Consider the following 94592-nt stretch of genomic DNA (forward strand, 5'->3'; position numbering starts at 1 on the left):
AATATAGGGTGGCTGACTGCTCAAACAGAACCAATTGAAGGACTAGATGAAGCAGGAATTATGGAAGTCGCTAGGCAATCCGCTAGAGGGCTTGGACTTATTTAATTTATTTGCCTCGGTTTTGGCCGTTTAGTCAGGACTAAGCCTTCCCTTGAAAGCGGGAAGGGTATTGACAGGGCGTTTCGTTCTTTTCCATGTAAGACTTTGTTCTGACCTTTCAGGTCGGCAGGATGCTCACGCAATGGGCTTCCGATTCGGTGGAAGCCTAACCGTGGAACATAGTACTTACCGTTCAAAAAAATGGGATAACACCCTTCCAAGAGAAAAACATGCTATTTAGTGTAATCTGATATATAGTTCCCAAGGGTATCTATTTCCAATTATTTACATCCGTTTACAAACGAAAACAAATGATTTAAGACCGACTCCTGTTTTTCGGCGGTTTTATGTTTGCCCTGTCGAATTGCAAGTTCGGCGGTATAAACTGTTAATCCTTAAATCTTTTATTATGAATTCACTTAAAAACAAAGTACAGTTGATTGGAAACTTGGGTAATGACCCAGAATTGATTACCATGGAAAATGGCAGCAAACTGGCCAAATTTTCAATCGCTACCAATGAAACCTACAAAAATTCCGAAGGCGAAAAAGTAACTGACACCCAATGGCACAATGTAGTAGCCTGGGGGAAACTGGCCGAAATCGCGGAAAATTACCTTACTAAAGGCAAAGAAGTGATGATAGAAGGCAAGTTAATGTCGCGTTCCTATGAGACCAAAGAAGGAGAAAAACGCTACATCACTGAAGTTAAGTGCAACGAAATGTTGATGTTGGGAAAATAGAATGTTTTGTAAATCATCGGAAAAGGGGGCAATTTGTCCCCTTTCTTTTTCTTTACCATGTTTTCAACATAACTTAATATAGAACTGCGTAACGCTTGGGGTGGTTTTACGTCTAATGAAGAGAGATTGCTATGAAAACAAAAGCCCTATTATTCGTTTTTATTCTATTTCCTGGTCTTGTTTCCTTGGCGCAGGGAAATGCTGTCATTAATGACCTCCTATTTTATGAAAGGCTGGCAGAACGCGATGCTGCCTACGAGCAATCGGTCCAGTTTTCCAACGAACAAGATGAACGGGACTACTGGAATGATCAGAAGAACTTTGAGAATTTGCTCCAACAAAAAAATCCAAAGGCCTATCAGGTGTATATCAGCAACAAGGCCCCATCCTATATTGATCACATTGAACAATGCCAAAGCGAATGTGTGCATGGCGATTTTTATAAAAGAGAAGCTGCCTTTTTCCTACTAAAAGCTTCCCAAGACCCACTGCGGGAGTTGTCACTTTCCAATGCTGCCAAAGGAAAAGTTCCGGGGCAATTCAAATAAGGTAATTTCTAACATTCAACTTTTTTAATTAGGGTATTTCTCCTTTTAGTTGTTCTACTATTGAAAACCTCAACTTTCGTAATCAAGTTTAATCGTAAAACTTAAAATATGAAACGGTCAGGTTTTGTTCTATTCCTTCTGATTTTTACCTTCTCCAATTCCATTTTGGCCCAAAACCATGATGGAAATCCCAATGCTAAAAAAATGTCTTTTTACTCACAGCTAGCCCAAAAAGATGCCGCTTATGAGCAGTCTCTGGTCTTGCATAGCGAGAAAGATGAGTTGGATTTTTGGAAAGACCAAAAACGCTATGAACAAGACTTAAAGAAAAGTGATGAAGCGGCCTACAGAACATATATGAAAGAAAAAATAGAGGCCTATCATCAACATTTTGCAAGTTGCTCCATTTCTTGCTATCACACAAAACAACACCTTGAAAAGGCCAAAACGTATCTGTCTTATTCCAATGAAGAAAATGATAGGGTAATGTCAGAAAACCGTGTGCTGGAGAATTTTCGTAAAGGAAGGATGGAATAGTTTAAAAAAACAAATCCACTGATATAGTGGATTTTTCTAAGCAACTTTCTTTAAAAGGTCAAAGCAAGGACATTTTTTACACCGTTTGCTTTCCTTTTTCTTGTATTTCTCACAGCATTTTGACTTTAAGTTGCCATGGGATGACAATTCTTTCAGCAATGCCTTTTTAAGCTTCTTTTTCTCCTTCTTTTTACCCATCAATGTGTAAACTGGTGGACGAAAATAATTATTTTAAATCAATCTAAATAAAAATTTAACACAATTGTAGTTTCAATCACTTAAAAATGAAGTGATACCCCCATGGTATTGGGACCGAATGAAAGATTCCAACTCACATTTTTAGGATTACGGCTGTTGTACTTTTCATCGTACTTTGAATCCAAATACTTGTCAATGGATTCCACAATAAAAATACTCAACACCGTACTGAAAGCCACATCAGAAACCCAGTGGAAATCATCCATGACCCGCACCAATCCGGGTATGGATCCTACGGTATATAGACCTATTTTCACCCAAGGACTTTTAAATTGTTTGGCAATGGCATACGCATTGCTAAAGGCCAGCATAGCATGCCCTGATGGAAACGAATCATAGTCATAGACCCTATCCAAGTGAAACGGGTCAAATGTACTCGAGCTTGCACCACTTTTTGGTCGGGCCCTCCCAATTATACGTTTACTGACCTGTTGCAGAAACCCTCCGGCTGTGGCTGAAGAAATCAGGAGAACCCCAGTTCGTCGCAATTTTTCATTTTTGGTAAAAAGCCCGGCCAGATAAACCCCTCCAGTCAGCATATAATTGTTTTCAGGGCTTCCGTATTCGTGGCCGTAATCCATTACAAAATCCGGCACATCCTCACGAAAACCATTTTTCCAATCGTTTAGTTCATCGTCCACAGTAAAAAGAAGCAAGGTTCCCCCCGCCAAATAACCAAAGTTGGCCCAGTCATTTCCCTTCCAATGAAACGGACGTGAATAGGAATAGCCGACCCCACCAAACATATTACCTACATCATAGGTGAAATTATTCCAAAGTGTTTTCTCTTTTTCAGATGGAAGCTCTTGGCCCATCATAGGCAAAGCAAACAGTACGATAAAGTATTTTACGAATCTCATTGAGGTTGAAAACTAAGTAGTCGGTAAAATTAAGCATAAATATCCTGTGCCAATCGAAATGTATTGGCATGCGCTTCCACAATTATTTTGATATCGGGGGAATAACCACCACCCATGCTGCATTGTACCGGAATTTTGGCATCGTGGCAGGTTTGCAATACAAAACGGTCGCGCTCCTTGCAACCCTCCAAGCTCAGTGCCAACGTTCCCAATTTGTCCGAAGCTAGCACATCCACACCGCAGAGGTAGAAGATAAAATCGGGTTGCACTTTTTCCAACAGTTCGGGAAGCGTCTTTTTTAATATAGAAAGGTATTTTTGGTCCGTAGTTCCCTTGTCCAAGGGTATATCCAAGTCCGAACTTTCCTTTTTAAAGGGGTAATTACCTTTGCCATGCATGGAAAACGTAAAAACAGAATGGTCGGTCTTGAATATTTCTGCTGTGCCGTTACCTTGATGAACATCCAAATCAACAATTAAGATGTTGTTGGTCAATTTCTTACGATTAAGGTATCGGGCGCCAATGGCTTGGTCGTTCAACATACAAAACGCCTCTCCACGGTTAGAATAGGCATGGTGCGTACCCCCGGCAATGTTCATGGCAATGCCATTTTTCAAGGCAAACTCGCATCCTTTTAGGGTTCCATCTGCAATAATGCGTTCTCGTTGTACCAATTCCTTACTCAATGGAAATCCAATTCTTCGGGCTGCACTTGGAGTCAGCTCTAGATTGACCAAATCTTTGAAATAAGTAGCATCATGGACTTCCAAAATAGGGGAATCATCAGGAAGCGAAGGCTCAAAAAAATTAGCTTCGGTACAGGTTCCTTCATGAAGCAGTTGCTGGGGCAGCAATTCATATTTCATCATGGGAAATCGATGCCCATTCGGCAAGTGATGTTTGTAAATAGGGTGGTACGCTATTTTAAGCATTGGCTGTAATTTCTTTATTGATGCAAGGCCAGCTGAATCCGTTTTCTGGCAACATCAACATCCAAAACCTTGACCACCACTTGTTGATGAAGGCTCACATGTTCGTTGACATCTTTTACAAAGGAATCCGATAAATTGGAAATGTGGATGAGTCCACTTTCTTTAATACCGATATCCACAAAACAACCAAAATTGGTAATGTTGTTTACAATTCCGGGTAACAATTGACCTTGACGCAGATCTGTAATTTCCCGGATGTTTTGATTAAAAGTGAATACTTTTGCCTTTTCCCGGAGGTCCAATCCCGGTTTTTCCAGTTCCTTTAGAATATCCTCCAATGTAGGCAATCCAATGGTGTCCGTACAATAGGATTGCAGGTTGATTTTCTGTAAAGCTGATGTATTTCCGACGATTTCTTTCAGTTGGATGCTTTGATCTTTGGCCATTTTGGCGACGAGACTATAGCTTTCGGGGTGCACGGCGGAATCATCTAAAGGATTAGTTCCATTTTTGATGCGTAAAAATCCAGCACTTTGCTCAAAAGCCTTTCCACCCAAACGAGCTACTTTTTTGATTTCCTCTCTGCTTTCAAAAGCCCCATTTTCATTTCGATAAGCCACGATATTCTCGGCTAATTTTGGTCCAATCCCCGAAACATAGCTCAGTAAGGGAATGCTGGCCGTGTTAATGTTCACCCCAACAGCGTTCACGCAGCTTTCCACTACCGAATCCAATGAGGATTTTAACTGGGTCTGGTCCACATCATGTTGGTATTGCCCCACACCTATGGATTTGGCATCGATTTTCACCAATTCAGCCAAAGGGTCGGCCAAACGACGACCAATGGAGACCGCACCCCGTACCGTAACATCGTAATTGGGAAATTCATCCCGGGCAATCTTGGAGGCGGAATAAATGGAAGCTCCAGCTTCGCTTACCACAAAAACCTCAATGGGATTTTTAAAAGAAATGCGTTTTACCAATTGTTCGGTTTCACGAGATGCCGTACCATTCCCAATGGCGATGGCCTCAATTTTATAGGCATCGACCAAGGTGCTTATTTTTTTAATGGCTCCTGAGCTATCTCGCTGCGGTGGATGGGGATAAATGGTCTCGTTGTGTTTCAAATCGCCCTGCTCGTCCAGACATACCACTTTGCAGCCTGTTCGAAAACCAGGGTCAATGGCCAAAATACGTTTTTCACCCAGGGGAGCACCAAGGAGCAGTTGCTTTAGGTTTTTGGAGAACACTTCAATGGCCGAAGCATCTGCTTTTTCTTTCGCACTTTTTAGGAGTTCATTCGAGAGGGAGGGTAGCAAAAGACGCTTGTAGGCATCTGCAATGGCCCATTCTATTTGTTCTGCACAGGCATTGTTCGATTTGATGATGCGCCGTTCCATATTTTGAAGAGCCCTTTCATCATCAATCTCAATTTTTACTCGGATAAATCCTTCTTTTTCGGCACGCATGATGGCCAAAAATCGGTGCGAAGGACATCGGCCCAACAGTTCGCTCCAATCAAAATAATCCTGGAACTTCTGGGCCTTTTCATCCTCTTTTTTGGTCTTCACCACTTTAGTGGTGATAAGCGCATGTCGCTCTAACTGATTACGGAGTTGGTTTCGGATATCGGTACGTTCATTGATCCATTCCGCAATGATATGTCGGGCTCCTTCCAGTGCCTCATCTTCATTGACCACATCTTTACTAAGGTATTTTGAGGCAATAAACTCGATTTCATCATTGCGTTGCGCCATAATGATTTTGGCCAGTGGCTCAAGACCATTTTTCCGGGCCGTTTCCGCTTTGGTCTTCTTGCTTTTTTTGAAAGGGAGATAAAGATCTTCCAAACTGGTGAGATCCGTACAGTTTTGGAATTTTGCCTGCAATTCGGGTGTTAGGACTCCCTGTTCCTCAACTGCCTTAATAATGGCCGCCTTTCTCTTTTCCAATGCCTCAAACTGCGCTTTGTACTGCACAATGGCCCCAATTTGAACCTCGTCCAGATTTCCTGTCTTTTCCTTTCGATAGCGTGAAATAAAGGGAACGGTGCAATCTTCATTCAGCAGAGCCACAGTGTTCTCCACACTTTTTGCTGAAATCTGGGTGTGGTGTATGATAAAGGGAACAAGCTGCATTTTCTTGATTCGTTAAGTATGATTTGTAATTGGGGCTTATTTTAAATATTAATTGATGGTTTCCCCATTCCCAACCCCATCCTCATCCGGATTCAAGAAAACGAGTTTTCCTTCTTTGTTCTCCGTCATCAAAATCATACCCTCACTTTCAACGCCACGGAGTTTTCTGGGTGCCAAATTCACCAAAACAGTCACTCTTTTGCCCACAATATCTTCCGGTTTAAAACTATTGGCAATCCCTGAAACAATGGTCCGGGTATCGAGACCGGTGTCCACTTTTAACACCAAAAGTTTATCGGCTTTCGGCATTTTTTCGGCTTCAATGATGGTTCCCACCCTCATGTCCAGCTTGCTGAAATCATCGTAGGTAATGGTTTCTTTTTGTGGGGTTACCTCTTTTTCCATTTGCGCATTGGTTTTTTTAGTGGCTTCTAGTTTGTCCAATTGTTGTTGAATCTCAGCGTCTTCAATTTTTCGGAAGAGCAGCTCACTTGGGTTGATTTGGTGACCTGAAGGGAGCAAAGTTTCTTGGGAACTTAAATTGTTCCAGTCGGTCTCGACTCCGCTCGACCTGACATTGAGAATGTTCTTTAATTTATCTGAAGTGAACGGTAGAAAAGGCTCGCTGAGAATGGCCAATCCTGTTGCAATCTGAAGCGCTACGTACATGATGGTTTTTACCCGTTCCTCATCGGTTTTGATAAGTTTCCAAGGCTCGGCATCGGCCAAATATTTATTTCCCAAGCGCGCCAAGTTCATCAATTCTTGACTTCCCTCACGGAAACGGTAGCGCTCCAACGAATTGGACAGGATTTCAGGATACCCTTTCAAGGTTTCCAAGGTTTCTTTATCTATAGCCTCAAACGCATTGGGATTGGGCACAATTCCATCGTAATATTTATGGGTCAAAACGGCCACACGGTTCACAAAGTTGCCAAAAATGGCCACCAGTTCGTTGTTGTTCCGAGCCTGAAAATCCTTCCAGGTAAAATCATTGTCCTTGGTTTCTGGCGCATTGGCCGTTAGTGCATATCGAAGCACATCTTGCATATCTGGGAATTCTTCCAAATATTCATGCAACCAAACCGCCCAATTTTTGGAAGTGGATAGTTTGTTGCCTTCCAAATTCAAAAACTCATTGGCTGGAACATTTTCTGGTAAAATGAATTCGCCGTGAGCTTTGAGCATGCTTGGGAAGATGATACAGTGAAAAACAATGTTGTCCTTACCGATAAAATGAACCAGTTTCGTCTCTTTATCCATCCAATACGGTTTCCAATCCTTTCCTTCGCGTTCTGCCCATTCTTTGGTGGATGAAATATAGCCAATAGGTGCATCAAACCATACATAGAGCACTTTTCCTTCGCCACCTTCAACCGGAACGGGAATTCCCCAATCCAAATCACGGGTAACGGCACGGGGTTTTAGACCTTCATCTATCCAAGACTTACATTGCCCGTACACGTTGGGTTTCCAGTCAGATTTGTGACCTTCCAGAATCCATTTTCGTAAAAAATCTTCGTACCGATCTAAGGGCAAAAACCAGTGCTTGGTCTTTTTTAGAACTGGAACACCACCAGTGATGGTAGATTTTGGGTTGATGAGGTCAGTAGCATTCAAGGAAGAGCCACAATTTTCGCACTGGTCGCCATAGGCTTCCCCATGACCACATTTGGGGCAGGTACCCACCACAAATCTATCAGCCAAGAACTGCTGTGCCTCTTCATCATAGAGTTGTTCGGTCTCTTCCTCAATAAAATCGCCTTGCTCGTACAGTTTTTTGAAAAAATCCGAAGCCGTTTCATGATGAACTTCGGCGGAAGTCCTTGAATAATTGTCAAAAGAGATTCCAAAGTCGGCAAAGGACTTTTTGATGATATTGTGGTATTTATCAATAATTTCCTTTGGGGTAACTCCCTCTTTTTTGGCCTTCATGGAGATGGCCACCCCATGCTCATCGCTACCACATACAAAAGCTACATCGTGACCTTTTAATCGCAAATAGCGGACATAAATATCCGCAGGTACATAAACACCCGCCAAATGACCAATATGTATGGGTCCATTGGTATAGGGTAGGGCTGAAGTGATAGTATATCTTGAAGGAGCTTTTGTCTGAGACATGTACAATTCTAATTAAGCTCCAAAAATACTCATTTTACGAGAAGCCTAAAATGGGATTTGGATTAAAAAAGGAAACCTCCAAATTGTGCTCCCTAAATTGGGGTGAGGTGATGCACAATCGGAGGTTTCCCGAAATGGATGATATAGATGTTCCGCTTTTTTACATGATCATTACAGACTTACTCATGCGTTGGTCCGCTACGGATATACGATAAATGTATTTTCCAGTGGACAGACTGTCCCGCACTCGTTCCCTAATATTGATTTCGGTGGCACCTTCCAATAACATTTCATTGAAAACAGTACCCACTTTTTGTCCCAAAATGTTGAAGAGTTCAATATCAACATGGGCGGCAAAAGGCATATCCAAATGGATATGGGGCATCCGTGGAGATGTTGGTGGATAATAAGGTGTGTGTACAATGTTGTTCACCAATTCTGGATCTGGTGTCATACCATCTTCACTTGGTGGTGTTTCCGGAAATGTTGGCGGATCGTTGTCCATGGCAATGTCATCAAACTCCTCACCACTACAGTTAAAACCTAGATCAATAGCCCTGTACGTGTAGCCCAATAAATGCTGCTCCACAGCAGTTCTAGGTACGCAAAGCCATTCTGCAAGTACGGTTCCGTAGAGATCTCTAAAATCCATGGTGTACTCCAAGTTACCCCTACTGTTGGGGCTATCCAAAGATGGGTGGTCGCCCACAAAAGCACTTCCGTTGAGTCCTGATCCAAAGAATAGGGTAGGAGCCGCTTTTCCGTGATCGGTACCGTTGGAACCATTTTCAAAGATTCTACGACCAAACTCAGAAAAAGTCATGCTCAATACCTTATCATCTTGTTCGGTACAGGCCAAATCCTCATAGAAATTGTTGATGGCAATGGAAAGATTGGACATCAGTTGCTCGTGAACGATGGGTTGATTACCATGTGTGTCAAATCCGCCCATGGAAATCATGTAAACTTTTGTTCCAAGATTTCCTTTAATCAATTTGGCCAAAAGTGATAATTGTCTGGCAAAACCATTATCCTGATATTCCACGCAGGTAAGGGCATCGCCACGCTCATAAGCTTCGTGGATTTTGCCGGCGTACTCGTAAGTGGTATTGGCCACCCCACGCAAGAAACGAAGTTGATCACCGTACATACAGTCATCAAATGGGGCCGTTTCAATATCGTAGAACAATCCGGTTTGGGCAATTTCTTCCAACTGATCAATATTGTTGGTCACAAAGGCATAATTGGTCTCTTCTCCCTGGAAGACCAAATTGGACAGGTTTCCAATTTGAATGGCCGCAGGTGCCTCTGGTGGGTTGATCAAATAATCTGGATAGATATTTTCAAAATGCCTACCCATCCAACCAGTAGGTTCACCGGTAAATCCAGTCGTGTTTAGATCGGTGTTGGCAAAAATATCGGATCCGGTAAAATGGGACAGACTTTGGTTTTCGTACCCCACACCATGAACGGCCTTAAACTGTCCTTCGCCCCATAGGGGTTCTAAGGAGCTCATGTAGGTGGGTACACCAAAATCATCGGTAAGTTTTAGGACTTTACTTTCAGGGATGTAGATGTTGGGCCTAGCATTAGCATAAGTATCATATTGTTGTATTGGGATGACCGTGCTCAATCCATCATTTCCTCCTGACAAGCGAATCAGAATCAATATGTTGTCAGTTTCTGCGGCGGCAATGGCGGCAGTTAGGGGTGATGGGGCAGAAGCCGAAATAAAGTTGCTTCCCAAGAACATGGAACCAGAACCGGCAATACCCAAGGCTTGGATAAAGGACCGTCTGCTCCAATTTTTGTGTTCCAAATCGTGGCCTTTGTGTTCAAGACCTTTGTGTGGAGATGTATGGTGGTTGTGGTGATTATCGCACATAATGGTAGGGGTTATTTAAGTTGAAATTCGGGTTCTCTGGACAAATGACGCAAAAGCACATACACTTGGGTAGGTGCCTCCATGCTCACTGCCAGCATCCAAAGGCTCAATCCGCCCGTAATATAATCCGGGGAATAATAATTCTCTGGTACATCGTCAATTTTGAAGGCATCCATAGCCTTTTCAAAATCGGCGTCCGTCAACAGGCCTTTGGGAGTAAACTTGTTCACCAAGGCCCTAACCACTATTTCAGGATTGCTGGTATTGCTATCGGCAGCACCAACAGCATCCATGGCCAATGTCCTGAACTGCTCTGGGTTATCTTGAAAAAAGCGTTCCAAGAATACTTCAGAAGTCAGCCATCGCCCAATAATAAAATTGGAGTTGATCCACTGGCGATCGCGTTGCCATCCAGCAACATCATAGGGATCAAATAATTCTTGACCAATTAGTCCGGCTGAATCTATCAGATTTATTATGGTACCGTCATTGTATGCAAATCCGGTTTCCTTAACTAAATGGAAGTATAGGTCAAAAGGACTTTTAATGATTACCCCAATGGCGGTTTCATCAAAAAAGTGTTGACTCTTGAGCAATTGGCGCAATACCGGGGCAATTTCAAAATTGTTTGCAATAAAGGTCTGAGCCATCCCAGCAATGATATCCTGTGCATTGCCACCTTCTTCTCCAGATGAATCGGGGTGTACGTAATATTCGTATAGTTTCATGCAGATGAAACCAGCAATCTCATTTGCTCTTTCATTAAAGAGAATATCGATTACATCGTCATAGTCCCAATTTCCAGTCTGACCTAAAATGGTTTTACTGCCTGTGTTAAAGTCTTCGGGATTAAAGGTCACTTGGGTACAGCCTTCTTCACCTCGTTCTGTATATCCAGAAATGGCCTTGGCTGTTTCTATAATATCATTCTCGGTATATCCATTACCTTCTCCCAAAGTAAAGAGCTCATAAAGTTCACGCGCGTAGTTCTCGTTGGGATTATCACCTCGGTTTCGGACTCCGTCCAAATAATAGAGCATGGCGCTGGTAAGTCCAATTTCATGAACAAAAGTCTTGAAGTTTCCGAGGGCGTTACGTTGCAGGCAATTCATGTAGTAGTACAAAAATTGGTTACAATTGTACACATCCAACTCGGTCACAAAGTGGTTGCTCCAGAAGAAACTCAAACGATCCCGGACACTGTTGTCCATAAGAGCATTCCCGTAAGCGGTTGTGAATTCCTCCAATTGGGCACGTCTCATTTCCCTGGCCAAATCGTCATCGGCGGGATAATTGGAATCGTTCCAATCTGCCCAAGCCGGGGCTGGAACCACTGGAGCCGCAAGGGCTTGATTTATTAAGTTGTCTACTAAATTTCCCGCTGTTTGTCCAACAGCAGCGTTAATGGTCTGTACTGAGGCACTGAAACCAAGCCTCCTGTACAAGTGGGCAGCACGTAACTCGTCCAAGGGAACAGTATACGGCGCCAACGTTGAGGAATTACAATTAATGAAGTATTCCATAGCAATGTCTGGCGTTAATTAGGTACATAGTTTTGGGGCAACTATATGTTTAGTTAACGTTGGGCGTGGTTCAATTCAGCCAACAAATTACAATCTAAACGCTTTAATCACCGTGAACTACCAAATTTTTCGATGAACTGCATGGTTTTTTTAATATTTTTCCAAATCTATGGGAAAACATAATGAATTTGGAAAGCAAGGTGAAGCACTGGCCGTAGCATTTTTATTGAATAGGGGTTATGAGATTTGTGCTCAAAATTATCGCTATCTAAAGGCTGAAATTGATATCATTGCAAGGCAAGGGGAAACAGTGGCCATTGTTGAGGTAAAGTCACGAAAAATGGGGTTTTTAGAGGATATTTCCACTACAATCAACGCTAAAAAAAGGAAGCTTTTGGTCTTGGCAGCAGATCATTATGTCCTAGAAATGGATTTAGATGTAGAGGTGCGTTTTGATGTGATTACCGTGATCCAAAAAGGAACAGATTTTGAAATTGACCACTTGGAAGATGCTTTTTATTTTTTCTAACCATTTGTTTGTTTTGTAACAATATGTTATTTTTGTACCAAATCAAACCAAACAATAATGAAAACAATTTCTGCAGTAGTTGAGCATTACATTAAAAAGAAGCCTTTTCTGCAAACCGCACTTGCACAGGGAATTATTAACCTTACTTCCTTATCGAGACAAATAAAACCTGAAATTGCCGATGCTTTGGGCAAAGATGTAAAGGACGGAGCCATTGTAATGGCACTCAAGCGCCTTTCCGATGATTTGGAGTTCAGGGCCACCCACAGGATTGTAAAGGTGCTCAAAAATATTGGTGAGATAACCGTGCGATCTAACCTTACGGATTATACCTTTTTAGCATCCGATACCATTCTACAACAACAAGCCCGATTGTTGGAAGAAGTCAATGAAAACCAAGATGTTTTTTATACGTCTTCCCGTGGGGTGAATGAAATCAACATTGTGATCAGCAATATTATGGACAGTGTGGTGGAAAAATACTTTAAACACGAACGTTGCACCCAAAAGGCTGAAGGACTGTCTTCCATCACCGTAAAATTACCCGCTGAAAATGTTTCCGTTCCTGGGATTTATTACTTTATTTTCCAACGCTTGGCTTGGGAGGGCATTGTGCTTTATGAGGTAATTTCCACTACCAACGAGTTTACCATTTTGGTGAATGAGGAGCAAGTGGATGTCGCCTTCAAGACCATCAAGGACCTTAAATTGTTATAGGACTGCTTTCTTTCACAGTGTTTTAGACTAAAATGGCCCCAATCCCGTTTTAGAACAAGACACTTTTGGAAGAATGACCAAAAAAAGAATCTTTTTCGGACTGTTGGCCCTTTTGGTGCTCTATCTGTGCTATTTGGCCTATGTTTTCATCCTTTCGCCAAAGACCAATCTGCAGTCCATTTACCTTATTCCGAAGGATGCCGTTTTTGTGGTGGAATCAGAACATCCTGTTGACAGCTGGAAGAAAGTCAGTGAAAGTGAAGCATGGCACCACCTTCAGAAAAACAACTACTTTGCTGAACTGACGGAGAACATCCAAAAAGTGGATACCGTCTTCCAGAACAACCATAACCTTTTTGAGTTTTTTGATGGGCGGTCCCTTTTTATTTCCATCCACATGATTTCACCCAAGGATTATGGGATTTTTTATGTGTTGGATTTAAAACGTATCGCCAAGCTGCAACTGCTCAAAAGTTATTTCAACACCCTGCTCAACGAAGATTATGTATTGAGCAAACGAAACTATCATGACCACGAAATTTTGGAGGTGCATGATCGAAAAAGTAAGGAGACCATGCATCTGGCCTTTATCAAGAACCAGTTGGTGGCATCTTATACCCATACACTTGTGGAAGCTTCCATTGACCAATACCAAGAGCCTGTAATTGGGCGTAACCTCAATTTTATTGAAATCAACCAGAAAGTGGGGCATGAGGATTTGTTCCGCATGTATGTGCAGTACAATTACATCGATGATTACATAAAACGATTTACAGACCAGCCATCGGATTGGGTAAAGCGAGCTAGTGAAAACTTCCTCTTTTCCGGTTTTTATTTTGATTTGGACAAGAACGGCACCTTGGTCGCCAATGGGTTTACCAATATAAGTTCCGTCAACGAAAATTATTTGGAGGCTTTGCAAAAGTCGGGAACCGCAGAACGCACCATTCCCCAAATAGCACCGAAACGTACCGCACTTTACATCAGTTATGGGTTTGATAGCTTCGCTGAATTCTACACGAATTTTGAAATGGTTCAGCAGAACGACCCCAAACAATTTGAAAACTATCAAGCAGGAATTGAAAAAGTGGAAAAGTTCCTGAAAATTGATGTCAAGGAAAACTTTGTTAGTTGGATAGGGGATGAAGTAGGACTATTGCAGATTCAGTCCCATATTTCTAAAGGAAAAAACGATATGGCCCTTGTTTTGAAGGCTAACGATATTGAAAAAGCGAAGACAAATCTGGGCTTTGTACTCAATCAAATCCGAAAAAAGACCCCAGTGAAATTTAAGGCTGTCAACTACAAAGCGTATGAAATCAATTTTCTGTCCATAAAAGGATTTTTCAAAATTTTACTGGGGAACAGGTTTGAAGAGTTTGATAAACCTTATTTCACCCAAATTGGGGATTATGTGGTTTTCAGTGATAACCCCAACACCCTGAAAAGCATTATTGATGATGTGGTGGATGGGGAAACCCTGTCCACTTCAGAGGAGTTTAGGAAATTTGATGGCCGTTTTGAATCTGAATCGACCGTTTTTGTCTATAGCAATATTCCAGTGCTCTACAATAATATGTATGCCTTGGCAGATGGCACTACGAAACAAAAAATGCGTAAGAACAAGGATTTTATCATCTGCTTTCCCCAAGTTGGATTTCAACTTACCCCTGAGGATAATTTATTTGAAAGTCGATTGGTGCTCAACTATCAAAATGTAGAGGAGGTAAAGAAGAATTCCCAGTTTGAGGACAAGGTTCAAATCCCAAATTCCAAAACCCAAAACTCAAATTCCACAGAAATTACTGAAGCTATTTTTGACCTCAAACCCATTTACCCCACAGATCTCAATGCAAAATCCTTTAGTAGAAGCTATGCGAATGGTTCTGTACGCTTTGAGGTCGACCTCAAGGATGGGTTAAAGCATGGTCGCTATACAGAATATTACTCAGATGGCACTGAAAAAATCACCGGCCGTTTCCGTAATGATGAGCAGGTAGGCACTTGGCGGTATTATGATTCGGATGGCAAAATGGTTTTGAGAAAACGATTCTAACCCTTTTTCAATTCATTCAAGAGTTCATTCAAATCTAAAGATTTAGTATACATATCCAAAGAACCATCCTCTTTTTGCGGCCATTCTTCTTGTGGTCGGTCCCAATACAGCTCCACACCATTTTCATCGGGGTCATTAAGATATAATGCTTCGGAAACCCCATGGTCTGCTGCACCGGTCAAGGAATAGTTTGCTTCCAATAGTCGATTGAGGATGGTAGCTAAATCCTTTCGAGTTGGATATAGGATTGCCGTATGGAAAAGCCCAGCCGATCGTTGTGGAGCAGGTTGGGCACCTTTGCTGTACCACGTATTCAATCCAATATGATGATGATATCCCCCCGCCGAAATAAAGGCGGCTTGGTCACCGTAGGTTTGGGTGAGTTCAAAACCCAAAAGCCCACAATAAAAATCCAAGGCTCTTTGCAAATCGGAAACTTTGAGGTGTACATGGCCAATTCGAGTTTGGGCTGGAACGGAATACGCGGGTAATTTATCCATAGCTGTAATGATCAAATGCAAAGGTAGCCATTGGGATGATTCCAATAACAATTGTTAACTTCAGGCCATATAAAAGCAAATCCCAATGAAGCAATTTTTTCGAATTTCCTTTCTTTTTTTGTTCGTTACCAGTTTTAATTCCTTGGTGGCCCAAGAGATGCATTTTCCAGCGCGCTATGAAGCATGGAAAACGGCCGAAAAAAGTCAATTTAAATACAACGTGGAAGAGTTGAACACAGCTATTGATTTTGCCAAAAACAATGAATATTCAGGCTCCCGAGATTTGCGCCAAGCCATTTTGGAGGGATTCAAGAGAGAACCGTTTCATGAAATTTTAGGCCCCACCAAAAAGCGGGGTGGTCCCGCGGGAATGATCATTAAGGATGGATATCTGATTGCATCTTGGGGCGATACCCAACGAGTGGATATGACCTTTAGCGTCACTAAAAGCTTTTTGTCTACCATGGCAGGGCTGGCTGAAGACCAAGGATTGATTCAAAATGTAAAAGATAAGGCTGGGGATTATGTTTGGGATGGTACGTTTGATGGTGCGCATAATTCCAAAATCACATGGGAACATTTGCTGCAGCAAAATTCAGATTGGTCCGGGGAACTGTGGGGCGGCAAGGATTGGGCTGATCGCCCACCCAATGAAGGAGGTTTGGACGATTGGAAATTCAGAACGCTTAACGAACCGGGCACTGTGATGGAGTACAACGATGTACGGGTAAATGTATTGGCGTATTCCTTGACCCATCTCTGGCGAAAGCCCTTGCCCATGGTCTTAAAAGAACAGATCATGGACAAAATAGATGCCACACCCACATGGCGTTGGTACGGGTATGACCATGCTTGGACCGTGATTGATGGATTGAAAATGAAATCGGTAACGGGAGGAGGACATTCCGGCGCAGGATTATTTATTTCTGCGCAAGATATGGCCCGTTTTGGGTTGTTGTTCCTCAATAACGGGAAATGGAAAGACCAACAATTAGTGAGTGAAAGTTGGATCAAAAAAGCTACACAACCGTCAGTGCCCAATGTAAATTATGGGTATATGTGGTGGCTCAACCAAAAAGGATCCCGCCATTGGGAAGGAGTACCAGAACATGTATTTTATGCAGCCGGTTTTGGAGGCAACTTTATTGTGGTGGACCAAAAAAGCGGATTGCTTATTGTGACCCGTTGGTTGGAACCTTCACAAATTGGGGAATTCGTCAAGCAGGTGTATGCGGCATTTTAGACATGTCCATGTGTAGCATTCCCCAGCGATGCCCATCTAGGTCTATAAAGCCCATAACATACATCCAACCGTCTACTTCTGAGGGTTCTGCATATACGGTTCCGCCAGCATTTTTGACCATTTCAGCAAACTCATCCACATATTCCTTGGTAGGAGCGTCAAGGTTCAAATAAGCTTCGGTTCCTTTGGAAGTATCTGAAATGGGATTTCCCGCAAAATGGGCAAAACGTTCTTCTGGAAAGAGCATCAACACTGTTTTGTTTTCATCAAGATAAAAACCCGCATATTCATTGTTTTTGGGTTGATTTTCGGTTTCTTGAAAGCCAAGGTTGTTGAAGAATTCTTTGGACTTTTTTACATCTTTTACAGGAAGATTGATCCAAAACGTCTTTACTTTATTGATTTTCATAATGTTCTATTTGATTTTTGTAATATAAGATTTCATCTCCTTGATCTTCGGATTTTTAAACCCACTTAATTTATACACATCACAAAAAGCATAGGTGGCTGGCTTCCCATTTTGATCTTGGGCATGGATAATCCCATTTACGGCCGCGGTATTGCCATGGGTAATGATTTTATCGAGTTCCAGGCCACATTCAGACTGTACCACGGATTCAATTTCTTTTCTGAACTCTTCCAAACCATTGATGGTTTTATCGCCCAACATGGTCCATTTGATATCCTGAGTCACGCTTTCAGCAATAAACTGGGTATCCCCTTTGGCGAAAGCCTCATTAAATTTCTTTAAAAATTTTCCCTTTTCTGTCATGAGTATCAATTATTTACAGTAGTTCAAATATACAGGAGACATAGTATAGCGCACATGTGCAAAAACGACAATCCCGCGGGTCGATTCCGCCATGGGATGGAATTCTGAAAAATTGAAATGTTTTTTAAGAAGGTGTATGAGGCTTTTAATTAGACAAAGAAAACTCTTGTTTGAATGGGCTTAAAACCTTCAACGCCTTTTCCACACTGGTAACTTTATCAAACACTAACAACAACCGAAGCCCATTCCGGGTTTGTTTTTCCTTGAGTTTGGCTTGTTGGGGATGGCTTTGCACATACTGTAACACTTGGGTAAAAGCAGGGCTTTGGTAGAAATCGGATTGTTGGTCGGCGATAAAGTATCCAATAAACTTGCCTTTTTTCAAGACCACTTTTTCTAATCCAAGATGGGTGGCAATCCATTTGATTCGGACAGAGTTCAACAAGTCTTCAGCTTGCTCTGGGAGTTCACCAAAGCGGTCTACCAGTTCAGCTTCATATTTTTGGAGCTCTTCCTCGTCCTGTACTTCGTTGAGTTGGGTGTAGAGGTTCAGGCGTTCAGTAATGTTGTTGATGTAGTCATCTGGGAAGAGCAATTCAAAATCAGTATCCAATTGCAGCTCCTTCACATAGGTTTTTTCCTTACCAGATTCCACTTCGTCATACAACTCCTTAAACTCATTTTCCTTGAGTTCCTCAATGGCCTCGGCCAATATTTTTTGATAGGTCTCAAACCCAATCTCATTGATAAACCCACTCTGTTCCCCACCCAAAAGGTCACCAGCACCACGAATCTCCAAATCCTTCATCGCAATATTGAACCCGCTTCCCAGGTCGGTGAATTGCTCTAGGGCTTCGATACGCTTTCTGGCATCAGGTGTCATGACTTCATAAGGTGGAGTAATAAAATAACAGAAGGCCTTTTTGTTGCTTCGACCCACTCGACCCCGCATCTGGTGAAGGTCGCTCAATCCAAAATTATTGGCATTATGGATAAAAATGGTGTTGGCGTTGGTTACATCCAATCCACTTTCCACAATGGTGGTGGAGACGAGTACATCAAACTCACCATTCATAAAGGCGAGCATGAGCTGCTCCAATTTTTTACCCTCCATCTGCCCATGGCCAATCCCAATTTTGGCATCAGGAACCAAACGTTGAATCATTCCAGCAACTTCCTTGATGTTCTCAATGCGATTATGGATAAAGAACACCTGTCCCCCCCGTTGAATTTCATACGAAACCGCATCTCGGATAATATCCTCATTAAATCGAATCACTTGACTTTCTATAGGATATCGGTTGGGTGGTGGGGTGTTGATGACCGATAGGTCACGGGCCGCCATCAAACTAAATTGCAAGGTTCGTGGGATGGGTGTGGCGGTCAGGGTGAGCACATCCACATTTTCCTTAATGGAACGCAGTTTTTCTTTTACCGAAACCCCAAATTTTTGTTCTTCGTCCACAATAAGGAGGCCCAAATCCTTAAATTGCACATTTTTGTTCACCAGTTGGTGTGTTCCGATGATGATATCGATTTTGCCTTCTCCCAATTGTTTCAAAATACTGGACTTTTCCTTGGCTGTTCTAAAACGGTTGAGGTAGTCTACTGTGACTGGTATGTCTTTTAAGCGTTCCTTAAAAGTTCTATTGTGTTGAAAAGCCAAAATGGTAGTGGGCACCAAAATAGCAACTTGTTTGCCGTTATCTACAGCCTTAAAAGCTGCGCGAATGGCGACCTCGGTTTTTCCAAAGCCCACATCACCACAAATGAGACGGTCCATGGGGCGTTCGCTTTCCATGTCCTTTTTAACGTCTTGCGTGGACTTTTCCTGATCCAAGGTGTCCTCATAAATAAAGGAAGCCTCCAACTCGTGCTGCAGATAACTGTCTGGTGCATATTGAAACCCTTTTTCCAATCGTCTTTTGGCATACACTTGGATGAGGTCAAAAGCAATTTTTTTGACCCTACTCTTGGTCTTTTGTTTCAACTTTTTCCAAGCGGCGGAACCCAATTTGTAGATTTTGGGAGGGGCACCATCCTTTCCATTGTATTTGGAAATTTTGTGAAGGGAATGGATGCTCACATATAAAATATCACGGTCGCCATAGATTAGTTTGATGGCCTCTTGTTTTTTGCCCTCTACATCAATTTTTTGAAGCCCACCAAACTTTCCAATTCCATGGTCAATGTGGGTGACATAATCCCCGATTTCAAGTTTGTTGAGTTCCTTTAAGGTGATGGCCTGTTTTTTGGCGTAGCCATTTTTTAAATGGAATTTATGGTACCGCTCAAAGATTTGATGGTCAGTGTAGCACGCTAGTTTTAAATCTAAATCGATGAAACCCTGATAGAGTGGAAAAACCAATGTTTGGTAATGCACGGTTTGGTCCACTTCATCAAAAATGTCATGAAAACGCTTGGCCTGTTGTTCTGTGGAGCAGAAAATATAATTGGTGAAACCTGCTTCGCGATTATCATTAAGGTTTTCAATGAGCAGGTCAAATTTTTTGTTGAAAGAGGGTTGGGGTTTGGTGTTGAATGTCACATCGAGCGCAGTCGAGATGTCATTTTTAGTACTATTGATTTCAACAAATGAAAAATCCGCCAATTGTAATTTCAGCAAAGCTGAATCCACAAAAAGTTCTTTGGGTTCTGCATGTTTGATTTCCTTGCTAAGTTTCTCAAAACTCTCTTCCGCCTTTGCAAAAAAGGAATCAATCCGGTCATAGATCAAAGCCGGGTTTTTGGCAAAAACTACGGTTTTGGGTGAGATGTATTTGAGAAAACTTTCTCGAGATTCCTGCAAAAACTTGTTCTCTACATTCGGGATGATGGTGATTTTCTTCACCTTATCCGTGGAAAGCTGGGTTTCCACATCAAAGGTTCGGATACTGTCCACTTCATCCCCAAAAAACTCGATACGGTAAGGTTCGTCATGCGAAAAGGAAAACACGTCCACAATTCCACCGCGAACAGAAAATTCACCAGGTTCCGTTACAAAATCTACGCGTTTGAATTGGTATTCAAAGAGGACCTCGTTCAAAAAATCAAGGGAAAGAGTGTCCTCCAATTTTATTTTGAGGGTGTTTTTGTCCAACTCCTTTCGAGTAACCACTTTTTCAAAAAGTGCATCGGGATAGGTGACAATGACCGCAGGTTTTTTTCGGGAATTGATGCGGTTCAGCACTTCGGCACGAAGCAACACGTTGGCATTGTCGGTTTCCTCAATTTGATAAGGTCTTCGGTAACTTCCGGGATAGAAAAGCACATCATTCTCACCAATCAACTGCTCCAAATCATTGAGGTAGTAGGCCGCTTCTTCTTTGTCATTCAGAATCAATAAAAAAGGAGCATCCGTCGCATCGAATACCTCTGAAATAACAAAGGAGAGCGAGGAACCTACCAATCCTTTAAGATTGATTTTGGCCTTGTTGTCCTGAGATTGGGCAATAGCATCCTGCAGTTTCCTGAGTGGGGGAGACTGTGCAAAAAGATGGGAAATGGGGGTTTTGGTCAATCCAAAAACTTTGCGGCAAAGATAACCTGAAATGCTTTTATGAAAAATGTTTTTTGAGTTTTTAGCCGTCATGCTTCGACTTCGCTCAGCATCCGAGCGATTTTATTTGTGCTGGGCCCTGAGCGGAGTCGAAGGGGTATTTTTGGAAATCTAAACTTTTACCACAGTATCTTCCACAATGGCATACACTTCATCATCTTTTGAAGGATTTAGAGTGTGGGTGCCGGTAAATTCCCCGAAAGCGGGTAAAATCATCTGGTTTTTACTTTTAAAAAAGCAGGGAAGTCTAAGTTTCTGTCGCCCGGATCCATGCAATTTTACCGCGGGGTGAATGTGCCCACAAAAGGTAAAATGATTACTTCGCAGCTCAGGGTGATGCGTGAGTAAAAAGTTATCGATGATGAGTTCAGGGAAAATTTCAATCCTCAGCTGTCTGTACTTTTCTGGATCGATGATATCGTGGTTGCCAGAGACCAAAATAATCTCGGCAGGGGTTTTGGCTACCCAATTTTCAAACAATTCCCATTCTTTGTTCAAGGAAGAATGGAACAGGTCGCCTAAAAAACAGATTTGAAAAGGTTGGAAATCAGACACGATCTTGTCGAGCAGCACAAAATTTTTATGGATGGCCTTTCTGGGCACCGCTGCCCCAAATTTTCTAAAATGTGAGACTTTACCTAGATGCACATCGCTGATAAGGAGCATGGATTTTTCTACCCAAAATAATCCACCTAGAGGGTGGAGCAGAAACTGCTTATCCCGTATGTGGATGTCCAAGGTCATTTACAGATTTAGTTTTGAGGGGTCTTGCCTTGAATCCCAAACTAGATGGATTACAATTTCAGCTATTCGTATTTCATAAAAAATCTTGAAATCGCCCTTAATGAGAACACGAATGTTTTTCATGTCCGTCTTTAACCCAATAAGGGGGTATTTTGCCAATAGTTTTACAGTCTCATAAATTTCCATGTTGAGTTTTCTGCTATACGTATTGGAATGGTTTCTTTGGCAGTAGAATTCAAGAGTTTTGGTGAAGAGATTAGCTGCTTTTGAAGTCCAGACTATTTTTTTAGCCATTCTTCATTTTTTTTGAAAACGGCATCGTTGGAAGTTATATGGTTCGATTTGTAGTCCGAAATGCTCTCAGATATAAAGTTCTGTTCAAATTTTGAAAGCTTGTACTCTTTTTTTATTTCCTGGGAAGAGAGTATTTCCTTAAGAAGCAAAAGCGTTTCCTTGTCTTTTATTGACAGTAAATTTTTGATGATATCCGTCTGAAGATCTGCGATGCCCATACACTCATTTTATGTAAAGTTAATCATTTCATCAAGAGTTTTGTCATCCGTTTTATACGGTCCGCCAATTTTTCGTTGGACAATTTTTCCCGAAGCCTATCGGTAATAATTGGAAACGAGAAGGGGGTAGGCTGCTGGCATTGTTTCCAAACAATCTCTTGCTGGGCAATTCGTTCCAAGGCCATGCGCAAACGCCCTTCTTCCAATTGGTGCTCAAAAGTTTCGGTAAAAGCTTGTTGGTAAAGAAGGTTGTCGTCCTCAAAATCCTTGAAGACATCAAACAACAGCTCAGAACTGCTTTGCAGGTGTTTCATTTTCACGCCTTTTTCTGGATAACCGGTGAACACCATCCCACTGATCACAGCAATATCCCGAAACTTTCGGCGTGCCATTTCGTTGGAATTCAAACTTTTTTGAAGGTCGGAGAGCATGTATTCCGAAGTAAACAAATTGTTGTCCAAAATGGCTTGAATATCGAGGGGTTTGTCCGACAATAGTTCAAAACCATAGTCATTAAACGCAAGGGAGCAAGTAATGGGAGTCAATAGACTAATGCGATAGGCTAGTAGGCTACTCATGCCCTCATGGATGGCCCTACCTTCAAAAGGGTAAAAGATATGGTGGTGGCCATCGTTGGTCTCAAAAGTCTCAATAAGGAATTGATTGGGGAGTGGAACACTACTTTCTTCCCGTTGCTTGGCAAACATGGGGGCCAGTGATTGAATTTCCTTGGATTGTTTTGAAAAAGGGATTTCCGCCGTGTACAATTCTTGTCGTAACAATTCGGACATTTTAGCCGAAAAACTGAGTCGGCCACCCATCCAACTTGGCACTTTGTTGGTGCGTTTTGACGAATTCCGCACATGGGCAGCCATGCCCTTTATACGAATGAACTCCAAATTCCGCCCTGCAAAGGTGAAGACATCTCCAGGACTCAATTTGGAAATAAAATACTCCTCAATGGAACCAATGTACCCTCCTTTTTGATAACGGACATGAATAGTAGCATCACCCACAATGGTCCCAATTTGAAATCGGTGTCGCATGGCAACGGCCCGGCTGTTCAACTTAAACCTTCCATCATCCTCAACTTCAACTTTTTTGTATTCATCATACGTTTTTAAGCTTTGACTGCCCATGACCAAAAAATTGAGAAGCCATTGCCATTGCTCTTCACTTATGGCCTGATAACAGAAGGTCTGTTTGATTTCAGGGTAGATTTCTTCGGGAAGAAAACCATCGGAAACCGCTAAAGTGGTCAGGTATTGGATGAGTACATCAAAACTGTTCAGGTATGGAATGCGGTCTTCCACGGCACTGTTCAAAACCGCCTTTTGCATGGCCGAAGCCTCAATAAGTTCCATCGCATGCGTTGGTAAAAAGTAAATCACACTTTCTTTTCCGGGACGATGCCCACTTCGGCCTGCCCGTTGTAAAAATCGGGCCACGCCTTTGGGGCCTCCAATCTGTACCACGGTTTCCACTGGGGCGAAATCCACTCCCAAATCCAAGCTTGAGGTACAGACCACGGCCTTTAAACTTTCATTTCTGATGGCTTGCTCTACCCACAATCGAGTTTCCTTGTTGATGCTACCATGATGCATGGCGATTTCCCCGGCAAACTCTGGATATTTTTCCAAAATTTTTTGGAACCAAATTTCACATTGACTGCGGGTGTTGGTGAAAAGCAAAGTGGTTTTGCTGTTTTTGATGATTGGCACCACTTCGTCCAGTAGATGTAATCCCAAATGGCCCCGCCATGGAAAGGTTTCCATTTCTTTTGGGATGATGCTTTTGACCGTAATGAGTTTATTGAGATTGGCCTTGACCAAAACCGAGTTTTCCAAAGCTGCGGAGGATGGCCCCAATAAAACCTCTCGGGCCTGCTCCAAGTTGCCGATGGTCGCTGAGATGCCCCAAATACGCAAATTAGTACAAACTGTTTTTAATCGGGATAGGCCCAGTTCCATCTGAACACCACGCTTTGTACCTAAGAGCTCGTGCCATTCGTCCACTACGATCGCAGAGCAGTCTTTAAAAAGCTTGGTATACCCTTTTGAGGAAAGCAACAGTTGCAAACTTTCGGGTGTGGTAATCAATAGATCGGGCATGTTGGTGCGCATTTTAGCCCGTTCTTTGGTTGAGGTGTCCCCAGTGCGAATGCCGACGGTCATTTGGGTTTCCAAGTCTTGTGTAATTCGCTCTGCGGATTGCTTAATTTCTTGGGAAAGAGCTCGAAGGGGAGTAATCCAAATGGCCTTTAATCCTTTCTTGTGTTTGGTTTTGTATTGGGGGTGATTCTTGATGTAATTCAGCACAATGGGAAACCATAGAGCGTATGTTTTTCCACTTCCGGTTGGAGCATTTAAAAGCCCATGTTTTCCATTCAAAAAGGCATTCCAGGTCTCTTTTTGAAAAGGAAAGGGTTCCCAGTTTTGTTGATGGAACCAGTTTTCGGCAATTTGAAAAAGTTCAGGCTCTTGTAAAGGCATTGTACTATTGATGACACAGCGAATTGAAAATTACGAATTTCTTTTGGTGCTATTTTACCCGCTTTTTTTGTGATAAGATTTATATTTGTGCCACAAAATTTGAGATATGCCGATTTTAGATTTATACGAGCACGGAGACCACAGGAAAAACTTGGCGCACTTTGCCACTTTGGCTAGTTTGGCCGCTATTGATGGAGAGATCAATCCCAAGGAAAAAGCCATTTTGGAAAAGTTTGCCTTTAAACTGAACATTTCCGAGGATGAGTTCAAGGAGGTCATGAAAAAGGAGAACAAATATCCTATTGAGACTCCCCACAGTGGTGAAAAACGTTACAAAAGGCTTTTCGAATTTTTCCAAATCATTTTCTCGGACCATGAAATTGATGATGAGGAACGTTTTATGGTTGAGAAATATGCCATTGGTCTAGGTTTCCCTCCAAAATTGGCTTCTCAGATTATTGATAAATCCATTGCAATCTTTACTGGAAGAATCGATTTTGAGGACTACCACGAAATCGTAACGCGTAAGTAGGATCAAGAGCTGGCCTTGGCCATAAACTCTTCTGCTTTTTCCACCATTTTTTTACTTCCGCAGAAAAAAGGAACCCTTTCGTGCAATTCAGTGGGCTCAATATCCATGATGCGGCGAAACCCATCACTGGCTTTTCCATTGGCTTGTTCTGCCAAAAAAGCCATGGGATTGCATTCATACAGCAAACGGAGTTTCCCATTTTGCGCAACACTGCTCTTCGGGTACATGTAAATACCCCCTTTGATCATATTTCTATGAAAATCTGACACTAGAGAACCAATGTATCTGGAGGTGTATGGTCTATCTCCTTCCTCTTTTTGACAGTATTTGATATAGTCTTTGACACCTTGTGGAAAATGGATGTAATTCCCTTCGTTGACAGAGTAAATTTTGCCTGTTTCAGGAAATTGCATGTTTGGATGGGATAGGTAAAAGGTTCCTAGAGCGGGGTTTAAAGTAAAACCATTTACACCATGTCCTGTGGTGTATACATACATAGTGGAGGTTCCATAAATAATGTAACCCGCAGCAATCTGATTCTTACCCGGTTGTAAAAAATCCTCCAAAGTAACGGGGGTTCCTACAGGCGTTACTCTTCTGTAAATGGAGAAAATGGTTCCTACGGAAACATTCACGTCGATATTTGATGAACCATCCAAGGGATCAATAAGTACTACGTACTTGTTCTGGTGCTGCTTGTCAAAACTATTGATGGTAATGAAATCATCCTCCTCTTCCGATGCAATACCACAAACAATTTCTCGGTTTTTTAACGTCTGAATAAACTTTTCGTTCGCCAAAACATCAAGTTTCTGTTGATCTTCACCTTGTATGTTGGTGTCTCCAGCGTTGCCAATAATGTCAACTAGACCAGCTTTGTTTACCTCATGGTTCACTACTTTGGCGGCCAAACGAATTCCGTTTAGCAGTCTAGAAAGTTCTCCGGATGTATATTGAAATGATTCTTGGTTGGCAATGATGAACTCACCCATAGTGAGTCGCTGGTTATCGGACATAGGAAAGACTGTTTTATTTGAGAACAAATATCGGGCATTTTGTGAATCTAAAACGTTTTCGTAAGGCTAAAATTTTAGATATTTATAACTTTGAGTTTTATTTGTAACAATTATGGAATATGTAATCCGAAATGCGAAGAAGGAGGATATGGCCCAAGTCTTGGCATTGGTGCAAGAGCTGGCCGATTTTGAAAAAGAACCCGAAGCCGTTGTAATATCAAAGGAAGATTTGGAAAAGGATGGTTTTGGGGAACAGAAACAGTTCCATTGTTTTGTTGCGGAGGTAAACGATGAAATTGTGGGGATTGCTTTGGTGTATCCTAGATATTCCACTTGGAAAGGACCTGCAATTCATTTAGAGGACCTTATCGTATCTGAGCGTATGCGTGGCAGTGGTCTGGGGACTGCATTGCTGGATGAAGTAATAAAATATGGTCACGATCTTGGCGTTAGGAGAATCTGCTGGGAGGTTTTGGACTGGAATGAACCTGCCATTGAATTTTATGAAAAAAAGGGTGCCAAGGTTCTCCGGGATTGGGATGTGGTGCAAATGGATGAGCGGGGCATAAAAAATTACATAAATAGTTTAAACTAATTTTTAGAAGAAGATATACTGAATGAGAGTTTTTAAGTTTGGTGGGGCATCGGTTAAAGATGCCGATGCAGTTAGAAATGTAGTACAGGTGTTACAGGAAGTGGGCCATGAGGATACCTTGGTGGTTATATCGGCCATGGGCAAGACCACCAACGCCATGGAAAAAGTGGTGGAATCCTATTTTAAGGATAAAAATTCCATTACATCAGCCTTGCAAGAGGTCATAGATTACCATGATGGTATCTTGTCCAATTTGTTTGAAAATCCCAAACATCCCATTTACCAGAAGGTAAAAGTGCTTTTTGAAGAAGTCAAGGGGTTTTTAACGTGGAACAAGTCGCCCAAGTATGCTTTTGTGTACGATCAAGTGGTGGGCTATGGCGAATTGTTGTCCACAACGATCATCAGTGCTTACCTTAACGAGATTGGTTTGTCCAACACTTGGTTGGATGTACGTCAGTTGATTAAAACCGACAATAATTACCGTGATGCCCAGGTCAATTGGGAACGCACACAGGCCGAAGTATCGGCTAGGGTGGACATGTCCAAATTGAACATCACCCAAGGATTTTTGGGAAGCGATGACAATAACTTTACCACCACTTTAGGTAGGGAAGGCTCCGATTATACTGCGGCCATTTTGGCGTATTGCCTTAATGCGGAATCAGTGACCATTTGGAAGGACGTTCCTGGTGTTTTGAATGCAGATCCCAGAAATTTTACAGAAACCCAGTTGTTGGAGCAAATATCGTATCGTGAAGCCATAGAGTTGGCTTTTTATGGAGCTTCGGTGATTCACCCAAAAACCCTTCAACCGCTTCAGCGAAAGGAAATCCCCCTGCATGTAAAATCGTTCCTTAATCCCAAGGATATGGGTACCACTGTAGGTAAAGGCGTTGGTATTGTCCCCAAGACACCTTGCTTTATTGTAAAAAAGAACCAAGTGTTGCTAAAACTCTCTTCATTGGATTTTTCATTTATTGTGGAGGACAACATCAGCGAGATTTTTAAACTGTTTCACGACCACCGTTTAAAGGTGGATTTGATTCAGAACTCGGCCATCAGTTTTTCGGTATGTTTGGACAATAAGTTCAATAGTCTTCAACCCATGTTGGATGTGCTCAAACGAAAATTTAAAGTAGTATGTCACGAGGATGTCTCACTCTACACCATTAGACATTTTGATGACAATTCGGTAAAATCGCTCCAAAACGGGAAATCCGTGCTTGTGGAGCAACGCGGTAAGGAAACGGTTCAGCTAGTGGTAAAATAGAGGCAATTCACATACTTTTTTGCTCAGGAGGTCAATACCCGTAATTTTCTATCTTTACGCATACCTAAACAATACAGATAGTTCATGGGGTTGGTTTCTGCGAAAGAAGTGGCTAAGGTGATTCACCTTGAAAAGTATGGATTCTTGGGCACTTTTGTGGGATGGCTCTTAATGGTGGCCACCAAGATTACGACCATAAATCGATTTTACAATAAAAACAAGGAACTCCCCGGCCCCGAATTTTTGGATGCCATTCTGGAGCACTATGAAATTGACTTTGAAATCCCTGAAGAGGATTTAAAACGACTGCCCAAATCGGGTCCTTACATCACCATAAGCAATCATCCACTAGGAGGTATTGATGGGGTACTGCTACTGAAATTGTTGCTGAACGAGCGCCCTGATTTTAAGATTATAGCCAATTTTTTGCTACACCGTATTGAGCCGTTGAAGCCTTATATCATGCCCGTCAATCCGTTCGAGGACCACAAGGATGCCAAGAGCAGCATTATGGGTTTTAAAAATGCACTGGCCCATTTGAAAGAAGGTCATCCCTTGGGGATTTTTCCAGCAGGCGAAGTTTCCACCTACAGGGATGAAAAATTGGTGGTTGACAAACCATGGGAGGAAGCGGCCATTAAACTGATACGCAAGGCGGAGGTTCCTGTGGTGCCCATTTATTTCCATGCACGTAACAGCCGATTGTTTTATAGACTGTCCAAAATGAACGATGTTTTCAGGACGGCCAAGTTGCCCTCAGAACTTACCTCCCAAAACAGAAGACCCATTAAAGTACGGATTGGACAACCGATATCCGTGGCTACACAGAATGAGGAAGAGACTTTGGAATCCTACACGGAATTGCTTCGGAAGAAAACCTATCTACTGGCCAATGTATTTGAGAAGGAGCGTTTATTGGACAAAGTGCCCACCAGTCTAAAAATTCCAAAGCCACCTAAAAAAATAGCAACGCAGGTCAGTACAAAAGTATTGGAAGGGGAGATTGAACGACTTCGGGAGAAAGATTGTCGTGTTTTACAAAGCAAAAACTACGAAGTATACCTTGCACAGCAACGGGACATGCCCTTCTGTTTAAATGAAATTGGAAGACAACGTGAAATCACGTTTCGAGAAGTGGGTGAGGGAACCAACAATTCCATTGATTTGGATACGTTTGATTCCTATTACCACCACTTATTTCTGTGGGATAATGATGAAAAGACCATTGTTGGGGCCTATCGAATGGGCTTGGGGTCCGAGATTTTTAAGAAATATGGTATTGATGGGTTTTACCTTCAGGACCTGTTCCGTTTTGAACCCGAACTTTATGGAATGATGGAACATTCCATAGAAATGGGAAGGGCCTATATTGTAAAGGAATATCAGCAAAAACCCATGCCTTTGTTTTTGTTATGGAAAGGTATTGTGCACACAACGCTGAGGCACCCAGAGCATAAATATTTGATTGGAGGCGTGAGCATCAGCAACCAATTCTCCAACTTTTCCAAATCCTTGATGATCGAATTTATGAAATCCAACTATTGGGATCCCTATGTGGCCCAGTACATTCGCCCCAAAAAGGAATTCAAGGTACAGCTCAAGGATGCGGATAAGGAATTTGTGTTTGATGAGACCCAAGCCGATCTTAATAAATTTGATAAGTTGATCAGTGAGGTGGAACCGGGAAGCCTGCGATTGCCCGTTTTAATCAAAAAATACATCAAACAGAATGCAAAAGTGGTGGCCTTTAATGTAGATCCACTGTTTAATAATTCTGTGGATGGCTTAATGTATATTAGGATAGCCGATTTGCCCGAAGATACCGTAAAACCCGTAATGGAAGAGTTTCAAGCGGAGTTGGAACGAAAGATGGCAGAGGGGAATTCAACCCAAAATGAGAGTTGAGGAAATAATTGCCCATTATGAAACTGTTAGTTGCTATTTTTCTTTTTTTCACACTTCATATCCAATCCCAAGAGATTCAAGGAACCGTCGTTGATGCAAAGACCAAAACGCCCATTTTCGGGGCATCGGTATATTACGATGGGAGTTCTGTTGGAACCATGACTGATGAAGATGGAAGTTTCAGTATACAACTTCCTTATCAAAACAAGGCCACTCTTGTCATCAGCCATTTAGGTTACGTGACCCAAAAAATACCAAACTTGCCTAGGGAAGCTGTACTTACTATTGCATTGGAGGAAGAAGTTGAAAGCTTGGAAGAAGTGGTACTTACTTCGGATCCTTTTACCAGAAAGGATAAAATGGAAGTCTTTAAATTAGAGTTCTTGGGAGATACACAGGGAGGTCGTGCCTGTGAAATTGTTAACGAGGAAGATGTTCACCTTTATTTCAATTCAGAAGATAACACCCTTTCAGCCTATAGCGACAAGCCTATTGTTGTCCAAAATGAATACTTGGGATACCTTGTTCATTTTACTATTGAGGAGTTTAAAATTTTCTTCAAAACAAAAAATCTAAAACGAGTAGACAACATTTACCATACGCTTTTTGATGGAACTACCCGTTTTTACGATACTTCCAACGGAGACTCTACTATTGCGGGCAGAAGGCAGCGAGCCTATTTGGGGTCGCCCAGGCATTTTATACGCGCGTGTTGGTACGGCGATGTTGAAAATCAAAATTTCAGGTTGAAAAAAGGGTCTAAGAATGTGGAAATATCTGATTTCATGGAGAAAAGCGGTGATTCATCAGGGGATTTACGAGAGGTTCAGTTCTATGGAGGTCAATTTATAATCTACCACAAGAAAAGGAGTAATTATAGGTCAACCCTCAAAATAAATCAAATGGACACCACCTATATTATGGACAGATACGGTAATTACACACCCTTTGAAAGTTTGGTTTTTGGAGGGCACATGTCCAGCTATAGAATTGGGGATATGCTCCCCATGGATTATGGCTTTTAGAGACTGTAACTCTATTAACCCATGAGTTCTTCCCGAACAAAATCGTGACAAAATTCCTTTATTTCATCTCTTGTACTTACAAAAGCTTCATGAATTTCTTGCTCTGAGCCATCAACTTTAGATGGGTCGACAAAATTTTGGTGCAAACGGCGAGCATTTTTGGCCGGGATAAACGGACAGTGTTCTTTGGCGTGGTCACATACAGTGATGATATAATCCCAATCGATACCGGCATATTCATCCACATGATTGGAGGTATGGTGCGAAATATCCACCTTATCCTCTTTCATAATGGATACCGCCATAGGGTTGAGACCATGGGTTTCAATTCCGGCACTATAGATGTTTGCCAGTTTCTCCTGAAAATGCTCTAAATACCCATGGGCCATTTGGCTACGGCATGAGTTTCCGGTGCAAAGCACCAATACGTTTTTCATGTTTTTGGTTTTTTTGATATGATTTTTAGTTGATTCCAACAGTATCGCTACGCTTTTCAAATAGCAGATTGTCTTTCCAGACCCCTTGTATTTTACCTACTCGTTCGCGCTTGCCAATATAGCGAAAACCCACTTTTTCATGCAGTTTTATGCTTGCTTTATTTTCAGGAAAAACACCGGATTGAATAGTCCAAAATCCGGCATGTTCACTTTCTTCAATGAGCTTCTCCAAAAGTAATTTTCCGACACCTTTGCCACGGCTTCCAGAACCAATATACACGCTCACTTCGCCCACGCCTCCATATACACATCTGCTTGAAACAGGGGATAGGGCGGCCCATCCCAAAATGATACTGTCTTGCTCTGCCACCAACCGACAGGTAGAAACATGGGCATTGTCCCAACTTTCATAGGTGGGAGCGTTGGTTTCGAAGGTGGCGATACCTGTGGCGATACCTTCAGTATAGATTTGACGTACCTGCTCCCAATCGGAAACTTGCATACTACGGATCAACATAGTGTTATTTTAGCAACAACCTGATTCAGGGGAACAACCGGCCGATACTTCTTCCTTGACTTCGGATTTGGGTTCTACCCCACAGGTTTCCTTGGCCTTGCAATCTGTCTTCTCAACAGATAGTTTTAGCACCAACGAATTGTTGTCCAGAGCGTAGTCATTTACAAAAAGCTGAGCAGTATGAAAATCTTCGTTACTGTACTCGAACTTGATTTCGGCATCTTGTACCATGGGCTTTATGCGGTCCACCTTATTGAGTATGGCCAATGCTTTATACACGGACATAAAATCTCTTTTGCCTTTCTCTTTTGGACTTTCCCAGAGTTGCACAATGGTTTCTTTCCAAAAATCGGTTCCAGCACCACAATCAACTGAATCAACGGTTATGTTTTTTACTTCGGTGATATGGTAATTGGCTCCAACTAACTTGTCTGGAGCATATTCAAAAAGCAGACTTTTGTCTTGATGTTGCTTTAATACGGATAGAAATTCTGATGTTTTCATAGTTAACAACAATTACGGTTAATATTGGAAAAGAACTGATGGAAAGAGTGTTGTAATTCCTCCCATCGTTCTTGGTTGATGCAATAACAAAGGTTTTTCCCCTCAAAAGTTCCTTTTAGGAGCCCAATTTTTTTGATTTCATTCAAATGTTGCGATATAGTGGGTTGGGCCAGGCCAATGACATCCACCAGATCATTGCATATACAAGCATCCTGTTTACTGATGTATTCCAAAATGGCCACACGTGCGGGATGGGCCAAAACTTTGGCGGCATGGGCCAGTTCATTGTGGGTGGGGGAAAAGATATGTGTTTTGGAAGCTCCCATAATTTGTATTGAGATGACAAATATAAAATTAATATTGCAATATTACGATAAAGATAGTAAATAAAAAAGCCAGAAGAATATTTCTGGCCTATTTTTTTAGAACCAAGGCTTTTTGCCCACTTGGTAAGTGTTGTAAAATTCCTCATCTGATTTGGTCAAATAGATGATGCCTTCTATAAGTCCTATGATTCCAGGAATCCAGGCTAAAAAGGCTCCGATAACAAAACAAACCAAAATATAAGCCACTATGGAAAAGCCCAATAGTATAAAACCTTCCTTGTTATATCCTAATATAAATTTATGCACTCCAAGGGAGCCCAATAAAATTGCCAAGATTCCCGCCAGAATTTTCTTATTGTCACCTCCAGCGCTTTTAAGGCCCTCTGCAAATTCGTCAGCGGTTTTTTTGGCCTCTTCTTTAAAGTCTTTTGCAGCTTCCTCTGCTTGGTCTCCTAAGTCTTTTTTTTCTTCGGACATGGTTTATAATGTGTTGGTTAAACGATTTCTAAATGTAACAAATAATTCAATACCTATAGAAATGCTTTATCAACAGGTTCCCAAAGCTCCAATTTATTTCCTTCTGGATCCATGATCCATCCAAATTTGCCATAGTCGTATTCCTCAATCTCTCCAACAATGGTAACCCCTTCTTTCTTTAGCTCTTTAAGCAATTCTACCAGGTTCTCTACCCTGAAATTCATCATAAACTGCTTTTCACTGGGTTTAAAATAGGTAGTATCGTCCTTAAAAGGACTCCATTGGGTCATGCAATCATTACCTTCCTTGTCTTTCCACCAAAAGGAGCAGCCATACTGATCGGTATTCAATCCCAAGTGCGTTTTGTACCATTCCTTGACTTTGTCTGGATCCTTGGTCTTAAAAAAGAAGCCGCCCAATCCTGTAACTCTGTTTTTCATGTTTTCTTTTTTTTTTCATATAGTGTTATCCAATCCTGTGGTGTCATTTTTTTACACAGTTGCGCAATCAATGGGTAGGGGATGGATTTTGTGTTCTTAAATCGGATGCAGCTTTTGCCCATATCCAATTTTGTTTTTACATATTTGGAATATTCGCCAACAAACCAGTCGTGTATTTTTTTGTCGGCATAGATTCCCGAGTGGTAGAGGGCAACAAAATGTTTTTGCGAAGCAATATTAATGAAGGGTAATGGCAACTTTGGCTCAACGTGGTATCCATCAGGGTACAACGAATGTGGAACCACATAACCAATCATTTTATAGCTGATGCACTCCTCAAAACCCTTAGGAAGATTATTTTTCACCGTATCCCGAAGTTGGGACACTGCCTCTTTCCGGTCATCCGGCAATTTGCTGATGTATTCGTCAGGGGTTTTGGCGTCTATCGTCATATTGATGTTATTTTCGTTGTAATATAAGGGATGAAAGCAGGGAGATGATGAATCCAATCACAAAAACGGTCATGGCCATTAATGCAAAGGAGAACAAAGGGTTTGAAAAAAGTTCTTTTTGCGACTCCATCTCGGCCAATTTTGCTTCAAACTCATCAGCCGGAAGCGATGCTTTCAAAGCTTCAACGCTGTGGTTGTAATATTCGGTCATAAACTCGGGATTGAGCACTTCGGTATAAAAAACATCAAGAATCCCAAAAGCCAAAGCAGTGATTAAACTAATTAAGATACCAATCAGAAGCGCTTTTTTAAAGCTTACCTTACCGTCATTTTCCTTGTCACGATACTGTTTGATGCCAAAAAAGACAAAACTCAAGGATAAAACCATGGAGATATACCCCAAAACTTCCTGCGAAAAATAGGGGAGGTCGTCAAACACGTACCAACTTAAAAGGAACAATACGCAAATGGTGATGGCCCCATACAAGCCAAACTTGGTAACCGTTTTTTTCATGGTCAATTGTATTAATGGTTGACTCAAAAGTAGGAGTTAGAGCAAAATCAAGGCTCATACTAAAGTACCAAAATCAGGGTATATTGACCTTAAAATCAATCAAATGCTTAAAATTTGAAGATCTTTGGCCTTTTGGATGGCCTGAGTGCGGCGTTTGGCATCCAATTTTACCAAGAGATTGGATACATGGGTTTTAATGGTGCTTTCCGAAACAAAAAGTGTATCTGCAATTTCCTTGTTGGACAAGCCTTTTGAAATCTCAATCAATACTTCATATTCACGCTGGCTAATTCCAAGCTGTTCAATCTTTTCTAGATCGATGGGAGGAATTGCGTTCTCCTTTTTTCTCAACGCTTTTTGATTGATATAGATACCTATGAAGAAAAAAGCAATAGCAATGATGGCAATGGTGATTTCAATTGAAATATCACCGGACAGATAGGCGTATTTGCTCAATTGAAAGAGAACGAGCAAGGCAATGATCAAGGCTGAAAAAACAAAAATGGTCTTTTTCACCCACTAAAATTAGCAAAATCTTGCTTTTACCTTGTCCACAATGGTTTGGGCCAACTTTTCCTTGCTTTCCACAGTCCAACCCGCTACATGGGGGGTAAGAAGTACATTTTTAGCTTTACGGAGATACTTGAATGCTTTGGGTTTTTGGATGAACATGTTCTCAAAGGACTTTTTTTCGTATTCCAGAACATCCAATCCTGCACCCAATATTTTCCCTGATTTTAATGCCGTGACCAAATCTTCGGTGACCACACATTTTCCACGAGCGGTATTCAACAGCCAGAACGGTTTGTGAAAACCATCTATGAATTCCGAGTTGACCATGCCGATGGTCAGTTCAGTTTGGGGAACGTGCAGGCTCACCACATCCGATTTTTGTTGAAATTCCATGATACCCACCTGGCGGGCATTATCATCGCCCACACCACCCACAATGTCATAACAAATGACCTCCACATCAAAACCCCGTAATTTTTTGGCGAAGGCCTTGCCCATGTTTCCATAGCCAATTATCCCAACGGTTTTGCCATCAAGTTCAACGCCCCGGTTGCCTTCACGGTCCCATTTTCCTTTTTTTACCTCGCGGTTGGCCTTGGTCATTTTGTTTAGGAGGGACAACAACATGCCCAAGGTGTGTTCGCCTACGGCATTTCGGTTTCCTTCTGGGGCAGAAGCTAGAAAAATGTCTTTCTCCTTGGCGTATGGGGTGTCTATATTTTCCAATCCGGCGCCAACGCGACCAATAAATTTTAAATTGGTGGCCTTGTCCAGAAATTGCTGGTCTATGGTAAACCGACTTCGGATGATAATTCCATCGTAGAGATGGATGCTTTTTTCAACCGTCTCCTTGGTGGAAGTGTAGTCTTCATGGTTTTCAAAACCCAATTGGGCAAACTGTTCCAACAATAAGGGGTGATTGGTGTCCAGGTGGAGAATTTTCATGGGTCAAATATACAACTCCTAGATTTTTGGATAATGGGTTTGTGTTTTTTCATGCTGCACTTTTCCGGTGTGAGCCGTGGTAAGTTTTTCAAACAGGAGAACATGTACTTCTTCACCATTTTTGGTCATGGGATTGTGTTCCACTCCCTTGGGTACGACTATGATTTCCCCTTCGTTCACCACCTCGGTCCGGTCTCGAAATTGCATATACAAGGTACCTTTGATCACTTGGAAGAGTTCATCTTCGTACTCATGGGCGTGCCAAACAAATTCTCCTTGCAGTTTAGCCAAGAGCACTTGCATATCATCTACCACGGCAATTTGGTGCGGATGCCATTGTTTCGTGAACTCGGCATGTTTTTGTTTTAGATTGATGGATTTCATATCGGTACTATAAATTAATAGAGCTTAGGAATTATTCAGCCTGAATCATTTTTTTTATCAATACAATTTGTCCCAAGTGATAATAGCTATGTTCAATGACACCCTCTATATTTCGTTGGTACGTTCCATATTTTTCATCCACAAAGGGTTCATCAAATGTTGTGTCTTCCATGCGTTCCACATGTAATGTAAATTTTTCAGCGTTGACTACAAATTCGTGTATAAGATTCTTCCAGTCCGTTTCTGATTGGATTGGGGGCATGTCAAAACTGTATTTATCCCTAATTTCAAGTGCTCCACCTTGGAACACATTCAAAATTCCGCCCAGATAATAATTAAGATGGTAGGTAAGCAGTGCTATGGAATTCAGGGAACCTATTTTTTGAATGGCCTGTTGCTTGGTTACACTTTCTATTTGTTCTTTGATGTTGGTTTGGGCAACCCAGCGTCCGTTTAGCAGAACTTCTCTTAATCGTGACGCCATGAATTCACTTCTTGTAGTTTTCATTGGAAAGAGATTGACCAAAAATTAGATTCCCAAAATCAGTTTGGCAATCCAAAAATAAATCAAGATGCCAAAAATATCGTTGCTTGTGGTGATAAAAGGACCTGTGGCAATAGCGGGGTCAATGTTTCTTTTATGCAGGAACAAAGGGATAAAAGTGCCTATTAATCCGGCAACAACAATGACTACTACTAATGAGAGTGATATGGCCAAAGCGGTAGCAAAAGCCCCTTTCCAAATCCAAGTGAACAGCATGAGTAAAATGGCTAGAATGAGCCCATTTAAAAGTGCCAACAACATTTCTTTGATAAGACGGTTGCTTACACTTCCCTTGAGATCGTCGTTGGCAAGCCCCTGAACAATAATGGCACTGGATTGCACCCCTACATTACCGGCCATGGCAGCGATCAATGGGGTAAAGTAAAATAAAACAGCATGTTTGGAAATCATTTCTTCAAACCCCCCCATGATGGCTGCAGCTCCCAATCCGCCGAACAACCCCAAAATAAGCCAAGGCAAACGGGCGCGGGTAAGCTCCCAAATGCTGTCATCGGCTTCCACACCTTGCGAGATACCAGCCGCCATTTGATAATCCCTATCAGCTTCCTCACGGATCACGTCCACAATATCATCAATGGTGATTCGGCCCACCAACCTTCCAATTTCATCTACCACTGGAATGGCCTCCAAATCGTATTTGGACATGATCTTGGCCACTTCTTCTCCTTTTTCGTTGACGTTTACGGCATCGACCTTGGCAATGTAAACATCCTTGATATGCGTTTTGGTGGAGGTGGTGAGCAAGTCCTTTAGGGAAAGCCGGCCTTTTAGTTTGCCTTCGTCATCCACAACATAAATGGAATGCACTCGAGTAACATTTTCGGCCTGTGCTCGCATTTCCTTGACACATGTGGTGACGGTCCAATTTTCATTGACCTTTACCAATTCCTTGGCCATAAGCCCACCAGCGGAATCATCGTCATAACGCAAAAGATCTACAATGTCCTTGGCGTGATCTCGGTCTTCAATCTCAGAGATAACCTCTTGAATGATCTCTTTTGGAAGTTCGTTGATGATGTCCGCCGCATCATCGGTATCCAGTTCAGACAGCTCATCTGCAATTTCTTTGGCAGTAAGGTTTTTTAGAACAGCTTCCCTGATATCCTCATGCATTTCGGCCAGAATGTCCGAAGTCTTTTCACTATCCAAAAGTTTGATAAGATAGGTGGCTTCCTCCACATTTAGCTCGTCCGCTATCTCAGCTACGTCGGCATAGTGGAATTCTTGCATCATCGACTTCAGAGCACCATTTTTCTTGTCGGCAATCAGTTGTCGGATGTCTTCTAAAAGCTCTTCTGTAAGTTTAAACGGGATCATTGGCTATCTTTTGGGTCAACGTTACAAAATCTGCCACACTGAGCTGTTCTGGGCGCTGGTCAAAGATAGTATCTTCTTTTAGATTATCGGAAAGGTTAAAGGTTTTAAGACTGTTGCGAAGGGTCTTTCTACGTTGATTGAACGCTGTTTTTACCACTTTAAAGAAAAGGCGCTCGTCACATGCCAAGTTGAGCTCTTTCTTTCGTGTGAGCCGCAAAACGCCTGAATCAACCTTTGGCGGAGGGTCAAATACCCCGGGAGGTACAGTAAATAAATATTCAGCATCGTAATAGGCCTGAACCAATACAGAGAGGATACCATATGTTTTGCTGCCAGGACCTTCACAAATGCGTTTCGCCACTTCCTTTTGAAACATTCCTGAAAATTCAGGCACCTGCCGCCTCATTTCAAGCATTTTAAAAACGATTTGGCTGGAAATATTATAGGGGAAGTTCCCGGTGATGGCAAATTGCTCGTCCCCGTATAGTTCCTGTAAATCGAATTTGAGGAAATCAGCCTCAATGACATTGAGTCCATTATTTTTTTTGAAGATCCCCGTATGTTCCAAAGGAAAACTGTGGTTTAGGTACACAATGGATTCCTCATCCAGGTCCATGGCCACCAAATCAATGCCCCGCATCAACAGATATTTGGTGAGTACACCCATTCCCGGTCCAATTTCCAAGACATTGGTGTATCCGTTCAAGGAAAGGGTATCTGCTATTTTTTGTGCAATGGCCTCATCTTTGAGAAAGTGCTGCCCTAAGTGTTTCTTGGCTTTTACAGCACCATCTTCCTGTCCGTTTTCCGCTTTTCTGGCTTTGCCGTTACCCAGCTTTCTTTTGTTCTTTCTGGACACAGGGGTTTTTTTGCAAGTTACTTGGAATTTTCGATATACACCCATGCCACGGTCCCGGATTCCAAATGGAATTTTTCCCGTTTGTAGGCACTGGTTTCATAGATATCGGCTTTTTTAAGGTCTGCTATGGAAACTTTGTAGACCATGCCCTCAACCTTATCTTCTTCATTTTCGGTATGAAGCACCAAAGGGTATCGGCCATAGACGGCGTTTTCAAACCGTTTAAAGCCAGACAGAAAGTCCGGTTTTCCATCTAAAATACGCCCAAAAATATACTCCTGTACCTGAAGATCCTGTAGGGTGCCATAGGTAAAAAGGTATTCCAATGGGCTAGGGTATTTGTTGATGGATGACTTCTAGTTCAGTTCTAAACGCCACAAACTTATTGGGAAACTTGTATTGGGCTTCTTCCCGTAACCGTTCGGCATCAAACTCGTAATAGCATTCCAAAGTTTTGCGGTCTGGAGTGGTATACTGAATGGAATAGGTGATACCTCCCATTTCTTCTTCCACCAAAACCTTGACCATTTTGGCATGGGAGAACCGTCCTGTTTTTAACATATCTGGAATATGTTTGTCCCGCATCCAAATAAGCCATTCATCATGAACACTTTCATCGATGTTGATGGTAACGTTGTAAATCAGCATTGCCCTTGAATTTCTTGGCTTAAATGTAGGGAAGAATTAGTTAATGGCATCGCCCCGGAGCCTTCTAAAATTCTTTCGGGCTTGGGGAAAGTAATAACTATCCTGATAGTTGTAGATAATCTTCTCGTAATGGCTTTTGGCTTTTTCGGGCTCGTTCAAAATATTTCGGTAGAGTTCGCCCAGAGCAAAATGCGCATCATCGGCCAAAATTCCATCCGAATAGAATTCCACAATCTTTTTATAGTTGAACTCGGCACTTTCATAATCCTTTTGTGCTTCCAAAAGCTCTGCTTGTTTCAACAAGGCCTCATCCTCAATTTTTTCACCCTTATGATTTTGTAAGATGTCTTCCAAAACGGTTATGGCCTCCACATTTTTATTTTGATAGGCCATCAAGTCAGCGCGGGCATATTTTCTCAACGCGGTTTGGGTAGAATCTTCCAAAGAGTTGTCTGAAATCAATAAACTCAATTGCATGGCATCATTGGCAATAAGCTGTGAGGTGGAACCCCGCAACACCTTCAACTGGGTAAGGGCCCAGTCAAAATCGCCTTTATAAAAACTGGTCTGCGCTACCTTAAAACGGGCATTTTGACCCAAAACATCATTTTTCAGACTTTTTTGCACTTGCGTAAAATTAATCAGTGCCTGATTGAATTGTTGATTGTAGACCAAAATATCACCCAAGGCCAATTTTACATAGGCCACGGCCATGCGGTTCATTGGGAGTTCCAAACTTTCCTTGAGCAAAGCAATAGCAGGTTCGGGACGCTCTCTCTTAAACGTAAGGAAATTGGCATAGGCAATCTGAAGTTGAAGCGTTCTGCTCTCATTTCCATACTCGGCCTCCAAATCCTGAAACTTTTTTTCAACTTCATCCAATGTCTTTTCCGTTGGGTCCAACAACTCAATGTCAATAAGATGGAGTTGGGCATTGAGCTTGGTTCTAGGGTCATCAGCGTTGTCCACAATATAGTCAAAAATGGCAGTGGCATTTTCCAAATCATTTTCTTCCAAGGCAATCTGCCCCAAATTTTCCAAACGATCCATGGAATTATCTTCCGAGCGCTTAAAAATGGCCTTTTCCTGACTGAAGGCACTGTTGTACTGTTTCTGTTGAATAAAAAGCCAGCTCAACAGTTCATTCCAGAGAATATCTGGGTTTTTCTGTGCATTTTGGAGCAGCACTTTTCGCAGTAAAGCGTTATTGGAATCTGTTGGGTCTTCAGAAATAAAATCATCGATGTTGCGAAGTACGTTGGAGCGCGAGGTTCGTCCTTCCCATATCAGGTTTAGGTAGGATTGGTACATTTTTTCAATGTCGCCTTGTTCCCCATAAATTCGCGCCAACTGAAAATCATAATTCAGCTCGGGCTTTAAGGCCATGGCCTTGGAGTAGGCTTTTACGGCATAATCCAAGATGGCATATTTTTGAAATCGATAGCCGACACTGTACCCATAATTGGGATTTTCATCAATCTTTTGAACGGCCCTTTCATAATATTCAGTAGCACGGTCGGCTTGGTTTTGAAGGGTATAATTATAGCCCAATTCAATAAAGAAAGTGGGAAATGCATAGGGGTCATCTACCTTTTCTAAAAGGAAACTCTCCGCATCCTCGTACCGTTCCAATTGTTGGTAGCATGCAACCAGACCCTCGGAATAATCGGTGCGCCTTGGATTTTGTTCCACCAATTTTGCGTAAAAGACCACCGCTTTTTCGTAATCCCCATCATTAAAGTACTGCTTGGCCAAAAAGTCTTCTTGGGCATTAGCGTAGGTCAGTAGGCAAAAGCACGATATGAGAAATAAAAAGTATCGCAATAGCTCATTTTATTTCAAATATAACGTAGAAAAGCGGGGGATTCTGTTAAGCGAATCCAAATAAATCGATGAAATCCCTAGTCAATAGTATCAAAACCGCAGTAGGGAACCAAAACCTCAGGGATTTTAATACTGTTATCGGTTTGATAGTTCTCCAAGATGCCGGCCAAAACTCGTGGTAATGCTAAAGAACTTCCATTTAACGTGTGCGCCAGCTGACTTTTTCCGTTTTCATCCTTAAAACGAAGCTTTAATCGATTCGCTTGGAAGGTTTCAAAATTGGAAACAGAACTGATTTCCAACCATCTGTCTTGGGCCGTTGAAAATACCTCAAAATCATAGGTGAGGGCGGAGGTAAAGCCCAAATCGCCACCACAAAGCCGAAGGATTCGATACGGCAGTTTCAATTCCCGAAGGATATTTTTCACATGTTCCACCATCTCATCCAAAGCTTGGTAGGAATTGTTGGGATGCTCCAAGCGCACAATCTCCACTTTGTCAAATTGGTGCAGTCGGTTCAAACCACGAACATGGGCCCCATAGCTTCCGGCTTCCCTTCTAAAACAAGGTGTGTAGCCTGTGTATTTGATGGGAAAATCACTTTCGGCCAAAATATCATCGCGATGCAAGTTGGTCACCGGCACTTCCGCAGTGGGAATCAAATAAAGGTCATCTGCTTGCACATGATACATCTGGCCCTCTTTGTCAGGCAATTGTCCGGTTCCGTATCCAGATGCTTCATTGACCATGTGTGGCACCTGCATTTCAGTATAACCGGCTTCGGTGTTTTTGTCCAAGAAATAAGAAATCAATGCACGCTGTAAACGAGCGCCTTTTCCTTTGTAAACTGGAAAACCCGCTCCGGTAATTTTTACACCGAGCTCAAAATCAATAATATCATATTTTTTGGCGAGTTCCCAGTGGGGTAATGCATTTTCGGTAAGAGTGGGCACATCGCCTTCAAGAAAAACCTCTTCGTTGTCTTCCTCGCTGTTCCCAGCAGGTACAGATTCATGTGGAATGTTGGGAATGAGGTACAATTGCTCCTGCAGAGCTTCCGCAGTGGCATTTAAATCATCACCCAATTGCTTTGAAGTTTCTTTCAGTCCAGCCGTTTTCTCTTTTAGGGCGTTAGCTTCCTGTGCTTTTCCAGATTTGAAGAGTATGCCAATTTCCTTGGAAAGTTTGTTGGATTCGGCCAAGGTGCTGTCCAATTCAGTTTGGATGGAACGTCTTTTTTCATCTAATTCGATAACTTTTGACAGTATGGGTGCAGCATCGATATTGCGCTTTTTTAACGCTGCAATGATTTGTTCCTTGTTTTCCCTAATGGTCTGTAATTGAAGCATGGCCTTATTTTGAGCGGCAAATTTAGGGAATTTACCCATCTTACACTACAACGTAAACAATTACCTTTGTACTGTCTAACTAAATAATCCAATATGATTTTTGAGCACTTTGCGGTGAACGTGGCTGATGCACCTTCGGTTGTGGAATGGTATGTGTCCAATTTAGGACTAAAAGCACGCGTAGCCGAGAAAAAACCTCCTTTTGTAACCTTTTTGGAAGATAGTACCGGACGTGTGGTAATTGAGTTTTATCAGCGTGCGGACGTTAAAGCCATGGACTATTCCAATGTAAATCCGTTGAATTTTCATGTAGCTTTTGTATCTGAAGATGCGGAACAGGATAAAAAACGGTTGATGGACATGGGTGCCACTTTTGAGCTGGACGTGAAGTTGGATGACGGAAGCTTTATTGTAATGCTCCGAGATCCATGGGGATTACCTTTACAATTGTGCCAGCGAGCCAACCCTTTTTAGTCACTTGTTTTTGTGGAATCCGCTGATTGGCGGGGTAAAATCCAATCATTGTGGGCGAAGTGTTTCCAAGGAACACTGGCCAAGTCCACTTTTGGGTCTATAAATTCGTAATATTCTCCACTGTTCACTTTGACTTTGTTCGTGACAAAAACTTCAATATCCTCGCCTTTTTTGGCATAGTCCTTTTTTAAACGCTGGGCAAATTTCCAGGCAAAATCGGGATAGCAGGCCACTCTTCTTCGTTGTTTTTTGGTGAGATAATCATCCAAATCAATAAAGTTGACCTTTTTCGTTTCCTTGTTCACGACACGGTAGCGGATGTTTCCGGAACGACTTCTAAGCATCATCCGCCAGCTTAATCGGTGCCCTTCCTCGGTCCAAAGCACGTCATCCTTGAATGCATAATGACGTAGTGGAAGCACCAGTTGGATGATGAAATAAATCCCCAAAACCCCAACGATGATGTTCCTGTTTTTAGGCACTGTTAGTACTTGGTCTATGACAACTTCTTTGGTTTTCAGAAATATACTTCTAATAGTTTGTGGCTCAAAAAAGAAGACGGTAAAGGCCAAGGAGAGGTAGGGAAATATTCCTATCCTAAACACGTAGCTGTTGAACAAATGAAAAAACAGAGCTGTGCCAAAGGCTATTTTCCGGGTAGGTTTCCAAAGTAGGGCGGGTACAATGAGCAAATCAAAGAAAATACCAAAAAAGGCAACGATTTTGTGCACCCACTTTTGTTGTAGCAATTCACCTATGAGCGGGTAATCATCTTTGGACCGCATCAAAATTTCAATAATGCTAAAATCCAACCAATCCCCATATAATTTGGCCACGGATGCGTAGGTGTACACAATGAACAATTGTAAAATTATGGTCCACCGTACCCAATTGGGCATGGTGTGCGACCGTAAGTTGGGATTCAATTTGGCGTCTAGGGAGGCATCTCGACCTGCTGGCAAAAAAGCCATAATGAATGCAAGCAGCATCAATAAATAGTAGTGATTGTTGTATGATGTTTTCTGCATCAGGTACACCCCGGTCCACATAACGGCAAATGCAAAGGTGCTAAGCCGATATTTATAGCCAAGGGTTATCAAAATCCCAAGGGTGCCCATGATGGCAAAATAGATATACATACCATTCCCCGGGAGCGGTTGAAGCCAGTCAAATCCTATAAAATTAAAAGTGAACTGGGGTTCAATCAAGGTTCTCCGGACCCATCCTGTGGCGATGGCTCCGTAACATTCGGCACTGACCAGAAGCCCGTAGAAAATTCGGAAAACAACGAGTTGGGCGTTGTCAATTTTCTTAAAAAGAAACTGATTCAGCATCTATTTGGAGATTAGGTCCAGCGAAAAATTCTTGTCTTTTTTCAATTGCTCCCGCAGTTCTTCAACGGAGTTGAACTTGTGCTCATCGCGAATGCGGTGTAAGATCTCTACCTGTATTTTTTGCTCGTAGAGGTCGCCATCAAACTCAAAAAAATTGACCTCTATGCTTTTTTCGGTGCCGGCTACGGTTGGATTGAACCCAATGTTCATCATTCCAAAATACTTCTTCCCTTTAAGCATGCTTTTAACCACATAGGCTCCATTTTTTGGAATAAGCTTATAATCTTCGGCAATGTGGAGGTTTGCTGTGGGAAAGCCAAACTGTTTGCCCAATCCCTTCCCTTTTTTAATGGTTCCGGTGAGCATATAGGCATAGCTCAAATAGCTGTTGGCCGTGACCACATCCCCTTCCATAAGTGCATTTCTTATTTTGGTGGAACTTACGGAGACATCGTCAATTTCTTGTGCCGGGATTTCCTCCACTTCAAAATCCAAGGTGTCCCCAAAAGCGATCAGGTCTTGGATATTGGCATTTCGGTTACGTCCAAATCTGTGGTCGTAGCCAATAATGATTTTTTTGGCCTTTAGGCTGTTGACCAATATATCTTGAACAAAGTCAGTTGCCGAAAGTCGCGAAAATGACTTGGTGAAGGGATGGATAACCAAATAATCCAATCCCAGACTTTCCATGATCTGGGTTTTTTCCTCAATGGTATTCAATAGTTTTATATCCGTATCTTTCTGCAATACCATCCTGGGGTGGGGGAAAAAAGTAAGTACCGTGGATTTTAATCCAGTGTTTTTGGCATTATTTGTGAGGCGTTCCAATATCTTACGATGTCCCAAATGAACACCATCAAAAGTACCGATGGTAATGACGGTTTGATTTGTAAGATGCTTAAAAAGAGAAATGTCTTGGATTGTTTCCACCTAAATCAAGAAATAAAAAAAGGCTTATTTTTGAAATTCGACTGATGCCTTGCGTACTGTATGAAAGCTAAATTACATCTTGTTTTTTCAATAACCATACTTTTTAGCTGCTTTTGTACCTATGGGCAGCAAGCGTATTGGAAATCTGTTCCCAAACAATCCAACCTGAAGAGTGCATCAGTAAAGGACATGGGAAAGGCGCAAGCGCTTTTTTCATTGGATAAAAACCTTTTTTCAGAAAAGCTACAGGGATTTTCAGTTTCCAAAAATGGAAAACAGATTGTATACCTGCCCGACAGTGATGGGAATGTGGTTCCTTTCGCACTTAAAGAAACCCCTGTCCTTCACCCAGAATTAACTGCCAAGTATCCTCAAATAAAGTCTTTCACAGGGGTGAGCTTGGATGGAAAACATAAAATAAAACTTAGTAGTTCCCATAAAGGTATTGAAAGTATGGTGGTTGACCTGAACAATCAAAAAATAGCCTTTTTGGAACCTATGTTGAATGATGACAATTCGTATGTATTGTACAACAAGGGAGAGCGTTCAGAGTTGGAGAACAGCTTTCTGTGCAAGACCGAAGTACTATTGCAGGATAAAACAATGTCAGGTGGAGGCACGGGCAAAACCCTTGTGCCCTTGGTGGATGATCAGCTGCTCAGAAAGTACCGGATTGCAGTATCGGTTACTGGGGAGTATACGGAATACCATGGGGGTACAGTTGTGGATGCCCTAGCGGCCATCAATGCTACACTAACCCGCGTAAATGAGGTTTTTGAAACGGATTTGGGTGTTACACTGGAGTTGATTCCCAATAATGATTTGGTCATTTTTGCCGACCCTGATACTGATCCCTATAACGGTGGTCTTAATTCCCAAGTGCAGAATACACTCACTTCAACCATTGGTGAAGCCAATTATGATGTGGGACATTTGTTCCACCGAGTGGATGATCCTGAGCAAAACAACGGAAATGCTGGCTTTATTGGAGCTGTTTGTTCCGATAACCAAAAAGGAAGTGCATTCTCCGCCGCATTTGAACCGGAAGGCGATGTTTTTGATTTGGATTATGTGGCCCACGAGTTGGGGCATCAATTTGGCGCAAACCACACGTGGTCCTTCGAATCTGAAGGAACTGGCGTGCAAGCAGAGCCTGCAAGTGGAAGTACCATAATGGGCTATGCTGGAATTGTTCCCGGTAACAACGTAGCACCCAATGGGGATGATTACTTTCATTTTATCAGCATATTTCAAATATCGAATTACTTGCAATCTGTTGATTGTGCCCAAACTACCGTCCAGACCAATTCCCCCCCTGTATTAACACCCGTGGGAGATTATAATATTCCAAGAGGAACCGCATTTGTGTTGGAGGGCGTGGCAACGGACCCTGATGTTGGAGATGTGCTGACGTATACTTGGGAGCAAATTAATGATGGGGTGGTCACCACCAATACTTTTGGTTCCACTAACCCCAGTGGAGCTAATTTTAGGTCACTGCCACCAAGTGTTGACCCAGCACGGTATTTTCCCAGATTAACTGAAGTGGTACAAGGAAACTTAACGCAAGAAGGCCCATTGGTAAACGATGCATGGGAAACCGTTTCCGATATTGAACGGACCTTAAGTTTTGCTTTCACGGTTCGAGACAATGCAGCTGGTGGAGGACAAGTGGTTTCTGATGTGCTCGATGTAAATGTGTTTAAGGCGGCTGGTCCTTTTGTGGTAACATCGCAAGCTGCAAACGAAACCTATGTGGCAGGTTCCGCACAAGAGATTACTTGGGATGTGGCAAACACCAATAGTTCACCTATTGATGCACAAACTGTGGACATTTTTCTTTCATTGGATGGTGGAATGAGTTTTCCCATTGTTTTGGCGGATGACACCCTAAACGATGGTTCTGAGGAAATCCTTGTTCCAGGGGATATAACCAATTCGGCCCGAATTATGGTGAAGGCAAGTGATAATGTGTTTTTTGCCATCAACGCCTCTGATTTTACAATTGAACAATCGGAAGTGGTTTTGAGCTTTCAAGAGTTGTCTTTTACGGTGTGCCAACCTAACGATATAGTTGTTCCCTTTACGTATCAAACGTTTGGTGGGTTTAGTGAAATGTCAACTTTTTCCGCCGATGTGCCTGCGGGATTGTCAGCATCTTTTTTACCAACGCAGGCCAGTACTGATGATACAGCGGTGGACCTGACGCTTTCCAATACCAATGCCGTTGCGGCGGGGGTGTATGATATTATGGTAACCTCTACTTCAGCGTCAGTCACTAAGAATGTAACGATATCCCTGACCATTGGAGATGGAACCTTTCCTGATGCAGTCTTGGAGTCACCTGCCAATATGCAAACGGGCATCACTTTGAATCCTCAACTGAGTTGGGCGGCCAATCCTTTGTATTCAAGCTATGATATTGAAGTGGCCACAGATGTTGGGTTTACGGATATTATCTCATCCGCAACAGTGCCATTTGCATTTTATCAGGTAAACGGATTGGAGGAACAAACCGAATATTTTTGGAGGGTCCGTCCCAACAATGATTGTGGAACAGGAACTTTTGGTGCTCCTTTTAGTTTTACCACAATTCAGGTAGATTGTAAAAGTGTAGAGCCTAGAAATGGCCTTCCTTTGGAGATTTCTTCCATAGCAACACCAACGGTGACCAGCTCGATACATTTTTTTGAAGACCTTCCCATTTCGGATATCAATGTGAATCTAGAGGTTGATCATACGTTTTTGGAAGACTTGATTATTAATTTAATTTCACCAGCCGGGACTCGGGTTGCCCTTATCTCCAACACCTGTGGAGGGTTGAACAATATCAATGCCGTTTTTGATGATGATGGTGATCCTATTATATGCTCTGGTAACCCTGCAATCATGGGGACCGTTAGTCCACTAGGGTCGTTGGCATCATTTAATGGAGAGTCAATTTTGGGAGAATGGGTATTGGAAATCCAAGATACTGCCCCAAGCGACGGCGGTGCGTTGATAGCTTTTTCCATGGATGTATGCGTGGAAGGGGCGTTTAGGCCCGATGAGGACGAGGATGGTGTTTTTGATGATGGTGATGATCTATGTCTGGGCACACCAAAAGGAGTTGAGGTGGATACCAATGGCTGTCAGGTATTCCGATTTCCCTCAGACAATTTTGCAATAGTAATTCAAAGTGAAACGTGTAGAAGTAGCAATAATGGTACAATTGCCATAACACCATTTGACACTTCCATAACTTATACCGCTTTATTGGATGGGGGAGGAACACCATCAACGGTGGACTTTACCGATGAGCATACATTCCTAAGCCTAAGTGCTGGAAATTATTCATTGTGCATTACGGGTGCCAATGGGTTGGTTACCTATCAAGAAACCTGTTTTGACATCAGCATCACGGAACCGGATATTTTGGATGTGGAAGCCACCACAAATGCCGAACTCTTGGATGTTAGCTTGAGCGGGGCCGACTTCTACAATGTAGAGCTCAATGGACTAGTAACACAAACGGAAAGTTCCAAGCTCCAGCTTCCATTGGCGGAAGGTAAAAATGTATTGAAGGTGTCTTCCAACCTTCCGTGCCAAGGGGTTGTTGAAAAAACCTTGTTTTATTCCTCCAGTCCGGTGCTTTCCCCCAATCCCATAGATTCGGTTGCGGAAGTGTACTTAAGTGGGTACGAGGGCAATGTGGAAATCCAGATTTTTACTGCAGATGGGCGTTTGGTTCGAACAGATTCAAAAGCGGTGAGTGGGAACAATCTTGAGTTGGACCTATCTTCTTTATCTAGAGGAATCTATTATCTAGGGATAGAAAAGGCAGGGGTAAAGGAAATGTTTAAATTCATAAAAAGATGATCAGGAAGTTAGCAGCAGGGTGCATATTGGCCATTTTGGTTTCATGCGGGGGTAATGACGATCCACCACCAACTCCTACAGGGGCATCCCTGATCTTTCCTGAAGAAAATTCGGAGTGTACTACCGGCGTCAGTATAAATGAGTCATTGAGCCAGGTAACGTTCCAGTGGATGGCTTCTTCCAACACGGATAGGTATAGCTTGAGTGTGGTTAATCTGGATACCAATGTGCCCCAAACCATATCCACAGCGGCAACATCGGCCAGTTTGTCCATTGCCAAGGGCACGCCCTTCTCGTGGTCAGTCACCTCCATCAGTTCCAATTCTGATCAAACCGCAACAAGTGAAACCTGGCTGTTCTACAATGCGGGTTTTGAAACCACGTATGCTCCTTTTCCAGCACAGTTGGTAAACCCGGTTTCCGGTTCCACTGTTCAAAAAGATTTGGCCAATGAAGTGCTGTTGGAATGGCAGGGAGCCGATGTGGACAATGATATTACTTCTTTTGAGGTGTTCTTTTCTGATGAAAATCCACCTACAACTTCAATGGGCACTGTTGATTCAGAAACTATGGAGTTCTCCGTCACGGTGAATTCTGATACCGTCTATTATTGGAGTATCATTACTACGGATTTGGAGGGAAACCGCTCGGATTCTGGAGTATTCGACTTTAAAGTATTTTAACTAGGTGCCGTTAAACTGGTTCATGGTGTTTTTTACTCCGGCAAACACAAAGGAACGGATAAGTTCTGTGGATTTTTTCAATCGCTCAGGAAGTGCTGCCGCTTCTTCCACATTCCATTGTCCTAAAACATAATCCACCTGTCTTCCTTTGCTGAATTCAGCCCCCACACCAAATCGAAACCGAGGATATTGGGAGGTCTGCAAAGTATTTTGGATGTCTTTTAGCCCGTTGTGGCCACCATCGCTTCCCTTGGTCTTCAAGCGAATGGTTCCAAAAGGTAGGTTGATGTCGTCCGTGATGATAAGCACATTATCCAAAGCAATACTCTCCTTTTCCATCCAATAGTTAACCGCTTTTCCACTTAAATTCATATAAGTGGATGGTTTTAAGCATAGAATACTTCGTCCCTTATATTTAAAAGTGGCAACAGCGCCTAATTTGGCACTTTCAAAAGTGAGGCTTTCCTCTTCAGCCAAAAAATCCAACACCTTAAAACCGATATTATGTCGGGTTTCTTCATATTCTGCTCCGATATTTCCGAGGCCAACAACAAGGAATTTTTTCATAGGGTCAGTTTCTTGTAAAAGGGATTTTTGGGTACCCAAAAGGTTTTTTATAAACTGGAGCATCTAGGAACCATTTTGTCTAAAAATACAAAAGCATCCCAAATTTCACATTAGTAAAACCGGGATGCTTTGTGTTAAGGTCTAAAGACTATTCAGTAGCCTCAGCTGCTGGGGCTTCAGCTCCGCCTTCACCTTCAGCAGTAGCTTCTGCACCTTCTTCTGTTCCTTCTTCATCTTCATCTTCAAGTTCTTCATCAACAGAAGTTCTGGAAGCTTTCACCTGTACAATAGCTGTGCTATCTGGGTGCAAGATGGTATAGTCGTCATTCAACACGGTTTCAACAGCAATGGTACCACCAATTCTTAGTTTGGAGATATCCACAGTGATAAAATCAGGAAGTAGATCAGGCAATGCCTTAATGGAAAGTTTACGCTTTCTGAACAGCAAACGACCACCGTTTCGTACCCCTGGGGAATTTCCTTCCAAACGAACAGGAATGTTCATGGTAACAGGTTTGTCCTCAAACAACTGATAGAAATCGATGTGAAGGATTTTATCGGTTACGGGATGAAACTGAATGTCCTGTAAAACGGCACTCAACTTTTCACCACCCTCCAATTTAATCACAACCGTGTGTGCGTTGGGGGTGTACACTAAATCTCTAAACGAGATTTCATCAGCTGAAAAGTGCAATGGCTTATCCCCTCCGTACAGCACGCAAGGGACCTTTCCAGCATTACGTAAGGCTTTGGTAGATACCTTGCCCACGCTTTCTCTTTGGGATCCTTTGATAGTAATTGACTTCATTGTTATATATTAAAATTGATTTACATTAAAAATTTTGATGATATTGAGGTGTTGTGGTGTACCCGGTGCATGACATCTGCAAAAAGGTCGGCACAACTCAATACCTTTATTTTTTTCTTGGTCTCATCGATGGGAATAGAATCGGTAACGATCAATTCCGACAACTTTGACTTTTCTATTCTTTCATACGCTTTGCCGGACAACAATCCATGTGTGGTGACAGCTCTAACGCTTACCGCTCCTCTTTCCATCATTAAATCTGCAGCCTTGGTCAGCGTACCAGCAGTATCCACCATATCATCCACCAAAACCACATTTTTTCCCTGCACATCACCAATGAGTTCCATGTGGGAAATGACATTTGCCTTGGCGCGTTGCTTGTAACAGATGACCACATCACACTCCAACGCTTTGGAATACGCGTAGGCTCTTTTGGAACCACCCATATCTGGGGAAGCAATACAGAGATTGTCCAAATTAAGCCCTTTCAAATAAGGTAGGAACAAGGTCGATGCAAAAAGATGATCCACCGGTTTTTCAAAGAACCCTTGAATCTGATCGGCATGGAGGTCCATGGTGATGATTCGAGTGGCACCAGCCGTCTCCAACATTTTAGCAACCAATTTTGCGGCAATGGGAACGCGAGGTTTATCTTTCCTATCCTGACGGGCCCATCCAAAATAGGGCATTACCGCAGTAATATGTCTTGCGGAAGCCCGCTTGGCAGCATCGAGCATCAAAAGCATTTCCATTAAATTCTCCGAGCTTGGGTTTGTGGACCCAATGATAAAAATGCGCGCACCGCGAATGGATTCTTCGAAAGAAGGCTGAAACTCTCCGTCGCTGTATCTGGAAAACTGAATCTTTCCCAAATCAGCACCATAAGAAGCCGCTATCTTCTGACCAAGGTCAACACTTTGCGTGCAAGCAAAAATTTTGGGCTCGGGAACTTGATATGCCATTGCAAACTCTTGTTAACTAGCTTTTTGAAGCGCTTTTTTCTAAAGAGGTGCAAATTTAAAAATTAATTCGGGTTGCTAAAGGAATAAAGCAAGTATTTTTTGGTGGTAAATGAAATTATTTTTTAGCTTTGCATCCGCAATTAAAATAAGCCACTATAATTGCTTATGCCTTGGTGGCGGAATTGGTAGACCTGTCTGCCGACAGGCAGGCGCGCTGAAATTGAAATATTGACCCGTTGATTAGTGTCTATGCGATATCAAGTTTGGAACATAACTACATTTATGTGGGGATGACATCCAATTTGAAAGAAAGGATTGCAAGGTACAATTCAGGAAGAGAGCGGACAACAAAGTTTTATGCTCCGTTTAAGCTGATTTATTCAGAGGAATGTTTGGATAGATTATCGGCACGAAAAAGGGAAAAATATTGGAAGTCGGGCGTGGGTAAGGAAAATTTGCGAAAACTCAGAGATGAGTTAACATAGATGCCTTGGTGGCGGAATTGGTAGACGCGCTGGATTCAAAATCCAGTTCTTTCGGGAGTGTGGGTTCGATTCCCACCCAAGGTACTTAAAAACCCTGATAATAAATTGATTATCAGGGTTTTGTCTTTCTATAAGTGACGTAAAAGTGACGGTTTTTGAGATAAAAAATGATAAAATTACCACTCTAAAACTTCAGGATCTGTCCAGTCTTATGGATAAATTTAGTCACAAATTTTCTAAAGGTCCTAACCCTATAACAAGTAAATTATCGGCGGTAAAGCGTAATTATGATCTCAGCATTAGAAGTGTAATACTGTGGCTGTTATATTTTATATCAATTAATAACTAATATTTTGAATGTTGCCATGATATATGGTTAGAGAGAACAGTTTAATGCCTATCTTTAGATGAATATATTTTGTTCAAACCCTTTTCTAAAGTCTTACTACTATCTTATTGCCCGTAGAGAAAAGGTTTTTTACACATCTATTTACAAATATTTCACAATTCTTCAGGGTACGGGAATCAAAAATAAAGTCGTATTTCCTTTATAAGCTTTGATGTTTTAACATAGAAGTGACATCTGTAGCACATGATTTGAGAACACAATGTTTTGAGATGCTGTGCTGCGGAAACGAGTAATTAAACCTAAAATTAATAGAATGGCAGACAAGGCAGATTTGGATTTTACGTACACCACCATAGACAAAATATTCCGTTTAAGTATGGGTGAAACCGCAGATTACAGCGGTGCCAAGTACGATGGTGATTTCTCAATGTCCTTGGAAGAGGCGCAAAAGGAAAAGAACAGGTTTATAGCGGACAGCCTCAATATAGATGGGGAAAGTAAGGTGTTGGATATGGCATGTGGCTGGGGTCCATTCTCCCATTTTATCACAAAGGAAAGGGGGGCAATCAGTATTGGATTGACCTTGTCGAAGGGTCAAGCGGAGGCATGCCAAAAAAATGGACTAAATGTGTTTGTAAAGGATTGCCGGTATGTAAAACCGGAAGATTTTGGAACCTTTGATGCCATAGCTTGTATAGGAGGTTTAGAACATTTTTGTTCGGTTGAGGAGTGGAAAGAGGGGAATCAAGAAAAGGTATATAGTGATTTTTTCAGAACCCTTAATGATTTATTGCCAAAAGGAGGTAGGTTCTACATGCAGACCATGACGTTTAGCAAAAACATGATCGATTTTGAAGAACTGGACGTCAAGGCCAAAAAAGGCTCAGCAGCCCATGTCATGGCACTGATGGTCAAAGAATTTCCGGGTTCATGGTTGCCCTACGGCCCAGAAATGGTGATACGAAATGCCGAACCAAACTTTAGATTGATCTCGCAAAGTAGTGGTAGACTGGACTATATTGAGACGATAAGCCAATGGCGAAAGAAGTTCAGGAAGTTCAACCTGAAAAAATATTGGCTCTACTTATCCCTAGTACCCAAATACGTTATTGACAAGGAATTTAGACATCAAGTGGCCGTCTTTAAAATCAGCCCAAACAAAATATGCTTTGAAAAGGAAATAATGGACCATTATCGGTTGGTGTTTGAGAAAATTTAGACAGTCAAAAGTTTATTGATCAAATCCTTGGAATTGAGGAAGACCATTCAAAATAAATGAATGAAATTATATATAAAATACATGGTCAGTCTTCGCTGCAAAATGTTGGTAAAGGAAGAATTGACAAAGTTGGGACTGGATTATGTTACCTTGAATCTGGGCATGGTGGAAACTAAGGAGGAAATTACCCATGAAAAGAGAATCCAACTCAAAAATAATCTGCTGAAGTCTGGATTGGAATTATTGGATGACAAAAAGAGCATATTGATTGAAAAAATCAAGAATGCAATAATCGAAATGATCCATCATACCGATGAGATACCAAAAACCAATTACTCCGGGTATTTAAGTGAAAAATTAGGGTACGACTACACGTATTTGTCCAACACGTTTTCAGAGGTGAAAGGAATCACTTTGCAGCATTATATCATTAAACACAAAATCGAAAGAGTAAAAGAGTTGCTCCTATATGACGAACTCAATCTTACCGAAATAGCATATAAACTTCATTATAGTAGCTCCGCACATCTCTCCAATCAATTTAAAAAAGTCACCGGTCTCACACCCTCCTATTATAAAAAGTTAAAGGAAAAAAGGACGCAAAACTTGGAAAACCTGTGATATATGTAAAGTTTAATATTATTTATGTAGCAAACCCCACCTAATTCTATCGCACCTTTGTTTATTGCTGATAATTATATAATCAGCTTGATAACAAATCATACTATGGACATATTTAAAAAAAATATATCGGTTAAAGGGATTCTAGAAAAACTTCTCAGTCTTTACCCTCCGATTATTGAAAGCTTAAGGTTAAAAAATGAAGAAGAAAGTGAATTGAACAAAAGTTTAGTGCCTAGGTTGATTCGAATTAAAAATAATTGAAAGTAATCTTTAATGCAATGTTGGCTCATATGCTTTGAAGCAATTTAATTTGTTGATACGTGCTTTTAAATTTTTAGAAGCCCAAAAAAGAGCAGGAACTAAAAAACACTGCTCTTTTTTCTTGTTGTTACTTACCCTTGCCCAATAGAACATTTTACAATCATAGTCCCAGCCATTCCAACTATCCTAAGCCAACAATAAACATTCGGTTGTGAGAAAATGTGTAATCTTTTTTATTCTGTTCATAACAATGCTCATGCTGGCAAGCACATTGCCATGAAGCAATGACAACTTAAATAAATATACTATGTCAAAAGAAAGAGAAGGAAAGAAAAAGTCTGGAAAAACACTGCCTTCAAAAACCCCTAAAGAAAAAAAGGCGGCAAAAAGGGCCAAACGGAATGCCAAAAACAGGTCGGAATAGAGGGGAAGGGATACTAATCTTAATACCATTAATTATGGACAAGGGTGAATTTGAGGAATCCATCACGTTTAACTTGGCGGATATACTGGAGTTCAATTCCAATTCCATTGTGGTAAAAAACATAAGTGTCCAGAACAACTGTATCATACAGGCATTCGCATTTGATTTCGGCAAGGTGTTGTCCCATAGTGAATCCCCTTTTATTCGATTCGTCCATATCATTGAAGGAAAAGCCGAGGTTGTGATAAACGGTAATTCTACTTTTATGCGGAGAGGGGATTCCATAATTATACCTGCATTTACACCCTGCTCCTTTGAAGCAAATCATAAATTTAAGATGTTATGTACCACTATAAAAAATGAATGACCCGTCTATTTCATCTACACAAAAGAATATTCAATGAAAAGAAATGCCACAAAAAAAGAATACCAAAGAGGAGATCTTGTTTACGCAAAGGTAAGGCCGACGGTACTGCTTGTGGTGCGATTGTATGTTCGTAAAGTCTACTACTGTGCTATCCAGAACGACCCGGCCAAAAATGAATTGGTTTATTTGGCCAGCGAGCTTAAACCGTATGTAGGTAATCTATCTACTATTAAACATGAACAACTGACATTATGAAAGAAAGCGCACTAGTTTATTGTGAAAACGAATTTGGGAATATAGACGGTAAAGTGGCCAATGGACTTATTAGACAATCGGAAAGGTATACCATTGTTGGAGTCATAGACAGTACCAAAGCCGGACAAGATGCAGGTGAGTATCTTGATGGTGTAAAAAACACTATTCCAATTTTTAAAAGCATTGAAAGTGCCCTGGAAGAATTGGGCAGTATTCCGAAATACTTTATCTATGGCATCGCCCCTCTCGCTTCATTTTTAGACAATGAACAAAGAGAGATTATTTTTACAGCTATGAAGAGTGAGATGGACATCATTAATGGTCTTCCAGAATTTTTTAGCGATGATCCGCAATTTTCCAAGATGGCCCATGTGCATGGGGTAACCATCCAGGATGTGCGAAAGCCGCCTGGACGTGAAAACCTTCACAATTTTACTGGACGCATCCAAAATGTAAAAGTTCCAATAATCACAGTAATGGGAACTGATTGTGCTGTTGGCAAAAGAACCACTGCCTTATTTTTGGTGGAAGCACTTCGGAATGAAGGCTTGAATGCAATTTTTGTCACCACTGGTCAAACCGGCCTCCTCCAAGGTTCCGAATATGGGGTGGCAGTAGACGTACTAACCTCTGGGTTTGCCACGGGAGAAGTTGAGCATGCTATTCTGAATGCTTGTGAGAAAGAGGAACCCGATATCATTGTAGTGGAAGGCCAAGGAGCTTTGAGTCATCCCGCATTTACCTCTTCAAGCGCCATCTTGCGTGGTGCAATGCCCGATGCCATTATTTTACAACACCCTCCCAAGCGAAAAAGCTATTGTGATTATCCCAAAATTCCAATGTTGGGGCTACTTGGTGAGATCGAAATGATAGAGATGTTCTCCAAGGCCAGGGTAATAGCAATTACCGTCAACCATGAAAAGATGGACATTGCTGAAATAAGCCAATTCATTACGAGATGTGAATCCGAATTTAATCTGCCCGTCACAGATGTTTTGAAGTATGGGTGCGATAAATTGGTAAAAGCATTACTCAGGACATTTCCAGAGCTTGCAAGGGAATCTGTGTCCGTTTGAATCTTCCGAGAATAGATATTGATTCTGCGAAAATTGCACATAACGTCCAACAATTGACAACGCTTTATGGCACCAAAGGCATCAAAATAATAGGAGTCACCAAGGTCATTGGCGGAGATCCGGTCATTGCTGGGATGATGGTGAAAAATGGCATCAAAACCTTGGCGGACTCCAGATTGGAAAATATCCAGAGAATGCGCAAAGCTGGTATACGGGCGCAGTTTATGTTGCTCAAGTCACCAGCCCTTAGCCAAGCGGAAGAAGTGATCACCCATACCCATATTAGCCTGAATTCGGAACTCATAGTACTCAAGGAACTTTCAAAATGTGCCTTGAAAAATCATAGTATCCATAAGGTAATCTTAATGGTGGAACTTGGAGATTTGCGTGAAGGAATCATGCCTTCGGAAATGGAGAATATGGTAAGGGATGTAATTAGCTTGAAAGGCATCGTTTTGATTGGGATTGGTACAAACCTCGCTTGTTTAGGTGGAATAGCGCCTGATTCTGATAATATGGCTGAGCTATCCTCCATTGCTGGGCATTTGGAAAACAAGTTCAATATTTCCCTGGACATAGTGTCCGGGGGGAGCTCTGCTAACTACCGTTGGTTCAGATCATCGAAAGATGTGGACAGGATAAACAGCTTGCGTTTGGGAGAGTCTATTTTTCTGGGACGGGAAACACTTTGTAGAGAACCCATCCCTGGACTTTTTACCGATATATTTACCCTTGTGGCCGAGGTTATTGAAGCAAAACAAAAACCTTCCCAACCTTATGGTAAAGTCTATCAAAATATGAACGGTAAAATACTCCACTTCAAAGATCATGGGTTAATGAACAGGGCCATTTTGGGCATTGGCTTGCAGGATGTTGTGGTTTCTGGAATTGTCCCGAAACAAAATGTGACCATTTTAGGAGCAAGTAGCGATCATATCGTGGTAGATAACAATAAGGCAAATTTAGAGGTGGGCGATACTGTAACATTCGATCTTAACTACAATGCCTTGTTGAGAGGACTGAACTCCCCATATATAACAAAAAATCATGTCAACTATCAAGAATGCAAAGAAGTATTGTGAAGTTGTGGAAGCCAGAGATACCCGAAACAAGATCTTGGCCCCGACCATTCCAATCAGGGAAAATCACGCCGCCCTAAAAAGTTTAAAAGAGGCAGGTCTTCATTTGATTTTTGAATCCTCGTTCATGGATGGCTATCAATATTTGGTCCGGGAAGATATGATCGAAAAAATAGCCCGTATAAGTCAACGATTGGATGCGCAAAATAAGACCTTGATCATCCGTTCCGCATGGAGGTCCTTTGAACATCAACAGCTACTTTGGGAAACCAAATTTATATCCTTTGGAAGAATGCAAAGGATGCATCCTGAAAAGTCTTTTAAAGAGATTGAAGAGATGGTCAGCCATTTTATTGCTCCGCCCCAAAAGTCAATGCATACCACAGGTGGAGCAATAGATGCATTGATCTATGATGACGTTAATGATTGTGTCATGGACTTTGGGACGAATACTGGGCTGGAAATCAAGCTCTCAAAGCAATGTTACCCCTACCACCCGGGCATTGGCCCTGAAGCGAAGAAGAATAGGGCCCTGTTGATAGGATTGTTTGAAGATGAAGATTTTGTGTGTGATCTTAAAGAATATTGGCATTTTGATTATGGCGATGTCATGTGGGCCATTGGAAAAGAAAAGGAATATGCCATTTATGGCTCGATAATGTAATTAAGATAAGCTTTCAAGGAATCAGACCAAGGATAGATAGTTTTTTGCCTCATTGGACAATCTGTGATTTATGCAAGATTGGTTTGGTTCAGTGTAACAGTTTGGGGATGTGAAATCCCATCTTTGCAATTAAACACAATTACTATGGATAATGACCCTATAAGAGAAATAAAAAATGCACTGAAAAAGAGTCAATGGAGAAATTTGTTCATTATTACCGTATTGGCGGTACTTCTAATTGTATTTAAACCATGGGTGCAGATTGGGGCAGGTGAAAGAGGTGTTGTCCAAAATTTCGGGGCAGTACAGGATAAGGTATTGAATGAAGGGATTCACTTCAAAATACCAGTAGTACAAACCGTGATTCCCATGGATGTTAAAATTCAAAAAATCATGACAGATGCCGCTTCTTCATCCTCAGATCTTCAGGATGTGGATTTATCTGTTGCACTTAATTATCACATTATACCCGATAAAGCTAATTTGGTTTATCAAACCATTGGTGTGGAATTTAAGGAGCGTATTATTGACCCTGCCATTCAAGAGGTGATGAAAGCAGTGTCGGCCAAGTATACCGCAGAAGAATTGATTACCAAAAGACCGGCAGTAAGCTCGGAAATGCAAGAAGCCCTTACTTCTAGATTGCTTGTTTCGAACATATCCGTTGATGCCTTTTCTATCATCTCATTTAGTTTTTCTCAGACGTTTACCGATGCGATTGAGGCAAAACAAACCGCTGAACAAAATGCATTGAAGGCAAAAAGGGACCTGGATAGGATAAAAGTCGAAGCTGAGCAGACCATTGCTGCAGCAACTGCCGAAGCAGAGGCACTTCGTTTACAGAAAATGAATATTTCACCCGACCTAATTGAACTCAGGAAGATAGAAGCAAACCTAAAGGCCATAGAAAAATGGAATGGGATTTTGCCCCAAGTAACGGGTGCAGGCGCCATTCCCTTTATTGGTGTGGGAGATGTTATTAGGAACAGATAATTGATCATCATTGAATTTAAACATGGAGACGATAATCACTAAGTTTATATTGATTCACTTCATAATGGGAGGTATTAGAGGGTTTTATAGATATCTTATGATTGAAAAACACCAATACAATTACTATGATCATTCCATGAAACTTGGAGGAAAATTGGCCCATAATTTGTTATATGGCACTTTCAATTCAACTACTCTTTTCATTTCAGTTTGTTTGACCGTCCTGGTATTTTTTATCTCTTAGGAAGCACATACTGCCGATATAGAAATGTATCTTTTTCCATAACTTTTTGATAGAATTAAGTCTATTTTTCTATAGTAATTGACTTGATTTCAGATTGAGTTCCCTAATTCTTAAGTAACAATTAGCATTGCTGTTACAATAATCCTAAATAAAGAGTATTTGTTCAAAATATTGGGCAAACATCGGCTGTTCATCTGTATACAGAAATTCCTGTTGGTATCAATTGTATGAGAGACCGCCTTATCACGTAAACGTCAAGATGGTTGCCAAATATGATGTAAAAACTGTTTTGGGAAAGTGGTAAAGGACAATTGAATTATATCGGAACAATGAATAATGGTGTTGAATACCTTATGCCTTCTCAATAATTTCCTCCTTATCTGCCAAAACATTAAATTAGGTAAATGAACGACAGCATCAGTAAATACTTGCTCTTATTGTGTATTGCATATGCCTATATACGGCTGTTTATAGCTTATATAAGATTCTTTGCAAGATATATGTTCAATGAAAAGGTTGGATGGGACAAATACATTGAAAGGCCCCGATTGGTATTTTATGGTATTGGCCTACTTCTGATGCATACCACCTATTCTAAGATTATGAAAGATACACAGGAATCTTTAAGTGTATATTCCATTTTAAATCTTGTAGTCTTTGTTCAAGGATTTGTGTTTAGCCAGATAACATGGTCCAAGATGTTCAAAGGTGTTTTTATTCCAAGTATCAAAAAGAAGTTGCGTTCGTCCAAGAATTTCAATATCTCCGCATCCAAATCGCATTTGGACAAGCTGTATGATGAACTTGTCAGGTATGAAATGCTAAGACTTGAACAAACTACTAGGGAGGATTTTCTAAATGCGCTTACCAATAATTGGAATGCACACGAATCCAAAATCCATTTTAACTTGGACTCCCCAAGTGCCAGAGAGTTTTATGAGTTCTTTACGGCATCTTTTCCAAGCAACTCAATGACCTTAAAGGACTTCTTCGAGACCTCCAATGTTATCCGAAGACCGGATGGCAGACCTTACAACTATTCCACCATAAAGAACGCGCCGATACGTACCCCTGTTTCCAAGCGGAATGGAGATCTGCAGGTTGTTTTTTCATCTTTCCAAAACCAATAGGATTACCTACAATTCCAATTTGGATACATGGCATGCAATGCTGACATTTCCTTTTGTTTCCCTTGCTAGTTTAGTTCCATCGTCACATAAAAATGGGAAAATGGATTATTTTGAACTAATGGAGAAATTGGACCGAATTGAACGGTTATTGGTCTCCAACAAGGAAGTATTGACACTCGAGGAAACCTGTGAGTATACGGGTATTTCCAGAAGTTATCTGTACAAACTGACCGCAGCTAGGGAAATTCCCCATTCCAAGCCCAATGGGAAAATGATATTCTTTGAAAAGAAGAAGCTCAATGAATGGTTATTGCAAAATGGAAGAAAATCCAAAATGGAAATTGAGGATGCGGCCATTAAATACACCCTTAAAAGGAGAAATGGCCAATTGTAGAACAATGCATTTGATCTTGCGTCTGAGTGGAAATTCAAGATGTGTCATTGTCATGACAAATCTTGCTTTTGCTCCCGGAGGTCGCAAAAGATGATGGAAATATGAAAAAGGAGTTCGTCCAGTTCCGATGCTCGGTCTACGAGAAGAAACTGCTGAAGGTAAAGGCCAGAAAGAGCGGTCTATCCATCAGTGAATACTGTCGCCGAGCAGCATTCAATGACAGGATAATTGAGCGGATGACCGATGAGCAAATTGAGGCCTATAAAATGTTGGTGAAATACCAAAGGAACTTCAAACTGATCACCAATATGTTCCGCAAACGCAACCCAAAATTGGCAGAAGAAGTAGCCCAACTGGCCAATGAAATACGACAGCACCTTATAAGCTTCAAAAAATGATAGGAAAGGGTAAAGCAATATCACACACTGCAGCTTCCATGAGCTATGGACTGAAGGAAGAAAAGGATTCAGAAATTATCCACAGTCAATATCTGGCCGGGGAAACTCCAAGGGAAATTACGGAGGAGTTCAGGGTCATTCAACAGCAGAACGAACTATGCAAAAAGAACACGCTCAGCTTTGTGCTAAGCCCGACGATAGAGGACGGTAAAAAACTGGAAGCGAAACAACTGAAAGAAATGACCGAACGGTTCCTTAAAGAAATGAGGTTAAAGGAAAATCAGGCTGTGGCCTTTGTACACAGGGACAAGGAACACGTACATGTCCACCTCTATGTGAACCGGATAAGCTTTGAGGGAAAGGCCTACAATGACAGTTTCATTGGAAACCGGAGCCAACAAATGGCCGAGAAGGTGGCTAAACAGATGAACCTCACTACAGTAAGGGAGGTGCAACAAGAAAAGTTGTATAGGATGAATGAAATCAGGTCGGAAATACAGCGGATCCATGAAAAAGTCATGGCCAAGGAGCGGCCAAGGGATTTTGACCAGTATATCAAATCGATGGAGGAGAACAAGGTGAAAGTCATCCCGAGTATCAACAGACAGAACCAATTACAGGGCTTTCGGTTCGAGTACAAAGGAACGAACCTTAAAGGTAGGGAGGTGCACCGTTCCATGTCCATGGGCAGAATTGCGGGCCAAATGAACTTTGAGAAGGACAGGGTACAAAGAATGGCAAAGGACAGGAGCATGGAACTTTTGGGTAGGACAGTGAATGTCCCATCCAATTTGGCAGCAACCATTGCCAAGAAAACAATAAAACTGGCCATCAAAGTGGTCAGGGATACGGGAATAGGAATCTAAATAGTATACCATGGCAAAACTTGATGAAATAGCGGAACTGTTGACCGAGGAGATAAGTGAGTTTGAAAAGAGCATCGCACGATTGGAAAAGGTGCATGATGGCATGCAGAACCTTCAACTTAGGCCTGATACTGCTGGGATTGATGCACTCTTGAAAGGGTACAGCAACAATCAAAAGAAAAACATTGAGGAACAGCAAAAACTGATGCAACGGATTCTTCGCAAGGTGGAGAAATCAATTTTGTTGCCAAGTTGGGCCATAAAACTGTCTTGGGGATTGTTGGTGTGTGTCCTTTTGGTCATCGGATTTTCGGTCTATCAGGTATCAAGGATATCCAAGAAAGAAGAGGCTGCATATATGAAAGGCCGGGACAGTGTCATGGGACATTACGGGACATTCCTTGATGAGAGCCCGCAGGCAAAGGAACTCTACCAAAAATGGATAGAGGAAAATGGCAAAAAGTAGGATAGCGCCCTATCCGATTTTTGCTTGACGTTTATCTACCGGAACACTACAAAAATCGGACAGGATCCATGCGCAAAGTTTAGAGGTAAGAATTTGGGACATTTGCCCCCATAAAAAAACCATCTTTAAAAGATGGTTTTTATTGTTTGTAGAATAAAGGATCTAACTGATCAATAATTCGACATTTACGGCGTTCATGCCCTTCTGGCCTCTTTCCATTGTAAATTTTACCTTATCGTTTTCACGGATTTTATCTATGAGGCCACTTTGGTGCACAAAAACATCATCATTGGAGTCATTGGGCTGAATAAAACCAAAACCCTTTGCTTCGTTATAAAATTTTACTGTTCCTTCTCGCATTACTTTATATTTAATATTTATATTCTATTCAATGTTTGTTTTTATAATCACCCCTCTATCAGGTATGAGCAGGTTGTACCTTCCCTAACTTTCGTAAGACCCCAACATGGTCGATAATGGCGGCGATAAATGTTCTTTTTGTATTATAAGGAATCCCAAATTCCTTGGCAGTATCCGCTACGATACCAGATATTTTTCTATAATGTATATGGCAGACATTGGGCAATAGATGATGCTCCACCTGATAGTTCAACCCGCCAATCAGCCATGAAAATATCCTGCTCTTGGGAGAAAAATTAGTTGTTGTGGCCAATTGGTGGTCTGCCCAGTCACTTGAAATTTCCCCATCTTCATTAGGCAGTGGAAATTCCGTATTTGGCATGATGTGCGCTACTTGAAATACGATGCTTATCAGTAGACCTGTAACAAAATGCATGCTGAGAAAAGCCAGAACGATGATCCATGGGGACAGAGGTACAACCAACAAGGGTATAACCAAGGCATACGAAAAGTATATCAACTTCCATCCAACAATCTTCATGAGCGCATTCCTGTAACCATTCTTTTTGTTGAAAAATCCCATTTTCCGATACCGATCAAGTCTTATGAAATCTTTGGTGGTTATCCAAGAGACCGTGGATAGGCCATAAAAGAACCATACATACAAGTATTGGAACCTGTGCAGACCATTTTTTTTGGCATGTGGGGAGAACCGAAGGAAAAAAGGAGCGTTAATGTCATCATCGGCCCCCTCTATGTTGGTATAGGTATGATGGAGTACATTGTGTTGGATTTTCCAAACAGCGGCATTACCTCCTATGAGATTCATGGTGTACCCAAGATATTTGTTCACTCTTTGATTTTTGGAGTAAGATCCATGGATGGCATCATGCATAATGCCCATTCCTATTCCAGCCATTCCTATTCCACTAATTACATAAAAACCAAAAATCAACAAGGGAGCGGTAACCATCCCAATGTTTATGAAAATCAAGGGGACAAAAAAGATAATGAGCATGACCATGGTCTTCACGACCATACTTGTATTGGCATGTCTACTGATATTGTTTGTTTTAAAATATGTGCCGACCCTGTTTCTCAGGGTTTTTGAAAAATCAGAATTTGAATTTTTTGAAAATCTTGGCTTGTTAATACCATTAATTGCGGTTTGGTGTTGCTCACGCATGTGATATAAAGAGATAATTGATAAGCGCAATTGGCTTGGGCATGTTGAAGAATTATCCAAATATGGGGACCATTACATAATTGTCCGAATCCATAAAGGCGTCACCATCCTTAACGTTTGGCTTAAAATATTTGACTACGTTATAAATTAAAAAGAAGAGAGCTGAAAATGAATTGAAGATCTGCGAAGACTAAATTGACTTGGGCTTTCTGAATTTTAACCTCACAAACTTACCATTTATCTGGGCAGTATTCCCCAATACTGTGTTAATTGTTGAAAACAAGTATTTTAGGGAACGGAACTATTTAAAGGTTGAATTGCCATTTCAAGGGCAATTAGAATCAAAACAATGATCGTGCACTATGAAAGCAGAACCATTCCTTATCATAAAATAAACAGGACAAACGGGTTTAGTTCCAATTTAAATCCTTTCCTTTACAGCGCATCACGGGTTATGGACGATGATTGCTCCAATCCTTAAATAAAAAGATAGCCCTCCCTTTTTCCCATTTACAATTCACAAAGGGCCACTTCTTAGTTATTTTTTGCTTGAACCAATATTCACATTTTTAAGACCAGACCAAACAGGTCAAAGTCCAAATTTTGTATATGCCAGGGAATCCGCCATATCCCTGAAAAAGAGTCCAATGTGTAAATATTGGCTCTTAATGGCAGGATTTAAATAATTAGTAATGAAAAGAAAATATGCTGATAATTAAGATAGTTCCAGGCGAGAACATAGAAAGGGCCTTGAAAAGGTATAGAAACAAGGTGAGGAATACCCAACAGTTGAAACGTATCAGGGACAATCAGGAGTTTACCAAAAAATCCGAGGAGAGAAGGGAGAGCCTGAAAAAGGCAATCCATAGAAAGGAATATTTAAAAAAGAATGAGGAGTGATTTTATGGACAAAGATTTAAACCTAGCCGTCCTAATAGACGGTGATAATATACCTTCCAAATATGTGAAGGAAATGTTGGAAGAGATTGCCAAATATGGCAATCCAAGCATTAAAAGGATTTATGGTGATTGGACAAAGCCAAGTTTGGCGAAATGGAAGGATGTCCTACTAAAAAACGCCATTACCCCCGTGCAACAATATGGATATACCACGGGCAAAAATGCAACGGACAGTGCCATGATCATTGACGCAATGGACATACTCTATTCCGGAAAGGTGAATGGTTTTTCACTGGTCTCCAGTGATAGTGATTTTACACGGCTGGCCATACGGTTAAGAGAAGCGGGGATGACCGTTTTTGGTATTGGAGAGCGAAAGACCCCAGACCCCTTTATAGTTTCATGCGACAAGTTCATATATCTCGAAATACTGCATAAGACCCATGTTGGGGAATCCAATACTCCTGAGAAAAGTGATAAAAACAAGGTCGATAAAATAACCCCAAAGGTTATTGATCTTATACTTTCCACCATTGCCGATGTGGAAGATGAGGAAGGTTGGGCCTTCTTGGGTGAGGTAGGGACATTATTGCAAAAGAAACAACCCAATTTTGATGCAAGAAACTATGGGTTCCGAAAACTTACACCTTTGGTCAAATCCATCGGTCAAATCGAAATAGGGTCTAGAAAAAATCCAAAGGGCAATGGAAACTTGATTTATGTAAGGACGATGGCCTAATGAAAAACAAAACCTATGAGATCTCTTACCATATCAAAGCAAATAACAGCAAGGGATACCCTTTCCTTGAACAAATACCTCAGTGATATAAGCCGTATTCCAATGATTACCGAAGAGGAAGAGGTTGATTTGGCAGTTCGCATAAGGCAAGGGGATAACGAAGCTCTAGAAAAGTTGGTGTCCGCCAATTTACGGTTTGTTGTGTCGGTGGCGAAACAGTACCAATCAAGGGGACTCAATTTGCATGATCTCATTAACGAAGGGAATGTTGGGCTGGTCAGAGCAGCATCTAAATTTGATGAGACGCGTGGTTTCAAGTTCATTTCCTATGCAGTATGGTGGATACGCCAAGGAATAATACAGGCGCTTACGGAAAAATCAAGGATGGTCAGATTGCCCTTGAACAAAATAAATGTGATCAACAAGATAAACAGCATCTCTTCCCATTTCGAACAAATGCATCAAAGGCCACCAACAGCAGAAGAAATAGCTGAACTGATCGATTTCTCACTATCGGAGATTCAAATATGCTTAAAGCACTCTTCCTGGCCCCTTTCAATGGATGAGCCATTGGGGATTGGGGATGGAGGACTAAACTTGCATGACGTAATGCGTTCCGATGAGTTTGGCAGCCCAGAACAGAAGTTGATCATTAGTTCGTTACAATTGGAAATTGATGGTATTTTGGATATTTTATCTTATCGCGAAGCTTTTGTGATTAAGATGTACTTTGGGATAGGGGCAGAAGATTCCATGGGATTGGAAGAAATTGCTTTTAATTTAGATCTTACAAAAGAAAGGGTCAGACAAATAAAAGTAACGGCTTTGGCTAAGTTAAGGAACTCCTCCAAAATTGAATTTTTAAAGGGGTATTTGGAATAGACCGAAGGTCTTGACCAATAACTACCTCTTAGGATTTAAATTACATGGTTGTTTTTTATACTTTTGAAGTATGAAAGTTTTTGCAATCCTTTTATCGTTGCTTACGATGCTGCTTTCATCATATCCATGTTGTCAGGAGACCGATTCTTGTTCCGAAACAGTATTGGTGGACCAATGTGGACATGACGATTCGGAAAAGCTTCCACTGAGCAAGGATACGCCTTGTTCCCCTTTTTATACCTGTGGCAGATGTCCAGGATTTACAATTGCGTATGAGTCCATGGATTTCATCAATCTGGAGGTTGAAAAGGAATCCCCTCCGGTACCGTACCTGGAACTTTTACCCAAGGAAGTGTATTTTTTTTCCCTAAAGCCCCCTCGCACTATTGAAGTATAGCCCATTGTAGATAAAGGTACACTTGGCTTTTTGGCCAAGATTCAAAATACTTCAAAAACCAAAAAAATGAAATTACGATTGTTTGTGGTGCTATTCCTATTCGGGATGGTATCCGTTCTTGCACAGAATACTCTTGACCTTGTGGTCAAGGACTCTTTAAGTGGCGAACCCTTGATTGGGCTCACAGCAGTTTTGGCATCCCTGGACAAAGGGGCCATTTCCAATGAAGAAGGAGAAATACATATAGATAACATTCCCAATGGGACGTTTCAGCTGCGATTAAGTTATGTAGGATATGCTGCAGTGGAACGTGAACTTGATTTTCCTTTGGAAGAAACAATTCAAGGACAGACTTTTTTCCTTTTTCCCCAAACCGAAGAAATGGAAGAGGTAACTTTGGTCTCCACAAGGAGCAGCCGAACCATTGAGGACATTCCCACACGGGTAGAGGTCATCGCGGGGGAGGAACTCTCCGAAAAAGGAAATATGAAACCCGGGGACATCCGGATGCTGCTTAACGAAAGCACAGGAATCCGAACCCAACAGACCTCGGCCACCAGCTACAACTCCAGTATCCGAATACAAGGCTTGGATGGGAAATATACCCAGCTCCTTCGTGATGGATTCCCTCTGTATTCTGGGTTTGCAAGTGGGCTTAGTCTTATGCAAATTGCACCTTTGGACCTGAAACAGGTGGAGGTCATCAAGGGATCCAGTTCCACGTTGTATGGTGGAGGTGCCATTGCTGGACTGGTAAACTTGATTTCCAAAACCCCAGAGGATGAGCCCGAGCTCAGCTTTATGGCAAACGGCACCTCTGCCCTTGGTCTGGACCTTAGTGGTTTCTATTCGGAAAAGTTCAACAAAGTGGGAACAACGGTGTTCGCTTCGTACAATTTGGGAACGCCCTACGATCCTGCGGATATTGGGTTGACAGCCATTCCCGAGTTTGATCGCTTTACCTTGAACCCTAAACTGTATTGGTATCTTACCGAACGGACCGAACTGCTGTTGGGCATCAATGCCATTTGGGAAGACCGTCTTGGTGGTAATATGGACTATGTTAAGGGTGATGCGGTGGCCGACCCTTATTTTGAATCCAATGAAACCGAAAGGCTCTCTACCCAACTGGGATTCAAACATGCCTTTAATGACCAAAATCGATTGGAAGTCAAGAACAGTTTCAGTTTTTATGACCGTACCATCCAAATCCCGGATTTTTCTTTTTCGGGATACCAACGTTCGTCTTTCAGTGAAGTTAATTTTTCTACAAATACAGAAGATGAGGTGGAATGGGTCTTTGGTGCCAACCTGTGGACGGAATATTTTAACGATACCCGGCAAAATCAGTCCGAAGCCTTGAACCAATCTTACCAGATTTTTGGACTGTTCGCTCAAAATGTATGGCCCATTGATGAAGCTTTTTCTGTGGAGACCGGGTTCCGGGCCGATTTCCATTCCGATTATGGGGCCATGGCGCTTCCAAGATTGTCCATGCTCTACGAGCCCAACAGTGCGTTAACCTTCCGATTGGGCGGTGGCATGGGGTATAAAACCCCTACCGTGTTTACTGAGGATGCGGAACGGCTACAGTTCCGTAATGTATTGCCCATCAATACAGATGAAGCTGATTTGGAACGCTCCTTGGGCGGTAATTTCGATGTGAACTATAAATGTATCCCCCTACCCGGGATGACAATGTCCATCAATACACTCCTTTTTTATACCAAGATTGATGATCCCATGACACTGGTACCGGATGGGAATGGATTCTATGCATTCCAACAATACGGGGGCTATGTGGACACCCGTGGCGCAGAGGTCAACCTCAAGATAAAATATGGGGATTTTAAACTGTTCACTGGGTATACCCACGCCAATGTAAAACAGCATGAAAATGGGATGGTGTCGGATTTTCCATTGGTGGCCAAGCACCGGTTGAATAATGTGCTCATGTTTGAAAAAGAAGATAATCTTTGGGTAGGCCTTGAAGCCTATTATTACAGCCCACAACAATTGGGCAGTGGTGAAACAGGCGAATCCTACTGGATTGTTGGGTTGATGAGTGAAAAGAAGCTCGGTAAGAAATTTTCGATATTTCTGAACTTTGAGAATTTTCTGGATACTCGACAAACAAGGTTTGGTACAATTTATACGGGAAACATCAATGACCCCCAGTTTTTGGACATCTATGCCCCTGTGGATGGTTTTGTCATCAACGGTGGGTTTAAGATTAAACTATAGCTTTCCAAAAAAAGGATGCCAAGAAAACAATTTCTTGGTATCCCCTTTCCATTTTCTTTTTACCAGATAGGAAGCCTTCACATCATAGTATTCAACGGTTTTCTTGTTTTTGAGAACAGTTTGTTGATAACCCTGTGGATAAATGTTTTGCCCTCCTGACACTTGTCAGATTTTTTTCGGAGCCTAGATTTTACGTTTGTTTCCAAGATTTTTTTGGCCTCAAAAATCGCAATGTTGATAAAACTGTTGAGAACCCAAATGAGGCAATGTAAAATCAAAGTAAAGAAAATATGAATTTTACAATCAGTTCATTTAGGACAAATCCAAACACTTTTTCTCATGCACATTTCTCATATTACTAAAAGGGATTTTAGTACACAGCCCTTCGATTTGCACAAAATTACCAATGCCATTTTAAAGGCCATGACCGCCGTAGATCATGGTCAGATGGAAGATGCGCAGGCCATTGCCAATGATGTTCACCAAACCTTATTGGGACGGAAAAATGTTGATGAACACTATGTTCCCACGGTGGAAGAGGTTCAGGATGTGGTTGAGAATGTGCTGATGGACAGTGAGTTCCATGATGTGGCCAAAGCTTACATCATATATAGAAATAAAAGGGCCCAAATGCGGGAGACGGATATTTTTGAAAAACGCATCAACTTAAAGCCGTACGAGTATCCCCAATTGTATGAATATGTGCCAGCCATTCGTCATTCCTATTGGATTCACACCGAGTTTAATTTTACTAGTGACATACAAGATTTTAAATCTGGACTGACCGAAGTAGAGCGTACCGCCATTAAAAATACCATGCTGGCCATTTCCCAAATTGAAGTTGCCGTTAAAACCTTTTGGGGCGATATCTATCACCGTATGCCCAAACCAGAAATTGGCTCGGTAGGTGCCACTTTTGCTGAAAGTGAGGTACGCCATCACGATGCCTATTCCCACCTTCTTGAAATTTTGGGATTGAACCAAGAATTTGAAAACCTTAAGAAAAAACCCGTGATCATGAAACGGGTGCAGTATTTGGAAACTGCACTAAAAAATGCGAAAAGTGAGAACAATAAGGAATATGCAGAATCTATTTTGCTCTTTTCCCTTTTTATTGAGCACGTGTCACTCTTTTCTCAATTTTTGATCATCATGGCCTTCAACAAGCACAAAAATGTGTTGAAGGGAATCTCCAATGTGGTGGAAGCTACTTCAAAAGAAGAGCAAATTCATGGCGATTTTGGAATTGATGTCATCAACATCATTAAAAAAGAACACCCAGAATGGTTTGATGATGAGTACAAAGCCATGATTCAAGAAATCTGTGAGAAGGCATTTGAGGCCGAAAGCAAGATTGTGGATTGGATTTTTGAGGATGGTGAATTGGATTTCTTGCCGAAAGTTGTTGTAAACGAGTTTATTAAAAATCGTTTCAACAATTCTTTGGAGAGCATTGGCATTGCCAAAGTGTTTGAGGTTGACCAAAAATTATTGGCGGAGACTGAGTGGTTTGATGATGAGATTATTGGAACCAAACACGGCGACTTTTTTGTAAAACGATCAATTAACTATAGCAAAAGAACACAAAGTATAACCAGCGACGACCTTTTTTAAATTATGGAGAACAAAGCCCAAACCCCCCAAATTGAAGATCTAAAAAAAGAAAACCAAACCCAAGAACTTGTAAATGCCCGAAAGAGTGCACTGGCACAACTCAAAGAAAAAGAGGAAAGTGCAGGATTTGAATGGCTAAATGACCACAGTCGTCAGTTTTTGGCTTCGGGTTATTTGACCGAAGGGGTTACTCCAGAAGGAAGGATTCGGGAGATTGCGGATCGGGCCGAACAGATTTTGCAGATTCCGGGGTATGCAGACAAGTTTTACAACTATATGTCGGAAGGGTTTTTCTCCTTGGCATCCCCCGTATGGTCCAACTTTGGGAAAAGACGCGGGCTGCCTATAAGCTGTTTTGGCTCCCATATTGATGATGATATGGGAAATATCCTGTACACCCAATCCGAAGTGGGCATGATGTCCAAATTAGGTGGAGGTACCTCAGGCTATTTTGGGAAAATCAGGCATAGGGGAGCTCCGGTCAAGAACAACGGACAGGCTTCGGGTGCTGTACACATCATGCAACTGTTCGAGTCCATGGTGGATGTGGTAAGCCAAGGTTCGGTGCGTCGTGGACGTTTTTCACCGTATTTGCCTATAGATCACAAGGACATCATGGAGTTCTTGGAAATAGGTACGGAAGGGAACCCAATCCAACAATTGACCCACGGTGTTACGGTAACCAACCAATGGATGCAGGAAATGATTGATGGGGATACCGAAAAAAGAACAGTTTGGGCCAAAGTATTGCAACGTAGGGGAGAAATGGGTTATCCGTATGTTTTCTTCTCTGACAATGCCAATAATGGAGCGGCTGATGTTTACAAGGATAAGGAGCATCGTATACATGCCAGTAACCTGTGTACTGAGATTATGCTGCCTTCCAATGATGATTGGTCTTTTGTGTGTGTATTGTCCAGTATCAATGTGTTGCACTATGACAAATGGAAGAACACGGATGCTGTGGAAACCATGGTCTATTTCTTGGATGCTGTAATCACGGAATTTGTGGAAAAATTGGAAGCCTATCGGGATTCTTCCGATCGTGACGACAGACAAACCTTCCTGTTTATGGAGCGTGCTTATAATTTTGCCAAGCAGAACAGAGCTTTGGGATTGGGCGCTTTGGGATGGCATTCTTTATTGCAATCCAAAAGATTGGCTTTTGACAGTCAGGAAGCCTATGACCTGAATAGTGAAATTTTTAGGGGAATCAAGGAACGCTCTTACAAAGCTTCGGCGGAGTTGGCGGAGCGTTTTGGAGAACCCAAAGTATTAGAAGGCTATGGAAGACGTAACGCTACGCTGAATGCCATAGCACCAACCACTTCTTCTGCCTTTATTTTGGGTCAGGTGTCGCAGGGTATCGAACCCATTTGGTCCAATTGTTATGTAAAGGACATTGCCAAGATCAAAACCACTATAAAAAATCCATTTTTGATGGATTTGTTGGAAGAAAAAGGACAGAACACGCCTGAAGTCTGGAAAAGCATTCGTGATATGGATGGCTCTGTTCAGCATTTGGACTTTTTAACCGATGAAGAAAAAGCAGTGTTCAAAACCTATTCTGAGCTAGATCAATTGGACATTGTGTACCAAGCCGCCAACAGGCAAAACCATATTGATCAAGGGCAGTCTGTGAACATTATCGTTCACCCGGATATGCCTACCAAACAAATCAACAAAATACACGTAACGGCTTGGAAATTGGGGCTAAAATCTCTTTACTATCAGCATAGCATGAATGCTGCCCAGAAATTCAAGCAGAAAAAGGAATGCGCTAGTTGCGAGGCCTAGCTAAAGCTAACTCAAACTACTCCAACAGTGCTTAATCCAACCCCCAAGCCAAACGGTTCGGGGGTTGTTTTTTTGGTTCTATCCCAAAACTATTGTTAATCTTGGGGTTGGGACGCTATGGATTCAAAGCAGTTTCTATTTTTGTGGGACAAGAATCGGTCGGTGCGATAATCCAATGAGATGGATTTGATCGTAAAATATCAGTGAACTATTACTTTTGTTTCAAACAAAAGACTGTACGGCGGACCCAACTTGGGTAGGTGAACAACAAGAAACAACAACCTCAACATTACATGAAGCCAGTTACGCAATATACCAAAAGTGGTCGCATCAATATAGCGTACCAAGTTTTTGGTTCAGGTGCTGTGGACATAGTATATATTCCTGGATGGGTTTCCAATATTGATTTGATGTGGGCCTGCCCCCAACTGGTGGATTTTTTACAGGAATTGGGAAAGATAGCCCGTGTTATTTTGTTCGATAAAAGGGGAACAGGTCTTTCCGATCGGGTGGTGGAGCTTTCCACTCTGGAGGAACGCATGGACGACATTAGGGCGGTGATGGATGCAGTGGGTTCTGAAAAGGCCATTTTGTTTGGCCATTCTGAAGGAGGCTCCGTATCGGCATTGTTCGCGGCATCATACCCCAATCGAGTCATTTCTTTAATCACTTTTGGCATATTCGCAAAGCGAAAATATGCCCAAAACTATCCTTGGGCTCCAACAGATGAAGAACGCCAGGGGGTATATAATATGATCGAGAACTGTTGGGGCAGTGGGGAGATGAATTTGGAGACCTTGGCCCCATCAAAGGCCAATGACAGGGAATTTATGGATTGGTTGGCCAATTACTTTCGTTCTGGGGCAAGCCCAAGTGCTGCATTGGTTCTCACCAAAATGAACACAGAAGTGGATATTATCAACATTCTGGGTTCTATAAAAGTACCAACGCTGATTCTTCAGCGAACCAATGATGTCGATGTAAAAATTGATGAGGGAAAGTTCATTGCAGAGCGCATACCCGGTGCAAAATTTGTTGAACTCAAAGGGGATGACCACTTGTTCTGGGTGGGTAACACCGAAGAAGTACTCAAGGAAATCAGAAGTTTTATATTGAACCTAAAGCCAAAGGGAGTATATGATCAGCAACTCTTCACCATTGCGGCTGCCCGAATTTTTGCAGCGGGACGAGCCAAACCTGATCAACAAGAGCTCATAGCCCAATTTGTGGCCCAGTATCGCGGAAAGGTGATTCAATGTGATGGCCGAACCTTTTTTGCCACTTTTGAAGGCCCCAGTAAGGCGATACATTGTTATATGAACCTGTTTGACACCGTAAAAAGCATGAACGCCCAAATGGCAGTGGGCATCCATATAAAAGAAGGGGCTGTTGATGAGGCGCACTTCGTTAGTGAGGAAACAGAACGTTTTGTAGAATCAATTCTTGAACACGCAAGTCTAAATCAAATATTGATTACCCAAACCGTAAAATATCTGTTGTCTGGGGCAGGGTTGAATTTCAAACAAAACAAAACAATATTGGAACCCAAGTCTGGGGAACCACATGTACTTTTTAATGTTTTGGATGATTTAAACATAGAAGAACCACGAGATAATTTTTACCCATATCAGCTTCCTAAAAATGGTTCTTTTTTAGAAAATGTGCTTCAAAGTATAGAGGCCCACTTGGGAGATGAAGCCTTTGGAGTTGAAATGCTTTGCAAGGAAATGGGGATGAGCGAGCGGCAAATGCAGCGGAAGCTTAAAGCGGTCACCAATAAATCTCCAATTCAATTGATTTCATCCGTTCGGTTGCACCGAGCAAAGGAATTGATGCTGGAGAATAAACACAATGTTTCGGAAATTGCCTATCAGACTGGATTTTCCAATCCTTCCTATTTTTCAAAATCCTTTAAAAAGGAGTTTGGCAAAAGCCCATCTACCTTTCTTCAGGAGTATGCCTAGATTGTATTTCTTTTAAGGGTATTTAGCACCTTTTTTATTGTTTTTTAGGGATAAACCTTCTCAAAATTCAAGTTGTTTGTTGTTGAAAACAAGTCAATTAAGACTTAAAATGTCGGAAAAGTTATAGTCTGGCAGTTTTGTGCAGAAATCTTGTCGGAAAAGTTATTTAATTCGGCGGATTTGTGCTATTTCCAAGGGTTTCTCTACCCATATCTTTGCCTCCGCAAAAATCAAGAAACAACAATCGTCATGAAAAAACAAATTTTTACAACAATCGCATTCGCAGTATTGACCATAGGAGGGATGCATGCGCAGCAAAATCAGGAAACGGGGCCTTTGGCCAAAAACCGTTAGCCATGGAATGACCCAAAGCCCAGTACGCCCATCACAATTAAAAAGCATGAGAAGCTTACAGGGCCTTTGGCCAAGAATAGAAAACCTTGGAAAGATGAATGCGAGCTATATCCCGTAGTTTTTGCTGAACGTAAAAATCTGCAAGGGGCCATGGCCAAGAACGCTCGACCTGAACGAGACAATTACTGGGAGGATTATACCAAGTAAGGAGTTTATTTATCAATCAAAGAATCATCAAAAAACGAACACATCATGAGACCGGAAAAGCGTACTGCATTTAAGCAAAGACAACAACCAGCCCTTGGGTATGGGTGGAGCGCCAAAAGAAGGTATAAACCATTGGTTAGACCGCTCTTCAACTTTTGATAGGACCACTATTTAATGCAGCCTGTCTGGGCGAAAAGAGCTTTTCATAAGCATTATAAAGAATACTGGAGTCCTTACATTGCTCGGTTGGTTTGGTTTAAGGTTTTGTAAGGCCCAGTTTACTTTGACTGTAGTTTTTGGTTAAAGAAGGGTTGGTGGAATAGCCATCAACCCTTCCAAAAACTTGGATAATCCAGAATTAAATCACTAAAAAACGTTTGAAAATGGGAAACAAATTGCAATTGAAAAGAATAACATGGTCAGAACTGAGTCTAATCTTCCTGCTGTTGTTTTTGGGATGCTCCAAAGATGATGATAAAGGAATACTTGATACGGCAGTTCAAGAAATAGAAATATTTACGGAAGAAAGTCATCTAAACATCGGAGGAACCGTTCAGTTGAACACCGTGGTTACTCCGGTTAATGCCGATAATCCTGATGTGTTCTGGGGTACCGACAATCCAAATGTGGCCATTGTAGATGAATTGGGCGAGGTATCGGGGCTCAAAACCGGGCAGGTCACAATCTTTGCCATTTCCAAAGAAAATTTAAGCATATCGGACAGCGTAGTGCTCGAAGTAGAATAAGAGAAAATTTTATAGAATGAAAACAGTTGAAATAATCCGGTTTTGTTTGCTGGTGATTTTAGGTATTATGCTGCTCGCCTAAATAGTTAAAAAAGCTTGAATTAGTGTTAGTTAAGTAGTGGTTAAGCCCAAAAAACAGGCACATAATTGTTCCTAGACGTTTGTTGTGAAGCAATATTGTGACTGTGTTTATTTGGCAAGAAAAGAGCTGATGGTTTTGCTACCGGTTCTTTTTGTTATCCGGTGTTGCGGCGATACTATTGCTGGTAATTTTAAAGTTTTCCCTTCTAAAATGTTAAAAAAGGCCTTAATGTTCCATCGTTTATCCGATGTTTCACAACAAATGATCGGTGTAATACAACATAACTTCCTTTTTGTCCTTTGTTGTTGATATGTTTGGGTTAATCTTACTTCGTAAGAGCAGCCTCATCTTCTAAACTATGAACAAACCCCGACCACGCCAGTACAAAATCCATTTTATTTTGGCTTTTTTGTTTGCACTGACTTTAGCGCAAGTTGGGAATGCTCAGCTGTGTGCTGTGGATGCGGGCACGGACCAAACCTTGTCACAGACCACTTCTGTTTTTTTAAGTGCTTCTACTCCAATCATTGGTTCAGGTACGTGGACACAATTATCCGGACCTACCTTGGTCAGTTTTTCCAATGCAAATGATCCCAATGCCCAGGTTTTTGGAATGGCTCTGGGAACATACATTTTTGAATGGACCGTATCTGACGTTACCTGTATAACAGCTTCGGATACTGTTGGAGTTTCTATTGTGGGAGTGGATTTGGAAATGGAGATATTGGCCAGCAACATATCACCAGATGTTGGTGATGTAGTCACTTTCACAATCAACTTAAGCAATTTAGGTGATGTTGATGCTACAGGGGTCTCAGTAGAAAACTTTGTGCCTTCCGGTTTTGGAACTGTAACGGCAATCAATAATGGAGGTACATTCAGTTTTATTACCGATAACGTTACCTGGACCGGGCTTTCGGTTCCTATGGGAACGAATACTACGGTTCTGACTTTTGATGCAACAGTTTTGACACCAACGGGAACTTCGGGTGAATTTATCCATATTGCCGAAGTGACCAATAGTGGCCAATTTGATTATGACAGCACTCCCAATAATGATGATGGGGACCAAAGCGAAGACGATGAAGATGCCATAGCGGTAGCCCCTTTGCAATCTGATTTATCCCTTACCAAAACTATTGTGGGTGGAAATACCACTCCTTACGTAGGAGAGGCCATAAGTTTTGAAATAACCATAACCAATGATGGACCTGATGATGCCACCAATGTACGGGTGGTAGACCAATTGCAATCTGGGTATAGTTTTGTTTCGTATACCGCAACAGCTGGAACGTATAATGTTGGAAGTGCCTTTTGGGATGTTGGTACGCTGGCCAACGGAGCTTCAGAAACCTTAACGATTAATGTCACTGTAAACGCTACAGGAAATCATACGAATACGTCCCAAGTTTGGGAATCGGATGCCTATGATTTGGACTCTACTCCGGGCAATGGAGTCTCTTCCGAAGATGACCAAGGAGACGTATCGGTTACCCCAGTAGAAGTGATTGACCTTTCCTTGACCAAAATGATTGATAAATCTCCACCTTTGGTGAGTGACAATGTTAGGTTTACGCTGACCGTTTCCAATGCAGGTCCAAGTGATGCTACTTCAGTGGAGGTCACGGATCTATTACCTTCAGGGTTTACTTATGTTTCTGATAATGGGGGAGGAGATTACGACGACGTAAGTGGTATTTGGGACGTGGGAACTTTGGCGAATGGAAGTTCGACAAGTTTGAGTATTCTCGCTAACGTAAATCCCTCGGGAGATTATACCAATATTGCAGAGATAACAGGCCATGATCAGTTTGATGCCGATTCAACCCCAAATAATAATGTTCCAGGCGAAGATGACCAAGACGAGGTGGTTGTCATTCCCAATCCTGTAGTCGACATTTCGGTGACAAAGACGGTAGACGAGTTTATTCCCTATGTGGGCGATCAAGTAATTTTTACAGTTACCGTTCAAAATGATGGGCCAAGTGATGCAACCAATCTGGTGGTCACAGATGTTTTGGCTTCCGGATATGGCTTGGTGAGTGCTGTCACCACCAATGGAACCTATAACAGTGTTAACGGGTCGTGGACTATTGGAAGTTTGGCCAGTGGTTCATCAGAAGTACTGACCATAACTGTTGATGTGTTGTCCAGTGGCAACTATTCCAATACTGCAGAACTTACGGGACTGACCGAGACCGATTTAGATTCAACTCCGGGAAACAATAGTGAGGCAGAAGATGATCAACAGACTGTAACCCCGGTACCCCTTCCGCTATCCGACCTGCTTTTGCGGAAATCTGTGGACAACCTGAGTCCTTTTGTAGGAGAGAATGTCATTTTTAATATCAATGTTACCAACTTTGGCCCCAGCGATGTTAGTGGAGTTCAGATTATGGATTTATTGCCCTCTGGCTATACGTATGTTTCCAACAGCAGGACAGCGGGAACGTATAATCCTAGCACTGGGATTTGGGAATTGAACAATGTTATTGCTGATGGTGTTACCGAGACCTTGAACATTGTGGCCACCGTGAACCCAACAGGAGATTATTTTAATGTGGCCGAATTAATTTCTTCAAGCAATGATGACCCCAATTCAACCCCTAACAACAACAACGTATTTGAGAACGATCAAGATAGTGCGGGAACCATTCCTATCCCGGCTGCCGATATGACCCTCAGCAAAACTGTGGATAATGAATTTCCTGATGTTTCTAGTACCGTCACTTTTACCCTCACCTTGACCAATGAGGGTCCCAGCGATGCTTTTGCATTGGTGGTTGAGGATGTATTGCCGTCGGGTTACACCTATGTTTCTGATGATTCTGGAGGGCTGTACGATGTGGGTACAGGACTTTGGAGTATTGGGAACCTAATTGCCGGAAGCAATGCAACCTTGAACATGGTAGTTGAAGTGAATGCTTCTGGGGATTATCTGAACCGCGCCGAATTGGTAAATTCCGTGATACCCGACCCTGATTCCTCTCCAAATAACAATGATCCAACAGAGGATGATCAAGATGAGCAGTCCACCACTCCAAGACATGTTACGGATATTTCAGTGACCAACATGGTGGACAATCCAAGTCCATCTGCTGGAGATCAGCTGGTTTTTACAATTACCGTAAACAACGCAGGCCCAAATAATGCCACAGGTTTGGTTGTGGAAGATGTATTGGCCACAGGCTATGGTTTTGTAGCTGCTACGGCTTCAGTAGGGACTTATGACGAATTGGTAGGCTCTTGGGATATTGGGAATTTGAACAGCGGTACATGGGCAACCCTTCAAATTACGGTATTGGTGCTGCCCAGTGGAGATTACAGAAATACTGCTGAATTAATTGCGTTGGATACCTATGACCCAGATTCCACACCTAACAATAACCTGTCTTCAGAAGATGATCAAGCTACAGTGGTTCCTATTCCTGATGGTTTGGCAGATTTATCCTTGACCAAAATTGTGGATAATGTCACTCCAAACGTGGGCGATGTGGTCCGATTCACCATCAGTATTGCCAATGATGGACCTACGGATGCAACCGGAGTAGTGGTCACAGATCTATTGCCTTCGGGCTATACCTATCAATCCCATACCGCAACCGCAGGTGTTTATAATCCCAATACAGGATTGTGGAACGTAAACCGAACAATTTTCAATCAGAATAGTGAAACGCTTGAACTATTGGCCGTGGTGAATACCCCTTCGGGACAACTCGATGAATACCTAAACATGGCCGAAATAACCGCAAGTAATTTTGAAGACCCAGATAGTGACCCGAATGATGGGCTAGAAACCGATGATTATGCTGACGGGGTTGCGGATGATGACGAAGCCAGTGCTTTTGTGGTACCCCAGACTACCGATTTGGCCATCACGAAGGCTGTGGACCGATTGGAACCTAATATTGGCGACGAAGTAGTTTTCACGATTACAGTGACCAACCAAGGCAATGTGCCCGCAACGAATATTGGCATCGATGAGCAACTGCCCAACGGATACCGATTGATTTCATCATCAGCTTCTGTCGGGATTTATGATGCCAGTGGAGGTTTTTGGGAGATGGACACTTTGCAAGTCTCTGAAATAGCGCAACTCGATTTAACCGTGGAGGTTTTGGATTTTGAGGACTACTTGAATACGGCCAGCTTGGCTTTTGTGGATCAATTGGATACCGATAATGCCAATGATTCGGCAGAAGCTTTTGTGCAACCTACTTGCTTGGTGGTGTACAACGAATTTTCACCTAATGGGGATGGAGTCAACGACTTTTTTACCATTGACTGTATTTCCAGATATCCTGGAAATATGCTTCTGGTATACAACCGATGGGGAACCGTGGTTTACCAAAAACGCGGATACAATAACGATTGGGATGGAACGCCCAACGGTCGTGCCATTGTGCAGAAAGAAGATCAACTGCCCGTGGGGACGTATTATTATGTGTTGGACTTGGGGGATGGTTCTGAACCCAGAACGGATTGGTTGTATATAAATAGATAGGACAGGAGATGAACGGCGCAAAAAACATATCGCGAATGAAAAAACGAATGGGGCATACCTATCTTATGGTTTTACTCTTGGGATGCTGCACTGTTTCTGCACAACAAGACCCGCAGTTTACCCAATACATGTACAACACCATGAGTGTAAATCCTGCCTATGCCGGTTCGCAAGGCTATCTTACTGCGCTGTTGATGCATCGCTCGCAGTGGGTAGGTGTAAATGGGGCGCCCAATACACAGGTTTTGGCCGTGGACACTCCATTGGAAAACAAATTGGGTGTGGGGGGAATACTAGCCCATGATGCCCTTGGCCCTTCTTCTGAAATTTTTGTGGATGGCAATGTATCCTATACGATTCAATTGGACAGTACCAATAAAAAACTGTCTTTTGGAATGAAAGTAGGGGGTAGATTGTTTGATGTGGACTTTTCCAAAGGTTTGACCCAGAATCCTGATGTGGCCTTTCAAAATAATGTGCAAAGCAAATTTTTCCCCACCATTGGAGCTGGGCTGTATTACCAAACCAATAATAGCTATTTGGGTTTTGCGGTCCCCAATTTCTTTTCGCAAAAACATTATGATGGGGAGGAACAGGAAATAGCTGCAGAGCGGTTACACTACTATTTTATGGGAGGGAAGTTCTTCGACCTAACTTCGGAAATTGTAATGAGACCTGCCTTCTTTGTAAAATGGGTGCCCGGTGCTCCAATTATCGCTGATGTTTCGGTGAATGCTGTCCTACGGGAAACGTTCACGTTTGGGGTGGCCTATCGGTGGGACGATTCCTTTTCTACCTTGCTGGGACTTCAAATTACACCAAACCTAAATGCCGGATATGCGTATGATCTTACCACCTCCAATTTGGCCAATTACACTGGAGGAACGCACGAAATATTTGTGCGGTACCAGTTCAAGGAGCTGACGAAATCATCAAAATCACAATAACTTCAATACAATAAACTTAGAAACCAAACATAGAACATAACCTCAAGCTTGCAAGCCTTCAACAGTAGTTGGAGGTTTTTTTTTGAAAAAAAATCGGGCTCGTGCAACCCTTTCATTTTTGATTTGTCATTGGGATAGAATGAAATAGGATTATTTTTAGCCGTCTATTGAATAACCGTCCGGAATTTTTGGAAGCAAACGTACGTTTTACGCACCAAGCTTTGGTGGAGCAGAGCAGAGAAGGGAACCGCAACGCACAATACCAGTTGTATGGATTGTACGTGGATGCCATGTTCAATGTGGCCATGCGATTGCTTACGATTCGGGAGGATGCGGAAGACATTATTCAGGAGAGTTTTGTGGAAGCGTTTAAAAAGTTGGACTCTTTCAGGTTTGAGAGCACGTTTGGAGCTTGGTTGAAACGGATTGTGATCAATAAGAGCATCAATCACCTCAAAGCAAAACGATTGTTGCTCTCTTCCATGGAAAATGAAGAACAACTTTTGGACGAAGAAAAAGAGGTGGAACCGAACCAATTTGAAATTGAAAAAATAAGAATTGGTCTAACACAGCTCCCGGAAGGTTATAGACAGATTATAACACTGTACTTGATTGAAGGGTATGACCATGTAGAAATTGGAGAGATTATGGGAATAACCACCTCCACCTCCAAATCGCAATATCACCGTGCTAAAAAGAAACTGATTCAAATTGTAAAAGAGCTATGATGGACAATTTTGAAAAACATATCAGGGAAAACAAACAAGCCTTTGATATCCACAGAGTGGACAAGGACAAGTTGTGGGAAGGAATTGCTTCCCAATTGAATGAGAAACCAGAATCCAAGGTAATCCCACTTTGGAGATCAAGAAAACTTTGGGCCGCGGCCTCTATTGTCTTGCTATTGGGACTATCAGTGATGACATTTTTCACCATAAACAACCCAAATCAGAACATGGATACCTACGCCAACGAAGAGCTATTGGAAATCGATATGCACTACCAGCATTTGGTATATCAACAAGTGCAATTGGTAAAGAACCATCCCCGATTATCGGAAGGGGACAAAAAGGAGTTCCTATCCTTTATGGATGAGTTGGACGTGGAGTACCAGCAATTAAAATTGGAAATGCAAAACAACTTGGACAACGAGCGTGTCCTGGAAGCCATTGTGGCAAATTATAAAAAGCGTATTGAACTGATTGAAAATTTATTGAAGCAAATCAATGCGTCCAAAAAAGAACAGGATTATGAAGGGTATGTATTATAAAAGCACATGGATAACAGTGGTTCTGTTGCTGTGTACCTTGGCGGTCTTTGCCCAAAGTGAGCGGAGTAAGCAATGGAACAAAACCTATGATCTTTCCCCTACGGGGAAGGTACATATAGAAAACAAATATGGGAATGTGGTCATCAATGGATGGGAAAAAAACCAGGTAAAAGTTTCCATTGCCATTCAAGTAAACCACAGGAAAGACGATAGTGCTGAAAAACTGTTGGACCGGATTCAACCCAAAGCCGTTCAAGCTGGGAATTTCATCCAGTTTATTTCTGAAATCAAGGATAGGGATGCCAACATATTTGCCAAATATTTCAGTAAAGCCAATCCGTTTGACTTTGATAAGTCTAATGTGCAAATTGATTATGAGGTGTATATGCCCATCAATGCAGAACTCAACATTACCAATAAGTTTGGGGATATTATCATAGACTCATGGAAAGGGGATTTGGAAACCGATGTGCAACATGGTGACATCTACATCAACGGAAACATTTCAACGGCAAAAGTGGACATGCGCTTTGGGAAGTTCAATGCCAGGGATTTGGACTATGGAAATATTAAGATGGATAATGGCAGCATTGCTGTTGAGAATGCTCAAAAGTTGAAGATAATCAGCAGCGGTAGTGATATTCGGTTGGGAGAGATTTCCGATTTGGAACTGTACTCCAGCAAAGATGAGGTGGAGCTGGAATCGATTGGTAAGCTGCGCGGTGATTTTAAATTCTCTAATGTGGACGTTGCCAGTGTAACAAATGAAATTTTTCTAACACTAAGAATAGCGGAAGTGGATATCAAAAAAATAATGAGCCCCGAAGCAGATATCAATATTGTACAAGAGTCCTCTGAAATCAATATGAACATAAGCGGTTTGTCCTTTGATTTTAGGGCCACTTTGGAACAAGGGCTTTTGCGGGTTCCCAAGACCTTTTCACAGATCAGGACCAATGTAACGAACGAAGGGAGTAAGATCAGGGATATTACGGCCAAGTATGGCACTGGGGATCGAGGAAGTTTTTCCATCAACGGAATTAAAGGGGTAATTGTGCTTACTGATTGATGAAAAAAATCAGAAAAAAATGATTCTGGTGCAACCCTTTCAAATTTTGAATGTCTTTAGAATGAAAATCAAAAAACGGAACATGATACAACTAAAACCTTTACTTCCATTATTGCTTTTTGGGTGTTTGGCATGGGGCCAGCAAACCCAGGACAATTCAGATTACATTGAATTTAATGATCGTAAGAACGTAGTGCACGGGGTGTACTTGGGCCTTACCACATATTATGGGGAGATGCGAGGTAAATCAACCTATTTGGGAGGGCTAAAAGTGGCCTACGTGGCCAACCGGCAGTTTGAGGTCGGGTTTTCCGGCGTTTTTCTGTATTCCGAACAAGATAATCCAAGAACCCTCAATGAGGATTTGATTGGAGGCTATGGTGGTATCCATTTGGAGCCCATTCTTTTCAGCAAGTCTACTGTTAACCTTTCTTTTCCCTTATTGATTGGGGCAGGGGGAGTAGGGTATTTGGCCAACAACTTTGATGATCCCGTGGACGACCCTGATGAGGATGATATTGATGCGGTTTTTGTGGCGGAACCCGGTATAAGCCTTCTTTTCAATATCTCCAGATACCTGCAGTTGGAAGCCGGGGTCAAATATCGTTTTTCCAGTAGATTGGAATTGGATGATAGTCCGCTACGCAATATCAATGGATTTTCGGGAGGGATCGGGCTTAAAGTAGGTGTTTTCAATATGGGAAGGAATCGGTATAAAAAACATTTACGCGATGGCCAATAAATCAAAAAATGAACAGTCAATCAATCAAGGAATCTTAACTAGCCACGTCTTCACCCAAAATGGAATGGTATTCCTAAGAAGCGCCGAAGAGGTGGGTGCGGACGAATGGTCCGCCATAAATTTCCATTGGATGCCCGTTTTACAATTGGAACGGGAGTTGGGTTCTTAGCAATCATTTCACATCAAAAAACGAACAGCATGAAAACTTTTAAACATGCCTGTATCGCCTTGGCGATAGGGCTAATGGTGACTTCCTGCGTGCAGGAAACGGTTTGGGTTTCCGAGGAAGTAACCACAAGAAATTATGATTTTAACAACATCACGGCACTTCAGGTGGCAACGGATTTCAATGCCTACGTCACTTTTTCAGAAACGGAGGAGCGTGTGGAAATTGAAGCCAATGACAACCTTTTCAAAAGGATGGATGTGTACATGGAAGGCAACAAATTGGTGGTGAAATTGGAAAACAACATCAGGGTCAAGGGGAGGGAGACCTTAAATCTATACATCACCACAAAGAGCATTTCTTGGTTCAAGGCTTCTTCAGATGCCGCCATATTCTTGGAAAATCCGCTCAATACCAACACTGTTTCCATCGATTTGAGCTCTGATGGTCATTTTATAGGGGACATTATAGCTGAGAATTTTGAATTGAGGGCAGAATCGGATAGTGATGCAGAGCTTTATTTGGAAAGTACAAATGCCTATTTTGATTTATCATCAAATGCTTATTTGGATGGGGAAGCCACTATTGAAAATGCCGTGGTTCGACTTTCTGCTGATGCCACTGTGGATTTGTTGGGCAATGTTGACCATTTGGATGCGATGTTATCTTCGGATGCTGAGCTGAAAGGGTATGGTTTGCATGTGAATGACCTTGAAGTGGAACTGTCCTCTGATGCTGAAGCCTATTTAACGGTTTTTGAAACCATTGATGTTATTGCAAGCTCCGATGGTAGGTTGTATTATAAGGGGGATGCCGAAATTGTGCGGCAGGTAGTATCCAGTGGCGGGAAGGTCATTAAAAAGTAAACACACCCTTTTAATGATTCCTCAAAGAATGGGATAGCTTGGTTTAAACCAATACCTTTGAAGTAGCAAAAGCAAGATTCCATGGAAAAGAATGAGCTCTATCCCATTTTTTTAAAAGTATCCAACTTAAACGTGCTTATTGTTGGTGGGGGCAATGTGGGTTTGGAAAAGTTGACCTTCTTGTTGAAATCCAGCCCCAATGCCCAGGTACAGATGGTGGCTCCTGAGTTTTTGCAGGATACATTGGACTTAGCCCAAAAACATTCTGTGGAAATAACGAAAGCAGAGTACCGAAAAGAATTCTTAAAAGGAAAGCATATTGTGGTAGCCTGCACGGATAAGGTAGAAGTCAATGAACAAGTATACCATGATTGCAGAGAACGAAGTATTTTAGTAAATGTGGCGGACAATCCTCCGTACTGTGATTTTTACATGGGCGGAATTGTAACCAAGGGAAATGTAAAAGTGGCCATTTCCACTAATGGAAAATCACCCACTACTGCCAAACGTTTACGTCAGTTTTTTGAGGATGTTCTTCCGGAGAATATAGACGATTTGGTAAAAAATCTAAATGCCTATCGAGATACGCTAAAAGGCAATTTTGAGGAAAAAGTGGAAGCCTTAAATGAATTTACAAAAGGATTACTGGATTCAAAGCCTAAAAAATCCGATCAGTAAAACCCTCTTCTATAAATTGAAAATTTTATAAACGTTTCATGGCATAAATAAGATCATCTTTTTTCCTAGGGGAAATGCTTACATGCATGTCGTTGCTCATAATGATATAACCGCCGTCTGACTTTATGTATTTTTTTACTTCGTTCAGGTTAATGAGATAGCTATTGTGCACCCGCATAAATTGTTGATCGGCCAGCAGATTCTCATATTCCTTTAGATGCTTGCTCACTAACAAAGTACTATTGTTTTTAAGAATAAAACAGGTGTATGAGCCGTCTGCTTTACAAAGGATTATGTCTTCAATGGCAATAAATTCCATTCCAGCAGTAGTGGCAAGACAAATTTTCTCCTGTTTATTGGTGCCGTTGGATAGGCTTTGCATGAGCGTATCTATTTGTTGACGATATACGTTGGTGTCCATTCGGGTTCTGGCTTTTTCGACGGCATCTTGTAATTCGTCTAGATCTACAGGTTTTAATAGATAGTCCAAAGAGCTGAACTTTATGGCTTTAATGGCATATTTTTCAAAAGCTGTTGTAAATATGATTTCAAAACTGGGCTCCTTTATTTGTTCCAAGACATCAAATCCTAGCCCAGGCTGAAGTTCAATATCCAGAAACACAACATCCGGACTATAAATGGAAAGTACTTTAACAGCTTCTTTTACAGAACTGGCGGTAGCGATTACTTTAACATCTTGACAAAACTCTTCAAGCATGGACCTTAGCGTTTCCCTACTATGTTTTTCGTCTTCTATGATTACTACTTTCAAAATCATGTGGTTGTTTTTTGATGGGTTATTAATTTTGTGGTAATTCTCATTTCAAGTGTTTTTCATCGATATCAAGCTTGATATTATCCCAACGCTGTATCCATCAACTTTGCAAGTGGTATGCTTAACATTTGCTCCAAACAGCATCATATAAGCTAAATCCAAAATAAGAATATTGACTTCTAAAACCATTTCATTTAATAAATGAAGTATTTTTCTTATAAAATTTTAAAGAATAGTATTTTTTTATATCTTTGAGATTAAGGGGAATATGCTTATTCTCATACATTGGCATCCATAGTTTAACTTCATTGCTTAAAAAGTAATTAGATTAAGTTATGGAAATTTTTCCATTTGTGGCCAATTAGTAATCCTTCCAAAGGTTTTCAATAATTATTTATAGAGTCGGTACCAGTAAGATTGAATTTTTTACTGGGATAAGTTAGTTCATGTAAGCCAAATACAGACTGTATGTCTTGGCGTTATCTAACAGCAATAGATTTCCTAAAGGAATTATGGGGGAAGGTAAGGTAAAAGTTATGCTTTAGAAATACTGGATTAATTAGGATAGGCTAAGGAGAGGTTGTCATGGTATAGAGGTTTTTTTATTGAATTGAACTTTTTTAAAATAGGTAAAACTCACCATTTTCTTTTTTCAATATTACCGTGCGCAGCATAACCCCATACTAGCTATCAGCGTTACTAAAAAGATACTCATGGTGAGTTGTTTTATGTAGTGGAGAAGTACAAGTTTGTTTTGAGCCAAAAGAAAAGTATAGATGTTGGGCTGCACTATCTTCATCGCCAGAACTGAAGAAAATGACATTTTTGCCTGTGTGCAGCCCTATATCTTTTTTCCAACTTGACTTCATTTATTACACTTTGTTTTAATAAATCTACTTGGGTTCCTTTTAACTTAATGGGGTAAGTTGACGTAAATGGGTTTTGGGTTTATAAATTGCCTTTATGGGTTTATGGAAATTTTGTAAAAAAGTGAGACCCGGTTCAGGAATCCCACTTTTTACGTACATGAACACTGATTTAAACAAGTAGGTTAAGCGGTAGAACATAACTTTTGATCTTGAGATGGCAGCGAAGACACTTTAATTTTTTGTTCTCTCTTTTTGGGCATTGGAGCTATAAAATGTCCCTTAAAGTCTATTGCTGCTATATTGCTGAAATATCCTAGAATATCCTGATAGTCATTAATGTTGACACCCGCCTTTATAAGACCTTTATGTATGTGAGATTTATTTGGCTTTGCCCCCCAGTCACCATAAATTCTTTTATCACGTGATTTTATGATGAGGATTTTCAATTTGCTCAAATGCCAGGCGGGAATATAAAAGTTTGAAACACCGTCACTAAGAGATTTGAACGTTACGTATACTTTTCCAACATTTTTATAGACGTTAGCGGTATACCCTAAAGTGCCATTGTTAAATGGAAGTTTTAGACATGAATCTTCAGATTCTAGATAAAAAAGAATTGGGTTGTTATAAAGAACCTCCTCTGTAATTTGTGGCACATCAATTGAAAAGGACCAGCCTGGAAGTTGATGTGTTATATCAAAAGATAAAAGTTCTACTGTATTGCAAGGCAATGGGCCAGAATGTCCTCTTTCATTTTCCGATGGGGAAGATGATTTGTTAAAAAGATAAATGGGGTATCCTATAATTATCGCTGCGCAGACCAACGTCCATATAATTGTAAACAGTTGCATAGTTCTTTTTTTAATTGGAAAATTTGGGAACGTTTAAACCTAACAACAAGTAACAAATTGTAGGGCGATATAAGACCAAGGAATGGATGGATGGGCATTCTCAATTGACAAATAATTTCCATACGATAAAGTGCGCGTTTTTAAGGATTAAATGCATTGATTATTGATTTTTCATTCTAGTTCAAGCCATTTTTGGATAAAGGGTATTGCCTTTTTTATATGTATTGGTCTGTTGTTTACTTTTTAAGTAAAGAACAGACCAACCCAGTCATTTGTAAATACATTGGCCCTTATGTTTCTATGTCTGAATTTTCATCTGAATGTTCCAATTGGCCAACAACGTTCATTACATCATAATTGGCAATTTTCCTTGAACTGTAGTTCCTTTTTATGTGGTTTAAATAGGTGTGTATCTCTAAAGTATAATAGTTCTCAAGTTCAAATATGGAATTGGAGTCTTTGGTGACTTCAGAGCTTTCCTCTGTTTTTTGCTTACCGAATGACCTTGCGTTGTAAACAATCTTATAGTGGTTTTTTTCTTTGTCCATCCATTCAATGGTCACCTCTATAAAATCGTCCATTCGTTCCCTTAGTCGGTATGTTGCCCTTTTGGGGATATTTCCTCGCTCGTATTCAGATTTTACTAAATCCAAAATCCATTTTTCAAGAAAGCTTTCTCTCATTTCAATTATTGTTTAGGTATTCTGATTCTATCCCTAAAAAGGGACTTACATTGATTTTGTTTGTTCTGAGGATGAAGGTTTTGTGTTTCCAAATTGCTGTAAAGAATGGTCTTGGTTTTTTAAGACCATTCATTCGTCCATGGGCAGTTTTGGCATTTTGGGCCTAGTGGTTCTTGGAAACTTTTGTAGAGGATTGATGTGCATTGCTCCTTATAGAGGTGGTAGGAAACAGTACTGGATTCTGTCCATGGAAATTTTTAAATTATTTTATAAAGCTTAGTTTATGTTTAATACATCTTTCAACCAATTGATGGTATTTTCTCTTGCTAGGTCACTTTCAGGAATATCATCATAATCAAAGCCATGCGATGCGCCTTCATAATATTCCATTTGTACCGGAGCGCCCTTTTTTTTGAGGATGTCTATAAGGCACAATGTATTATCAGTGAGAACATCTTCAGAGGGTATTTGATAAAGCATTGGCGCATACGGGTAAAAGATATTTCCTGCCATGGCCTCAGAACCACATGGGTGTTTTCCCCAATAGTTAAATCCTACAGAACCTCCATAATAAAACACACCTCCGGCAAAACCTATCTCGGGCTTGGATTGTGGGGGTAATATGCCGTCTGAAGCATCATATTCCTTACCATCTTCACTTTGTGTCCATTCAAAATTCGTTGGAACTTTATTTAAATCGATTAAAGTGGAGGCAACAGCTGTAGCTCCATCAGAAAACCCTAAAAGGGCAATATCTTCTTTGCGGACAACGGCACTTCCATCATCATATTTTAAATTTTGTAACAGGGTAAGGGCAGCATTGGCATCCCTGGGTCGTACAAATTGGGCACTGATTCGAATGTTATTTGGGAGTTCTCTCCATGTTCCCGTTCTCGTGGTCACCCCTCTTCCAGAATAGCTGTCCACAAATGCCCCAACAATACAGTTTTGGGCTAGAATGTTTTGCCATTCCTTAAATTGACCGGACATAACTTTGCTGTCAGGATTATTCTGATACCACAGACCGTAAGATCCGTGCATCACCACTACGGCAGGATGCTTTACGTGATTACAATCTTCAGGAATCGAAAGATAGACTGGGACTTTCATGTTGTCCACCAAAATGGTTACAATGGTATCGGTGGTGGTGGCAGTAATTTTAACTTCCCCAACTTCGGTAACTAAAGGAAGAGTATCCCTATCGTTACTACAAGAGGAAAAAAAGATCAGAATACCAAAAAAAACAAGTAGGTTAAGTTTTTTGGATGTTTTTGGGTTTTGTTTCATAGTAAAAAAGTTTTTTTAATTGTTTAATAAGTACAAGTGCAATTTGAAATGCCTTGGAAAAGATCAACGCCTAAGGTGATTACATGAGTGCCCTTTGAATACCCCAACAATTCGTTCATAATTACTTGATACGAATAGCCAAAGTAAAAATCTCCTTTTTTTAACCCTATGATGGGAGCTACATAGAGGGGAGATCCAAGTTGATCATTTAAAAACCGATAGGTAAATCCAGCGTAGTAATAGTCAACAAAATCATACCATTTAAATTTAGTATTGACATCTGTTACAGAACGCTGGTCATTCTCAAAATACTGGAAGAATATGGAGGGTTCAATTTCAAAATCAGCCCTTCTATTTCTGCGATATGTGTACCCAGAATATAGGTAGTAATTTCGTAATGTATTGGGCTCATAGATTGGATTGAACTTTTTAATGTCCTTGTTTAAAATATTTGAAACATTAAGGCTTAAGTAAAATCCTCCCCGTCTGTATAAGGTGCCAATATCAAAATTGGGGTTGCTTGAAGCCCGATCATCAACAATTGCTTGATCGTTATTGTCTTCAAAATTTTCAATATCGATTCTAAATTGATTTAGATTGAAGGAAAGAGCCATGGAAAAAAAGTGGTCCTCATATTTGTTGATGGTCAAGTGATGGGCAAAAGAAACTTTTCCACCCCGTTGTTTGGTCTCTCCATTTGAATCATTATACAAAACCATACCAATCCCAGACCTATTCCCTAATCTCACGTCGGCAGATAAGGACTGGGTATCAGGAGCATCCTTAACCCCCACCCATTGGGTAAGACCGTTCATTCTAACCTTTACATAATTACCAATACCAGCAAAGGATGGTGACATCAAAAAAGGATTATCTGATAGATATTGGGACAATTGGGGTATGGTTAATTCTTGCCCTTTGACTATAAAACAAGCTATCAGGGATAAACAAAGTATTATGTTCCTTTTTTGTGTTTTCATTATTTATCTGTATAAGGTAAAATGTCCAACAAACTCACGCCCACTTCCATCATTAAGTTCCACTATATACCAATAGTCGCCAGAAGGCATAGCTTGCGATTGGTATTGGCCATCCCATCCACTATCAAGTTGCCCCATGATTTTTAGTTTTCTTCCATATCGGTCAAATATGAAGGTTTGGATATTTGGAAAAAGCTCCATGTTTCTAGGTTTCCAAAAATCATTTTGACCATCATTGTTTGGAGTAAAAAAGTTTGGAATTGTGATTTCAATCAAATTCATGGTTATGCTTTCAGAAGTTTCGCATCCATAACCATCCACAACTCTAACAACAAAAGTTCCACTTCTATCTATGGTGAATGTATTTGATGAAGTCCCAAGATTATCATCAAAGAAATAAGTGTATGTAGGAGTCCCTCCAGATACCGTTGCAGTAATTTCATTAATGTTGACATTGGTCAAGACCAAACTCAAAGGGGCTATATCATCTATTGCGAATGGGATTTCCAAAAGACATCCATTGTTATGCATTATGGACAGTGTATGATTGCCTGCGCTGATGTTTTCAAAATCTGGACTGATTACAAAGTCATTTGGATTTGTGGTATCCAAAGCATAAAGTACATCATTGGCTATGCTAGTGTCAAATAAAGTCACTGCAATACCATTGGAAGGTAATCCTGAATCACAAGAATAAATTGGCTCCACAGTTGCACCAAGGTTCGGTCCTCCAGGGAGAATCTCAAATGCGGTATTAGACTGGCAACCACTACTGTCAATAATCGTCATATTGTAATTTCCAGAAGGCAAATCATCTATGTTGAAAGAATTGCTAGCAAAAACTATGGGTTGCATAGAATTCAGTTGAACTGTCAAGGGTAAATCACTAGTGTCTACATCAACACTTACGGCACCATCTGTACTCTCCCAACATGTCTCATGTTGAACATTGGTTGAGATGTTAAATCCAAGCTGTGTGCCGGCGTCGAATGCGAAGGGAGCGGAATCCGTGGCGCACCCGTCCGTGTTGGTTGCGGTGATGGTGTAGTTGTCCCCGTCGTTGCCCCCTGTGATGGCTCCCCCGGCGCCCACTGCCAGTCCCACGGGGCTGGATGTATAGGTCAGGGTGTTGTCATAGTTGTCCACGGTGTTGGTTGCGTCCCCTGCGCAGTCCTCGGGCGTGACGGTTATGGCCGGTGCCGCGGGTGAGGGCAGCTGTGTGCCGGCGTCGAATGCGAAGGGAGCGGAATCCGTGGCGCACCCGTCCGTGTTGGTTGCGGTGATGGTGTAGTTGTCCCCGTCGTTGCCCCCTGTGATGGCTCCCCCGGCGCCCACT

94 protein-coding genes and 1 tRNA gene are annotated in these 94592 nt (G+C 41.5%); 49 read left to right on the forward strand and 46 right to left on the reverse strand.

Going from position 1 to position 94592, the window contains the following annotated elements:
* The first annotated feature begins 508 nt into the window (after positions 1-508).
* The 3 genes from J0X14_RS15875 (at position 509) to J0X14_RS15885 (ending at position 1926) form a co-directional block, all read left to right on the forward strand.
* Positions 509-841 carry a single-stranded DNA-binding protein gene (locus J0X14_RS15875; RefSeq protein ID WP_207098802.1) on the forward strand — a complete coding sequence of 111 codons (333 nt, stop codon included), beginning with the start codon at positions 509-511 and terminating at the stop codon, positions 839-841.
* Between the two features lie 131 nt (positions 842-972).
* Positions 973-1389, forward strand: a complete 417-nt coding sequence (locus tag J0X14_RS15880) for a hypothetical protein (RefSeq protein WP_207098803.1) — start codon at positions 973-975, stop codon at positions 1387-1389.
* 108 nt (positions 1390-1497) lie between these two features.
* Positions 1498-1926, forward strand: a complete 429-nt coding sequence (locus J0X14_RS15885; RefSeq protein ID WP_207098804.1) for a hypothetical protein — start codon at positions 1498-1500, stop codon at positions 1924-1926.
* 278 nt (positions 1927-2204) lie between these two features.
* On the opposite strand, the gene J0X14_RS15890 is transcribed toward J0X14_RS15885, so the two are convergent.
* The 6 genes from J0X14_RS15890 to J0X14_RS15915 all read right to left on the reverse strand — a co-directional run bounded on the left by J0X14_RS15890 (position 2205) and on the right by J0X14_RS15915 (position 11646).
* Complete coding sequence (locus tag J0X14_RS15890) at positions 2205-3044, reverse strand: phosphatase PAP2 family protein (RefSeq protein WP_207098805.1); 840 nt, start codon at positions 3042-3044, stop codon at positions 2205-2207.
* Positions 3045-3073: 29 nt separating this feature from the next.
* Positions 3074-3976, reverse strand: coding sequence for a histone deacetylase (locus J0X14_RS15895; protein ID WP_207098806.1), 903 nt, complete (start codon positions 3974-3976; stop codon positions 3074-3076).
* A 14-nt stretch (positions 3977-3990) separates the two neighbouring features.
* The gene (locus J0X14_RS15900; protein ID WP_207098807.1) at positions 3991-6114 is read right to left on the reverse strand and encodes a Tex family protein; all 2124 of its coding nucleotides are present in this window, start codon (positions 6112-6114) and stop codon (positions 3991-3993) included.
* A 48-nt stretch (positions 6115-6162) separates the two neighbouring features.
* Positions 6163-8238 (reverse strand): methionine--tRNA ligase, encoded by a 2076-nt coding sequence (gene metG, locus J0X14_RS15905; RefSeq protein ID WP_207098808.1) that lies wholly within the window; start codon positions 8236-8238, stop codon positions 6163-6165.
* A 160-nt stretch (positions 8239-8398) separates the two neighbouring features.
* Entirely contained in the window at positions 8399-10123 is a 1725-nt protein-coding gene (locus J0X14_RS15910) for a DUF1501 domain-containing protein (RefSeq protein WP_207098809.1), read from the reverse strand.
* 11 nt (positions 10124-10134) lie between these two features.
* Positions 10135-11646: a DUF1800 family protein gene (locus J0X14_RS15915; protein WP_207098810.1), complete on the reverse strand. Its 1512-nt coding sequence runs from the start codon at positions 11644-11646 to the stop codon at positions 10135-10137.
* A 169-nt stretch (positions 11647-11815) separates the two neighbouring features.
* Here J0X14_RS15915 and J0X14_RS15920 point away from each other — a divergent pair, with 169 nt between their 5' ends.
* The 3 genes from J0X14_RS15920 to J0X14_RS15930 all read left to right on the forward strand — a co-directional run bounded on the left by J0X14_RS15920 (position 11816) and on the right by J0X14_RS15930 (position 14948).
* The gene (locus tag J0X14_RS15920; RefSeq protein WP_207098811.1) at positions 11816-12175 is read left to right on the forward strand and encodes a YraN family protein; all 360 of its coding nucleotides are present in this window, start codon (positions 11816-11818) and stop codon (positions 12173-12175) included.
* A gap of 57 nt (positions 12176-12232) precedes the next feature.
* Entirely contained in the window at positions 12233-12892 is a 660-nt protein-coding gene (locus J0X14_RS15925) for an aspartate kinase (protein WP_207098812.1), read from the forward strand.
* A 73-nt stretch (positions 12893-12965) separates the two neighbouring features.
* The gene (locus J0X14_RS15930) at positions 12966-14948 is read left to right on the forward strand and encodes a DUF3352 domain-containing protein (RefSeq protein ID WP_207098813.1); all 1983 of its coding nucleotides are present in this window, start codon (positions 12966-12968) and stop codon (positions 14946-14948) included.
* Here J0X14_RS15930 and J0X14_RS15935 read toward each other — a convergent pair.
* Complete coding sequence (locus J0X14_RS15935; protein ID WP_207098814.1) at positions 14945-15448, reverse strand: VOC family protein; 504 nt, start codon at positions 15446-15448, stop codon at positions 14945-14947. The two genes, J0X14_RS15930 and J0X14_RS15935, sit on opposite strands and share 4 nt — an antisense overlap.
* An 85-nt stretch (positions 15449-15533) precedes the next feature.
* Here J0X14_RS15935 and J0X14_RS15940 point away from each other — a divergent pair, with 85 nt between their 5' ends.
* Positions 15534-16691, forward strand: coding sequence for a serine hydrolase domain-containing protein (locus J0X14_RS15940; RefSeq protein ID WP_207098815.1), 1158 nt, complete (start codon positions 15534-15536; stop codon positions 16689-16691).
* Here J0X14_RS15940 and J0X14_RS15945 read toward each other — a convergent pair.
* The 7 genes from J0X14_RS15945 to J0X14_RS15975 all read right to left on the reverse strand — a co-directional run bounded on the left by J0X14_RS15945 (position 16666) and on the right by J0X14_RS15975 (position 24770).
* Complete coding sequence (locus J0X14_RS15945) at positions 16666-17100, reverse strand: VOC family protein (protein ID WP_207098816.1); 435 nt, start codon at positions 17098-17100, stop codon at positions 16666-16668. The genes J0X14_RS15940 and J0X14_RS15945 overlap by 26 nt on opposite strands.
* 6 nt (positions 17101-17106) lie before the next feature.
* A complete protein-coding gene (locus J0X14_RS15950) occupies positions 17107-17463 on the reverse strand; it encodes a nuclear transport factor 2 family protein (RefSeq protein ID WP_207098817.1) in 357 nt (118 codons plus the stop codon).
* A gap of 145 nt (positions 17464-17608) precedes the next feature.
* Entirely contained in the window at positions 17609-21055 is a 3447-nt protein-coding gene (gene mfd, locus J0X14_RS15955) for a transcription-repair coupling factor (protein WP_410548709.1), read from the reverse strand.
* A gap of 78 nt (positions 21056-21133) precedes the next feature.
* Positions 21134-21766, reverse strand: coding sequence for a ligase-associated DNA damage response endonuclease PdeM (gene pdeM / locus J0X14_RS15960; RefSeq protein WP_207098819.1), 633 nt, complete (start codon positions 21764-21766; stop codon positions 21134-21136).
* On the reverse strand, positions 21767-22060 hold the full coding sequence (locus J0X14_RS15965; RefSeq protein WP_207098820.1) for a type II toxin-antitoxin system RelE/ParE family toxin: 294 nt from the start codon (positions 22058-22060) through the stop codon (positions 21767-21769).
* Positions 22045-22278, reverse strand: a complete 234-nt coding sequence (locus tag J0X14_RS15970) for a hypothetical protein (RefSeq protein ID WP_207098821.1) — start codon at positions 22276-22278, stop codon at positions 22045-22047. Before J0X14_RS15970 ends, J0X14_RS15965 begins: the two co-directional genes overlap by 16 nt.
* A 23-nt stretch (positions 22279-22301) precedes the next feature.
* The gene (locus tag J0X14_RS15975; protein ID WP_207098822.1) at positions 22302-24770 is read right to left on the reverse strand and encodes a ligase-associated DNA damage response DEXH box helicase; all 2469 of its coding nucleotides are present in this window, start codon (positions 24768-24770) and stop codon (positions 22302-22304) included.
* A 106-nt stretch (positions 24771-24876) separates the two neighbouring features.
* Here J0X14_RS15975 and J0X14_RS15980 point away from each other — a divergent pair, with 106 nt between their 5' ends.
* Positions 24877-25302 carry a TerB family tellurite resistance protein gene (locus J0X14_RS15980; RefSeq protein WP_207098823.1) on the forward strand — a complete coding sequence of 142 codons (426 nt, stop codon included), beginning with the start codon at positions 24877-24879 and terminating at the stop codon, positions 25300-25302.
* A 2-nt stretch (positions 25303-25304) separates the two neighbouring features.
* Here J0X14_RS15980 and fbp read toward each other — a convergent pair whose 3' ends face one another.
* Entirely contained in the window at positions 25305-26318 is a 1014-nt protein-coding gene (gene fbp, locus J0X14_RS15985; RefSeq protein ID WP_207098824.1) for a class 1 fructose-bisphosphatase, read from the reverse strand.
* Positions 26319-26430: 112 nt separating this feature from the next.
* Between fbp and J0X14_RS15990 the strand changes: the two genes are divergently transcribed.
* From J0X14_RS15990 to J0X14_RS16005, 4 genes are all read left to right on the forward strand, one after another.
* Entirely contained in the window at positions 26431-26913 is a 483-nt protein-coding gene (locus tag J0X14_RS15990; protein WP_207098825.1) for a GNAT family N-acetyltransferase, read from the forward strand.
* Between the two features lie 22 nt (positions 26914-26935).
* A complete protein-coding gene (locus J0X14_RS15995; RefSeq protein ID WP_207098826.1) occupies positions 26936-28186 on the forward strand; it encodes an aspartate kinase in 1251 nt (416 codons plus the stop codon).
* Positions 28187-28270: 84 nt separating this feature from the next.
* Positions 28271-30091 (forward strand): GNAT family N-acyltransferase, encoded by a 1821-nt coding sequence (locus J0X14_RS16000; protein ID WP_207098827.1) that lies wholly within the window; start codon positions 28271-28273, stop codon positions 30089-30091.
* Between the two features lie 17 nt (positions 30092-30108).
* Positions 30109-31116: a carboxypeptidase-like regulatory domain-containing protein gene (locus J0X14_RS16005; RefSeq protein ID WP_207098828.1), complete on the forward strand. Its 1008-nt coding sequence runs from the start codon at positions 30109-30111 to the stop codon at positions 31114-31116.
* A gap of 14 nt (positions 31117-31130) precedes the next feature.
* Here J0X14_RS16005 and J0X14_RS16010 read toward each other — a convergent pair whose 3' ends face one another.
* From J0X14_RS16010 to serS, 18 genes are all read right to left on the reverse strand, one after another.
* A complete protein-coding gene (locus J0X14_RS16010) occupies positions 31131-31553 on the reverse strand; it encodes an arsenate reductase ArsC (protein WP_207098829.1) in 423 nt (140 codons plus the stop codon).
* Between the two features lie 25 nt (positions 31554-31578).
* Positions 31579-32070, reverse strand: coding sequence for a GNAT family N-acetyltransferase (locus J0X14_RS16015; RefSeq protein ID WP_207098830.1), 492 nt, complete (start codon positions 32068-32070; stop codon positions 31579-31581).
* Between the two features lie 9 nt (positions 32071-32079).
* Complete coding sequence (locus tag J0X14_RS16020; protein WP_207098831.1) at positions 32080-32574, reverse strand: DUF6428 family protein; 495 nt, start codon at positions 32572-32574, stop codon at positions 32080-32082.
* 2 nt (positions 32575-32576) lie between these two features.
* Positions 32577-32900, reverse strand: coding sequence for an ArsR/SmtB family transcription factor (locus J0X14_RS16025; RefSeq protein ID WP_207098832.1), 324 nt, complete (start codon positions 32898-32900; stop codon positions 32577-32579).
* Positions 32901-32996: 96 nt separating this feature from the next.
* Positions 32997-33377 (reverse strand): TM2 domain-containing protein, encoded by a 381-nt coding sequence (locus J0X14_RS16030; RefSeq protein WP_207098833.1) that lies wholly within the window; start codon positions 33375-33377, stop codon positions 32997-32999.
* Between the two features lie 53 nt (positions 33378-33430).
* Positions 33431-33817, reverse strand: a complete 387-nt coding sequence (locus tag J0X14_RS16035; protein WP_207098834.1) for a VOC family protein — start codon at positions 33815-33817, stop codon at positions 33431-33433.
* Positions 33814-34269 carry a DUF1801 domain-containing protein gene (locus J0X14_RS16040; RefSeq protein WP_207098835.1) on the reverse strand — a complete coding sequence of 152 codons (456 nt, stop codon included), beginning with the start codon at positions 34267-34269 and terminating at the stop codon, positions 33814-33816. Before J0X14_RS16040 ends, J0X14_RS16035 begins: the two co-directional genes overlap by 4 nt.
* A 7-nt stretch (positions 34270-34276) precedes the next feature.
* The gene (locus J0X14_RS16045; RefSeq protein ID WP_207098836.1) at positions 34277-34783 is read right to left on the reverse strand and encodes a DUF4199 domain-containing protein; all 507 of its coding nucleotides are present in this window, start codon (positions 34781-34783) and stop codon (positions 34277-34279) included.
* A gap of 99 nt (positions 34784-34882) precedes the next feature.
* On the reverse strand, positions 34883-35299 hold the full coding sequence (locus J0X14_RS19225; RefSeq protein ID WP_207098837.1) for a response regulator transcription factor: 417 nt from the start codon (positions 35297-35299) through the stop codon (positions 34883-34885).
* 9 nt (positions 35300-35308) lie between these two features.
* Positions 35309-36241: a 2-hydroxyacid dehydrogenase gene (locus J0X14_RS16055; protein WP_207098838.1), complete on the reverse strand. Its 933-nt coding sequence runs from the start codon at positions 36239-36241 to the stop codon at positions 35309-35311.
* Positions 36242-36259: 18 nt separating this feature from the next.
* A complete protein-coding gene (locus J0X14_RS16060) occupies positions 36260-36625 on the reverse strand; it encodes a cupin domain-containing protein (RefSeq protein WP_207098839.1) in 366 nt (121 codons plus the stop codon).
* Between the two features lie 31 nt (positions 36626-36656).
* Positions 36657-37133 carry a DinB family protein gene (locus J0X14_RS16065; protein WP_207098840.1) on the reverse strand — a complete coding sequence of 159 codons (477 nt, stop codon included), beginning with the start codon at positions 37131-37133 and terminating at the stop codon, positions 36657-36659.
* Positions 37134-37154: 21 nt separating this feature from the next.
* The gene (gene mgtE / locus J0X14_RS16070) at positions 37155-38507 is read right to left on the reverse strand and encodes a magnesium transporter (RefSeq protein WP_207098841.1); all 1353 of its coding nucleotides are present in this window, start codon (positions 38505-38507) and stop codon (positions 37155-37157) included.
* Positions 38494-39366, reverse strand: a complete 873-nt coding sequence (rsmA, locus tag J0X14_RS16075) for a 16S rRNA (adenine(1518)-N(6)/adenine(1519)-N(6))-dimethyltransferase RsmA (RefSeq protein WP_317194460.1) — start codon at positions 39364-39366, stop codon at positions 38494-38496. Before rsmA ends, mgtE begins: the two co-directional genes overlap by 14 nt.
* A gap of 17 nt (positions 39367-39383) precedes the next feature.
* Entirely contained in the window at positions 39384-39692 is a 309-nt protein-coding gene (locus J0X14_RS16080; protein ID WP_207098843.1) for a gamma-glutamylcyclotransferase family protein, read from the reverse strand.
* A gap of 4 nt (positions 39693-39696) precedes the next feature.
* Positions 39697-40014, reverse strand: coding sequence for a DUF4286 family protein (locus J0X14_RS16085; RefSeq protein ID WP_207098844.1), 318 nt, complete (start codon positions 40012-40014; stop codon positions 39697-39699).
* A gap of 36 nt (positions 40015-40050) precedes the next feature.
* A complete protein-coding gene (locus tag J0X14_RS16090) occupies positions 40051-41838 on the reverse strand; it encodes a tetratricopeptide repeat protein (protein WP_207098845.1) in 1788 nt (595 codons plus the stop codon).
* A gap of 77 nt (positions 41839-41915) precedes the next feature.
* On the reverse strand, positions 41916-43187 hold the full coding sequence (gene serS, locus J0X14_RS16095; protein WP_207098846.1) for a serine--tRNA ligase: 1272 nt from the start codon (positions 43185-43187) through the stop codon (positions 41916-41918).
* Positions 43188-43280: 93 nt separating this feature from the next.
* Between serS and J0X14_RS16100 the strand changes: the two genes are divergently transcribed.
* Positions 43281-43661: a VOC family protein gene (locus tag J0X14_RS16100; RefSeq protein ID WP_207098847.1), complete on the forward strand. Its 381-nt coding sequence runs from the start codon at positions 43281-43283 to the stop codon at positions 43659-43661.
* On the opposite strand, the gene J0X14_RS16105 is transcribed toward J0X14_RS16100, so the two are convergent.
* Both J0X14_RS16105 and J0X14_RS16110 read right to left on the reverse strand, forming a co-directional pair.
* A complete protein-coding gene (locus J0X14_RS16105; RefSeq protein ID WP_207098848.1) occupies positions 43658-44995 on the reverse strand; it encodes an HTTM domain-containing protein in 1338 nt (445 codons plus the stop codon). The genes J0X14_RS16100 and J0X14_RS16105 overlap by 4 nt on opposite strands.
* Complete coding sequence (locus tag J0X14_RS16110) at positions 44996-45925, reverse strand: bifunctional riboflavin kinase/FAD synthetase (protein ID WP_207098849.1); 930 nt, start codon at positions 45923-45925, stop codon at positions 44996-44998.
* Positions 45926-45985: 60 nt separating this feature from the next.
* Here J0X14_RS16110 and J0X14_RS16115 point away from each other — a divergent pair, with 60 nt between their 5' ends.
* Both J0X14_RS16115 and J0X14_RS16120 read left to right on the forward strand, forming a co-directional pair.
* A complete protein-coding gene (locus tag J0X14_RS16115) occupies positions 45986-49783 on the forward strand; it encodes a reprolysin-like metallopeptidase (protein WP_207098850.1) in 3798 nt (1265 codons plus the stop codon).
* Positions 49780-50466, forward strand: a complete 687-nt coding sequence (locus tag J0X14_RS16120; protein WP_207098851.1) for a hypothetical protein — start codon at positions 49780-49782, stop codon at positions 50464-50466. The genes J0X14_RS16115 and J0X14_RS16120 overlap by 4 nt, the downstream gene beginning before the upstream one ends.
* Here the strand turns inward: J0X14_RS16120 and pth are convergent, their stop codons facing one another.
* From pth to J0X14_RS16135, 3 genes are all read right to left on the reverse strand, one after another.
* On the reverse strand, positions 50467-51096 hold the full coding sequence (gene pth / locus J0X14_RS16125) for an aminoacyl-tRNA hydrolase (RefSeq protein WP_207098852.1): 630 nt from the start codon (positions 51094-51096) through the stop codon (positions 50467-50469).
* An 85-nt stretch (positions 51097-51181) separates the two neighbouring features.
* Positions 51182-51841, reverse strand: a complete 660-nt coding sequence (locus J0X14_RS16130; protein ID WP_207098853.1) for a 50S ribosomal protein L25/general stress protein Ctc — start codon at positions 51839-51841, stop codon at positions 51182-51184.
* Positions 51842-51861: 20 nt separating this feature from the next.
* A complete protein-coding gene (locus J0X14_RS16135) occupies positions 51862-52803 on the reverse strand; it encodes a ribose-phosphate pyrophosphokinase (protein ID WP_207098854.1) in 942 nt (313 codons plus the stop codon).
* Between the two features lie 236 nt (positions 52804-53039).
* Between J0X14_RS16135 and J0X14_RS16140 the strand changes: the two genes are divergently transcribed.
* The 15 genes from J0X14_RS16140 (at position 53040) to J0X14_RS16210 (ending at position 64097) form a co-directional block, all read left to right on the forward strand.
* Complete coding sequence (locus J0X14_RS16140) at positions 53040-53288, forward strand: GIY-YIG nuclease family protein (RefSeq protein WP_207098855.1); 249 nt, start codon at positions 53040-53042, stop codon at positions 53286-53288.
* A gap of 2 nt (positions 53289-53290) precedes the next feature.
* Positions 53291-53372: transfer RNA gene (locus tag J0X14_RS16145), tRNA-Leu, on the forward strand.
* A gap of 578 nt (positions 53373-53950) precedes the next feature.
* Entirely contained in the window at positions 53951-54856 is a 906-nt protein-coding gene (locus J0X14_RS16150) for an SAM-dependent methyltransferase (protein WP_207098856.1), read from the forward strand.
* 60 nt (positions 54857-54916) lie between these two features.
* Complete coding sequence (locus tag J0X14_RS16155; RefSeq protein ID WP_207098857.1) at positions 54917-55477, forward strand: helix-turn-helix domain-containing protein; 561 nt, start codon at positions 54917-54919, stop codon at positions 55475-55477.
* Positions 55478-56199: 722 nt separating this feature from the next.
* Complete coding sequence (locus tag J0X14_RS16160) at positions 56200-56532, forward strand: cupin domain-containing protein (protein WP_207098858.1); 333 nt, start codon at positions 56200-56202, stop codon at positions 56530-56532.
* A 33-nt stretch (positions 56533-56565) separates the two neighbouring features.
* Complete coding sequence (locus tag J0X14_RS16165) at positions 56566-56787, forward strand: hypothetical protein (protein ID WP_207098859.1); 222 nt, start codon at positions 56566-56568, stop codon at positions 56785-56787.
* Positions 56784-57863: a DUF1611 domain-containing protein gene (locus tag J0X14_RS16170; RefSeq protein WP_207098860.1), complete on the forward strand. Its 1080-nt coding sequence runs from the start codon at positions 56784-56786 to the stop codon at positions 57861-57863. Before J0X14_RS16165 ends, J0X14_RS16170 begins: the two co-directional genes overlap by 4 nt.
* Positions 57860-58945: an alanine/ornithine racemase family PLP-dependent enzyme gene (locus J0X14_RS16175; protein WP_207098861.1), complete on the forward strand. Its 1086-nt coding sequence runs from the start codon at positions 57860-57862 to the stop codon at positions 58943-58945. Before J0X14_RS16170 ends, J0X14_RS16175 begins: the two co-directional genes overlap by 4 nt.
* Positions 58911-59606: a M15 family metallopeptidase gene (locus tag J0X14_RS16180; RefSeq protein WP_207098862.1), complete on the forward strand. Its 696-nt coding sequence runs from the start codon at positions 58911-58913 to the stop codon at positions 59604-59606. Before J0X14_RS16175 ends, J0X14_RS16180 begins: the two co-directional genes overlap by 35 nt.
* Before the next feature lie 144 nt (positions 59607-59750).
* Positions 59751-60599: a prohibitin family protein gene (locus J0X14_RS16185; protein ID WP_207098863.1), complete on the forward strand. Its 849-nt coding sequence runs from the start codon at positions 59751-59753 to the stop codon at positions 60597-60599.
* Between the two features lie 648 nt (positions 60600-61247).
* Positions 61248-61973: a hypothetical protein gene (locus tag J0X14_RS16190; protein WP_207098864.1), complete on the forward strand. Its 726-nt coding sequence runs from the start codon at positions 61248-61250 to the stop codon at positions 61971-61973.
* A 100-nt stretch (positions 61974-62073) separates the two neighbouring features.
* Entirely contained in the window at positions 62074-62367 is a 294-nt protein-coding gene (locus J0X14_RS16195; protein WP_207098865.1) for a helix-turn-helix transcriptional regulator, read from the forward strand.
* Between the two features lie 101 nt (positions 62368-62468).
* Positions 62469-62765, forward strand: a complete 297-nt coding sequence (gene mbpA, locus J0X14_RS16200) for a mobilization protein MbpA (RefSeq protein WP_207098866.1) — start codon at positions 62469-62471, stop codon at positions 62763-62765.
* Positions 62762-63631: a relaxase/mobilization nuclease domain-containing protein gene (locus J0X14_RS16205; RefSeq protein ID WP_207098867.1), complete on the forward strand. Its 870-nt coding sequence runs from the start codon at positions 62762-62764 to the stop codon at positions 63629-63631. The genes mbpA and J0X14_RS16205 overlap by 4 nt, the downstream gene beginning before the upstream one ends.
* Before the next feature lie 10 nt (positions 63632-63641).
* Positions 63642-64097: a DUF6730 family protein gene (locus J0X14_RS16210; protein ID WP_207098868.1), complete on the forward strand. Its 456-nt coding sequence runs from the start codon at positions 63642-63644 to the stop codon at positions 64095-64097.
* A 162-nt stretch (positions 64098-64259) separates the two neighbouring features.
* Here J0X14_RS16210 and J0X14_RS16215 read toward each other — a convergent pair whose 3' ends face one another.
* Complete coding sequence (locus J0X14_RS16215; protein ID WP_127137627.1) at positions 64260-64457, reverse strand: cold-shock protein; 198 nt, start codon at positions 64455-64457, stop codon at positions 64260-64262.
* Positions 64458-64515: 58 nt separating this feature from the next.
* Entirely contained in the window at positions 64516-65475 is a 960-nt protein-coding gene (locus tag J0X14_RS16220; RefSeq protein WP_242528066.1) for a fatty acid desaturase family protein, read from the reverse strand.
* 873 nt (positions 65476-66348) lie between these two features.
* Between J0X14_RS16220 and J0X14_RS16225 the strand changes: the two genes are divergently transcribed.
* From J0X14_RS16225 to J0X14_RS16315, 19 genes are all read left to right on the forward strand, one after another.
* On the forward strand, positions 66349-66543 hold the full coding sequence (locus tag J0X14_RS16225; RefSeq protein WP_207098870.1) for a 30S ribosomal protein S21: 195 nt from the start codon (positions 66349-66351) through the stop codon (positions 66541-66543).
* Between the two features lie 4 nt (positions 66544-66547).
* Positions 66548-67282, forward strand: coding sequence for an NYN domain-containing protein (locus J0X14_RS16230; protein ID WP_207098871.1), 735 nt, complete (start codon positions 66548-66550; stop codon positions 67280-67282).
* A gap of 15 nt (positions 67283-67297) precedes the next feature.
* Positions 67298-68164 carry an RNA polymerase sigma factor RpoD/SigA gene (locus tag J0X14_RS16235; RefSeq protein WP_207098872.1) on the forward strand — a complete coding sequence of 289 codons (867 nt, stop codon included), beginning with the start codon at positions 67298-67300 and terminating at the stop codon, positions 68162-68164.
* Between the two features lie 70 nt (positions 68165-68234).
* Positions 68235-68561 carry a hypothetical protein gene (locus J0X14_RS16240; RefSeq protein ID WP_207098873.1) on the forward strand — a complete coding sequence of 109 codons (327 nt, stop codon included), beginning with the start codon at positions 68235-68237 and terminating at the stop codon, positions 68559-68561.
* A gap of 66 nt (positions 68562-68627) precedes the next feature.
* Complete coding sequence (locus J0X14_RS16245; RefSeq protein ID WP_207098874.1) at positions 68628-70805, forward strand: TonB-dependent receptor; 2178 nt, start codon at positions 68628-68630, stop codon at positions 70803-70805.
* A gap of 339 nt (positions 70806-71144) precedes the next feature.
* Positions 71145-72419, forward strand: a complete 1275-nt coding sequence (locus J0X14_RS16250; RefSeq protein ID WP_207098875.1) for a ribonucleotide-diphosphate reductase subunit beta — start codon at positions 71145-71147, stop codon at positions 72417-72419.
* A gap of 3 nt (positions 72420-72422) precedes the next feature.
* Entirely contained in the window at positions 72423-74216 is a 1794-nt protein-coding gene (locus J0X14_RS16255) for a ribonucleoside-diphosphate reductase subunit alpha (protein ID WP_207098876.1), read from the forward strand.
* A gap of 293 nt (positions 74217-74509) precedes the next feature.
* Complete coding sequence (locus J0X14_RS16260) at positions 74510-76180, forward strand: alpha/beta fold hydrolase (protein ID WP_207098877.1); 1671 nt, start codon at positions 74510-74512, stop codon at positions 76178-76180.
* 420 nt (positions 76181-76600) lie between these two features.
* The gene (locus tag J0X14_RS16265; protein WP_207098878.1) at positions 76601-76741 is read left to right on the forward strand and encodes a hypothetical protein; all 141 of its coding nucleotides are present in this window, start codon (positions 76601-76603) and stop codon (positions 76739-76741) included.
* Positions 76742-77124: 383 nt separating this feature from the next.
* A complete protein-coding gene (locus J0X14_RS16270; RefSeq protein ID WP_207098879.1) occupies positions 77125-77487 on the forward strand; it encodes an Ig-like domain-containing protein in 363 nt (120 codons plus the stop codon).
* A gap of 440 nt (positions 77488-77927) precedes the next feature.
* The gene (locus J0X14_RS16275; RefSeq protein WP_207098880.1) at positions 77928-82073 is read left to right on the forward strand and encodes a gliding motility-associated C-terminal domain-containing protein; all 4146 of its coding nucleotides are present in this window, start codon (positions 77928-77930) and stop codon (positions 82071-82073) included.
* 35 nt (positions 82074-82108) lie between these two features.
* Positions 82109-83020 (forward strand): type IX secretion system membrane protein PorP/SprF, encoded by a 912-nt coding sequence (locus J0X14_RS16280; protein ID WP_207098881.1) that lies wholly within the window; start codon positions 82109-82111, stop codon positions 83018-83020.
* A gap of 188 nt (positions 83021-83208) precedes the next feature.
* Entirely contained in the window at positions 83209-83748 is a 540-nt protein-coding gene (locus J0X14_RS16285) for an RNA polymerase sigma factor (RefSeq protein WP_242528067.1), read from the forward strand.
* Positions 83745-84290, forward strand: a complete 546-nt coding sequence (locus J0X14_RS16290; RefSeq protein WP_207098882.1) for a hypothetical protein — start codon at positions 83745-83747, stop codon at positions 84288-84290. Before J0X14_RS16285 ends, J0X14_RS16290 begins: the two co-directional genes overlap by 4 nt.
* The gene (locus J0X14_RS16295) at positions 84271-85359 is read left to right on the forward strand and encodes a hypothetical protein (protein WP_207098883.1); all 1089 of its coding nucleotides are present in this window, start codon (positions 84271-84273) and stop codon (positions 85357-85359) included. Before J0X14_RS16290 ends, J0X14_RS16295 begins: the two co-directional genes overlap by 20 nt.
* Positions 85360-85441: 82 nt before the next feature.
* Positions 85442-86101: a hypothetical protein gene (locus tag J0X14_RS16300; protein ID WP_207098884.1), complete on the forward strand. Its 660-nt coding sequence runs from the start codon at positions 85442-85444 to the stop codon at positions 86099-86101.
* Positions 86091-86270 carry a hypothetical protein gene (locus J0X14_RS16305; protein ID WP_207098885.1) on the forward strand — a complete coding sequence of 60 codons (180 nt, stop codon included), beginning with the start codon at positions 86091-86093 and terminating at the stop codon, positions 86268-86270. Before J0X14_RS16300 ends, J0X14_RS16305 begins: the two co-directional genes overlap by 11 nt.
* Before the next feature lie 29 nt (positions 86271-86299).
* Complete coding sequence (locus J0X14_RS16310; protein WP_207098886.1) at positions 86300-87133, forward strand: head GIN domain-containing protein; 834 nt, start codon at positions 86300-86302, stop codon at positions 87131-87133.
* Between the two features lie 81 nt (positions 87134-87214).
* Entirely contained in the window at positions 87215-87811 is a 597-nt protein-coding gene (locus J0X14_RS16315; RefSeq protein ID WP_207098887.1) for a bifunctional precorrin-2 dehydrogenase/sirohydrochlorin ferrochelatase, read from the forward strand.
* A 25-nt stretch (positions 87812-87836) separates the two neighbouring features.
* Here J0X14_RS16315 and J0X14_RS16320 read toward each other — a convergent pair whose 3' ends face one another.
* The 6 genes from J0X14_RS16320 to J0X14_RS16345 form a co-directional block, all read right to left on the reverse strand.
* Entirely contained in the window at positions 87837-88589 is a 753-nt protein-coding gene (locus tag J0X14_RS16320; protein ID WP_207098888.1) for a LytR/AlgR family response regulator transcription factor, read from the reverse strand.
* 1048 nt (positions 88590-89637) lie between these two features.
* Positions 89638-90306, reverse strand: a complete 669-nt coding sequence (locus J0X14_RS16325; RefSeq protein WP_207098889.1) for a hypothetical protein — start codon at positions 90304-90306, stop codon at positions 89638-89640.
* A gap of 290 nt (positions 90307-90596) precedes the next feature.
* A complete protein-coding gene (locus tag J0X14_RS16330; RefSeq protein WP_207098890.1) occupies positions 90597-90989 on the reverse strand; it encodes a hypothetical protein in 393 nt (130 codons plus the stop codon).
* 276 nt (positions 90990-91265) lie between these two features.
* Complete coding sequence (locus J0X14_RS16335) at positions 91266-92276, reverse strand: dienelactone hydrolase family protein (protein ID WP_207098891.1); 1011 nt, start codon at positions 92274-92276, stop codon at positions 91266-91268.
* 23 nt (positions 92277-92299) lie between these two features.
* The gene (locus J0X14_RS16340) at positions 92300-93256 is read right to left on the reverse strand and encodes a type IX secretion system membrane protein PorP/SprF (protein WP_207098892.1); all 957 of its coding nucleotides are present in this window, start codon (positions 93254-93256) and stop codon (positions 92300-92302) included.
* Positions 93257-93259: 3 nt separating this feature from the next.
* A partial coding sequence (locus tag J0X14_RS16345) for a T9SS type B sorting domain-containing protein (protein ID WP_207098893.1) occupies positions 93260-94592 on the reverse strand: 1333 nt, incomplete at its 5' end.

Origin of the sequence: Allomuricauda sp. CAU 1633 (genome assembly GCF_017313225.1) — a bacterium.
GTDB lineage: Bacteria > Bacteroidota > Bacteroidia > Flavobacteriales > Flavobacteriaceae > Flagellimonas.

Excerpts from the sequence above, each read along its gene's own strand:
- J0X14_RS15875 (WP_207098802.1), top strand. The coding sequence starts at position 509 with ATGAATTCACTTAAAAACAAAGTACAGTTGATTGGAAACTTGGGTAAT.
- J0X14_RS15880 (WP_207098803.1), top strand. The coding sequence starts at position 973 with ATGAAAACAAAAGCCCTATTATTCGTTTTTATTCTATTTCCTGGTCTT.
- J0X14_RS15885 (WP_207098804.1), top strand. The coding sequence starts at position 1,498 with ATGAAACGGTCAGGTTTTGTTCTATTCCTTCTGATTTTTACCTTCTCC.
- J0X14_RS15890 (WP_207098805.1), bottom strand. The coding sequence starts at position 3,044 with ATGAGATTCGTAAAATACTTTATCGTACTGTTTGCTTTGCCTATGATG.
- J0X14_RS15895 (WP_207098806.1), bottom strand. The coding sequence starts at position 3,976 with ATGCTTAAAATAGCGTACCACCCTATTTACAAACATCACTTGCCGAAT.
- J0X14_RS15900 (WP_207098807.1), bottom strand. The coding sequence starts at position 6,114 with ATGCAGCTTGTTCCCTTTATCATACACCACACCCAGATTTCAGCAAAA.
- metG (WP_207098808.1), bottom strand. The coding sequence starts at position 8,238 with ATGTCTCAGACAAAAGCTCCTTCAAGATATACTATCACTTCAGCCCTA.
- J0X14_RS15910 (WP_207098809.1), bottom strand. The coding sequence starts at position 10,123 with ATGTGCGATAATCACCACAACCACCATACATCTCCACACAAAGGTCTT.
- J0X14_RS15915 (WP_207098810.1), bottom strand. The coding sequence starts at position 11,646 with ATGGAATACTTCATTAATTGTAATTCCTCAACGTTGGCGCCGTATACT.
- J0X14_RS15920 (WP_207098811.1), top strand. The coding sequence starts at position 11,816 with ATGGGAAAACATAATGAATTTGGAAAGCAAGGTGAAGCACTGGCCGTA.
- J0X14_RS15925 (WP_207098812.1), top strand. The coding sequence starts at position 12,233 with ATGAAAACAATTTCTGCAGTAGTTGAGCATTACATTAAAAAGAAGCCT.
- J0X14_RS15930 (WP_207098813.1), top strand. The coding sequence starts at position 12,966 with ATGACCAAAAAAAGAATCTTTTTCGGACTGTTGGCCCTTTTGGTGCTC.
- J0X14_RS15935 (WP_207098814.1), bottom strand. The coding sequence starts at position 15,448 with ATGGATAAATTACCCGCGTATTCCGTTCCAGCCCAAACTCGAATTGGC.
- J0X14_RS15940 (WP_207098815.1), top strand. The coding sequence starts at position 15,534 with ATGAAGCAATTTTTTCGAATTTCCTTTCTTTTTTTGTTCGTTACCAGT.
- J0X14_RS15945 (WP_207098816.1), bottom strand. The coding sequence starts at position 17,100 with ATGAAAATCAATAAAGTAAAGACGTTTTGGATCAATCTTCCTGTAAAA.
- J0X14_RS15950 (WP_207098817.1), bottom strand. The coding sequence starts at position 17,463 with ATGACAGAAAAGGGAAAATTTTTAAAGAAATTTAATGAGGCTTTCGCC.
- mfd (WP_410548709.1), bottom strand. The coding sequence starts at position 21,055 with ATGACGGCTAAAAACTCAAAAAACATTTTTCATAAAAGCATTTCAGGT.
- pdeM (WP_207098819.1), bottom strand. The coding sequence starts at position 21,766 with ATGACCTTGGACATCCACATACGGGATAAGCAGTTTCTGCTCCACCCT.
- J0X14_RS15965 (WP_207098820.1), bottom strand. The coding sequence starts at position 22,060 with ATGGCTAAAAAAATAGTCTGGACTTCAAAAGCAGCTAATCTCTTCACC.
- J0X14_RS15970 (WP_207098821.1), bottom strand. The coding sequence starts at position 22,278 with ATGGGCATCGCAGATCTTCAGACGGATATCATCAAAAATTTACTGTCA.
- J0X14_RS15975 (WP_207098822.1), bottom strand. The coding sequence starts at position 24,770 with ATGCCTTTACAAGAGCCTGAACTTTTTCAAATTGCCGAAAACTGGTTC.
- J0X14_RS15980 (WP_207098823.1), top strand. The coding sequence starts at position 24,877 with ATGCCGATTTTAGATTTATACGAGCACGGAGACCACAGGAAAAACTTG.
- fbp (WP_207098824.1), bottom strand. The coding sequence starts at position 26,318 with ATGTCCGATAACCAGCGACTCACTATGGGTGAGTTCATCATTGCCAAC.
- J0X14_RS15990 (WP_207098825.1), top strand. The coding sequence starts at position 26,431 with ATGGAATATGTAATCCGAAATGCGAAGAAGGAGGATATGGCCCAAGTC.
- J0X14_RS15995 (WP_207098826.1), top strand. The coding sequence starts at position 26,936 with ATGAGAGTTTTTAAGTTTGGTGGGGCATCGGTTAAAGATGCCGATGCA.
- J0X14_RS16000 (WP_207098827.1), top strand. The coding sequence starts at position 28,271 with ATGGGGTTGGTTTCTGCGAAAGAAGTGGCTAAGGTGATTCACCTTGAA.
- J0X14_RS16005 (WP_207098828.1), top strand. The coding sequence starts at position 30,109 with ATGAAACTGTTAGTTGCTATTTTTCTTTTTTTCACACTTCATATCCAA.
- J0X14_RS16010 (WP_207098829.1), bottom strand. The coding sequence starts at position 31,553 with ATGAAAAACGTATTGGTGCTTTGCACCGGAAACTCATGCCGTAGCCAA.
- J0X14_RS16015 (WP_207098830.1), bottom strand. The coding sequence starts at position 32,070 with ATGTTGATCCGTAGTATGCAAGTTTCCGATTGGGAGCAGGTACGTCAA.
- J0X14_RS16020 (WP_207098831.1), bottom strand. The coding sequence starts at position 32,574 with ATGAAAACATCAGAATTTCTATCCGTATTAAAGCAACATCAAGACAAA.
- J0X14_RS16025 (WP_207098832.1), bottom strand. The coding sequence starts at position 32,900 with ATGGGAGCTTCCAAAACACATATCTTTTCCCCCACCCACAATGAACTG.
- J0X14_RS16030 (WP_207098833.1), bottom strand. The coding sequence starts at position 33,377 with ATGTCCGAAGAAAAAAAAGACTTAGGAGACCAAGCAGAGGAAGCTGCA.
- J0X14_RS16035 (WP_207098834.1), bottom strand. The coding sequence starts at position 33,817 with ATGAAAAACAGAGTTACAGGATTGGGCGGCTTCTTTTTTAAGACCAAG.
- J0X14_RS16040 (WP_207098835.1), bottom strand. The coding sequence starts at position 34,269 with ATGACGATAGACGCCAAAACCCCTGACGAATACATCAGCAAATTGCCG.
- J0X14_RS16045 (WP_207098836.1), bottom strand. The coding sequence starts at position 34,783 with ATGAAAAAAACGGTTACCAAGTTTGGCTTGTATGGGGCCATCACCATT.
- J0X14_RS16055 (WP_207098838.1), bottom strand. The coding sequence starts at position 36,241 with ATGAAAATTCTCCACCTGGACACCAATCACCCCTTATTGTTGGAACAG.
- J0X14_RS16060 (WP_207098839.1), bottom strand. The coding sequence starts at position 36,625 with ATGAAATCCATCAATCTAAAACAAAAACATGCCGAGTTCACGAAACAA.
- J0X14_RS16065 (WP_207098840.1), bottom strand. The coding sequence starts at position 37,133 with ATGAAAACTACAAGAAGTGAATTCATGGCGTCACGATTAAGAGAAGTT.
- mgtE (WP_207098841.1), bottom strand. The coding sequence starts at position 38,507 with ATGATCCCGTTTAAACTTACAGAAGAGCTTTTAGAAGACATCCGACAA.
- J0X14_RS16085 (WP_207098844.1), bottom strand. The coding sequence starts at position 40,014 with ATGCTGATTTACAACGTTACCATCAACATCGATGAAAGTGTTCATGAT.
- serS (WP_207098846.1), bottom strand. The coding sequence starts at position 43,187 with ATGCTTCAATTACAGACCATTAGGGAAAACAAGGAACAAATCATTGCA.
- J0X14_RS16100 (WP_207098847.1), top strand. The coding sequence starts at position 43,281 with ATGATTTTTGAGCACTTTGCGGTGAACGTGGCTGATGCACCTTCGGTT.
- J0X14_RS16105 (WP_207098848.1), bottom strand. The coding sequence starts at position 44,995 with ATGCTGAATCAGTTTCTTTTTAAGAAAATTGACAACGCCCAACTCGTT.
- J0X14_RS16115 (WP_207098850.1), top strand. The coding sequence starts at position 45,986 with ATGAAAGCTAAATTACATCTTGTTTTTTCAATAACCATACTTTTTAGC.
- J0X14_RS16120 (WP_207098851.1), top strand. The coding sequence starts at position 49,780 with ATGATCAGGAAGTTAGCAGCAGGGTGCATATTGGCCATTTTGGTTTCA.
- pth (WP_207098852.1), bottom strand. The coding sequence starts at position 51,096 with ATGCTCCAGTTTATAAAAAACCTTTTGGGTACCCAAAAATCCCTTTTA.
- J0X14_RS16130 (WP_207098853.1), bottom strand. The coding sequence starts at position 51,841 with ATGAAGTCAATTACTATCAAAGGATCCCAAAGAGAAAGCGTGGGCAAG.
- J0X14_RS16135 (WP_207098854.1), bottom strand. The coding sequence starts at position 52,803 with ATGGCATATCAAGTTCCCGAGCCCAAAATTTTTGCTTGCACGCAAAGT.
- J0X14_RS16150 (WP_207098856.1), top strand. The coding sequence starts at position 53,951 with ATGGCAGACAAGGCAGATTTGGATTTTACGTACACCACCATAGACAAA.
- J0X14_RS16155 (WP_207098857.1), top strand. The coding sequence starts at position 54,917 with ATGAAATTATATATAAAATACATGGTCAGTCTTCGCTGCAAAATGTTG.
- J0X14_RS16160 (WP_207098858.1), top strand. The coding sequence starts at position 56,200 with ATGGACAAGGGTGAATTTGAGGAATCCATCACGTTTAACTTGGCGGAT.
- J0X14_RS16165 (WP_207098859.1), top strand. The coding sequence starts at position 56,566 with ATGAAAAGAAATGCCACAAAAAAAGAATACCAAAGAGGAGATCTTGTT.
- J0X14_RS16170 (WP_207098860.1), top strand. The coding sequence starts at position 56,784 with ATGAAAGAAAGCGCACTAGTTTATTGTGAAAACGAATTTGGGAATATA.
- J0X14_RS16180 (WP_207098862.1), top strand. The coding sequence starts at position 58,911 with ATGTCAACTATCAAGAATGCAAAGAAGTATTGTGAAGTTGTGGAAGCC.
- J0X14_RS16185 (WP_207098863.1), top strand. The coding sequence starts at position 59,751 with ATGGATAATGACCCTATAAGAGAAATAAAAAATGCACTGAAAAAGAGT.
- J0X14_RS16190 (WP_207098864.1), top strand. The coding sequence starts at position 61,248 with ATGAACGACAGCATCAGTAAATACTTGCTCTTATTGTGTATTGCATAT.
- J0X14_RS16195 (WP_207098865.1), top strand. The coding sequence starts at position 62,074 with ATGGATTATTTTGAACTAATGGAGAAATTGGACCGAATTGAACGGTTA.
- mbpA (WP_207098866.1), top strand. The coding sequence starts at position 62,469 with ATGAAAAAGGAGTTCGTCCAGTTCCGATGCTCGGTCTACGAGAAGAAA.
- J0X14_RS16205 (WP_207098867.1), top strand. The coding sequence starts at position 62,762 with ATGATAGGAAAGGGTAAAGCAATATCACACACTGCAGCTTCCATGAGC.
- J0X14_RS16210 (WP_207098868.1), top strand. The coding sequence starts at position 63,642 with ATGGCAAAACTTGATGAAATAGCGGAACTGTTGACCGAGGAGATAAGT.
- J0X14_RS16215 (WP_127137627.1), bottom strand. The coding sequence starts at position 64,457 with ATGCGAGAAGGAACAGTAAAATTTTATAACGAAGCAAAGGGTTTTGGT.
- J0X14_RS16220 (WP_242528066.1), bottom strand. The coding sequence starts at position 65,475 with ATGCTCATTATCTTTTTTGTCCCCTTGATTTTCATAAACATTGGGATG.
- J0X14_RS16225 (WP_207098870.1), top strand. The coding sequence starts at position 66,349 with ATGCTGATAATTAAGATAGTTCCAGGCGAGAACATAGAAAGGGCCTTG.
- J0X14_RS16230 (WP_207098871.1), top strand. The coding sequence starts at position 66,548 with ATGGACAAAGATTTAAACCTAGCCGTCCTAATAGACGGTGATAATATA.
- J0X14_RS16235 (WP_207098872.1), top strand. The coding sequence starts at position 67,298 with ATGAGATCTCTTACCATATCAAAGCAAATAACAGCAAGGGATACCCTT.
- J0X14_RS16240 (WP_207098873.1), top strand. The coding sequence starts at position 68,235 with ATGAAAGTTTTTGCAATCCTTTTATCGTTGCTTACGATGCTGCTTTCA.
- J0X14_RS16245 (WP_207098874.1), top strand. The coding sequence starts at position 68,628 with ATGAAATTACGATTGTTTGTGGTGCTATTCCTATTCGGGATGGTATCC.
- J0X14_RS16250 (WP_207098875.1), top strand. The coding sequence starts at position 71,145 with ATGCACATTTCTCATATTACTAAAAGGGATTTTAGTACACAGCCCTTC.
- J0X14_RS16255 (WP_207098876.1), top strand. The coding sequence starts at position 72,423 with ATGGAGAACAAAGCCCAAACCCCCCAAATTGAAGATCTAAAAAAAGAA.
- J0X14_RS16260 (WP_207098877.1), top strand. The coding sequence starts at position 74,510 with ATGAAGCCAGTTACGCAATATACCAAAAGTGGTCGCATCAATATAGCG.
- J0X14_RS16270 (WP_207098879.1), top strand. The coding sequence starts at position 77,125 with ATGGGAAACAAATTGCAATTGAAAAGAATAACATGGTCAGAACTGAGT.
- J0X14_RS16275 (WP_207098880.1), top strand. The coding sequence starts at position 77,928 with ATGAACAAACCCCGACCACGCCAGTACAAAATCCATTTTATTTTGGCT.
- J0X14_RS16280 (WP_207098881.1), top strand. The coding sequence starts at position 82,109 with ATGAAAAAACGAATGGGGCATACCTATCTTATGGTTTTACTCTTGGGA.
- J0X14_RS16290 (WP_207098882.1), top strand. The coding sequence starts at position 83,745 with ATGATGGACAATTTTGAAAAACATATCAGGGAAAACAAACAAGCCTTT.
- J0X14_RS16295 (WP_207098883.1), top strand. The coding sequence starts at position 84,271 with ATGAAGGGTATGTATTATAAAAGCACATGGATAACAGTGGTTCTGTTG.
- J0X14_RS16300 (WP_207098884.1), top strand. The coding sequence starts at position 85,442 with ATGATACAACTAAAACCTTTACTTCCATTATTGCTTTTTGGGTGTTTG.
- J0X14_RS16305 (WP_207098885.1), top strand. The coding sequence starts at position 86,091 with ATGGCCAATAAATCAAAAAATGAACAGTCAATCAATCAAGGAATCTTA.
- J0X14_RS16310 (WP_207098886.1), top strand. The coding sequence starts at position 86,300 with ATGAAAACTTTTAAACATGCCTGTATCGCCTTGGCGATAGGGCTAATG.
- J0X14_RS16315 (WP_207098887.1), top strand. The coding sequence starts at position 87,215 with ATGGAAAAGAATGAGCTCTATCCCATTTTTTTAAAAGTATCCAACTTA.
- J0X14_RS16320 (WP_207098888.1), bottom strand. The coding sequence starts at position 88,589 with ATGATTTTGAAAGTAGTAATCATAGAAGACGAAAAACATAGTAGGGAA.
- J0X14_RS16325 (WP_207098889.1), bottom strand. The coding sequence starts at position 90,306 with ATGCAACTGTTTACAATTATATGGACGTTGGTCTGCGCAGCGATAATT.
- J0X14_RS16330 (WP_207098890.1), bottom strand. The coding sequence starts at position 90,989 with ATGAGAGAAAGCTTTCTTGAAAAATGGATTTTGGATTTAGTAAAATCT.
- J0X14_RS16335 (WP_207098891.1), bottom strand. The coding sequence starts at position 92,276 with ATGAAACAAAACCCAAAAACATCCAAAAAACTTAACCTACTTGTTTTT.
- J0X14_RS16340 (WP_207098892.1), bottom strand. The coding sequence starts at position 93,256 with ATGAAAACACAAAAAAGGAACATAATACTTTGTTTATCCCTGATAGCT.